Source organism: Streptomyces sp. NPDC126503, assembly GCF_040302405.1.
GTDB lineage: Bacteria > Actinomycetota > Actinomycetes > Streptomycetales > Streptomycetaceae > Streptomyces > Streptomyces gulbargensis.
Genome location: NZ_JBEORS010000007.1, coordinates 57,672 through 172,057, shown reverse-complemented (window position 1 = coordinate 172,057; position 114,386 = coordinate 57,672). Strand labels below are relative to the sequence as shown.

General features: G+C 73.5%; 99 protein-coding genes, 3 pseudogenes and 1 riboswitch (2 of these 103 cut by a window edge). Of the genes and pseudogenes, 62 read left to right on the top strand and 40 right to left on the bottom strand.

The genetic code is table 11. The annotated features are described in order from the left end of the window. Positions 1-158, bottom strand: the 5' portion of a protein-coding gene (locus tag ABTY40_RS12265; protein ID WP_352059463.1) for an EF-hand domain-containing protein. It extends 94 nt beyond the left edge of the window; 158 of the gene's 252 nt are visible here — the first part of the coding sequence; the start codon lies at positions 156-158; its stop codon lies beyond the left edge, outside the window. Positions 159-257: 99 nt separating this feature from the next. Next, a riboswitch (cobalamin riboswitch) is annotated at positions 258-459 on the top strand. A 66-nt stretch (positions 460-525) separates the two neighbouring features. On the opposite strand from ABTY40_RS12265, the gene ABTY40_RS12260 reads away from it, so the two are divergent. The 7 genes from ABTY40_RS12260 to ABTY40_RS12230 all read left to right on the top strand — a co-directional run bounded on the left by ABTY40_RS12260 (position 526) and on the right by ABTY40_RS12230 (position 8,055). Further along, the gene (locus ABTY40_RS12260; protein WP_352059462.1) at positions 526-1,563 is read left to right on the top strand and encodes an ABC transporter substrate-binding protein; all 1,038 of its coding nucleotides are present in this window, start codon (positions 526-528) and stop codon (positions 1,561-1,563) included. After that, positions 1,560-2,648 (top strand): FecCD family ABC transporter permease, encoded by a 1,089-nt coding sequence (locus ABTY40_RS12255; protein WP_352059461.1) that lies wholly within the window; start codon positions 1,560-1,562, stop codon positions 2,646-2,648. Before ABTY40_RS12260 ends, ABTY40_RS12255 begins: the two co-directional genes overlap by 4 nt. Further along, positions 2,645-3,451: an ABC transporter ATP-binding protein gene (locus tag ABTY40_RS12250; protein WP_352059460.1), complete on the top strand. Its 807-nt coding sequence runs from the start codon at positions 2,645-2,647 to the stop codon at positions 3,449-3,451. The genes ABTY40_RS12255 and ABTY40_RS12250 overlap by 4 nt, the downstream gene beginning before the upstream one ends. A 205-nt stretch (positions 3,452-3,656) precedes the next feature. Continuing rightward, entirely contained in the window at positions 3,657-4,874 is a 1,218-nt protein-coding gene (locus tag ABTY40_RS12245; RefSeq protein WP_352059459.1) for a phospholipase D-like domain-containing protein, read from the top strand. Positions 4,875-5,027: 153 nt separating this feature from the next. Continuing rightward, on the top strand, positions 5,028-5,438 hold the full coding sequence (locus tag ABTY40_RS12240) for a DUF4190 domain-containing protein (RefSeq protein ID WP_352059458.1): 411 nt from the start codon (positions 5,028-5,030) through the stop codon (positions 5,436-5,438). A 189-nt stretch (positions 5,439-5,627) separates the two neighbouring features. Beyond that, complete coding sequence (locus ABTY40_RS12235; RefSeq protein WP_352059457.1) at positions 5,628-6,311, top strand: DUF305 domain-containing protein; 684 nt, start codon at positions 5,628-5,630, stop codon at positions 6,309-6,311. Positions 6,312-6,603: 292 nt separating this feature from the next. Beyond that, positions 6,604-8,055 (top strand): DEAD/DEAH box helicase, encoded by a 1,452-nt coding sequence (locus ABTY40_RS12230; RefSeq protein WP_352059456.1) that lies wholly within the window; start codon positions 6,604-6,606, stop codon positions 8,053-8,055. A gap of 22 nt (positions 8,056-8,077) precedes the next feature. Here ABTY40_RS12230 and ABTY40_RS12225 read toward each other — a convergent pair whose 3' ends face one another. Continuing rightward, positions 8,078-8,590: a PadR family transcriptional regulator gene (locus ABTY40_RS12225; protein WP_352059455.1), complete on the bottom strand. Its 513-nt coding sequence runs from the start codon at positions 8,588-8,590 to the stop codon at positions 8,078-8,080. Between the two features lie 100 nt (positions 8,591-8,690). Here ABTY40_RS12225 and ABTY40_RS12220 point away from each other — a divergent pair, with 100 nt between their 5' ends. Further along, positions 8,691-9,347, top strand: a complete 657-nt coding sequence (locus tag ABTY40_RS12220) for a cysteine hydrolase family protein (protein WP_352059454.1) — start codon at positions 8,691-8,693, stop codon at positions 9,345-9,347. A 123-nt stretch (positions 9,348-9,470) separates the two neighbouring features. Here the strand turns inward: ABTY40_RS12220 and ABTY40_RS12215 are convergent, their stop codons facing one another. After that, positions 9,471-10,406, bottom strand: coding sequence for an alpha/beta fold hydrolase (locus ABTY40_RS12215; protein ID WP_352059453.1), 936 nt, complete (start codon positions 10,404-10,406; stop codon positions 9,471-9,473). Between the two features lie 526 nt (positions 10,407-10,932). Between ABTY40_RS12215 and ABTY40_RS12210 the strand changes: the two genes are divergently transcribed. Next, the gene (locus tag ABTY40_RS12210; RefSeq protein ID WP_352059452.1) at positions 10,933-11,310 is read left to right on the top strand and encodes a VOC family protein; all 378 of its coding nucleotides are present in this window, start codon (positions 10,933-10,935) and stop codon (positions 11,308-11,310) included. A 63-nt stretch (positions 11,311-11,373) separates the two neighbouring features. After that, complete coding sequence (locus tag ABTY40_RS12205; RefSeq protein WP_352059451.1) at positions 11,374-11,769, top strand: hypothetical protein; 396 nt, start codon at positions 11,374-11,376, stop codon at positions 11,767-11,769. A gap of 22 nt (positions 11,770-11,791) precedes the next feature. Here ABTY40_RS12205 and ABTY40_RS12200 read toward each other — a convergent pair whose 3' ends face one another. The 3 genes from ABTY40_RS12200 to ABTY40_RS12190 all read right to left on the bottom strand — a co-directional run bounded on the left by ABTY40_RS12200 (position 11,792) and on the right by ABTY40_RS12190 (position 14,972). After that, positions 11,792-12,535, bottom strand: a complete 744-nt coding sequence (locus ABTY40_RS12200; RefSeq protein WP_352059450.1) for a nucleotidyltransferase domain-containing protein — start codon at positions 12,533-12,535, stop codon at positions 11,792-11,794. 137 nt (positions 12,536-12,672) lie between these two features. After that, positions 12,673-14,271, bottom strand: a complete 1,599-nt coding sequence (locus tag ABTY40_RS12195; RefSeq protein ID WP_352059449.1) for an MFS transporter — start codon at positions 14,269-14,271, stop codon at positions 12,673-12,675. 221 nt (positions 14,272-14,492) lie between these two features. After that, the gene (locus tag ABTY40_RS12190; RefSeq protein ID WP_352059448.1) at positions 14,493-14,972 is read right to left on the bottom strand and encodes a MarR family winged helix-turn-helix transcriptional regulator; all 480 of its coding nucleotides are present in this window, start codon (positions 14,970-14,972) and stop codon (positions 14,493-14,495) included. A 223-nt stretch (positions 14,973-15,195) separates the two neighbouring features. Here ABTY40_RS12190 and ABTY40_RS12185 point away from each other — a divergent pair, with 223 nt between their 5' ends. Both ABTY40_RS12185 and ABTY40_RS12180 read left to right on the top strand, forming a co-directional pair. After that, positions 15,196-15,549, top strand: a complete 354-nt coding sequence (locus tag ABTY40_RS12185) for an STAS domain-containing protein (protein ID WP_352059447.1) — start codon at positions 15,196-15,198, stop codon at positions 15,547-15,549. Positions 15,550-15,556: 7 nt separating this feature from the next. Further along, on the top strand, positions 15,557-16,033 hold the full coding sequence (locus ABTY40_RS12180; protein WP_345277607.1) for an ATP-binding protein: 477 nt from the start codon (positions 15,557-15,559) through the stop codon (positions 16,031-16,033). Here ABTY40_RS12180 and ABTY40_RS12175 read toward each other — a convergent pair. After that, positions 15,993-16,946 (bottom strand): SigB/SigF/SigG family RNA polymerase sigma factor, encoded by a 954-nt coding sequence (locus ABTY40_RS12175; protein ID WP_502990559.1) that lies wholly within the window; start codon positions 16,944-16,946, stop codon positions 15,993-15,995. The genes ABTY40_RS12180 and ABTY40_RS12175 overlap by 41 nt on opposite strands. A gap of 371 nt (positions 16,947-17,317) precedes the next feature. Between ABTY40_RS12175 and ABTY40_RS12170 the strand changes: the two genes are divergently transcribed. Both ABTY40_RS12170 and ABTY40_RS12165 read left to right on the top strand, forming a co-directional pair. Next, a complete protein-coding gene (locus ABTY40_RS12170) occupies positions 17,318-17,659 on the top strand; it encodes a DUF3040 domain-containing protein (protein ID WP_352059445.1) in 342 nt (113 codons plus the stop codon). Positions 17,660-17,688: 29 nt separating this feature from the next. Beyond that, on the top strand, positions 17,689-18,012 hold the full coding sequence (locus tag ABTY40_RS12165; RefSeq protein ID WP_352059444.1) for a plasmid stabilization protein: 324 nt from the start codon (positions 17,689-17,691) through the stop codon (positions 18,010-18,012). Positions 18,013-18,120: 108 nt separating this feature from the next. On the opposite strand, the gene ABTY40_RS12160 is transcribed toward ABTY40_RS12165, so the two are convergent. The 5 genes from ABTY40_RS12160 to ABTY40_RS12140 all read right to left on the bottom strand — a co-directional run bounded on the left by ABTY40_RS12160 (position 18,121) and on the right by ABTY40_RS12140 (position 21,919). After that, positions 18,121-18,276, bottom strand: a complete 156-nt coding sequence (locus ABTY40_RS12160; protein WP_352059443.1) for a hydrophobic protein — start codon at positions 18,274-18,276, stop codon at positions 18,121-18,123. 87 nt (positions 18,277-18,363) lie between these two features. Continuing rightward, positions 18,364-19,734 (bottom strand): carboxyl transferase domain-containing protein, encoded by a 1,371-nt coding sequence (locus ABTY40_RS12155; protein WP_352059442.1) that lies wholly within the window; start codon positions 19,732-19,734, stop codon positions 18,364-18,366. 200 nt (positions 19,735-19,934) lie between these two features. Further along, entirely contained in the window at positions 19,935-20,399 is a 465-nt protein-coding gene (locus ABTY40_RS12150) for a DUF6114 domain-containing protein (protein ID WP_352059441.1), read from the bottom strand. A 2-nt stretch (positions 20,400-20,401) separates the two neighbouring features. After that, positions 20,402-21,061, bottom strand: coding sequence for a DUF6230 family protein (locus tag ABTY40_RS12145; RefSeq protein ID WP_352059440.1), 660 nt, complete (start codon positions 21,059-21,061; stop codon positions 20,402-20,404). Between the two features lie 183 nt (positions 21,062-21,244). Beyond that, positions 21,245-21,919: a TetR/AcrR family transcriptional regulator gene (locus tag ABTY40_RS12140; RefSeq protein WP_309053044.1), complete on the bottom strand. Its 675-nt coding sequence runs from the start codon at positions 21,917-21,919 to the stop codon at positions 21,245-21,247. 486 nt (positions 21,920-22,405) lie between these two features. Between ABTY40_RS12140 and ABTY40_RS12135 the strand changes: the two genes are divergently transcribed. After that, positions 22,406-23,059 carry a Tat pathway signal sequence domain protein gene (locus ABTY40_RS12135; protein WP_352059439.1) on the top strand — a complete coding sequence of 218 codons (654 nt, stop codon included), beginning with the start codon at positions 22,406-22,408 and terminating at the stop codon, positions 23,057-23,059. Positions 23,060-23,152: 93 nt separating this feature from the next. On the opposite strand, the gene ABTY40_RS12130 is transcribed toward ABTY40_RS12135, so the two are convergent. After that, positions 23,153-23,611 (bottom strand): Crp/Fnr family transcriptional regulator, encoded by a 459-nt coding sequence (locus tag ABTY40_RS12130; protein ID WP_352059438.1) that lies wholly within the window; start codon positions 23,609-23,611, stop codon positions 23,153-23,155. Between the two features lie 287 nt (positions 23,612-23,898). Between ABTY40_RS12130 and ABTY40_RS12125 the strand changes: the two genes are divergently transcribed. Next, entirely contained in the window at positions 23,899-25,986 is a 2,088-nt protein-coding gene (locus tag ABTY40_RS12125; protein ID WP_352059437.1) for an ATP-binding protein, read from the top strand. A 41-nt stretch (positions 25,987-26,027) separates the two neighbouring features. On the opposite strand, the pseudogene ABTY40_RS30880 reads toward ABTY40_RS12125, so the two are convergent. After that, positions 26,028-26,424 (bottom strand): annotated as a pseudogene (locus ABTY40_RS30880) (hypothetical protein). Between the two features lie 174 nt (positions 26,425-26,598). Further along, positions 26,599-28,587 carry an NAD-binding protein gene (locus tag ABTY40_RS12120; RefSeq protein WP_352059436.1) on the bottom strand — a complete coding sequence of 663 codons (1,989 nt, stop codon included), beginning with the start codon at positions 28,585-28,587 and terminating at the stop codon, positions 26,599-26,601. Between the two features lie 699 nt (positions 28,588-29,286). Here ABTY40_RS12120 and ABTY40_RS12115 point away from each other — a divergent pair. Beyond that, positions 29,287-29,805, top strand: coding sequence for a hypothetical protein (locus tag ABTY40_RS12115; protein ID WP_352059435.1), 519 nt, complete (start codon positions 29,287-29,289; stop codon positions 29,803-29,805). Positions 29,806-29,903: 98 nt separating this feature from the next. Here the strand turns inward: ABTY40_RS12115 and ABTY40_RS12110 are convergent, their stop codons facing one another. Further along, entirely contained in the window at positions 29,904-30,971 is a 1,068-nt protein-coding gene (locus ABTY40_RS12110) for an SPFH domain-containing protein (RefSeq protein WP_352059434.1), read from the bottom strand. Between the two features lie 3 nt (positions 30,972-30,974). Further along, positions 30,975-31,409 carry an NfeD family protein gene (locus tag ABTY40_RS12105; RefSeq protein ID WP_352059433.1) on the bottom strand — a complete coding sequence of 145 codons (435 nt, stop codon included), beginning with the start codon at positions 31,407-31,409 and terminating at the stop codon, positions 30,975-30,977. Positions 31,410-31,864: 455 nt separating this feature from the next. On the opposite strand from ABTY40_RS12105, the gene ABTY40_RS12100 reads away from it, so the two are divergent. From ABTY40_RS12100 to ABTY40_RS12035, 14 genes and pseudogenes are all read left to right on the top strand, one after another. Further along, positions 31,865-32,938 carry an LPXTG cell wall anchor domain-containing protein gene (locus ABTY40_RS12100; protein ID WP_352059432.1) on the top strand — a complete coding sequence of 358 codons (1,074 nt, stop codon included), beginning with the start codon at positions 31,865-31,867 and terminating at the stop codon, positions 32,936-32,938. 363 nt (positions 32,939-33,301) lie between these two features. Next, complete coding sequence (locus ABTY40_RS12095) at positions 33,302-33,601, top strand: hypothetical protein (RefSeq protein WP_352059431.1); 300 nt, start codon at positions 33,302-33,304, stop codon at positions 33,599-33,601. Continuing rightward, positions 33,598-33,909, top strand: a complete 312-nt coding sequence (locus tag ABTY40_RS12090; protein WP_352059430.1) for a hypothetical protein — start codon at positions 33,598-33,600, stop codon at positions 33,907-33,909. The genes ABTY40_RS12095 and ABTY40_RS12090 overlap by 4 nt, the downstream gene beginning before the upstream one ends. A gap of 33 nt (positions 33,910-33,942) precedes the next feature. After that, entirely contained in the window at positions 33,943-34,980 is a 1,038-nt protein-coding gene (locus ABTY40_RS12085) for a PucR family transcriptional regulator (RefSeq protein ID WP_352059429.1), read from the top strand. 178 nt (positions 34,981-35,158) lie between these two features. Beyond that, the gene (locus ABTY40_RS12080) at positions 35,159-35,605 is read left to right on the top strand and encodes a hypothetical protein (RefSeq protein ID WP_352059428.1); all 447 of its coding nucleotides are present in this window, start codon (positions 35,159-35,161) and stop codon (positions 35,603-35,605) included. Positions 35,606-35,650: 45 nt separating this feature from the next. Further along, positions 35,651-37,675 carry an SPFH domain-containing protein gene (locus tag ABTY40_RS12075; protein WP_352059427.1) on the top strand — a complete coding sequence of 675 codons (2,025 nt, stop codon included), beginning with the start codon at positions 35,651-35,653 and terminating at the stop codon, positions 37,673-37,675. Between the two features lie 88 nt (positions 37,676-37,763). Next, entirely contained in the window at positions 37,764-42,611 is a 4,848-nt protein-coding gene (locus ABTY40_RS12070) for a DNA repair ATPase (protein ID WP_352059426.1), read from the top strand. Positions 42,612-42,625: 14 nt separating this feature from the next. Beyond that, positions 42,626-42,856: a hypothetical protein gene (locus ABTY40_RS12065; RefSeq protein ID WP_352059425.1), complete on the top strand. Its 231-nt coding sequence runs from the start codon at positions 42,626-42,628 to the stop codon at positions 42,854-42,856. Positions 42,857-43,250: 394 nt separating this feature from the next. Beyond that, positions 43,251-44,789, top strand: coding sequence for an alanine/glycine:cation symporter family protein (locus tag ABTY40_RS12060; RefSeq protein WP_352059424.1), 1,539 nt, complete (start codon positions 43,251-43,253; stop codon positions 44,787-44,789). 227 nt (positions 44,790-45,016) lie between these two features. Further along, positions 45,017-46,324, top strand: a complete 1,308-nt coding sequence (nhaA, locus tag ABTY40_RS12055; protein WP_352059423.1) for a Na+/H+ antiporter NhaA — start codon at positions 45,017-45,019, stop codon at positions 46,322-46,324. Between the two features lie 327 nt (positions 46,325-46,651). Then, positions 46,652-47,823: pseudogene (locus ABTY40_RS12050) on the top strand (cation:proton antiporter); the annotation flags it as partial. Between the two features lie 40 nt (positions 47,824-47,863). Further along, on the top strand, positions 47,864-48,283 hold the full coding sequence (locus tag ABTY40_RS12045) for a CBS domain-containing protein (protein WP_352059422.1): 420 nt from the start codon (positions 47,864-47,866) through the stop codon (positions 48,281-48,283). A gap of 1 nt (position 48,284) precedes the next feature. Continuing rightward, a complete protein-coding gene (locus ABTY40_RS12040) occupies positions 48,285-48,548 on the top strand; it encodes a hypothetical protein (protein ID WP_352059421.1) in 264 nt (87 codons plus the stop codon). Next, complete coding sequence (locus tag ABTY40_RS12035) at positions 48,545-49,039, top strand: hypothetical protein (RefSeq protein WP_352059420.1); 495 nt, start codon at positions 48,545-48,547, stop codon at positions 49,037-49,039. The genes ABTY40_RS12040 and ABTY40_RS12035 overlap by 4 nt, the downstream gene beginning before the upstream one ends. A 96-nt stretch (positions 49,040-49,135) precedes the next feature. On the opposite strand, the gene ABTY40_RS12030 is transcribed toward ABTY40_RS12035, so the two are convergent. Beyond that, positions 49,136-49,651 (bottom strand): hypothetical protein, encoded by a 516-nt coding sequence (locus ABTY40_RS12030; RefSeq protein WP_352059419.1) that lies wholly within the window; start codon positions 49,649-49,651, stop codon positions 49,136-49,138. Positions 49,652-49,924: 273 nt separating this feature from the next. Between ABTY40_RS12030 and ABTY40_RS12025 the strand changes: the two genes are divergently transcribed. The 11 genes from ABTY40_RS12025 (at position 49,925) to ABTY40_RS11975 (ending at position 64,598) form a co-directional block, all read left to right on the top strand. Further along, positions 49,925-50,881, top strand: coding sequence for a HAMP domain-containing sensor histidine kinase (locus tag ABTY40_RS12025; RefSeq protein ID WP_352059418.1), 957 nt, complete (start codon positions 49,925-49,927; stop codon positions 50,879-50,881). Beyond that, on the top strand, positions 50,878-51,534 hold the full coding sequence (locus ABTY40_RS12020; RefSeq protein WP_352059417.1) for a response regulator: 657 nt from the start codon (positions 50,878-50,880) through the stop codon (positions 51,532-51,534). Before ABTY40_RS12025 ends, ABTY40_RS12020 begins: the two co-directional genes overlap by 4 nt. A 290-nt stretch (positions 51,535-51,824) precedes the next feature. Next, positions 51,825-58,034, top strand: coding sequence for an RHS repeat-associated core domain-containing protein (locus ABTY40_RS12015; protein WP_352059416.1), 6,210 nt, complete (start codon positions 51,825-51,827; stop codon positions 58,032-58,034). 76 nt (positions 58,035-58,110) lie between these two features. After that, positions 58,111-58,302, top strand: coding sequence for a hypothetical protein (locus ABTY40_RS12010; protein ID WP_352059415.1), 192 nt, complete (start codon positions 58,111-58,113; stop codon positions 58,300-58,302). A 627-nt stretch (positions 58,303-58,929) separates the two neighbouring features. After that, positions 58,930-59,760, top strand: a complete 831-nt coding sequence (gene nadE / locus ABTY40_RS12005) for an NAD(+) synthase (RefSeq protein WP_345277633.1) — start codon at positions 58,930-58,932, stop codon at positions 59,758-59,760. A 66-nt stretch (positions 59,761-59,826) separates the two neighbouring features. Beyond that, positions 59,827-60,216 (top strand): VOC family protein, encoded by a 390-nt coding sequence (locus ABTY40_RS12000; protein WP_352059414.1) that lies wholly within the window; start codon positions 59,827-59,829, stop codon positions 60,214-60,216. A 188-nt stretch (positions 60,217-60,404) separates the two neighbouring features. Continuing rightward, positions 60,405-61,085, top strand: a complete 681-nt coding sequence (locus ABTY40_RS11995; RefSeq protein ID WP_352059413.1) for an ABC transporter permease — start codon at positions 60,405-60,407, stop codon at positions 61,083-61,085. After that, positions 61,082-61,759: an ABC transporter permease gene (locus ABTY40_RS11990; protein WP_352059412.1), complete on the top strand. Its 678-nt coding sequence runs from the start codon at positions 61,082-61,084 to the stop codon at positions 61,757-61,759. The genes ABTY40_RS11995 and ABTY40_RS11990 overlap by 4 nt, the downstream gene beginning before the upstream one ends. After that, positions 61,756-62,706 carry an ABC transporter substrate-binding protein gene (locus ABTY40_RS11985; protein ID WP_352059411.1) on the top strand — a complete coding sequence of 317 codons (951 nt, stop codon included), beginning with the start codon at positions 61,756-61,758 and terminating at the stop codon, positions 62,704-62,706. Before ABTY40_RS11990 ends, ABTY40_RS11985 begins: the two co-directional genes overlap by 4 nt. Before the next feature lie 201 nt (positions 62,707-62,907). Next, positions 62,908-63,840 carry an SIS domain-containing protein gene (locus ABTY40_RS11980; protein ID WP_352059410.1) on the top strand — a complete coding sequence of 311 codons (933 nt, stop codon included), beginning with the start codon at positions 62,908-62,910 and terminating at the stop codon, positions 63,838-63,840. Then, on the top strand, positions 63,837-64,598 hold the full coding sequence (locus ABTY40_RS11975; RefSeq protein WP_352059409.1) for a PIG-L deacetylase family protein: 762 nt from the start codon (positions 63,837-63,839) through the stop codon (positions 64,596-64,598). The genes ABTY40_RS11980 and ABTY40_RS11975 overlap by 4 nt, the downstream gene beginning before the upstream one ends. 27 nt (positions 64,599-64,625) lie before the next feature. Here ABTY40_RS11975 and ABTY40_RS11970 read toward each other — a convergent pair whose 3' ends face one another. Both ABTY40_RS11970 and ABTY40_RS11965 read right to left on the bottom strand, forming a co-directional pair. Beyond that, entirely contained in the window at positions 64,626-65,405 is a 780-nt protein-coding gene (locus ABTY40_RS11970; RefSeq protein ID WP_352059408.1) for a VOC family protein, read from the bottom strand. Between the two features lie 451 nt (positions 65,406-65,856). Then, entirely contained in the window at positions 65,857-66,909 is a 1,053-nt protein-coding gene (locus tag ABTY40_RS11965) for an NAD(P)/FAD-dependent oxidoreductase (protein WP_352059407.1), read from the bottom strand. Positions 66,910-66,976: 67 nt separating this feature from the next. Here ABTY40_RS11965 and ABTY40_RS11960 point away from each other — a divergent pair, with 67 nt between their 5' ends. The 11 genes from ABTY40_RS11960 (at position 66,977) to ABTY40_RS11910 (ending at position 77,035) form a co-directional block, all read left to right on the top strand. Continuing rightward, entirely contained in the window at positions 66,977-67,576 is a 600-nt protein-coding gene (locus ABTY40_RS11960) for a helix-turn-helix domain-containing protein (RefSeq protein ID WP_352059406.1), read from the top strand. A gap of 56 nt (positions 67,577-67,632) precedes the next feature. After that, positions 67,633-68,601, top strand: a complete 969-nt coding sequence (locus tag ABTY40_RS11955) for an NADPH:quinone oxidoreductase family protein (RefSeq protein ID WP_352059405.1) — start codon at positions 67,633-67,635, stop codon at positions 68,599-68,601. Further along, entirely contained in the window at positions 68,598-69,785 is a 1,188-nt protein-coding gene (locus ABTY40_RS11950) for an acyl-CoA dehydrogenase family protein (RefSeq protein WP_352059404.1), read from the top strand. Before ABTY40_RS11955 ends, ABTY40_RS11950 begins: the two co-directional genes overlap by 4 nt. Then, the gene (locus ABTY40_RS11945) at positions 69,782-70,858 is read left to right on the top strand and encodes an acyl-CoA dehydrogenase family protein (protein WP_352059403.1); all 1,077 of its coding nucleotides are present in this window, start codon (positions 69,782-69,784) and stop codon (positions 70,856-70,858) included. The genes ABTY40_RS11950 and ABTY40_RS11945 overlap by 4 nt, the downstream gene beginning before the upstream one ends. 114 nt (positions 70,859-70,972) lie before the next feature. Further along, entirely contained in the window at positions 70,973-72,604 is a 1,632-nt protein-coding gene (locus ABTY40_RS11940) for an ABC transporter substrate-binding protein (protein WP_352059402.1), read from the top strand. A 23-nt stretch (positions 72,605-72,627) separates the two neighbouring features. Continuing rightward, on the top strand, positions 72,628-73,593 hold the full coding sequence (locus tag ABTY40_RS11935; RefSeq protein WP_352059401.1) for an ABC transporter permease: 966 nt from the start codon (positions 72,628-72,630) through the stop codon (positions 73,591-73,593). After that, positions 73,586-74,422, top strand: coding sequence for an ABC transporter permease (locus tag ABTY40_RS11930; RefSeq protein WP_352059400.1), 837 nt, complete (start codon positions 73,586-73,588; stop codon positions 74,420-74,422). The genes ABTY40_RS11935 and ABTY40_RS11930 overlap by 8 nt, the downstream gene beginning before the upstream one ends. Continuing rightward, positions 74,419-75,429, top strand: a complete 1,011-nt coding sequence (locus tag ABTY40_RS11925; protein WP_352059399.1) for an ABC transporter ATP-binding protein — start codon at positions 74,419-74,421, stop codon at positions 75,427-75,429. The genes ABTY40_RS11930 and ABTY40_RS11925 overlap by 4 nt, the downstream gene beginning before the upstream one ends. Continuing rightward, entirely contained in the window at positions 75,422-76,093 is a 672-nt protein-coding gene (locus ABTY40_RS11920; protein ID WP_352059398.1) for an ABC transporter ATP-binding protein, read from the top strand. Before ABTY40_RS11925 ends, ABTY40_RS11920 begins: the two co-directional genes overlap by 8 nt. Then, positions 76,090-76,722 carry a hypothetical protein gene (locus ABTY40_RS11915; protein ID WP_352059397.1) on the top strand — a complete coding sequence of 211 codons (633 nt, stop codon included), beginning with the start codon at positions 76,090-76,092 and terminating at the stop codon, positions 76,720-76,722. Before ABTY40_RS11920 ends, ABTY40_RS11915 begins: the two co-directional genes overlap by 4 nt. Positions 76,723-76,840: 118 nt before the next feature. Further along, complete coding sequence (locus ABTY40_RS11910; RefSeq protein WP_309051290.1) at positions 76,841-77,035, top strand: hypothetical protein; 195 nt, start codon at positions 76,841-76,843, stop codon at positions 77,033-77,035. Between the two features lie 71 nt (positions 77,036-77,106). Here ABTY40_RS11910 and ABTY40_RS11905 read toward each other — a convergent pair whose 3' ends face one another. The 3 genes from ABTY40_RS11905 to ABTY40_RS11895 form a co-directional block, all read right to left on the bottom strand. Further along, positions 77,107-77,907: a VOC family protein gene (locus ABTY40_RS11905; RefSeq protein ID WP_352059396.1), complete on the bottom strand. Its 801-nt coding sequence runs from the start codon at positions 77,905-77,907 to the stop codon at positions 77,107-77,109. A 103-nt stretch (positions 77,908-78,010) separates the two neighbouring features. Next, positions 78,011-78,967 carry a universal stress protein gene (locus tag ABTY40_RS11900; RefSeq protein WP_352059395.1) on the bottom strand — a complete coding sequence of 319 codons (957 nt, stop codon included), beginning with the start codon at positions 78,965-78,967 and terminating at the stop codon, positions 78,011-78,013. An 87-nt stretch (positions 78,968-79,054) separates the two neighbouring features. Beyond that, the gene (locus tag ABTY40_RS11895) at positions 79,055-79,444 is read right to left on the bottom strand and encodes a DUF5997 family protein (RefSeq protein WP_345277677.1); all 390 of its coding nucleotides are present in this window, start codon (positions 79,442-79,444) and stop codon (positions 79,055-79,057) included. A gap of 63 nt (positions 79,445-79,507) precedes the next feature. Between ABTY40_RS11895 and ABTY40_RS11890 the strand changes: the two genes are divergently transcribed. Further along, positions 79,508-80,296, top strand: a complete 789-nt coding sequence (locus ABTY40_RS11890; RefSeq protein ID WP_352059394.1) for a LysR family transcriptional regulator substrate-binding protein — start codon at positions 79,508-79,510, stop codon at positions 80,294-80,296. 129 nt (positions 80,297-80,425) lie between these two features. After that, entirely contained in the window at positions 80,426-81,004 is a 579-nt protein-coding gene (locus ABTY40_RS11885; RefSeq protein WP_352059393.1) for a Type-2Aa cytolytic delta-endotoxin, read from the top strand. A gap of 88 nt (positions 81,005-81,092) precedes the next feature. Here the strand turns inward: ABTY40_RS11885 and ABTY40_RS11880 are convergent, their stop codons facing one another. From ABTY40_RS11880 to ABTY40_RS11840, 9 genes are all read right to left on the bottom strand, one after another. Beyond that, entirely contained in the window at positions 81,093-81,608 is a 516-nt protein-coding gene (locus ABTY40_RS11880; RefSeq protein WP_352059392.1) for a DUF6328 family protein, read from the bottom strand. A gap of 70 nt (positions 81,609-81,678) precedes the next feature. After that, positions 81,679-83,361 carry an FAD-dependent oxidoreductase gene (locus ABTY40_RS11875; protein ID WP_352059391.1) on the bottom strand — a complete coding sequence of 561 codons (1,683 nt, stop codon included), beginning with the start codon at positions 83,359-83,361 and terminating at the stop codon, positions 81,679-81,681. Positions 83,362-83,388: 27 nt separating this feature from the next. Continuing rightward, positions 83,389-84,291, bottom strand: coding sequence for an AurF N-oxygenase family protein (locus ABTY40_RS11870; protein WP_352059390.1), 903 nt, complete (start codon positions 84,289-84,291; stop codon positions 83,389-83,391). A gap of 269 nt (positions 84,292-84,560) precedes the next feature. Further along, entirely contained in the window at positions 84,561-86,390 is a 1,830-nt protein-coding gene (locus ABTY40_RS11865; RefSeq protein WP_352059389.1) for a S8 family peptidase, read from the bottom strand. A 233-nt stretch (positions 86,391-86,623) separates the two neighbouring features. Continuing rightward, a complete protein-coding gene (locus ABTY40_RS11860) occupies positions 86,624-89,623 on the bottom strand; it encodes a carbohydrate binding domain-containing protein (RefSeq protein ID WP_352059388.1) in 3,000 nt (999 codons plus the stop codon). 502 nt (positions 89,624-90,125) lie between these two features. Next, positions 90,126-90,488, bottom strand: a complete 363-nt coding sequence (locus ABTY40_RS11855; RefSeq protein ID WP_352059387.1) for a hypothetical protein — start codon at positions 90,486-90,488, stop codon at positions 90,126-90,128. 88 nt (positions 90,489-90,576) lie between these two features. Next, complete coding sequence (locus ABTY40_RS11850; RefSeq protein ID WP_352059386.1) at positions 90,577-91,479, bottom strand: aminoglycoside phosphotransferase family protein; 903 nt, start codon at positions 91,477-91,479, stop codon at positions 90,577-90,579. A 67-nt stretch (positions 91,480-91,546) separates the two neighbouring features. Then, complete coding sequence (locus ABTY40_RS11845; RefSeq protein ID WP_425578516.1) at positions 91,547-92,377, bottom strand: VOC family protein; 831 nt, start codon at positions 92,375-92,377, stop codon at positions 91,547-91,549. 136 nt (positions 92,378-92,513) lie between these two features. Next, positions 92,514-93,464, bottom strand: a complete 951-nt coding sequence (locus ABTY40_RS11840; RefSeq protein WP_502990553.1) for a MerR family transcriptional regulator — start codon at positions 93,462-93,464, stop codon at positions 92,514-92,516. A 69-nt stretch (positions 93,465-93,533) separates the two neighbouring features. On the opposite strand from ABTY40_RS11840, the gene ABTY40_RS11835 reads away from it, so the two are divergent. Further along, positions 93,534-95,096 carry an alpha/beta hydrolase gene (locus ABTY40_RS11835; RefSeq protein WP_352059385.1) on the top strand — a complete coding sequence of 521 codons (1,563 nt, stop codon included), beginning with the start codon at positions 93,534-93,536 and terminating at the stop codon, positions 95,094-95,096. Positions 95,097-95,216: 120 nt separating this feature from the next. Here ABTY40_RS11835 and ABTY40_RS11830 read toward each other — a convergent pair whose 3' ends face one another. After that, positions 95,217-96,851, bottom strand: coding sequence for an amidohydrolase (locus tag ABTY40_RS11830; protein ID WP_352059384.1), 1,635 nt, complete (start codon positions 96,849-96,851; stop codon positions 95,217-95,219). A gap of 152 nt (positions 96,852-97,003) precedes the next feature. Then, positions 97,004-98,668 (bottom strand): IclR family transcriptional regulator domain-containing protein, encoded by a 1,665-nt coding sequence (locus ABTY40_RS11825; protein ID WP_352059383.1) that lies wholly within the window; start codon positions 98,666-98,668, stop codon positions 97,004-97,006. A 721-nt stretch (positions 98,669-99,389) separates the two neighbouring features. Here ABTY40_RS11825 and ABTY40_RS11820 point away from each other — a divergent pair. Both ABTY40_RS11820 and ABTY40_RS11815 read left to right on the top strand, forming a co-directional pair. Then, positions 99,390-100,826 carry a polysaccharide lyase 6 family protein gene (locus ABTY40_RS11820; RefSeq protein WP_352059382.1) on the top strand — a complete coding sequence of 479 codons (1,437 nt, stop codon included), beginning with the start codon at positions 99,390-99,392 and terminating at the stop codon, positions 100,824-100,826. 76 nt (positions 100,827-100,902) lie between these two features. After that, a complete protein-coding gene (locus ABTY40_RS11815) occupies positions 100,903-101,232 on the top strand; it encodes a hypothetical protein (protein ID WP_352059381.1) in 330 nt (109 codons plus the stop codon). A gap of 10 nt (positions 101,233-101,242) precedes the next feature. Here ABTY40_RS11815 and ABTY40_RS11810 read toward each other — a convergent pair whose 3' ends face one another. Next, positions 101,243-101,974 (bottom strand): DUF2470 domain-containing protein, encoded by a 732-nt coding sequence (locus ABTY40_RS11810; protein ID WP_352059380.1) that lies wholly within the window; start codon positions 101,972-101,974, stop codon positions 101,243-101,245. A gap of 121 nt (positions 101,975-102,095) precedes the next feature. Here ABTY40_RS11810 and ABTY40_RS11805 point away from each other — a divergent pair, with 121 nt between their 5' ends. Both ABTY40_RS11805 and ABTY40_RS11800 read left to right on the top strand, forming a co-directional pair. After that, positions 102,096-103,091: a LysR family transcriptional regulator gene (locus ABTY40_RS11805; protein ID WP_352059379.1), complete on the top strand. Its 996-nt coding sequence runs from the start codon at positions 102,096-102,098 to the stop codon at positions 103,089-103,091. 123 nt (positions 103,092-103,214) lie between these two features. Beyond that, entirely contained in the window at positions 103,215-104,588 is a 1,374-nt protein-coding gene (locus tag ABTY40_RS11800; RefSeq protein WP_352059378.1) for a carbohydrate-binding protein, read from the top strand. Positions 104,589-104,687: 99 nt separating this feature from the next. On the opposite strand, the gene ABTY40_RS11795 is transcribed toward ABTY40_RS11800, so the two are convergent. From ABTY40_RS11795 to ABTY40_RS11780, 4 genes and pseudogenes are all read right to left on the bottom strand, one after another. Next, positions 104,688-106,094, bottom strand: coding sequence for a GH1 family beta-glucosidase (locus ABTY40_RS11795; protein WP_352059377.1), 1,407 nt, complete (start codon positions 106,092-106,094; stop codon positions 104,688-104,690). 91 nt (positions 106,095-106,185) lie between these two features. Further along, positions 106,186-107,118, bottom strand: coding sequence for a carbohydrate ABC transporter permease (locus tag ABTY40_RS11790; protein ID WP_352059376.1), 933 nt, complete (start codon positions 107,116-107,118; stop codon positions 106,186-106,188). A gap of 140 nt (positions 107,119-107,258) precedes the next feature. Further along, positions 107,259-108,227: pseudogene (locus tag ABTY40_RS11785) on the bottom strand (carbohydrate ABC transporter permease); the annotation flags it as partial. A gap of 125 nt (positions 108,228-108,352) precedes the next feature. Beyond that, entirely contained in the window at positions 108,353-109,657 is a 1,305-nt protein-coding gene (locus ABTY40_RS11780) for an ABC transporter substrate-binding protein (RefSeq protein ID WP_352059375.1), read from the bottom strand. 324 nt (positions 109,658-109,981) lie between these two features. Between ABTY40_RS11780 and ABTY40_RS11775 the strand changes: the two genes are divergently transcribed. After that, positions 109,982-112,753, top strand: a complete 2,772-nt coding sequence (locus tag ABTY40_RS11775) for a glycosyl hydrolase (protein WP_352059374.1) — start codon at positions 109,982-109,984, stop codon at positions 112,751-112,753. 76 nt (positions 112,754-112,829) lie between these two features. On the opposite strand, the gene ABTY40_RS11770 is transcribed toward ABTY40_RS11775, so the two are convergent. Further along, positions 112,830-113,855, bottom strand: coding sequence for a LacI family DNA-binding transcriptional regulator (locus ABTY40_RS11770; RefSeq protein ID WP_352059373.1), 1,026 nt, complete (start codon positions 113,853-113,855; stop codon positions 112,830-112,832). A 230-nt stretch (positions 113,856-114,085) separates the two neighbouring features. On the opposite strand from ABTY40_RS11770, the gene ABTY40_RS11765 reads away from it, so the two are divergent. Continuing rightward, positions 114,086-114,386, top strand: the beginning of a protein-coding gene (locus ABTY40_RS11765; RefSeq protein ID WP_352059372.1) for a prolyl oligopeptidase family serine peptidase. Its footprint extends 1,733 nt past the window's final position; only the first 301 of its 2,034 coding nucleotides appear in the window; its start codon is at positions 114,086-114,088; the stop codon falls past the right edge of the window.

The following is a 114,386-nucleotide window of genomic DNA, read 5'->3' as shown; positions in this document are numbered from 1 at the left end:
GAGGCGTCGACGTCCCCGATGCCCCAGAGCGGGATCACGCCCTGCGCCGCGAGGGTCGGCCCCTTCTCGCGCAGCGCGCGCATCACCTCCATCCGCGTCAGGGTGCCGTCGTGGTCGAGATCGAGCGCGTCGAAGAGAATGCGGGCCTTGTCGCTCATCGCTGTCCTGCTTCCGTGTGACCGTACGCGCCGTCCGGCCGACGCTTCCTGTCCGGAAGGACGCCCCTTCCGCCCGCCGGGTTGCCCGTGCACCCCCTGTGGTAATTTGCCCGGGCCAGTCGCACTCCGCGTGTACGTCCCGTACGCGACGAGTCAGGGAATCCGGTGGGAATCCGGAACTGACGCGCAGCGGTGAGGGTGACGGGCGGAGCATCGGCCACTGGGCGGTACGACAGGCCCGGGAAGGCGTTCCGTCCGGACGACCCCGAGTCCGAAGACCTGCTGGCGGCCCCGGCGTCGTACCGTCGCCCGGGGAGCACCGTACGACAGGCTCCGCGTATGAGCCGTGGCCGCTAAGGACGCTTCCGTGCCGCTCGCCCGCCCCGCCCGTACCGCCGCGCTGCTTCTCGCCGGCGCCCTGCTCGCCGCCGGCTGCGGGGGAGGGGGACCGGCACCCGCACCCGCGAAGGGCGCCGCCTCCGGGTATCCCGTCACCCTCGACAACTGCGGGCGCGCGCTCACCGTCGCCCGGGCACCGCGCCGGGCCGCCGCCCTCGACCAGGGATCGGCGGAGATCCTGCTCTCCCTCGGCCTGGCCGACCGCATGGTGGGCACCGCGACCTGGACCGACCCGGTCCTGAAGCAACTGGAGAAGGAGAACGCGAAGGTGCCCCGGCTCGCCGACCGGTACCCCTCCTTCGAGAAGGTCCTCGACACCGAACCCGACCTCGTCACCGCCTCCTTCCTCCACACCGTCGGCACGGGCGGCGTGGCCCCCCGGGAGCGCTTCGAGAAGCTCGGCGTGCCCGCGTACGTCTCCCCGTCCGACTGCGCCGGCAAGGACAACAGCGGCGACGGCGACGGCGTCCGCACCCGGCCGCTGACCATGGACGCCGTGTACGGCGAAGTGCGCGACCTTGCGCGGATCTTCGGCGTCCCGGAGCGCGGGGAGAAGCTCGTCGCGCAGCTCCGGGCCCGGGTCGCGAAGGCCACCGCCGGCGACGACTTCTCCGACGCCTCGGTCCTGTACTGGTTCTCCGACGCCGAGGCCCCCTACATGGCCGGCTGCTGCGGGGCGCCCGGCATCGTCAGCGAGACGCTCGGCGTGAAGAACGTCTTCGACGACACCCGCGAGGAGTGGCCGCAGATCAACTGGGAGACGGTCGCCGACCGGGACCCCGACGTCCTCGTGATCGCCGACCTGACCCGGCGGGCGCAGTCGGCCGAGAGCGCCGCCAAGAAGATCGAGTTCCTGGAGTCCCACCCCGCCACCCGGAACATGACCGCCGTGAAGCACAAGCGGTACGTGCTCCTCAGCGGCCAGGCGATGAACCCGACCATCCGGACCGTCGAGGGCGTCGAGAAGGTGGCCGCGGCCCTGCGGACGTACGGACTCGCCCGATGACGGCCCCTCCCGCCCGGACACCGGCCTCGATACCCGGCCGGGCGGCGGCGGCCTTCCGCGGCCGCCGCTGGACCCTGCCGCTCGCCGGGGCCGCCGGGCTCGCGCTGCTCTGCCTCTCCGCCGCCGCCGCGATCACCGTCGGCCCCGCCGACATCCGCGTCGGCGACGTCTGGTCCACCGTGGCCGCCCACCTCGGCGCGGGCGCCACCGAACTCTCCCCGATCCGCGACGGCATCGTGTGGAACCTGCGCCTGCCCCGTACCCTCCTCGCCGCCGTGTGCGGCGCGGGGCTGGCCGTCTGCGGGGTCGTGATGCAGTCGCTCCTGCGCAACCCGCTCGCCGACCCGTTCGTGCTCGGGGTCTCCTCCGGAGCCTCGACCGGAGCGGTCGCGGTGGTCGTCCTCGGCGCCGGCGGGGGCGCACTCTCCGTCACCGGAGGCGCCTTCGTGGGCGCGGTCAGTTCCTTCGCCCTCGTGCTCCTGCTCAGCCACACCCTCGGCGGGTCGACCGACCGGGTGGTGCTCGCCGGTGTCGCCGCCATGCAGCTGTTCTCCGCCCTCACCTCCTTCGTGGTGATGACCGCGGCCGACGCGGAGACCACCCGCGGGGTCCTCTTCTGGCTGCTCGGCTCGCTCGCCGGCGCGAGCTGGACGGACGTCGCCGTCTGCGGCGCGGTGCTGGCCGCCGCCCTGCTGCTCTGCGGCGGTCACGCGCGGACCCTCGACGCCTTCGCCTTCGGCGAGGACGCCGCCGCGGCCCTCGGCGTCGCCGTCACCCGCACCCGTCTCGTCCTCCTCACCGTCACCGCCCTGCTCACCGCCGTCCTCGTCTCCGCGGCCGGCGCCATCGGTTTCGTCGGCCTCGTCCTGCCGCACGCGGCCCGCGCGCTCGCCGGCCCCGGCCACGCCCGTCTGCTGCCCGTGACGGCCCTCGCCGGCGCGGTCTTCCTCGTCTGGGCCGACACCCTCGCCCGTACCGTCCTCGAACCCCAGGAGGTCCCCGTCGGCGTGGTCACCTCGCTGATCGGCGTCCCGGCCTTCGTCCTCGTCCTGTACCGCACCCGGAGCGCCGGGAGCGGCCGGTGACCGCGCCCGCCCGGGCGGGGGAGGGGCTACGGGCCGCGCGCGTCTCGCGCACCGCCGGCGGGACCCTCGTCCTCGACGGCGTCAGCCTCACCCCGCGCCCCGGCACGGTCACCGGCCTCCTCGGACCCAACGGCTCGGGCAAGTCCACCCTGCTGCGCCTCCTCGCCGGGGTCCTCGCCCCGGACACCGGCGTCGTCACCCTGGACGGCCGGCCGCTCGCCGGAATCGGCCGCCGGACCGTCGCCCGGCGCCTGGCCACCGTCGAGCAGCACGCCGACACCCAGGTCGACCTGACGGTCGCCGACATCGTCCGGCTCGGCCGGGTGCCCCACCGCCGCGCGTGGACGCCCGCCTCCTCCGCCGACGAGGAGGCCGTACGGTCCGCCCTCGCCCGTACGGGGCTGACCGACCGGGCCCACCGGAGCTGGCGCACCCTCTCGGGCGGCGAGCGCCAGCGCGTCCAGATCGCCCGGGCCCTCGCTCAGGACCCCCGCGAGCTGCTGCTCGACGAACCCACCAACCACCTGGACATCCAGCACCAGCTCGACCTGTTGTCCCTGGTCGCGAGCCTGCGGCTGACCAGCGTGATCGCCCTGCACGACCTGAACCTGGCCGCCCTGTACTGCGACCGGCTCGTCGTCCTGAAGGAGGGCCGGGTGGTGGCCTCCGGTGAACCGGCCCACGTCCTCACGGAGGCACTGATCGCCGACGTGTACGGCGTCCGCGCGGCCGTCACCCGGCCCGATCCGGCGGGTCCTCCCCACATCCGCTTCCTCGGCACGCTGACGTCCCGGGCGGACTGATGTCCCCGTCGGACCGACGTCCCGGGCGGACCGGCACCGGGCCCGGCGGACGCCCGGCGCGCCCGTGTCCGGCGGTTTACCCGGGCGGCCCGCGGAAAGGGGCTGGTGGCAGGCGTGGAGCCGGGACCGGGGGGTCGGTACAGTCGGCTCGCCCCGACGGTAGCCGGACGTACGGGGCGACCTCCTCCGACCGGCAGGGGTAGCCATGACCAGTACATCCAGCACACCGGACGCGACCGCCGAGACCGACGCCGCCCCGGCCTCCCTGGCCGGGCGCGCCCAGCGGATGCGGCGGCGCCTGGAGCGCCTGATCGGCATCGCCGCCACCGAGGGGAACGCGCTGCGCGCCCTGCGCAACGGCGACGAGATCTTCCCGGCGATGCTCGACAGCATCCGCACGGCCCGGCACACGGTGGACATGATGACGTTCGTGTACTGGCGGGGCGACATAGCCCGGCAGTTCGCCGAGGCGCTGGCCGACCGGGCCCGCAGCGGTGTGCGGGTGCGCCTGCTCCTGGACGGGTTCGGCAGCCGGCTCATCGAGCAGGACCTGCTGGACCTCATGGACCGGGCCGGCGCCGAGGTCGCGTGGTTCCGCAAACCCCTGCTCCTCTCCCCGCTGAAGCAGAACCACCGCTGCCACCGCAAGGCGCTGATCGTGGACGAGTCCGTGGCCTACACCGGCGGGGTCGGCATAGCGGAGGAGTGGTGCGGCGACGCCCGCGACGAGAGCGAGTGGCGCGACACGCACGTCCAGGTGCGGGGCCCGGCGGTGGACGGCATCGCGGCCGCCTTCGCGCAGAACTGGGCGGAATGCCACGACGTCCTGTTCGACACGCGCGACCGCTTCACCGAGCACGAGCCGCAGGGCGATGCCGTCGTGCAGGTGGTCCGCGGCTCGGCCAGCCTGGGCTGGCAGGACATGCAGACCCTCATCCGGGTCATGCTCGAATCCGCCGAGCACCGCTTCCGCCTCGCCACCGCCTACTTCGCGCCCGACACCTACTTCGTCGACCTGCTGTGCGCGACGGCCCGCCGGGGCGTCGACGTGGAGATCCTGCTGCCGGGACCGCACACCGACAAGCGGGTCTGCCAGCTCGCGGGACGGCGCTTCTACGAGGACCTCCTCGCGTGCGGCGTCCGGATCTTCGAGTACCAGCCGACGATGATGCACGCCAAGATCATCACGGTGGACGGGGTGGCCGCGCTGGTCGGGTCGACCAACTTCAACCGCCGCTCGCTCGACCACGACGAGGAGGTCATGCTGGCCGTCCTCGACGAGGACTTCACCGCCACCCTGGACGGTCACTTCGACGAGGACCTTCAGGCCTGCGAGCGGATCCGCGCCGGGCGCTGGAAGAAACGATCCGTCTTCCACCGCGCCCAGGAGGCGGCGGTCCTGCCCATCCGCCGCTTCCTGTGACCGCACGGGGCACGGCGGGCCGTGCCCCGCACGCCGCGCGCCGGTGGGGAGGCCGGCGGTACGGCGTGTGAACCGGCAAGGCGTTGCCCGGCCACTTCGGGGCAAGAGGGGCCGTACGACGAATCGTTGGCACCGACCCCAGAGACGAGCGTGATGACGTTGTCCTTCTCCTCGCCCACCCAGCCCCACGACCACGCCCAGCACTCCGGAGGCACGAAGCACACCAACGGCATGGCCATCGCCGCGCTGGTCCTCGGCATCGTGGCGCTCGTCCTCTTCTGGACCGTCTTCGGCGGCATCGTGCTGGGCCTGGCCGCCGTCGTCCTCGGCATCATCGGCGCACGCAGGGCGAGAGGCGGCCGGGCGCCGCACGGCAAGATGTCGGTCGTCGGCGCGGTGCTGGGCGCGCTGGCCGTGATCGTCTCCGTCGTGATCCTCGCGATCGGCGCGTCCGTCCTCGGCTCGAACGAGTACAAGAACTTCGACGAGTGCGTCCGGGACGCCACGACGCAGAGCGAACGCCAGGCCTGCGAGCAGGACTTCGAGCGGGACATGAACGACTGACCCCTCACGGGCTCCGGGGCCGGGCCGGGAGCCGGTCCTCCCCCGGCGGCCGTCCCCCACCCGGGGGCCGCCGGACGGGGGAGGAACCGAGGTGATCGAGTGGCATCCGTTCGGCCGAGTTTTCGGCGTGCGGCGCGCGGCCACACGTCACTGTCGGATCCATCCCGCCCGTCGTCCCCTGGAGGACCCTTGACCAAGCACCCCACGCGGCGCCGCGCCGCCGTCGCGGTCGTCGCCACCGCGCTCTCCCTCGCCCTCGCCCCGGCCTCGCTCGCCGCCGCCGACCCGGCGCCCCAGGGCACGGCGAACACGGCGTCGCAGGGCCTGAAGCCGCTGGCGACGTCCCCGGCCGCGTACGAACTGGGCGAGGAACTCGCCGAACTCTCGGGCAAGGAGCTCGAGATCACCTACCTGGCCGCGATCATCCCGCACCACCGGAGCGCCGTCGAGATGGCGGAGCTGGAACTGCGACGCGGCGCCGACGCCCGCGTCCGCGCCGCTGCCGAGGACATCCTCGCGGGCCAGCGGCTCCAGCTGGTGGAGCTCACCCGCCGCCTGCACCAGTGGTACGGACTCACGCCGAAGCAGGCACGGGATAAGGCGCCTGAGGAGGCGCGCGAGGAGATCGACGCGCTGGCGAGCGACACGCGTGCCCGCGTCGAGGAGCTGCGCCGCACGCCCGCCGGGAAGGGGTTCGACACCGCCTTCGTACGCCGCGTGATCCCCCACCACTCGGCCGGCATCGTGCAGTCCCTCGAGGCCCAGGCCCGCGCGGCCCACCCGGAGCTGCGCGAGGCCGCGAGGACGGCCATCAGCGCCCAGCAGGCCGAGATCGACGACTTCCGCGCCTGGCTCGCCGGCCACAAGAAGTAGCGCCTCCCGCCACGGCGCGCCCCCACCCGGTGCGGGGGGGGGCGCGCCGTGCGCTGTGTGTGGGGGGAGGAGGACCCGGGTCACGGCCCGCAGCGGCACTCCCGCGCCTTCTCGTACGCCCGTCCCGCCCCCGGCGAGCGGGGGACGGGAACAACGGGGGAGACATCACCGCCGACAGCCGCGGCCCGTTCCCAGGCGCTCCCGCCCGCCCGGGGTCCGGTTTTCGTATGATTCAAGGGCTCGGATCGTGGCGGAGACACCGCCGTCCACCGGGTCCGACAGGAAGGCCCCCATGAACCGCTCGGCCCCCACCGGCGACGCCCGTCGTCCGGCCCCGCCCGCCGCCTCCGCCGCCACCCCGGGGGAGGAGCGGCCGGAGCCGGCGGCCGCGCTGCCGGCGGCCGAGACCTTCGAGGATGCGGGCCTGCCCGCCGCCCTCCTGACGGCGCTCGCCGAGCAGGGCGTCACGCGCCCCTTCCCGATCCAGGCCGCCACCCTCCCCAGCGCCCTCGCCGGACGCGACGTCCTGGGCCGTGGCCGGACCGGCTCGGGCAAGACGCTCGCCTTCGGCCTTCCGCTGCTGGCGCGCACCGCGGGCCGCCGCGCCGACGCCAAGCGGCCCCGGGCCCTGGTCCTCGTCCCCACCCGTGAGCTGGCCCAGCAGGTGACCGAGGCGCTCACCCCGTACGCCACGGCGCTCGGGCTGCGTCTCGCCGCCGTCGTCGGCGGACTGCCGATCGGCCGCCAGGCCACCGCTCTGCGGGCCGGCGCGGAGGTGCTCGTCGCCACCCCCGGCCGCCTCGCGGACCTCGTCGGACGGCGGGACTGCCACCTCGACCGGGTGGAGGTCACCGTCCTGGACGAGGCCGACCGCATGGCGGACCTGGGCTTCCTGCCGCAGGTCACCGAACTGCTCGACCTGGTGCCGTCCCGCGGACAGCGCATGCTGTTCTCCGCCACGCTCGACGAGGACGTGGACCTGCTCGTCCACCGTTACCTGGACGACCCGGTGGTCCACTCGGTCGACCCGTCGGCCGGGGCCGTCGACACGATGGAGCACCACGTCCTGGAGGTCCGGGCGCCCGACAAGTTCGCCGCCGCCACGGAGATCGCCGCCCGCGACGGCCGGGTGATCATGTTCCTCCACACCAAGCACTCCGTCGACCGCTTCACCCGGCACCTCGCGGGCAGCGGCATCCGGGCCGCGGCCCTGCACGGGGGCAAGTCGCAGCCGCAGCGCACCGACACCCTGGAGCGCTTCAGGACCGGAGCCGTCACGGTCCTCGTCGCCACCGACGTGGCCGCGCGCGGCCTCCACGTCGAGGACATCGACCTCGTCGTCAACGTCGACCCGCCCACCGACCCCAAGGACTACCTGCACCGCGCCGGCCGCACCGCCCGCGCCGGCCGCTCGGGCACGGTCGTCACCCTGGCCCTCCCCGAGCAGCGCAAGGACCTGGCCGGGCTGCTGGCGGACGCGGGTGTCCGCGCCCGCGTCACCCCGGTCCGCTCCGGCGAGTCCGCGCTCGCCCGCATCACCGGCGCCCGCACCCCGCCGGGCGAACCCGTCCCCGGCGCGGCCCCCGCCACCCCGGAACGCGCCCGGCGCGGCGGCGCCGCCTTCCGCGGCATCGGCACCGTCCCGGGCCGCCCCGGCCGCGCCCGCAACGAGTCCCGCCGCGCCGCGGAGGCCCGCAGGACGGCGGAGGCCCGCAAGGCGGCCAAGGCCCGGCGGAAGGGCTAGAGCGGGGAGCCACCCGGTCCCCTCAGCCCAGTACCTCCCGCAGCCAGGACCGTTCCGCCCGGCTGGTCGCGCGGGCGATGAGGAGCATGCCCCGGTGGTAGGGGTCGGTGGTGTCCTCGGCGCGCAGGGGGCGGTCGCCGTCGTGGAAGAAGCTGGTCTCCTGCCGCAGGAACTCCAGGCGCCGGCGCAGCACCGCGTGCTGCTCGGCCACGTCGGGGAGGTGGGAGAGGAAGGCCAGGACGGTGAAGAAACGGCTGCTGTCGCTGATGTCCAGGCCGTCCGCGTCCCTGAGCCGGCGCAGAAGTTCGGCGCGTCCGGCGGCGGTCAGGCTCAGGGTGTGCCGATGGGCGGCCGAGGCGCCCGGTTCCGCCCGGCGATCCAGCAGCCCGGCCTTCACCAGCCGGTTGAGCGCCGGGTAGAGACTGCCGTCGCTGACCGGCCGGACGTGGCCGGACAGCCCCGCGAGCTTCCGCCGCAACTCGTAGCCGTGCAGGGGCCCTTCGGCCAGAAAACCCAGAATCGCCAGTTCGAGCATGCTGCTAGCCTGCCACATCGAATCGAGGTACCTCGAATCGAGGTATCCCGTATGCCGGGCCGCGCCGTCACGGTGCCCCGGCCCGAGATGAGGAGGCGGGATGACGTACACCGAGGAATGGGTGACCGCGCGGGCCTGTGAGGCGTACGAACACGGCCGGGCGACGTTCGAGGTGCGGGCCGAGCGCTCCGCGCTCCTGGTCGTCGACATGCAGGACGAGTTCGTCCGGCCTGGCTGGAGTCCCTTCTGGGTGCCCGCCGCGACCCGCATGGCACCGCGACTGGGGCGGCTGGTGGAGGTGTGCAGGACCGCGGGCGTCCCGGTGATCTGGACCCTCTTCGACGACACGCATCTCGGCCTGGACCGGCCGAAGGCCCTGGCCCACCTGCCCCACGCCGACACCGACTGGCGCCGCCCCGGCGAGTCCGAGGTGTGGGGCCCCCTGGGCCGCCGTCCCGACGAGGTCCTGATCCGCAAGCCCTCGTACGGCGCGTTCCACGACACCCCGCTCGACACGGTGCTGCGCAATCTCGGCCGGGACACGGTCGTCGTCACCGGGACGCTCACCAACTACTGCTGCGGCACCACGGCCCGTCAGGCCTACGAGCGCGGCTACCAGGTCGTGTTCGGTTCCGACGTCACCGCCACCGACGACGAGGCGCGGCAGGAGCATGAACTCGCCGTCCTGCGGAAGGGTTTCGCGCTCGTCCTGACCGCCGAGGAGATCGCGGACCGGCTCGCCCCCGCCCGCCCCTGACGGGCGCGGGCCCGCGGACGCACCCGTCACCACACCCGGCGCCGTACGGACACGGGGCGGACCCCGTCGTACCGCGCCGGATGTCCCGCCCGGCCGCCCGTGCGGCGCCGGGCGGCCGTCGGCTCAGGCGGCGGCCGTGTGGCGCAGGATCTCGTCGGCCAGGCGGCCGTCCAGGGCCGCCGGCAGGCTGTGCCCGAGGCCCTCGACCACCACGAGCCGGGCCCCGGGGATCGCCGCGGCCGTCGCCTCGGCGTGCGGCAGCGGGTACATGGGGTCCTCCGTGCCGTGCAGCACCAGTGTCGGGGCGGAAATCCGTGCCAGGTCCCGTACGGTCAGTTCCTCCGGCGCGGCCCCGGCGAGCGTGTGGTTCAGCCCTGCCCGCAGATCCCGCGCCCGCGCGTGCACCCGCTCCTCCATCGCCCGGTACTCCCGCTCGTCGAACGGCAGCACCGGCCCGTGCAGCACCCGCCAGAGCGGCAGCCGCGAGACGGCGTACGCCTCACGGGACAGCTCGGGATCCGGCAGCGTCGACGCGAGCACCGCCAGCAACTCCGGCCTCGGCGGCGGCAGTTCACCGTCGAGCGGTGGCTCGCCCGCGAGTGCGCGCCGGACCTGCTCCGAGGTGTTCGTGCCGAGCGGCTGGGAGGAGAGGCTCGTCAGGCTCAGGACCCGTTCCGGCCGCGTCACGGCGAGCCGCTGGGCGATCACCCCGCCGAGGGAGGCGCCCACCAGATGCGCCCGCCCGATGCCGAACGCGTCCAGGACGGCCGGCGCGTCCAGGGCCATGTCCGCGACCGTGTAGGGCCGGGAGGCGTAGTCCACCGTGGACGAGCGCCCGGTGTCGCGGTGGTCGTACCGGACGACCCTGCGGCCCCCGTCCACCAGACGCCGGACGATGCCGTCGTTCCACTGGGTGCCCTGCGCCTGCGCGCCCATCACCAGCAGGACGGCCGGGTGCGACGGGTTCCCGAACTCCTCGGCCCACAACTCCAGTTCGCCGACGCGCACGGTCCGTTCGCGTCCGCCGAGCGCTCCGTCCCTTAATGCGTTCCTGTTCATGACATGGGAACGTATCCCACGGGGCGGGTCCGACCGTGGGTGAGGATCTGTGGTGTTCGACTCCCCGCACACACCCCGGGATTGACAGGCGTACTGATCAAGGATAGAAACGCCGACAGCGTCGCGGTGCACCCGGCAAAGAGACCGCCGAGGGCATGGAGGCGCGGAACCCAGGGATCCACCTTGGTGACAGTCCACGAACTCGACGTCCCGTCCGGCCCGCGCCGGAGCGACGCACCGCGCCCGTCCCGGGGCGCCTCCCGCCCGAACGGCGCTCCCCCGTGCGCCCCGTGGCCCTTCCCCTCGCCCGCGCGGCCTCGTCCCGGAACGCTCGCGTCCCGCGCACCGCGCCCCCGTCCCACCCACGCCCCCGCGCCCTGAGCCACCGGCGCGCGCCCGTACGTCCGCCCCGTGCCGTCCACTCCGGCCCGTGGGGCCCCGACGCGCGGCGCGCGGCCGTCCGGCCCGCGCGACCGACGCGGCCCCCTGGCCCGTCGGACCCCACCTCCGAACGAAAGGCCCCCCTGTGCCCGTGTCCTTCGACCACACCATCATCGTGTCCAAGAACCGTGAGGAGTCCGCCCGCTTCTTCCGCGACCTCCTCGAACGCCCCGCCGCCCCCTCCTGGGGTCCGTTCCTCAACGTCCAGCTGGACGACGGCACGCTGCTGCAGTTCGCCGAACCGCCCGTCGAGGAGGTCCAGATGCAGCACTACGCCTTCCTCGTCGACGATGATCTCTTCGACCGCGCCTACGCCCGCCTCCGCGAGCGAGGCGTCGAGCACTGGGCCGACCCGCAGATGACCCGGCCCGGCGAGACCAACACCGGACACGGCGGCCGGGGCGTCTACTTCAAGGATCCGGCCGGCCACGCCATCGAACTCCTCACCCGCCCGTACCTGTGACCACCACGCGGGCCGGGGCCCGGCGGGGGAACCGCCGGGCCCCGGCCCGCGTCCCTTCACGGCGTGAGCGACCACCCGGGCGACCCCCTCATCGACGGCCCGCACGACCCTTTGGACGACGAGGACGGCACCCTGGCCGAGAGTTCCGCCGGCTGCGCCTGGGCGGTCGTCGGCCTGGCGGCCGCGTCGGCCGTCGCGCTGCCCCGGGCCGCGTACAGCATCGAGGGCGGTTTCGAGTCCCACGCGCGGGACTGGAGCGTCATCCTCTTCGAACTGCCGCTCGTCCTGCTCGCCGGTTCCGCCCTGCCGCCGCTCATCTGGACGGCGGCCCGGCGGCGGCTGCCGGGCTGGGCCGCAGGGCTCGTCTGTATGGCGGCGCTCGCCCTCGGCCTGTGGGGCCTGACCCTGGTGTGGCATCCGCGCCAGGAGCCCGATCCCGGGTACGGCCCCGGCATCTGACCGGAGCGCGGCCCCGGAGCGCTCAGCGGCGTGCGGCGGTCACGGCGCCGGGGGAGACGTGCCACGTACGGCGGTAGCCCTCACGCAGCGGGCCGCCGACCAGCGCGAGGACATCGGTGGCCGCGGCGGCCAGCGGCGCAGGGTCGTCCGCGGCGCACAGCCGGGCATGACCGTCGAGAAGCGCGCCGCCCAGCTTCGGGTCGGCCGCCAGCAGCCTCCGGGGCCGCCACTTGCCGGCGCCGAGCCACGCCCCGCGGTGGTCGGACAGCAGATCGGCGGCACCGCCGAGAACGACCTCCGCGACCGCGAGCCGCTCGAAGCGGTCGCGCGCGTCACCGAGGTCGTCCAGGGCGTCCGACAGGCCGTACCGCTTCGTCTCGACCATGTCAGGGGCGAGCGCGCGGGGCCCGGCGAGAAGATCCGCCACGGCGAACGCGCGCGCGGCCCGCGCCGCACCGTCCCGGTCGACGAGGACCGCGCCGTCCGCGTACATGCTCTGCAGCGTCCCGCGCCGCGACTCCACGTCCGCCGCGAACAGCTCCGCGAGCCCGGTCCGTGTGTGCACGAACAGCTCCACGAGCCGTCCCTCGAACCGGATCGTCTCCCGGTACGTCTCCCCGCCCTCCTCCACCAGCACCGCCAGGTCCAGGTCGCTGGTGGCCGTGGCCCGGCCGGCGGAGGCCGATCCGGCGAGGATCACGGACAGGGCGTCGGGGAAGCGGGCGCCCGCGAGGCGGCGGGCCTGCCCGACCGGGTCGTCGATCATGATCCCAGCCTGGCACAGGCCCCCGGCCGGCGACGAGCCGTTTGCCCGGGCCGATCTCCGGGGCCGCCGTCCCGGGCGGTCCGGGGGGCCCGAAGCCGCCGGTCCGGGGCGCGGGAAGCCAGCCGAGGTCCGCCGCGTCAGTTGCCCGGCGTCGCCCGGCCGGTGCGGGCGAGGCCGGCCGCCGCCGTCGCGGCGCCGATGAGGCAGAGGACGCCGGTGACGAGGGCCGCCGTGTGGACACCGTTCATGAAGGCCTGGTGGCTGCCCGAGACGACGGCCCGGGCGAGGGCGTCCGGCATGCCCGGGGAGACGGGGGCGACGCCCATCGCGACCGCGTCCCGGGCGTGCAGCAGTTCGGCCGCCGGGCCCGCGGGCACGCCCGCGGCGGCGAGTTCGCCGGTGAGCGTGGCGCCGACGCGCCCGCCGATCAGCGACACCAGCACCGACGTGCCGAGCGCGCCGCCGATCTGCAGGGCCGTGGCCTGGAGCCCGCCGGCCACACCGGCGTCCTGGACCGGCGCCCGGCCCACGATCGCGTCGGAGGAGGCCGCGAGGACCATGCCGACGCCGAGCCCGAGCGCCACGAACGGCGGCCACATCGCCCCGTACGGGGAAGCGGTGTCCCAGGCCGCCATCCCGAACGCGGCCGCCGCCTGGAGCAGCATGCCCAGCGGCATGGTGAGCCGCGGCCCGAACCGTCCCGTGAGCAGCGCCCCCAGGGGCGAGGCGGCCAGGGACGCCAGACTCAGCGGCAGGGTGCGGACGCCGGCGTCGACGGGGGAGAGGCCCCGGACGTTCTGCAGGTACAGCATCACGAAGAAGATGACACCGAGCAGGACGAAGAAGTTCAGGGCCGTGACGACCGTGCCCGTGGTCAGCGCACGGTCCCGGAACAGCCGCATCGGGAGCAGCGGCTGGTCGATCCGGGCCTCGTACACGCCGAAGCCGACGAGGAGCACCAGGCCGGCCGCGAGGCAGCCGAGCGTGCCCGCCGAGGACCAGCCCCACGTCTCGCCCTTCACGACGCCGAGGACCAGGAGCAGCAGCGCCACCGCGAGGAGCAGGACACCGGGGACGTCGAAGCGGCGCCCCGTGCCCTCGGAGCGGGCCTGCGGGAGGACGAGGGCGCCGAACAGCAGCGCCACGATCCCGATCGGGGCGTTGATGAAGAAGACGGACTCCCAGGAGACCCGCTCGACCAGCACGCCGCCGGCGATCGGGCCGAGGGCGGTGGAGACGGCCGAGACCATGGCCCAGATGCCGACGGCCGTGCCGAACCGGCGGGGCGGGAAGGCCGCCCGGAGCAGGCCGAGGGTGTTGGGCATGAGCAGGCCGCCGAAGAGACCCTGGGCGGCACGGAAGACGATCACGCCCTCGATGGAGCCGGACACGCCGATGGCGACGGAGGCGAGGGTGAAGCCGGCGACGCCGGCGAGGTAGAAGGTGCGGCGGCCGAACCGGTCGCCGAGCTTGCCGCCGAGGATGAGGGAGGCGGCGAGCGCCAGCAGGTAGGAGTTGGTGACCCACTGGAGATCGGCGGTGGAGGCCGAGAGGTCCCGCCCGATCGCGGGGTTGGCGATCGCCACGACGGACGCGTCGAGCTGCACCATGAACAGACCGAACGCGACGGCGGCCAGCGTGAGCCAGGGGTTGGCCCGGAGGGACCGGCGCGCGGGGTTCCCGGGCGGTGGGGCGGACGAGGGCAGGGCGGAACGATCCACGGTGGTGGACGACATGGAGATGCCTTGTCTGTGCGGGGGAACACGGGGAACAACGGAGAGGAGGGACCCGGCAAACCGGGTCCTGGAGAAGGGGGCCGAAAAGGGGGCCTGCCGTAGGAAGCGCCGCCCTCCGGGAAACCCGCACCTGCCGCTACTCCGAACGAGTGAAGCGGGCGTGTGGGGAGTGGTGGCCGGCGCCGTCCGGTGGCACGCGCGCGCGAGCGCGCGGCCGCGGGCTACTCGGCCGGGGAGGCGGGGCGCAGGTGGCGCGTGAGCGAGGTCAGCGCGCCCACGGCGGAGCCCAGCGCGTCCCGCTCGCCGTCGGTGAGGAACTGCAGCGCCAGCGTGAGGTGCTCGCGCTGGAGGCGGTGCACCTCGGCCAGCTCCCCGCGCGCTTTCGCCGTCGGGTGGAGGTGCGCGATCCGCTTGTCGGCGGGGTCCTGGCGGCGTTCCAGCAGGCCCCGCTCGGTGAGCTGTGAGACGAGCGTGCTGACGTTGTTCGCCCGCATGAGGAGCGCGTCGGCGGCCTGGCGGACGGTGATCCCCTCCTGGCGCGCGACGAGGGTCAGCAGGGCGATCTGCGCTTCGGACGGCTTGGGGAGCCCCAGGTCCTGGCCGACGCGGCGGTCGAGAGCCCGGTTCAGCGCGGGCAGGCAGACGGCGAGCGCGGAGGCGACGCGGTCGGGGTCCTGGCCGGACGCGGAGGTGGCGGGCATGGCCCGATAGTAGGTCTCACTGAATAGGTATGTCAAAAGAGGTTTTCGAATGTGTCGCAAACGGGTTCACTGAGGGCATGAGAGAGCCATGGGAAGTGCAGCGGTGAAGGAACCGGTGGAGCACACGGGACCGGGGGGACCGGCGGACGGCGACGGCGTGGAGCCCGGCCGGAGCGGCGTGCCGGTGGAGCCCCCCACGCCCCCCGACGCGGACCGTTTCCACGTGGAGATCGTCGGGACCGGCCCCGCGCGGAAAGAGGGGACGGTTGTTCTGGCCCCTGTGGGGGAACTCGATTACGACACCGTGGCACCGTTCCTCGCGGCGCTGGAGGCGCACGCCGGGGCGGAGCGGGTCGTGGTGGACTGCTCGCGGCTTCTGTTCTGTGACTCCACGGGACTGAACGCCCTGTTGCGGGCACGCTCGCGCGTGCTGCCGGCGGGCGGTCGTCTGGACCTCGCGGGGCTGCGCCCTCCGGTGGACCGGATGTTCGAGATCACGGGTGCCCGGACAGTCTTCCGGGTGTACGAGGACGTCGGCGAGGCGCTCGCCGACGCGCGGCCGGGTGACCGGCCCTGAAGGAGCCATGGTGGTGGAGGGAGAGATGGGCGAGGTCGCGGAGGGTGGACCACAGGTGCGCCGGCTGATCCTGTCGGGAACCGGCAGGGTGGTCTCGCGCTGCCGCGGCTTCACCGCCGACGCCCTGGCCGACTGGGGGTGGATCCCTCCGGACAGCGAGCCGGCGGGGGAGCGGATCGAGGACGTCCTGCTCCTCGTGTCCGAGATAGTCACCAACGCGTGTCTGCACGCGGGCGGGCCCGAGGAACTGGTGCTGCGGCACGCCCACGGCGTGCTGCGGGTGGAGGTCAGCGACCGCAGCCCGGAGCCCCCGCGCAGACAGGCCCCCCGGTCACCCGCCCTGCCGGGTGGTCACGGGCTGATACTGCTGGACCGCCTCGCGGGCGACTGGGGGACCGAGGCCCGTCCGAACGGGGGCGTCGGCAAGGTCGTCTGGCTGGAGATCAGCCTTCCGGAACGTCCTCGCTGGCACCGTCCTCGGTGAGGCCCTCCCGCAGCTCCGCGAGGATCCGGGAGAGCAGCCGGGACACATGCATCTGGGAGAGGCCGATCCGCTTGCCGATCTCCGCCTGGGTGAGCTCCTCGCCGAAACGGAGCGAGAGGATCTGGCGGTCCCGGTCGTCCAGCCGGGCGATGAGCGGCTTCAGCGACTCCAGGCACTCGATCAGCTCGTAGGCGGGCTCCGCCTCGGCGACCTGGCGCCCGCCGGCACCGGAGCCGGACGAGGAGTCGTCGCCGGTGGGGGCGTCGAGGGAGCGGGCCGCGTATCCGTTGGCCGCGAGCTCTCCCTCCGCCACGCTCTCCTCGCTGAGGTGCAGCTGCTCGGCCAGCTCGGCGCGCGTGGGGTGGTGGCCCAGCCGCTGCTCCAGGGCGTCCAGGGCCTTCGCCACGTCGATGCGCAGCTCCTGGAGCCGGCGTGGGACGCGCACCGCCCAGCTGGTGTCACGGAAGAACCGTTTCATCTCGCCGACGACCGTCGGCAGCGCGAAGGTCGAGAACTCGATGCCGCGGCTCGGGTCGAACCGGTCGATCGCCTTGATCAGGCCGATGGTGCCCACCTGGATGATGTCCTCCATCGGCTCCGCGCGGTTCCGGAAGCGCCGGGCGGCGAACTTCACCAGGCTGAGGTTCAGCTCCACGAGGGTGTTGCGCACGTAAGCGAACTCCGGGGTGCCCTCGTCCAGCTCGCCCAGCCGCTGGAACAGGGCGACGGAGAGGGTCTGCGCGTCGTCCGTGGAGACGGCCGTCGGCCGTTCCGGCTCGGGCAGCCCGTCGAGCGCCGCCCGGCGCGTCGCCGGGTCCGGCGCGCGGGGGTCCGCGGCCGGCCGGCCGGTGGGGGCGGGGTGGTCGATCGCCGGGCGGTCGGGGGCGGGGTGCTGCGTACGGACGGTTTCCATGATCACGCGTTCGGTCGTCGGACGGTGGGTGGTCGTGCGGTCGCTAGTGGTGGACATGGGGCTCCTTCGACGGGGGGCGGGCGGTGGGCCTGCGCCGCGCCGGTGGGTGACGGCGGCGGGGGTCCGTCGGTCGAGCGTCCTGGGGAAAGGATTCCCGTAATTGCCTGCTTTGACACGATTTAACACGAAGCGGGATCGCGCATCCCGGGGTGCTCCGCACCCGCCCCGCCCACCCCTGTCCGGCGGTACCCGGCCCGCCCGGGCCGGGTACCGCCCGGGCATGTCTGAGCCGCCCGCGAGCGGGTAGCCGCCCGGTCGAGGGACCCGGCCGTCCGGCGGACCGGCTGCCGGACCGGGAGGAGGTGTTCGCGATGGACGACGTGCGGCTCTCCCCGCGAGAACGGCGCATCCTGGCGGAGATCGAGGAGGAGCTCGGCCGCGACGAACCGCTCGCGCGCCGGCTCGGAACGGCGCCCGGCGGCCTCCGGTTGCCGGATCAGCCCGCCCCCGGTACGTATCGGCTGCGGCCCGCCCTGGCGCTCGCGGCGCTCGGCGCGGCCACCCTCGCCCTGCTCGTGCTCGCCGTCACCACCGAGGCACCGGTCCTGATCTGGGCCTTCGCCGCCGCCTGGGTCCTCACCCTGGTGGTGCTGCTCCGGCTGGTCGTCCGCTGGTCACGGCGCCGGGCGGGGGACCCGCGTACACCCGGATGAACCACGACCGACCCTGGAGAGGAACCGACATGCCCCGTGGATCGAGCCCCAAACGGGAACGGCAGTACGAGCACATCAAGGACAGCGCCCGGAAGCGGGGCGAGAGCGAGAAGCGCTCCGAGGAGATCGCCGCGCGCACCGTGAACAAGGAACGCGCCCGCTCGGGGGAGTCGAAGACCGCGAGCAAGAGCTCGACGGAGGACATGTCCTCCTCGCGGCGGGGCGGCAAGCGTTCGCACAGCGGCTCCGAGGGGCCGACGTACGACCAGCTGTACGCCGAGGCGCAGCGCCGCAACGTGCACGGCCGGTCCTCGATGAACAAGGCGGAGCTCAAGCGCTCGCTCGACAAGTGACCGTCCGGCCGCCGGCCGCCCGCGCGCGGAAGGGCCCCCGTCCCGGAGACGTCCGGGACGGGGGCCGTGGAGGTGGGGACCGGCGGTGGCGCCGCCGCGGAGGGTCGTTCACCAGCGGTACCAGCGGGAGCCGCTGCCCCGCATGAGGAAGCCGAGGAGCCACAGCACGAGCACCGCGATGGCCACGTACCAGAGCACCTCGAGGGCGAAACCGGCACCGAACAGAACGAGGACGATCAGCAGGACGAGGAGAAGGGGAACCATCGGGGCCTCCTTGTGCCTCCGGGACCGTTCGGCCGGTGGATCACGGCCGGGCTCCCGGCTCCCCGCACCTGCCCCGTCCACCGCGGATCATGCGCCGCCGGAGCGGATCGGACCGGTGGAGTCCGGCGGCCCGACGACTCCGCGGACGATCCCCAGCTCCAGCAGATCACCGGGGCGCAGCCGGAGCTGGTCGGCGGTGGTCCCGCTCTCCTCCGGCGCCCGCTTCAGGATGGCGGCGGCCGCCTCGGGGGCGATGACGGAGAAGTAACTGTCCGGGGTGGCCCAGGTGTTGCCGGGCGCGGCCAGGGCGAGCGCCCCGCCGGAGCCGCCCTCGCCGACGAGCAGCGCCGTGACCGGAACCCGGGCGGTCGCCACGGCGCCGAACAGGTCCGCGATGGCCGGTCCCGCGCCGTCCCGTTCCGCGGCCGGGTCGTTGGCGGCGCCCGGGGTGTCGATCAGCGTCAGGACCGGGACGCCCAGCCGGTCGGCCAGCCGGACGAGCCGCGCGGCGGTACGGAAACCGGCCGGGCGGGTGGCCGTGCCGAGCTGCGCGGCGTAGGCCACCGTACGGCCGTCCGGGCGCCGGCCGAAGCCGCAGAGCATGCCGGGGTCCGTGCCGCCGCAGCGGTCACCGGAGATCTCCTCGCGCGAGGTGAAGAAGGCCGCGAGATAGCGGTCGGCCCGTGGCCGGTCGGGGTGACGGGCCCGTGCCACGGCCTCCCGCCCCGATCCGGCGGGCGCCCGCGGCACGCCCAGGGCGGGCGGGGGCGGCACGGGGCCGTCGGCGGGACGGGTGAGCAGCGTCAGCCACCGGCCGAGGGTGCCGGCCAGGGCCTCGGGCGGTACGACGGCGTCGACGTGGCCGTGGGCGAACTGCGCCTCCGCGGTGTACGCCGCGGGGTCGGCGCCCGGCGGCCGGACGCGGGAGCCGGCGAAGCCGACCTGGGCGCCCGGGAGGGCGAGGACGATGTCGGACCCGGCGCCGAGGGTCGCCCAGCCGCCGCCCGTGGTCGGGTCCCGCAGCACGGCGATCTGGGGCAGGCCGGCGGCCCGGGTGCGGGCCGACTCCCCGGCGAGTCGCTGGAGCTGGAGCAGCGCCCGCATGCCCTCGTGCATCCGGCTCCCGCCGGTGGCGAGGAGGACGACCACCGGCAGCCGGTGGTCACGGGCGTAGGCGTGCGCGGCGGCGGCCCGGGCCCCGGTCCGCTCGCCGATCGACCCGCCGAGGAACCGGAACTCGAACGAGATCAGGACCACCGGCACCCCGCCGACCGTGCCCGTGCCGCACACCACCGACTCCGACTCGCCGGTCCGCCCGGCCGCGCGCGCGTGGGCCGCACCGTAGCCGGGCCAGCCGATCGGACCGTCACCGGCCAGCGGGCCCTCGGTGGCGGGGAAGGCGGCGAAGTCGCCGGTGACGAGGGCGAGTGCCTCGCGGGCCGTCAGCGGGTCGGTCATGCGGGCCTCGTCACTCGTCGTTCGTCGGGCTGCCGGGGTGCGGGGTGCTCATCGTTCGAGGTGCCGCTCCCACCGTACCGCCCGGTCCGTACCGCCTCCCGCCCGCCTCAAGGCCCGCTCCAGCCGGTCTCCAGCGCCTCTCCCGCCCGCCTTCCGTGCGGGGGCGGACGGGAGCACGGCGCCGCCGGGTCTCCGCGCGGTCAGGGACCGTTCGGGGTCACCGGTACGGCTCCGGCGGCGGGCTCCGGCGCGGTGGGGGCGTCCCGGCGCGCTCGGGGCCCGAACAGGCGGCGGGTCCGGGCGGGCCGGTCCGGCACCCAGCCGAAGGCGAGGGAGCTGCCGATCAGCCCGAGCATCATGCCGATGAAGAAACCGCCCAGGTTGGAGGTGAGCCAGGTGCCCAGGGAGGCCAGCACGCCGACGACCGAGTAGAACAGCCGCTGGCGCGGGTTGAGGACGACGAGCAGGCCGCAGACCACCATGAGCAGCGGCAGGACGTAGCCCACGAGGCTGTCCGCCCCCGCCGCCAGGATCACGGAGATGCTGGCCCGCTGGCTGAGCAGGATCTCGACGCCGCCCAGGGCCAGGGCGAGGCCGGCGCCGAACGGCCGCCGGTGCCGCCAGCGCCGGAAGGCCCGCCAGGGGTGCCGACGGCCGGACGCCACGCTCAGCAGCCCTTCGAGCTGAAGCGCATGTGCAGGTCGGGCAGGGTGAACCGGACGGCGGTCGTCGCGTAGTTCTTCTGCCGCAGATCCTTGAGCTTCACGGTGTCCGCCTGCTGGCCGAAGACGCCCAGGGGGCCCTTGACCGGAGGCTTCTCGAAGGTGCTGGCGTCGCCGCCGATCTCGATGTTGTCGAAGTCGGCGACCTTGCCGGAGATCTCGGTGGAGTCGGTGGTCAGGCCCGAGGCCTTGACCGGGGTGCCCTTGTTCCCCGCCGTGATGTGCAGGAAGGTGCCGCCGAGCTCCACGCTCTGGCAGAGGTTGGTGAGTTCCGCCTCCCGGATCGCGGTCACGATGGTGAGGATCTGCCCGCCGGTGTCGCCGGCGTTGGGGCTGCCCTCGGGCATGTTGTCGATGGCTCCGAACTGCCCGAACCCCCTTCCCTCCAGACGGTCGGCGGTGACCACGAACGGCATGCCGGAGATCGCGAACTGGGCGGCGAGCGCCCCTTGCGCGGTCAGGACGACGAGCGCGGCGGCGGCGGTGAGGGCGGGGACACCCATCAGGGCGGCGCGCCGGAACCGGACCCCGCCGCGTCTCGCGGAGGCGTCCGCGGGAGAGGGGGTGGGCGTGGGGTCGGGGCTGGTGCCTTCGGACAGGGCCATGCGGTGCTCCTGACATGAGTGAGGAAACAGACCTGCGCGGCTACGTCCTGGCGCGGACGGTCCCCCACCCGCCCGGGTCTTCCTCGACGTGCAGGGAGGCAGACGTGCCGCAGGGAACCGTCGCGACCGTACGACGTAGGTTACCGGCGGGTCAACTCCCGTGCACGGGGCGACTTCTGACGATCAAGCAGGAGTGAACGGAGCCACCACGACATGGACCAGGCTGTCCAGGAGCCGGGGCAGCTCCGCCGTCCGGCCCTCGTCCACCGCGCGGTGGACCGCCGCGTGCACGGCGCCGACCACGGTGTCCACCAGCTCGCCCCGCGGAACCCACGGCGGCCCCGGCGGGGCGTCGACGAAGAACCGTCGAAAACTGGCCAGAAGTTCCGCCCGCGCCCGGCGCCCCGCGGGCCCCACCGACTCCACCTCCACGACCATCGTGGCGAAGGCGGGCGCCTGCGCGAGGACGGTCAGCAGCACCCGCAGCCCGGCCCGGACCGCCGCGGGCCAGTCCGAGGCGCCGCCCTCCTCGCCGTACGCGCGTTCCATCGCCCGCACCACCACTTGCGTGCCGCCCCGGAACGCGGCCAGGACGGCGTCCTCCTTGCCGGAGAACAGCTCGTAGAAGACCGGACGGGTCACCCCGGCCGCCCGGCAGATGTCACTGATCCGCGCTCCCGCGTAGCCGTTCGCGGCGACCGTGCGGGCCACCCCGTCGAGGAGCCGCTCCCGCTGCCGCGAGGCCACCTGCTCGGGCGTGAGCCGGCGCGGGCCGGGGCGCAGCGAGCGCTCCGGTTCGCGTCCCGAGCGGGCCCCCGGGAGGACGAGTTCCTCCTCGGCACCGCGAGCGCTCGTCATCGGCCACATCCTTCCGGGGTTGTTGACGTCACATACTCGACAGGATTACAACCCTCGTGGGTTTTCCTCTCGAACCACTCGATGCTCCAGGTGCTCCGGACGGCCGCTCGCCGCAGGGCAGCGCGCTTCGCCCGTGGGCACCGCACCCGAGTATCACGCTCCCGCACAGCGCGCGAACACCGCTGCCGGACATCCGTGGCGCCGGATCCGTTCCGGTGGCGGCCGCGCACCAGCCCGTACCACCGCGTACCGCCGTACTCCACCCGTACCGCTCGTACCGCCGTACATCCCCGCACACCTTCGCGTACCCCCCCGCGACCTCGCACGCCCCGCGTGCCCCCACCGCGCTGGGCCGTGCCTCCGCGCGCCCGGGACCGGCCGGCTCCCCGGCAGACCCCGGCGCACCGCGCATCCCCCGTACTCCCCCCGAGTACCCACACGCACCGCCGAGTTCCGCACACCCCCACCTCCATGGAAGGAACCCCCATGCACCAGCGCGCACTCCTCGCCACCGTCGGTCTCGCCGTCGCCGCCACCCTGGCCACCGCCACCCAGGCGGGTGCCTCCGGCAGCGTCCTCACCACCGGCTCCTCCAGCGGCCCGTCCGTCGCCGTCGGCGACGTCCTGACCGCCTCGCTGGTCTCCGGCACCAAGGCGCGGATCGCCACCACGCAGGGCGGCACCAGCGGCATCACCTGCAGCAGCTCCGGCTTCAGCGCCACCGTCACCGCCAACCCGGCCGCGCCCGGCACCGCCACCGAGACGCTCACCGCTCACACGCTCAGCACCTGCACCACCAACATCACCGGTGCCACGGGCGTCCAGAGCATCACGGTCAACAACCTGCCCTACAACACCGCCGTCACTTCCGGCGGTTCGCTCAGCGTGACGGCCGGCAGCACGGGCCCGATCCAGACCACGCTCAGGATCAGCACGATCCTCGGCCCGATCACCTGTGTGTACCGGGCGACCGGCCTCACGGCCGCGCCGTCCAACACCGACAACTCCCTCACCTTCACCGACCAGCTGTTCACCAAGGCCAGCGGCCCCGGCACCTGCCCGGCCAACGGCTACTTCTCCGCGAAGTACGGCCCCGTCGTCGACACGACCCAGGGCGGAGCGGCCGTCTTCGTGAACTGAGCGAAAGGGTCCGCCCCTCCCCGGACGCGGGGAGGGGCGGACCCGTCGGCGGCGGGGGAGCGGCGGCCGGGCGGCGCCGTCCCCGGCGCGGGCTCAGGCCATGATCCCGCTCCCGTGCGGCGCGTACAGGTCCAGCAGCCGGACCCGGGTCACCTGCAGCCGGTGGGCCAGGATCGACCCCACCCAGAACATCACCGACGCGCCGAACTCCGGATCGGAGTGGCACATCGACCGGACGGCCGGCGCGTCGAACTCGTACGCCCGGACCGGGGTCATCGCCTCTGCGCCCGACTGGCAGAGGTACGGCGGGAACAGCCAGGACAGCCCCACCAGCTCCCCGTGGCGGAGCGTCTCGATCACGGGCGCGCCACGACCCGGCACCTTCGCGTCCAGCGTGATCGCGCCCGTCTTCACGATCCAGAACCGGTTCGCGTGCTGCTGCTCCTCGAAGAGCCGGTGACCGGACTCGAAGTGCACGTCCTCGGCGAAGGCCATCAGCCGTTCGCGGTGCTCCGCGGGCAGCGTGCTGACCTTGGGTGCGGCAGAACTCATGGCGGACCTCCTCGGGCACTCGGCTCCCACCCCCAGTGTCCGCCGACCCGGCCCGCCGCGCAGGCCCGCCCCCGTCCGCCGTCGGCCCGGCCCCCCGCACAGTCCCGCGAGCCGCCGCGCACGCGCGCCCGCCGTCCGGCGTGCCGCCGGTCCGGGGACTTCGGCGCGGGCGGGAGCGTGCCCACCGTTCCCTCCGGGCTCGCCCGGGCGGCGGGATCCGAACGGGCCGCACGATCCGCCCCGAACCGGCCGTCCCGTTCGCGGCGTTCATGGGAGAGACTGTGCGGGTGCGTGGACACCTCCCTGACGAGAACCCGGGATTCGTGGGGCGCCGCACGGAACTCAGGCGGATCGCCACCGCGCTGGCGGACCACCGCCTCGTCACCGTGACCGGCGCCGGCGGAGTCGGCAAGACCCGGCTCGCCCTGCGCGCCGCGCACCACGTCGCGGCCCGCTTCCCCGACGGCGCCTGGTGGGCCGACCTCACCCCGCTCGACGGCGAACGGCTCCTGGTACCGCTCGTCGCCGACGCCGTCGACCTCGCCGACCACACCCCGGGCATGGCCACCACCGCGCTCCACCGCAGGCTCGCCGACGACCGCCTGCTCCTGGTCCTGGACTCCTGCGACCACCTCGCCGGCCCCTGCGCCCGGCTGGTCACGGAACTCCTCGCCGCCGCGCCCGGACTCACCGTCCTCGTCACCGGCCGCCGCGCCCTCGGCCTCCCCGGTGAGCACGTCCTCGCGCTGGACCCGCTGCCGACGGCCGGTCCCGACGCCCTGGAGCTGCTGCGCCGGGCCGCCGGCCGGGAACTGTCCGCCGACGGGACGGGCGGCGAGATCTGCGTACGGCTCGAAGGCATCCCGCTCGCCCTGGAACTGGCCGCCGCGCAGATCCGCCTCCAGGGCGCCGAGGCCGTCCGCGACCAGCTCGGCACCCGTCTGGACCCCGCCCACGGGGAGGCGTCCGGGGGGCGTTTCGCGCTGCTCGCCCACCCCGAACGCGTCTGGCCGCGACGGCACCGGACCCTGCGCGCGGCCATCGGCTGGAGCCACGAGCTGGCCGAGCCGCCGGAACGGCTCCTGTGGGCCCGCCTCTCCGTCTTCCGCGGCCCCTTCGACCTCGCCTCGGCCACCGCCGTCTGCGCCGGCGGCCCGCTCACCCCCGCCGCCCTGCCCGCCGCTCTCGACGGCCTCGTCCGCGCCTCCGTGGTCCGGCCCGCCGACCGGGCGGGCCGGCACCGCATGCTCGACACGCTGCGCGAGTACGGCGCCCTCTGGCTGGAGCGGCTCGGCGAGACCGCGACCGTCGCCGACCGGCACGCCCACCACTTCCGCGCGTACGCCCGGGGCGCCGGACTCCTCGACGGCAGCGCGGACGGCGACGGCGGCCACGGCCCGTACCGCGACCTCGACGTCCACCACACCGACCTGCGCACCGCCCTCGACCGGCTGCTGCGCACCGATCCCGACGCCGCCCTCGACCTGGCCGGATCCGTCGCCTTCTCCTGGTCCTGCCGGGGCCGGTTGCGCGAGGCCCGCGACGGACTCGAACAGGCCCTGCTGCTGAGCGGCGCGCGCGGGCGGGCCAGGACCCGCGCCCTGTGGGCGCTCGGGGTGACCCTGGTGCTCCAGGGCGACCTCGGAGCGGCGCAGGAGATCAGCGAGCGGTGCGCCCGCGAGGCCCGGTACACCGAGTACGCGGAGGCGGAGACCGCCGACGGGCCCCACCGGCCCGGCGAGCTCACCCTCGACGCGGCCGCCCTCGCGGGCCTCGTCGCCCTCACGACGGGCCGGGCCAAGGCGGCGGCGGTGGTCGTCGGCCACGTCCTGGACGCCGTGCCGGACGACTCCGCCGCGCGCCTCCGCTGCCACCTCGTGCGGGTCTTCGCGCTCACCGGACTCGGCCGGCTCGACGAGGCCGAGACCCGGGCCCGCGCTCTGCGCGGGCGCTGCGAGGAGCGCGGCGAGCACGGCATCCGTACGGCCCTCTCGTACCACGCGGCCCTCACCTGTCTGCTGGCGGGCGACCCGGGGGCCGCGGCCGGCCACGCCCGGGCCATGCTGGAGGGCAGCCGCCGGCTCGGCGCGCGCCTCGGCGTCGCCCTCGGCCTCGACGTCCTCGCCACGGCGCTCGCCGCCGCCGGCGACGGCGCGAGCGCCGCGGACGTCTCCGGCACCGGCGAGGCCTACTGGCGGGCCACCGGCCGGCCCCGCCGCGGCCTGCCGGGCCTGCGGGCGCTGCGCGAGAAGTACACCGGCACGGCCCGCGCGGCGCTCGGCGACCCCGCCTACGAAGAGATCTTCCTGCGCGCCCTCACCGGTACGCCCCAGGAGGGCCTGGCCCGGGCGCTGCGCACCGGGCCGGGGAGCTGATCAGCCCGCCGCGGACCCCGCGGCGGCGTCCCCGGGGCCCGTCAATACAGCGGAGCCGGCTCCGCGGCGGGCCAGACCCCGCGGTCCACCACGTCGAGGACGAGCGCGGCGATGTTCCACGCGTCGTCCTCGCCCCGGTGGCCCGGCACTGCGCCTCGAACTGCTTGCGGTCGAGACGCCCCAGCTCGCCCACGGCCGGCGCTGTGCGTCGTGCTCCTCGGCGAGGATCCGGCAGGCCTCGGCGAAGGAGACGCCCCGCGCCACGTCGGCCGGGGCCAGTCCGGTCAGTTCGGTGCAGAAGGCACTCACCTCGGAGCGGGCGGGCCGCACCAGGATCCCGTGCCGGGAGACCCGGCGACAGGCAGTGAGATCGACGACGGTGAGACCGATCTCGATGAACTCCTCACCTTCATGGCGCTGACCTGCACAGATAAGTATCCGAGGCGTCCTGACCTGCGCCTTTGCTCGTTTCTAGAGCTTTCATCGTGACGCTGCCTTTCGCGGTCGGTTCTCCCCAGCCGCTCCCCAGCGGGCTCTCGTACTCCCCGACGGGTTCTGGCTGCTACGCCGGTCGCGCGGAGTGACCGACCTGTGGGTTCATAGCCGAAGGGCTCACGCGCGATTCGGTGTATCGGCCCTGGTACCCGTAGCGCTCCCAGCGCTGGGACCGGCGCGGCGCGGACAGACGGCGATGACCCGCTCGCGTCGTGTGGTGGGGTCGAAACCGGTGTCGAGCGGTCGCCGGCCGAGGAGTTCGGCGAGGCCCCGGCGGGTGGCGGCGATGACCACTCGGTCGCCGGGGTGCAGGACGGAGCCCGGGTGGAGGTCCCACAGCAGCTGGGGCTCATCGCCCGTGTGGGGGGCGGAGGCGAGGTCGGGCCGACGGGCGGCGGGGTCCGCGGTGTCGAGGGCCAGGACGCGCCAGGCGCCGGGACGGAACGCCTCGGCGACGGTGCGGCCTTCGAGGTGGGGGTGCCCGGCGACCAGGAGGGCGGCGAACAGCAGAACCTTGCGTTCCACGGGGATCGCGCCGAGGATCTGGCGGCCCATCATGGCTCCGGCGAAGGCCGGCGCGGCGAGGTGGGTGACGCTGCGGCTGCGGGTGACCGCACCGGGATGGGCGGACCGCAGGGTGCGGTAGACGGCGGTCGCGAAGTCGTCGTCGTAGAGCCGCAGGGCGACCCGCAGGTCACCCTTGAGGTTCCGGGCGGCGAGGGTGGCTTCCAGATTGGTGGTGTCGGAGCTCGTCAGGGCGAGGAGGGCGTCGGCCCGGTGGATCCGGGCCGCGTCGAGGACACCCTCCTCGGTCACGTCGCCGAGCACCACGGGGACGCCCAGCTCACGGGCGAGAGGAACGCCACGGGCTTCGGGGTCCTGTTCGACGCAGACGACGGGGATGTCCAGTTCCCGTAGCCGCGCCAGGACGCGGGCGCCGATCTTGCCGAGGCCGAGCAGCACGATGTGCCCCGAGAGGCCGCGAGGTGGACGGCGCAGCGTGCCCGTCGCGTGGAAGGTGCCCAGCGCCTCCAGGGCGCCGGCGACGAGAAGGGGCAGGAGCGCGAGACCGACCAGTCCGGACAGGAGTTGAAGGATCTGCCGCGTGGGAGAGCCGTCCAGGGCGGGGTCGTTGATCGAGAACAGGTCGAGCAGGATGAGGTACGCCGCGTGGACGGGATCGGCGTCGGTCAGCGCGGCCGTGGTGGTGGCGAGGACGAGCACCGCGACGACGATGCCGGCGAGTGACCAGCGCAGTCGCGCCGAGAGCACCTCCCCGAGCGGGGCTCCGCGTCGGGCCAGCCGGCGGGGCGGCAGCACGGGCCCGGTGCGGTGCACGGTTTCGAGGACCACGGTGCCGCGGTCCGACGAGCTTTCGACGGCCCTGTCGTCGGGGAGGAGGTCGGGACCTTGGGCACCGCTCGCCTCCGATCCCTCGCTGCCGGCGGGGTCGGAGGCGGTCGAGGAGAGCAGGGCCAGGGTGCACAGCCCGCGGTCGGGTACGTGTCTCCCGCCGGACGCCGGGCGTTCGGCGGCCCGCAGCAGCAGTCCATCGGCCTGGACGATCTTGTTGGTGCCGGCGACGGCGGTGGCGACGAGCGCCGGCGCGGCGGTGTCGGCGTCGGAGAGGACGGTCGTCGATGCGTCGAGAGCCACGCGATCCATGCCCGGCACGGCGAGCAGGGCAGCCTGGTCGAGGAGTTCCTCCAGATGGTGGCCGAGCTTGCGGTTGTACATACGGACGACGAGGCGCAGCCCGGGGTTGAGCCGACGCGCGGTGAGCGCGGCCCGGAGGTTCGTCTCGTCGTCCTCGTACAGCAGGGCCAGTGCGGTGGCCCGCTCCACACCGGCACGCAGAAGCGCCTCCTGGTAGGGCGCCGGTGCCATGATCTCGCGTACGGACCACGGTGGTTCGCCGGCCTGGGCACGCGCGCCGCGCGGTTCGGCCGCCCGGCCGCCGGCCTCCTCGGCGGGAACCATGAGGAGGACGTGCTGCCGGTAGACGTCACGCAGCTCGGCCGCGAGGCGGCGCGCCAGCCCGTCGTCACCGCAGACCACCATGTGGCCACCGTCCGGAGCCTCGTTCTGGCGTGGCAGTGCCCCCATGCTTCCTCCCACATCCATGCGCGAACACCTCCCCGGCCGGCAGGTGAGTGGATGCCGGTCCGGACGGGTGCACCGTTCCCACCCGACTCGGATGGTTCCACGCATCCGTACGTCCGTTCACTGCTGGAACCCGGCAACTTTGATGCCTTCTTGATGCCGTGGTTCCCAGCAGGGCAGACCGGCACTGTGCCCGGGAGATCGGAACGCGATGGGACGTAGCGCCTTTTCGTCCTGCCGACGTATGGCTCTCCCACGGCGTGGCCGGGATACTCGGCCCCTGTCGTCGCCGCGTGGGAGGGGTGCCAGTGGCATCGGGTGAAGGAGGTCCGGGGCAGGGTGGAGGAGTGGAACGGGAGTCGCTGGGCTCCTCGGTGGACGAGTTCGGCGGCTGACCGGGTGGAAAGGGTTGTGTGGACCGGTGTCTCGGAGCTGACCGTTTTCGGACAGTCGATCGTGCTCGACGGGCGGTGGTCGGCGGTGTGAGCGGCTGTTACCTCCAGCGGCCGGCGGACAGTGGTTCCGCAAGGACGTCATCCTCTTCCCCAACCCGCCCCTGTTCCTCACCCTGACCGGCCACCGCACGCGGTGGTGAGTCACCGGGTTCCCGCATCGCAGCCGGCACCCCGCCGCATTCCACGCCGACGCCCGATCGCCTCGGCTCGTCGGTCCCAGCTGTCCACGGCATCGGAGGATTCAGACATGACCCCGCACACGAGTGGTCCCGTCCCCGACGCGGCGGCCGCGTACCTCGCCGCGCTGGAGGAACGGCTGACTGCCGACGGCTGCACCGTGACCCGGCCGCGTTGGAACGGCTTGACGGTGGTCAGCGGCAGCCGCGCGGACCGCAAGGTCCGCTGGTTCGGGACGAAGGCCGAGCTGTTCGTCTTCGCCACAGCCGTCCCCGAGGTTGATGTGGCCACGCTGTCCGAGTTCACCGCATGGGCCATGGGCTACGCCAAGGGCCTGCGCGGCGGCATACCCGGGGCCCGGAACGCGGCATTGGTGCTGCCCGCGCTGGTGGGTGCGCGTGTGCGGCCGGAAGCCGAGAGGTGGGCAGCCCAGGACGCCCGGATTCTCGACACGACGCTGGTCGGGCGTCCGCTCACCGTCGAGACCGCGCCGAACGCCGTACGGACCACGATGTACCGGGGCCGGGTCGTCTGGGGCGGCATGTTCACCGGTCACGTCCTGGAGAAGGCCACCCTGTACTTCCCCTGAGGCCGGCAGGCCCGGGCTGAGCCCTTCGCAGGGCCGTCGCGCCGGTGTCGGCCCGGGGCGGAATCGCCGGGCCGACACCGGTACGGGGCTCGGCGGCGTCAGGTGCCCACGCCGCCGTCAGGGCCCCCGGGCGCGGGACGGCGGGCGGTGAAGGGGCGCGTGTCCCCATCGGCTTCGGCCGCGTCGGCCAGCGCCTCGGCAGCGGCTTCGGCGGCCCGCGCCGCGTCGTCGGCCGCCTGGGTGGCGGCCCTGTCCTCCGCGGACGTCTCCCGGGTCGCCGGAGACCGGGGCAGGACGTCGTTGAAGGCGCGGGACACACCTTGGAGCGCTGAGGTGACCTCGCTGGGGATCACCCAGAAGGTGCTGCCCGCGCCCTGGGCGAGCTGGGGCAGCATCTGCATGTACTGGTAGGCGAGGAGCTTGGGGTCCGGGTCGTTGCGGTGCACGGCCTGGAAGACCTCGTCGACGGCCCGGGACTGTCCCTCGGCCTTGAGGATCTCGGCGGTGCGGTTGCCCTCCGCACGGAGCACGGCGGCCTGCTTGTCGCCCTCGGCGGTCAGGATCTGTGACTGGCGCTGTCCCTCGGCTCCGAGGATCGCCGCGCGCTTGTCGCGCTCGGCGCGCATCTGCTTCTCCATGGCGTCCTTGATGGACTGCGGCGGGTCGATGGCCTTGATCTCCACCCGGTTCACTCTCAGTCCCCACTTGCCCGTCGCCTCGTCGAGGACGCCCCGAAGCTGGTTGTTGATGGTGTCGCGCGAGGTGAGGGTCTTCTCCAGGTCCATGGAGCCCACGACGTTGCGCAGGGTCGTGACGGTGAGCTGCTCGACTCCCTGGAGGAAGTCGGCGATCTCGTAGGCGGCCGCTCGCGGGTCGGTGACCTGGAAATACAGCACGGTGTCGATCTCGACGACCAGATTGTCCTCGGTGATGACCGGCTGGGGCCTGAACGAGACCACCTGTTCCCGCAGATCGATCACCGGATAGACCCGGTCGATGTACGGGATGACGAGGTTGAGGCCGGGCCTCAGCGTGCGGCGGTAACGGCCGAGGCGTTCGACGTTGCGGGCCCGCGCCTGAGGCACGATGCGTACCGCCCGTACGACGGTGAACACGGCGAGGGCCGCGAGGAGCAGACCTGCGATGAGCAGTCCCGGCACGTCCATGACTCACTCCCGGGGGTAGACGACGGCGGTGGCGCCGTCGATTTCCATGACGTCGACGGTCGCCCCCGGAGGGATCACCAGCGTCTCGTCGTAGGCACGGGCCGTCCACACCTCACCGCCGATGCGGACCCTGCCACCCGCGGCCGTCACCTCCGAGACGACACGGGCGGCCCTGCCCACCAGCCCGTCCGTGCCGAACCGTTCGGCCTCAGGCGTGCCGAGCAGCACGCGCGAGGCGAGGGGGCGGGCGAACACGAGGCTGATCGTCGCGAGAGCCGTGAAGACGACGAGCTGCAAGGGCGGCGGAAGCCCCAGGGCGGCAGCCCCCGCCGTGATCGCCGCGGCGACGCCGAGGATCCCGAGCGCGGCGGTGAGAGTGAAGATCTCCGCCACCGCCAGCACCCCTGCGGTGATCAACCAGATCAGCCAAAGGTCCATGGCACTCTCCAGGCGGCTACGTCTCCGCGAAGGACCCGTTCAACAGCGTCCTATTTGCCGTTTCTACCCTGTTTCGCGATGACGCAAGCTCGGAGCGGTCCCTTGCGGGGTGGGCCCGGAGCAGGGCGGGGTGAGCCCTGCTCTGCCGGGGGCGGTGCCCGGACCCCGCCCCATGGGCCGGTGGTGCCTGGTCCCGGCAGTTCCGGGGCCGAATGTTGTACAGCTTCCGGCATGGCGCGAGGGCTCCGGACGTGACGAAATGACTCTCGATGATCGCGCGCCGGGCAGGCGTGTACCTCTGTGACACCGGTGAGACCGATGCCACGAAATCTCCGTGTCATCGGCGTACAACGCTCCGCACCCTGCGCGGGTCATCACTGCGGGCCTCACCGCTGCCCGGTTCGAGGCCTCCTCATGTGCCGTCTCCGTCGGCACCCGATCACCCAAGGGTTTTCATGAAGCTCCGCCGCGCCGCTGCCGCCGCCGCCGCGACCGCCGTCCTGGCCCCCGTCACGCTGCTGTCGGCGACCCCCGCCACCGCTGACCCCGGACCGGTCACCGAGACCACCGTGCCCGCCCCGGAGGCGTCCGAGTCCCTTCCGGCCTCCGAAGAAACGGCCACCCCGGCCGCGGAGACCACCTCGCCCGCGGCACAGCAGGGGGAGCCCCGGCCCACCACCCCTGAGGCCACCGACTCCTCCGCGTCCGCCACGCAGACCACCGCGCCCGGCACCACGACTCCGGAGGTCTCCTCCGCTCCGGACCGGACGCCTTCCACGCAGCCCGCTCCCTCACAGAGCACCACCGCCCCCACGGCGACCTCTCCGGCGGACATATGCGACGGCGAGGCGGAACCGACCCTGGACGAGAACCTGAGCACCACCCTGTCCGGACTGCCCTCCCAGGTGGTCGCGGGCAGCGGCTTCCACACCTTCAAGCTGAACGTCGTCAACACGGGCGACAAGGCGTACCAGCGCGTCGACCTCGGCGTGTTCGCCGCCCAGGTCGACGCCGACACGTGGGAGGAGACCACGGGCCATCTCACGCTGCAGTTCAAGAACCCCGACACCGGCCAGTGGACCGACATCTCCCTCGACGCCGACGACGAAGGAGCCGGCTACCTCGGCCACACCGACGTTCGAGCCAAGGAGCGACTCTCCATCGACCTGCGCCTGAGCGTCGACAAGACGGCCCCTGCAGGTTTCGGCTTCGCCATCACCGTCGGCATCTACGCGGACGACCAGGGCAACTGCGTTTTCGCCGGTGACCAGAAGTTCTATGAGTTCGACATCCTTGCCACCGGGACCGAACCGGGCGAGGCGAACGAGGCAGAACCCCAGGAGGGCGGCAAGAAGCCCCTCCCCGGCAAGCCCGCCGGTGATACTCAGCTCAACCCCGAGGGCGTCCTCGCCGAGACCGGCGCCGACTCGCAGCTCCCCGTCGTCGCCACCGTCGGTGGCCTCACCGTCCTCGCCGGCAGCGGCGTCATCTTCGCCCTCAAGCGCCGCCGGACGACCACCGGCATCTGACAGCGGACGTGCCCGGGCTTCCCGAACACTGCCCGGCGCACGGGAGCGGAGGCGGGGTTGCGGTGGACTTCAGCACCGCAACCTCGCCTCCGGGTCGGCTCGATCGAGATCATCGCTCCGGCCGCGGCCCGGCCGCGACCCCGCAGTCACGCCGCACCTGGCGACGTCGCCTCTGAAGAGGCCGTTCCCCCTGCGCGAGCGCCGCCGCTCGGGGTCGTCCGGTCGTCGTGGACCGGGACGTCTCCGCCGGTCGGACCCGGGCGGTCGAGTCCGGGCGGAGCTGCCCCGACCAGTAGGATCGTGGGCTGGTGAGCCGGGAAGTCTGGTCGGCAGTGTCTTCCGCCTGCCCCGAAGGACTCGCCGGTGCCCCTCTCTTTGATGCCGATCGCCCTGTTCGCGCTCGCCTTCCTCGTTTTCAACGTCGTGCTGTGCCTGCGGGTGTGGCGGATGACCGAGCTGCCCGTGTGGCGGCGGATGCTGCCCATCCTGCTGCTGTGCACGGCGCTCGCGGCGAGTTCCGGCCGGGCCTGGGGGGTCACCGCAGCCGCGGAAGCAGTCGCGTTCCCCCTCAACGCCGCCACCGCACTGCTGGGAATGTACGAACTGGACCGGCGACGCGCACGGCGAGCGGTCGCCGGCGGACAGGCGAGGTCCTCGTCGTGAGCGTCTGGAGCGGCTGGACGCTTCTCGTCAGCGGAGCCCTCCTCCTCCTGGCGCCCGGAGTCGCGGTTCTCGCCGGCTGGCGGCCGAGTCGCTTGCGGCACGTCCGGGCGCCGGTTCCGCTCCTCGGGGTGGCCGCTCTCGCTCTCTACGGAGTGGTACTGGCCAACGAGGTCCCACGGGTGGCCGGGGCTTCGGGCGGTGTGCGAGCGGTGTGCGCGTACCTCGGGCTCGGGCTCGCGGCCCTTGCCGTGGCGCTCGTCGTCCTCTACGACTTCCTCGCCGGCCGGTCCCGGCGGGGCCGGCAGTGACCACGCGAGGCGGGGGAAAAGGTGGACGGTTACGTGGACGAGTACAAGGCACTGTTCGCGGACGTCGCGGCGAGCGGGCGGCGACTGAGGCGGGAAGAGGTGGAGCGGCGCCGGGAGCACGGTGAGCAGGCGGCGCGCGAGGGTCTCGCCCTGCGGGAATCGATCGGACATCACCTGGCCGCCGTCCGTGCCGCCTGGCCCGAGCAGGCCATGTCCCGGCGGACGGCCCTCGACCTGCTCGCGGTCGTCGAGCAGTCCGTCGATGCCTTCGCCGGCGGATTCGAGCGGGCCCAGCGGCTCGCCGTGCGGCAGGAGGAGGCCGCACGCCGTGAGTTCATCGACGACCTGCTGTACGGCCGGAGCGACCTCGGGCGGACGGCCGAGCGAGCGGAACGTTTCGGCCTCCGGCTCTCGCAGGCCCACGCGGTCGCCGTCGCTCGCGGCCCGCAGGCCTACAGCGAGGCCGACGCGGTCCCGCAGCAGGTCGAGCGGGCACTGATCGGCAGATTCGGGGACCGCCACATCCTGCTCACCACCAAGGGCGGCCGGATCGTGTGCGTCGCCCCGGGCGACCAGGCCGACGTCCTGATGTACTTCGCCAAGCAGGCGTTCGCGGCCACCGGCGGGGGCCAGGTGGCGATCGGCCGGCCCCAGCCCGGCCCGCGAGGTGTCGTCCACTCCTACGAGGAAGCCCTCGGTGCCCTGGACCTCGCCGACCGCCTCGACCTCGACGCCCCCGTCCTGCACGCCGCCGACCTTCTCGTCTATCCCGTCCTCACCCGCGACCGTCAGGCCATGGAAGACCTCGTCCACAGCGTTCTCGGACCCCTCCGGTCGGCGCGCGGCGGCGCGGAACCGCTCCTGGAGACGCTGACCGCGTTCTTCGACACCGGATGCGTCGCCACCCAGGCCGCCCGCCACCTCAACCTCTCCGTGCGGGCCGTGACCTATCGCCTCGACCGTATCCACCGCCTGACCGGCGCCGACCCCGCCGACCCCGCGAGCCGCTACACCCTGCAGACCGCCGTGATCGGCGCCCGGCTCCTCGGCTGGCCCGGAAGGACCCCCTGAGGGGCACGCCCCCTCCCCGTGGGGCGGACGCGTCGCTGGTCCGGCATCAACACGGCGTAAAGATTGCCGAACACCGGCAATGCGTGAGTAGCCTCCGGAACCTCAGAATGGAGTCGGCGGGGGGCGCACCCGGTGCGTCTCATGCCGGACTACGGAAGCGACGGTGGGGGAGGCGGAGATGGCGGATTTCCTCGCTGCGGCCTTCGCCGTCCCCACGATGGTTCTGACCGCCGCGCTCGCCGCTGTCGTCGGCTTCTGGCTGCTGGTGCTCTGCCGCGCCGTCGCCGCCGACGCCTTCGACGCCGACGTGAGCGCCGAGGCCCTGAGGTGCGGCCACGTGCCCGTCGCCGTGGCCGGCTCGGTGTTCGTCGCGGCCGGATGGGTGATCGACCTGACCGGCATGCTGCTGCTGAGACGGGCCGATCTGTCCGGCATGTGGTCCCTTCCGCTCTCCGTCGCCCTGCTGGCGATCTCCCTGACACTGTCCTGGCAGGTGACCAGGTGGCTGGGCAGCCGGATGAGTAAACGGACCGCCGTGTCCCGCCGGAGCCTCCGCCGAACCGCCGTTTCCCACCGGGATTCCCGCCGCGCCGCGCGTCCGCGCTCTTGGCGTCCCACCGTCTGAACGGCCGCACCCTTCCTCCTCCCTCCATCGACACGGGGTTCTCTCATGGATGCCATCACCGTGGGCATCGGCGTGCTCGTCGCCGTGGTCCTCCTCTTCGCCGTGGCCGTCGTCTTCGCGGTCAGCCGGCTCTTCCGCAAGGTGGAGCAGGGCAAAGCGCTGATCGTCTCCAAGATGCGCAAGGTCGACGTCACCTTCACCGGGCAGGTCGTCCTGCCGGTGCTGCACAAGGCCGAGGTCATGGACATCTCGGTGAAGACCATCGAGATCTCCCGGACCGGCCGGGACGGGCTGATCTGCCGCGACAACATCCGGGCCGACATCCGCATCTCGTTCTTCGTCCGTGTCAACAAGACCGTCGAGGACGTCATCAAGGTCGCCCAGGCCATCGGTACGACGCGGGCGAGCGACCAGGCGACGCTCCAGGAACTCTTCAACGCCAAGTTCTCCGAGGCGCTCAAGTCGGTCGGCAAGCAGATGGACTTCACCGACCTCTACACCAAGCGTGAGGAACTGCGCTTCCGGATCATCGAGCTCATCGGCATCGACCTCAACGGCTACAGCCTCGAGGACGCCGCCATCGACTACCTGGAGCAGACCCCGCTCACCCAGCTGGACGCGGGGAACATCCTGGACGCCCAGGGCATCCGCAAGATCACCGAGCTCACCGCCGCGGAGAACGTCCGCACCAACGAACTGCGGCAGCACGAGCAGAAGGAGATCACCCGTCAGAACGTCGACGCCCGCGAGGCCATCCTGGAACTGGAGCGGCGGCAGGCGGACGCCGAGATCAAGCAGAAGCGCGAGATCGAGACGGTCCGCGCCCGCGAGGAGGCCGAGACCGCGAAGGTCGTGGAGGAGGAGCGGCTGCGCGCGCAGAGCGCCTTCCTGCGTACGGAGGAGCAGCTCGGGATCCAGCGGGAGAACCAGGCCCGTGAGGTCGCGGTCGCGCAGAAGAACCGCGAGCGGGTCATCGCCGTCGAGAGCGAGCGGATCGAGAAGGACCGGCTCCTGGAGGTCATCGCCCGTGAGCGGGAGACGGAGCTGACGCGGATCGCGGCCGACAAGGAGGTCGAGGCCGAGCGCCGGGAGATCGCCGAGGTGATCCGTGAGCGGGTCGCCGTGGACCGCACGGTCGCGGAACAGGAGGAGTCGATCAAGCGGCTCCGGACCGTCGAGGAGGCCGAGCGCGAGCGGCAGGCCGTCGTCATCGCGGCGGAGGCCGAGGCGCAGGAGAAGCTGGTCAAGGACATCAAGGCGGCGGAGGCGGCGGAGCAGGCCGCCGTGCACCGGGCGGCCGAGGAGCTCACGCTCGCGGAGGCCCGTCAGAAGGCGGCCGACCTCGACGCCCGTGCCAAGATCCGCCTCGCCGAGGGCATCCAGGCCGAAGCCGCAGCCGAAGGCCTCGCCGCGGCCCAGGTCCGGGAGAAGGAGGCCGACGCCCTGGAGAAGACCGGCCGCGCCGAGGCCGGGGCCACCGAGGCCCGCCTGCGGGCCGAGGCGGAAGGACTGCGCGCCAAGGCGCTGGCCGAGGCCGAGGCGATCGGCGAGAAGCTCAAGTCGGAGGCCGCCGGCCTCACCGAGAAGGCCGCCGCCATGGCCGCGCTCGACGAGGCGTCCCGTACGCACGAGGAGTACCGCCTGCGGCTCGAGGCGGAGAAGGACATCCGGCTCGCCGGCCTCGACGTCCAGCGGCAGGTCGCCGAGGCACAGGCCACGGTCCTCGCCACCGGTCTGGAGCACGCCGACATCAACATCGTCGGCGGAGAGTCCGTGTTCCTCGACCGGCTCGTGCAGTCGGTCTCGCTCGGCAGGTCCGTCGACGGCTTCATGGACCACTCGCAGACCGCGCAGGCGCTGGCCGGCCCGTGGCTGAACGGCGACAGCTCCTTCACCGACGACCTGACCCGGGTGCTCGGCTCCCTGTCCACGGCCGACGTACAGAACCTCAGCGTCTCCGCACTGCTCGCCAAGGTCATGAAGTCCGGTGTGCTCGACCCGGCGGTGCTCCCGGCGCAGCCCGGGCCGCAGGCCGGGACCGAGGCGCTGAACGGCACGCCCGCGAACTGACGGGCGCACAGAGGCCGGTGGGCCGGAGCCAGGTACGGGGGTCCTGGCACCGGCCCTCCGTGGAACGACGGGGAGAGGCAGGGGCAGGATGAACACGAAGAGCGCGGAGACCGATCCGCACATGGTCGACGAGGACGCGTACGCGGTGCTGCGCGAACGGCTCATGGCACAGGCGACGGAGCTCGCCTCACGGGCCCGGGCACTGAATCAGGCGCGCACCCGGGAGTTCGGCTCAGGTGAGCTGGAACTCACGGGGACCGGGCAGGCACGCACCGCGGACCCCTGCGTCCTGGCGGATGTCGTGGCCGTCACCGACCGGCTGCTCTTCGGACGCGGCGGACCTCCCTCCGCCGCGGGCGCGGAGCCCTCCGTCACCGACGTCTTCGCCCTCTTCGACCGGGAACTGGGCGCCCTGCCCGAGGACGCGGTGCCGGGCCTGCTCGACGACCCGGCCTTCGTCCGCGAGTTCGCCGCACTGCACCGCTATTTCCGTGACGCGCGCCTGGTCCGGTTCCGCCGCACCGACGGGCGGCTCCTGGCCGTCTTCCGGACCGGCGAGAACGCCGACGACCTGCGGGTCCTGCGCTGGGAGGTCGGCCCGTCCGGCAAGTGCAGGTTCCTGGACGCACAGGGGGAGCGGGAGTACCTCGCGCCCTCCGGCCAGGACGTCGACTGGGTGGCCGCCGGGCGCGAGGACCACGTGCCCGGGCGGCACCCGCACATCTCCCTCGCCGGGCGGTTGTTCGTCTCCACCGTCGGCGGCATGCTCACCGTCAAGACGGAGAACGACACGGACACCGCCCAAGGCGTGTACGCGGAGCCGGTCGACGAGCCCTTGCAGGCCCTGGCCGACGCCGAGGTCGCCCACGCCGTCGTCGGCCCGCTCGTCCTCGTCCGGGTCCTCCCGTACCGGGAGGAGACCGTGCGCCATCTGGTCTTCAACTCGCTCACCGGCGCGGTGGTCCGTCTCGACGGCATCGGTCAGGCGTGTCTGCGGCTTCCCGACGACCGGGGCATCGTGTTCCCGGGCGGTTACTGCCTCGCCGAAGGCACGGTGAAGACCTTCGAGACGGACACCGGGGGACTGGAGTACGAGGGCTCGGTCGCTTCACCGCACGGCGAGGACGTCCTGTACGCCTTCCGGGCCCCGGACACCGGACGGACGCTCCTCCTCCCGTACAACCGGGTCCGGGAGGAGATCGACCGCCCCGTCACCGGCCGGGGGCACGCGCTGCTCGACGACGGAACCCTCGCCGTACTGCGGGGGACCGGCGCCGAGGCGGGCCGCGTCCATCCGGTCCAGTGGTGGCGCACTCCTTTCGCGGCCGACACCCACCTCGCGCCGGCCGGCACCGGGCCGCTCGCCCGCATCGGCAACGCCGACCTCGTCCGCGGTATCTCCGACTGCCTCGCGATCGCCCGGCAGGCCACCGGGACCACACCGAGCGCCGGTGTGTACGAAGCACTGCTGGCCGCCTGTGACCGCGCTGCCGACACCCATCACTGGCTCGACGACCCGGAGACCGGTGATCTCGCCGGCCCGCTCGCGGCCCTGCGTGCCACCGCCGAACAGGTACGCGCGGAGTTCGAGACCGTGGCAGCCCTCACCGGCCGGGCCTCCGAAGCCCTCACGGAGGCCGAGCGACGTCTCACCCGCCTCACCCGGCAGATCCGCGGGGAGGCCCCCGCCACCGCCGGGGAATGGATCTCCCGCCTCACGGAACTGCGCCGCGCGCAGGGCCACCTGCTCACCGTGAAGGAGCTGCGGTACGCCGACACGGACGCGGTCGACGCCCTGGCACGGCGGGCGGAGGAGGACATCGCCGCCGCGACCCACCGAGCCGTCGCCTTTCTCCGGCGCGAGGACGCCTTCGCGGAGCAGGATGCCGAGGCCCGGCGGCTCGCCGCCGACGCGGCAGGGGCGGACGGTGTGGCCGCGATCCGTGACCTGGCAGACCGGCTCGACGAGCACGCCCTCGGACTGCGCACGCTCAGCGAGGTCGTCGCCGGCATCGACATCGCCGACGCCACCGTGCGCACCTCCATCCTGGAGCGGGTCGCCGACGTCCTCGGCAGTCTGAACCGGGCCCGAGCCGTCCTCGACGCCCGGCGCGACGAACTCCTCGACCGGGAGGGGCGAGCCGCTTTCGCCGCCGAGTTCGCCCTCCTCACCGAGGCCGTCACGGGCGCTCTCGCCTCCGCGACCACACCCGAGGAGTGCGACAGCCGGCTCGGAGGGCTCCTGCTGCAACTGGAGAACCTCGAATCCCGCTTCGCCGAGCACGACGGCTTCCTCGGCGAACTCGCCGAGAAGCGCACCGAGATCCACGACGCCTTCACCGTCCGCCGCCAGACCCTCACCGACACCCGCGCCCGTCGCGCGGAACGTCTGGCCGAGTCGGCCGGCCGTATCCTCGAAACGGTCGCGCGGCGTGCCGCCGCCCTGGACAGCGCCGAAGACGTGCACGCGTACTTCGCCTCCGACCCCATGGTCACCAAGCTGCGGCGCACCGCCGGCGAACTGAGGGCTCTGGGCGACCAGGTCCGCGCCGAGGAACTGGAGGGCAGGCTCACCGGCACCCGCCAGGCGGCCGGCCGGGCCCTGCGCGACCGCACCGAGTTGTACGCCGACGGCGGGGACACCGTCCGCCTCGGACGGCACCGCTTCGCCGTCCAGCGGCAGGCGCCCGAGCTCACCCTGGTCCCGCACGGGGACACCCTCGCCTTCGCGCTCACCGGCACCGATTACCGCCGCCCGGTCACCGATGCCGCCTTCGAAGCCACCCGCCCGTACTGGGGCCGGAACCTGCCGTCGGAGTCCCCGCAGGTCTACCGCTCCGAACACCTGGCCGCCCGCCTCCTCGCGGAGCACGGCGCCGACGCCCTGACCTCCGCCGACCTGCCGCTCCTCGTACGGCGCGCCGCCGAGACCGCGTACGACGAGGGGTACGAGCGCGGGGTCCACGACCACGACGCGGCGGCGATCCTCGCCGCGGTGCTGCGCCTGCACCGGGGCGCCGGCACGCTCCGGCACGCGGCAGCCGCCCGGGCGACCGCCCAACTCTTCTGGGCGCACACCGCCACCGACGAGGACCGGGCCCGGTGGACCAGACGCGCCGTCTCCCTCACCCGTGCCCGGGACCTCTTCGGGGCCGCACCGGCCCTCGACGACCTGTCCCGCGAACTCGCCGAGCGGACGGGCGACCTGCCGGCCGCCGCGTACCTGGTCGAGGAACTGGCCGCGGCGCCCGCCGGGTTCGCTCTCTCCGCGGAGGCACACGCCCTGCTGGAAAAGTTCCGCGGAGCCGTGGGCGCCGGTGCGTACGACGAGGACCTCGACGCCCTGCCCGACCTCGCCGCCAGGCGGCAGCTCGTCGCGGGCTGGCTCGACGCCTATGCCGCCGTGTCCGGCGAACCCGTACCGGACGGCGTTCTGGCCGAGGCCGCCGCCGTCGAACTGTGCCCCGGGCTCATCCGCTACGACGTCGACGGCCCGACCGCCACCACCGTGACGGGGCTGCTCGGACGACACCCACGGGTACGCGACGGCGCACTGGAGATCCGCCTGGACGAGTTCCTGCGGCGGACGGCGGAATTCGCCGCACACGAGGGCCCGGCCTTCCGGACCTACCAGCGGCTCCGCAGTGACCTGGTCGCCGCCGAACGCGCCCGTCTGCGCCTCGACCGATACCGTCCCCGGGTCGCGCCCGGGTTCGTCCGCAACCGTCTCGTCGACGAGGTCTACCTGCCCCTCATCGGCGACAACCTCGCCAGGCAGCTCGGCGCGGCGGGCGACGCCAAGCGCGCCGACAGCCACGGCCTGCTCCTGCTGCTCTCTCCGCCCGGCTACGGCAAGACGACCCTCGTCGAGTACGTCGCCGACCGTCTCGGCCTGCTCCTGGTCAAGGTCGACGGCCCGGCCCTCGGCCAGGCCACCTCCTCCCTCGACCCGGCGGAGGCCCCGGACGCGGGAGCCCGGCGCGAGCTGGAGAAGATCACCTTCGCCCTGGAGGCCGGCAACAACGTGCTGCTGTACCTCGACGACATCCAGCACTGCTCCGCCGAGTTCCTGCAGAAGTTCATCCCCCTCTGCGACGGCACCCGCAGCCTCGCCGGACACGACCTGCGGGGAAAGCGCTTCGCCGTCTGCATGGCCGGCAACCCCTACACCGAGTCCGGCCGTCGCTTCCGCGTCCCCGACATGCTCGCCAACCGCGCCGACGTGTGGAACCTCGGCGATGTCCTCACCGGCAAGGAGGACGCCTTCGCCTTCAGCTTCGTCGAGAACGCCCTCACCTCCCACCCGGACCTCGCGCCGTTGGCCGGCCGGGACCGCGCCGACCTGGAGGTCCTGACCCGGCTCGCGGAGGGGGACCCGGCGGCGAGCCGGAAGCAGCTCTCGCACCCGTACACCCCGGCGGAGCTCGACCGGATCCTCGGCGTCCTGCGCCACCTGCTGACTGCCCGGACCACCGTGCTCGCGGTCAACGAGGCGTACATCGCCTCCGCCGCCCGGACGGACGACACCCGCACGGAGCCGCCGTTCCGCCTCCAGGGTTCGTACCGCACCATGAACAAGATCGCGGCCCGCATCTCACCCGCCATGAACGACGCCGAACTCGCCGCGGTGATCGACGACCACTACACGGCCGAGGCCCAGACGCTCACCGGTGACGCCGAGGCCAACCTCCTCAAGCTCGCCGCCCTGCGCGGCACCCTCACCTCCGAGCAGGCCGAGCGCTGGGCCGGCATCACCACCGCCTACACCCGCGTCCGGTCCCTGGCCGGGGCGGGCGACGATCCCGCGTCCCGGGCGATCGCCGCCCTCGGACTGCTCGCCGACCGGATCGCGGCGGTCGAAACCGCCATCACCCGGGCCACGGACCCGCGCCGCCCCCTGGCCCGCCCCTCAGGCCGCCACGCGGCGAACGGATGAGACGGAGACACCAGATGGCCAAGCCCCTGTACGCGGCGATCGGGGAGCACCCGGTTCTGTGTGTGATGTGCGGCCGCGACACCTTTCGGGCGCGGGAGGTGAAGCTGAACAGCACGGGGATGGAACTGTTCAACCTGGCGTGGGCCAACGAATCGGCGACCGGCCTGATCTGCCTGTCGTGCGGCTACGTCCACCTCTTCGTCAACCGCGCCCTCCGGCTCTTCCGGCAGGGGCGCGCGGGCTGAGGTGACGGCGTGCGGCGCGGGTATGACAGGACCATTCCGCGAACAGGGTGCTGACCTGCGGAAATAAGTGCATTGTGAACGGACACGGCTCTCCGGATAACGGTCACATCACGGGTGCTGCACTTTTGGAAGATCACCTTCCGTTAGGTGACCTTCCTCACAAGGAGTAGGGCGGGTCCCGTGGTAGGAATGCGCAACTCCGCAGGTGACACCACCCCTCGCCACCTCGTCGGAGGGCCGGTGCATCTCCGGCCGAGCTCGACCTGGTGATCACTGTCCGAGTCCGCGGACGGCTCACCTCCGGTCGCCGAACGGACAACGGCGTTCGCTCAAAGCCCGCACCCCTCACCGGCGTCCTCCCACGCCGCCGGTCCTGCGCCATTGAGGTCCCCCCGTGTCACTCGACTCCTTCACCCAGTCCGTCGACAAGGCGGTCAGCGGATTCTTCGAGCCCATAGCCACCTGGCTCGGCGAGGTCGTCTTCTACTCCGTGCCGGTCGGTGGCACGGAGCTTCCCCTCATCGTCGCCTGGCTCGTCGTCGCCGGTCTCGTCTTCACCGCCTGGTTCGGCTTCGTGCAGCTGCGGAAGTTCCGCCTCGCGATCGACGTGGTCCGCGGCAAGTACGACGAGAAGGGATCGACCGGAGAGGTCAACCACTTCCAGGCCCTCACCGCCGCCGTCTCCGGCACCGTCGGGCTCGGCAACATCGCCGGCGTGGCCGTCGCCGTCTCCATCGGCGGACCCGGTGCCACCTTCTGGATGATCCTCTGCGGCCTGCTCGGCATGGCCACCAAGTTCGTCGAGGTCACGCTCGGCGTGAAGTACCGCGAGGTGCACGCCGACGGCACCGTCTCCGGCGGCCCCATGTACTACCTCCCCAAGGGGCTGGCGGACCGCTTCGGCAAGAACGGCAAGACCCTCGGCAAGGTCCTCGCCGTCCTGGCCTCCTTCATGGTCCTGTTCTTCGGCCTGTTCGGCGGCAACCTCTTCCAGGTCAACCAGTCCTACGCCCAGCTGGTCTCCGTCACCGGCGGGGCGAACGGCCTCATGGGCTCCTCGGCCGGTGCCCTGTTCTTCGGCATCCTGATCGCGGCCCTCGTCGGAGTCGTCCTGCTCGGCGGCATCCGTTCCATCGCCTCCGTCACGAGCCGGCTCGTCCCGGCCATGGCCGGCATCTACATCGCCGCCTGCCTCGTCGTCATCGCCGTGAACGTCACCGCCGTGCCTTCCGCGGTCTCCACGATCATCGAGGGAGCCTTCAACCCGCAGGGCGTCGCGGGCGGTGTTCTCGGAGCGCTGATCATCGGCTTCAAGCGGGCCGCGTTCTCCAACGAGGCCGGTCTCGGATCCGCCCCGATCGCCCACTCCGCGGTCAAGACCAAGCACCCCGCCAGCGAGGGCCTGGTCGCCCTCCTGGAGCCCTTCATCGACACCGTCGTCATCTGCACCATGACCGCGCTGACCATCGTCATCGCCAACCCGGCCAGCTACGTCGAGGTCCGCAAGGGCGGCGAGTCCATCGGCGGCGTCACCATCACCTCCGACGCCTTCGCCACCGTCCTGCCCTGGTTCCCCTACATCCTGACCCTCGCGGTCATGCTGTTCGCGATCTCCACGGTGCTGACCTGGGGCTACTACTGCATGAAGGCATGGACGCACCTGTTCGGCCGCAGCCGCGCCAGCGAGCTCACGTTCAAGGTCCTGTACACGGTCTTCGCGGTCGCCGGTTCCCTGCTCACCCTGCAGACCCTGATCGACATGGCCGACGCGGTGCTCTTCATGCTCGCCGTCATCAACATCATCGGCCTGTACCTGCTCGCCCCCGTCGTCAAGCGCGAGCTGAACTCCTTCCTCGCCTTCGTCAAGCGCCGCGACGCCGGCGTCGACACGGAAGAGGACGCCGACCAGGAGCCGGTGAAGACCACCGTCTGACCGCCCCCCGGCGGCCCGGCTCCCGAAGGACTCTGCCCGCACCTCGCGCCTTGGTGCGGGCAGGGTCCTTCACCCTGTTCCAGCAGGTGAGAGACGCCTGGTGAGACTCCCGAACGCCCGATAGGGTGTGAAGAACGCATCAAGAGACGATGCTGGTGTGCCGGGAAGTCTGGTCGGCGTCCGAGGGCCTGTGCGCCCGTCCGTCGACACGCCCCGGAGGCCTTTCCATGACGCAGGAACGCGCCCGTAAGACCGTTTTCGGAGTCCTGCCCTGGCCTGAGCGCCAGGCGATCGCCGAGGCCTTGCGCACCGAGACCGTGGGAGGCCTCGTCCTGCTGGCCGCCGCTGTCCTCGCGCTCGTATGGGCGAACAGCCCGTGGAGCGGTGCCTACGAGTCGATACGCGACTTCCACTTCGGCATACCCGCCCTCGGCCTCGACCTCTCGGTGGGCCACTGGACCGCGGACGGGCTTCTGGCGGTCTTCTTCCTGGTCGCCGGCATCGAGCTGAAACGCGAACTCGTCGTCGGCGAGCTCCGTACCCCCGCCACTGCCGCCCTGCCCGTCGTGGCGGCCCTGTGCGGAATGGCCGTGCCCGCCGCCCTCTACCTCCTGACCGCCGGAGCGGGCGGCGGGGAGCTGGGCGGCTGGGCCGTGCCCATGGCCACCGACATCGCCTTCGCCCTCGCCGTCCTCGCGGTCATCAGCACCCACCTGCCGTCGGCGCTCCGGGCGTTCCTGCTCACCCTCGCCGTCGTCGACGACCTCGGTGCCATCTTCATCATCGCGGTCTTCTTCACCAGCGGCCTCGACTTCTGGGCGCTCGGCGGGGCGTTCGTCGGCCTCGTCCTCTTCTACGTCCTCCAGCGCTTCCGCGTGCGCGGCTGGTGGTGGTACGTGCCGCTCGGCGTCGCCATCTGGGCGCTGATGTACAACTCCGGCGTCCACGCCACCGTTGCCGGCGTCGCGATGGGGCTGATTCTGCGCACCACCCGGGACGAGGGGGAGTCGGCGTCTCCGGGCGGGCGGGTCGCCCACCTCGTGCACCCCTTCTCCGCGGGTATCGCCGTTCCGCTTTTCGCCCTGTTCGCCGCAGGCGTCAGTGTCTCGGGCGAGGCCCTCGGGCATGTCTTCACCGACCCCGAACCGCTCGCCGTTCTGATCGGTCTGATCGTCGGCAAGATTTTCGGCATCTTCCTCGGCACGTACCTCGCCGCCCGCTTCACCCGCGCCGAACTCAACCCCGACCTGGCCTGGGCGGATGTCTTCGGCCTCGCCACCCTCGCCGGTATCGGCTTCACCGTCGCCCTCCTCATCGGCGAGCTGGCCTTCCCCGACCCGGTCGAGGCCGAACACGTCAAGGCCGCCGTCCTCGTCGGCTCCCTCGTCGCAGCGGCGCTCGCAGCCGTCCTCCTGCGCCGGCGCAACCTCGTCTACAAGCGCCTGTGGGAAGAGGAGGAGCGCGACGAGGACGCGGACGGTATCCCGGACATCTATCAGACCGGCGCCAGTCGGGTGGACCGCCTTGACGGGTGACGGCCTCGGGTCGCCCCTGCTCGGCGCGTCCGTGGTCCTCGCGCTTCTTGTCATCCGCACGGCAGTACGTGAGTTCAAAGCTCCGGGTGCTGCCCGCCAGGAGTGGACGTTCCTGCGGGAGCGGCGAGGTCTGCTCGTCTTCCTGGGGACGGCCTCGGTGCTGGCTGTGTTGAGCTGGCGCATCTCCGGCCCGGTTCACCTGCCGTGGGTGGGCCTGGCAGCCCTCCTTGCAGCTCGCGTTTCGTCCAGGCCGTGACGGGGCCCGGTCCTGTCGGGTGTCGTAGCCGGACGCCTGGTCGCGCGCGGAGAATCGCTCCGCTCGACCTGCTCGCTCTGTCCTTGCTGTTCCTGGTCGGCGGGGCGCTGGTCAGCGACGGGTTTCTCGGGCTGATCCACATCTCGCCGGAGAGCGAGATCGTGTCGGTCACCGCCGACCTGGCGCTGTTCGCGGTGCTGTTCACGGACGGCATGCACGTCTCCTTCGCCAAGCTGCGCGCCAACTGGCGCAATCCCGCCCGGGCGCTCGGCCTCGGCATGCCGCTCGCCTGTGTCGGCATGGCGCTGAGCGCCCACTGTCTGGTCGGCCTGGACTGGACGACCTCCTTCCTCGTCGGCGCGGTCCTGGCGCCGACCGACCCGGTGTTCGCCTCGGCGATCGTGGGCCGCAGGGAGGTTCCGGCCCGGTTGCGCGAGCTGTTGAACGTCGAGAGCGGCATCAACGACGGGCTCGCCCTGCCGGTGGTCCTGATCCTCATCGCCGCCGCCGGGCCGACCGCGGCCGGTGCCGAGGCGTCGTTCGGGAGGATCGCCCTGGAACTGGGCCTGGGGCTGCTGTTCGGCGCGCTGATGCCGCTGCTCGTCAACGGTCTCGTACGGTTCCGGCTGCTCGGTGCGGAGCCGAAGCTCCAGCCGTTGCTGCCGCTGGCGATCGGCGTCATCCTGTACGCGGCCTGCCACCTGACGCACGCCAACCCGTACCTGGCGGCGTTCTCGGCGGGTGCGGTGCTGGCCGCGGTGTCACCGGATTCGCAGAAAGCGTTCGAGCCACTGGGGGAGTCACTGGCCGAACTCGCCAAGTTCACCGCCCTGCTCGTGTTCGGCGCACTGCTCACCCCACAGCTCTTCGGCGACCTGCCCATCGGCGGGTACGTGGCGGTCGTCCTGGCGATCGTGCTCATCCGGCCCGCGTCGCTGCTGCTGTCGCTGTGGGGAACGAGGATCGACCGCCGTGAAAAGCTGGTGGCGGCGTGGTTCGGCCCAAGGGCTTCGCCTCGGTCGTCTACGGACTGCTCGTTCTCCAGGCCGGCATCCCGCAGGGACAGCAGGCGTACACGCTCATCGCGGTCTGTATCGGGTTCTCGATCATCGCCCACAGCAGTACCGACGTGCCCATCGCCCGACTCTTCCACGTGGACGACCTCGTCGACACCGGCGGCGGACACTCGTCCCGCGCCACCCCCGGGACGAGGACCGAGGTACTCCCGCATGCGCGCTCGTGACCTCGCCCGTCCCTGCCCTTCGCTGCGGGCGGATACGACCTTGACGGAGGCAGCCGCCCTGCCCGAGGCGGTGGTGGAGGACCCGTTCCGCGCCGCCGTCATGGGCGGATCGCTCGACGACGCCGTACGGGCCCGGGCAGCGGCTGTCCGGATCGCCGACCTGCTGCCCAGGCGCCCGTCTCTGCCGCCCGTGGTCAGCCCTGACGCGTCACCCGTCTTCATGGCCGCGCTCATGGAGCGCACCGGCAGTCCTGAGGTGCTGGTCGTCGCGTACGACGACCGGCCTCAGGTGCTCGGCACGGTGGATGCGGTCCGTCTGCTCCACCACTACTTCCCGGCGGAACTACGAACGTCCGGCACCGCTCCGCCGCCGCCCTGTCGGGGCGCGCCGTGCGCGGGCTGCGCTGAACATCCGACCGGACGGGCCCGCCACACCGGTCCCTCAGGACAAGGAACGTGACGTGATGAAGGACGACGAGCCGGTCTTCAACAAGAGCCGGTGGGGCACCAGCTGCTACGTCTACAACCCCAAGAACCCGATCGGGCTGGCCATGATCATCGTCAGCAGTCTTGCCGTGATCGTCATGGTTCTCCTCATGGAGTACCGCACCGACCTCCACGCCGCCCGCCCCGGGGGCGCGCGTGGGTCGTCCCGATCCACAGAACCTCCGGGTGTCACGAGCCTGCCCGATGTGTGGATCGGCGAAAGAGAGGCAGCACGTTGAGCGAGGAACCCGTCTTCGTCCGGAGCAGGTGGGGGACCGGCCGGTACGTCTACAACCATCGAAGCCCGGTGGGGCTCGCGCTCATCGTCCTCACCTCGTTCGTCGCGCTGGGCGTGCTGTTCGGCATGCGGGCCCAGTCCACCTGGAGTGAGAGCGAACTCGGCGACGCCGTTCGTGAGGGCGTCCAGGCCCTGGAAGGCAAGCGGCACTACACGAGCCTGGAGAGCGACCACGGCCTGTTGATCACCGAGGCGATGAGGGAGAGCGGCATCGGGCCGAGGTACGGCGTCGACACCCGTCAGGGGGAGGGCGGTGCGTACACCGTCAGCACGGAGGATACCGACAGCGCGTACTGCGTCCGCATCACGTTCACCCGGGACGATCAGCCCCCCGTCGTCTTTCCGGGAGCCGCGGACCGGCCGCCCCCCGGCCCGGACATGCTTGCCTTCTACCTCTCCCACGCGACCGTGAGCGAGGGGCGCTGCCCCTGATCGGGAGAACTCCTGCCGCGTCCCCGCCGCTGAGCACGAGGGGTGCGGCAGGTGTGCAGGAGCAGCACCCCTGACGGCCGTTGCGCAGCTCCGGTGTCAGGGGGCGGTGGCCGTGAGGTGGTAGGTGGTGTCGACCCGGAAGCCGTCACCCGTGTCGGCCTTGATCTCCAGTACGTACTGTCCGGGGGTCAGGGGAGCCAGTGCCGACCACAGTCCCCATGCCACCCGGGGCGTCACCCCGGTGCGGAACCGCGGTGAGGCGTACTCGTGCAAGGGCAACGGGGACCCGTTCAGGAACGCGTGCGCCTCGGCGACGTTCATCACCTCGGGACGGGACGAGAAGAAGGCGGGACGCTGGGTGTTGAAGACGGGGAAGAAGACCGGACGGTCGGCGGGAAGGGAGCAGCGCCGCACGACCCGACCGCCGTAGGTTCCCGCGAGGAACCACACGTCGTCCGGCTGCTGCCAGCCGGCGAACTCACCGGTCCTGTCCAGCACCGGGCTGCACGCGTCAGGTGCGGAGAGCGCCCACTGCCACCATCGCGCCGCGAGCCGCCCGCCCTCGCGGCCACTCAGCTCCAGGCCGCCGCCCTGCCTCGTCGCGCCGTTCATCCGCCCGTCCCTTCGCTTGCCGGCTCGTCTCGAACGTGCGGACTGTATCCGCACAGCCCGACGTCTGTTCACCCCGGTCTGCCTCAGGACCCGGGTGGCATCGACGGGGGATCCGGATCGGGATCTTCCGCGTGGGGGAAAGATGGGTGTCAGCATGTATGGACGGTTTCGAGCATGATCGCTCAGACTCCCATTTGATCAACGGGGCGTGCCCGCCGTCATGAGGGGCGCGTGGGACGGACGGACGCACGGAAGTTGAGGGGGAGGTCCGCAGTGTCGCTGTTCTGGCGGATCTTCGTGATGAACGCTTCCCTCCTCGTGCTGGCCACGGTGCTTCTGCTGAGCCCGTGGGTCACGGTTTCCTCCCCGGTTCATTTCGACGAAGCCGTTGTTGTGGTCGCCGGGGTGCTGGCCATGCTCGTCGCCAACGCTCTTCTCTTCCGGTACGGCTTGGCCCCGCTGAAGCGGCTGTCCCACGCGATGGCGAGGGCCGATGTTCTGCATCCCGGGACGCGACCGAAGGCCACAGGACAGCACGAGATGGCAGAGCTGGTCCTCACGTTCAACGCGATGCTCGACCGCTTGGAGCAGGAGCGAGCCACCAGCAGCGGTCGGGTCGCCGCCGCTCAGGAAGCCGAGCGGCGGCACGTCGCCAGGGAGTTGCACGACGAGGTGGGTCAAGCCCTGACGGCCGTTCTCCTCCAGTTGAAGTGGCTGGCGGATCGAGCCCCCGTCGAGCTCCGGGAAGATCTGCACGCGGCACAGGAGACGACCCGTGAAAGCCTGGACGAACTGAGGCGCATCGCCCGCCGGCTACGCCCTGGTGTACTGGAAGACCTCGGGCTGGCCAGCGCACTACGGGCCCTGGCGGCCGACTTCACCACGGCAGGACTCACGGTGCGCCACAACCTCGACGCCGGGCTTCCGCACATGACGCCCGAGGTGGAACTGACGATCTACCGAGTGGCCCAGGAAGCCCTCTCCAACGCAGCGCGTCACTCATGTGCCGATCGCGTCGACCTCGACCTGAGACGGGGGACGCGGGGGGGCGTGGACCTCGTCGTCCGCGACAACGGGCGCGGTCTCGGAGGTGTCGCGGAAGGGTTCGGCATCCGCGGTATGCGCGAGCGCGCGCTGATGATCGGGGCGGAGTTCGTCATCAGAAACTCACGAGAAGACGGTACGGCGGTGCTCCTGCGGGTGCCTCGAGCAGAGGGGGCCGACCAGTGACCGCGTTGCCCACGCGCATCCTGCTGGCCGACGATCACGCGCTGGTGCGGCGCGGCGTGCGACTGATCCTGGACGCCGAGCCGGACATGACCGTCGTGGCCGAGGTCGGCGACGGGGCCGAGGCTGTCGCCGTGGCACGTCAGGTACCGGTCGATCTGGCGATCCTCGACGTCGCCATGCCCCGGATGACCGGTCTCCAAGCCGCACGGGAGCTCTCTCGCGCCCATCCGGACCTTCGCATCCTGATCCTCACCATGTACGACAGTGATCAGTACTTCTTCGAAGCGCTGCGGGTCGGAGCCAACGGGTACGTGCTGAAATCCGTGGCGGATCGGGACCTGGTGGGCGCCTGCCGTGCGGCGATGCGGGACGAACCGTTCCTCTATCCCGGTGCCGAGACCGCTCTGGTCCGGAGGTACCTCGACCTGGCAGAGCAGGGCCGAACCCCTCCCGAGAAGGCGATCACCGATCGCGAGGAAGAAATCCTCAAGCTGGTCGCCGAAGGGCACACCTCGAAAGAGATCGGCGACCTGCTGATCATCAGTGCCAAGACGGTGGAACGTCACCGAGCGAACCTCCTGCAGAAGCTCGGTCTGCGGGACCGGGTCGAGCTCACTCGCTACGCCATCCGGACCGGTCTGATCGAGCCGTAGCGGAAACACACCCGTCAAGCCCCCGGCTTCGCCCGCCGGGAGGCCATTCCGGCATGCCGCCGTGTGGTGACCACAGCCCCGACGGCCCTCAGACCGCGCCACGGTCTCCCCAAAGGGGGGACGGCGGCGCCGGGACCGGGAAGTCACACCGGCCCCGACCTCATCACCCACCACGCACAAGGGAAAGCATGACAAGCCAGATACCGGAGCCCTCATCAGGGTTTCGTTACCCACCCAGACTCGACCGGCACAGGGGCATCCGCGCCACCGCGGCCGGAGTGGCCCTGCTCATGTCGGTATCGACGATCTACGGTGCCGAAGGCGCCGTCGCCGCACCCCGTGCTCCGCGAGCGGTGGAAGCCCCGCAGACGCCGGCTCCTCCGACCTCCGCCGCCGACATCGCTTCCGCCCGTGTGGCGGCACGGCTGTCGGGGAAGCGGGTCGAGGCGCTGTCCGAGCGGACCGAGTCGTCCACCACCTGGGTGAACAAGGACGGTTCACTGACGACGGAACTGTCCGCCGGCCCCATCCGCTTCGAGGACCCGACCACGGGCGACTGGCGCGACGTCGATGTCGAGCTCACCGCCGCGGCGGATGGCTCCGTCGTGTCGAAGGCCCACCCGCAGGGGCTCAGACTGGCGGGCAAGTCAGGTACCAAGGCCGCCTCGCTGCGCGCCGCGCGGTCCGCTCCCGCCACGGACCTGGTGACCCTGGGCAGCGGTGACGAAGCGATCACCCTGCAATGGCGTGGCGGTCTGCCCGCGCCGGAGCTCGACGGCACGCGCGCGACCTATGTGAACGCGGTGCCCGGCGCCGACGTGGTCGTGGAGGCGACGCGTACGGGTTTCGAGCAGTTCGTCGAGATCAAGCAGCGGCCCACCGGTGACTTCTCCTACACCCTGCCCCTGAAGACCAAGGGCTTGAAGGTGGAGGAGCAGGCCGACGGCAGTGTGCTCTTCACCGACAAGAAGTCGAAGAAGACCGCGGTCATGCCCGCCCCGGTGATGTGGGACGCGACCGTCGACCCCGTGTCCGGCAAGCCTGCCCGCCAGGTCAGGGTCGGCATGAAGGTCGTCAAGGCCAAGGGCGGCGTCGACCTGGTCCTCACCCCCGACGCGACGTTCCTGGCCGATCCGGCGACGAAGTACCCGGTCACGGTCGACCCGTCCACCTCAGCCCTGTCGAATGTCTTCGACACGTACGTCCAGCAAGGCACCACGGTCGACTGGTCCACGGACGTCGAGCTCGACCTCGGCAACCCGGGCACCAAGAACGCCGACGGCACCTACCGCACGGCCCGTTCGTTCATCTCGTGGAACACCGCCCCGATCGCGGACGCGCTGGTGACGGACGCCAAGCTGTCGCTGTGGAACTTCCACTCCGGCAACTACACCGGCTCCTCGTGCCCCACCCAGCCCTGGGAGGTGTGGTCCACCGGTGCCGCGTCGACCTCCTCGCGCTGGGCCGCGCCCAACCAGCCGGCGTGGATCGCGAAGAAGGCCACGTCCTCGGAGACGCGCGGCAACCCGTCCTGCTCGACGCAGCCCGACGGCTGGATCAACGCGAACGTCACGACGATGGTGCAGGAGTGGGCCTCAGCCAAGGCCGCCAAGTCCCACATGGGCCTGCGCGCCACGGACGAGACCCTGACGGGGCAGTGGAAGCGAGTCAACTCCGCCAACGCCGCCACCAACCCCCCCAAGCTGGTCGTCACCTACAACTACCGGCCGCGCACGGGAACGAAGCAGGAGGCCGGTCCGCCGTTCTTCTCGTACTCCGGCTCGTATGTGGTCAACACGGTGACGCCGACCCTCCGGGACACCTTCGTCGACCCCAACGGTGACAAGGTCAACGGCACGTTCCAGATCTTCGACGCCGCGACCAACACCCAGGTCGGCAACGTCATCGTCTCGCCCTGGGTGAACTCCGGGCAGGTCGCCTCGGTGACCGTCCCCGCCGGCGCGCTGACCAACGGCAAGACGTACAAGTTCCGCACCAGCCCGTACGACGGGACGCACTACAACGTGGGCTGGTCGGAGTGGAAGACCTTCACGGTCGACACCACGTCTCCCATCGCCCCGGCGAGCATCGCGTCGACGGACTACCCGTCGAACGCCTGGGTCAGGGGCGCGGGCCAGACCGGCACCTTCACCGTCACCCCGAACGGAACCGACCACAACTGGCTGGAGTGGTCGCTCGACGGCGTGACCTGGACCAAGGTCGCCACCGCCGGTTCCGCAGCCGCCAAGGCCATCTCGATCACCCCGCCCAAGGACGGCACCCACACCCTGCAGGTCAGGCAGGTCGACAAGGCCGACAACAAGTCCGAGCCGATCGAGTACACATTCCACGCCGGCCCTGGCGGCTTCGTCCAGCCCGCCGACGGCGAGCGCACCGCGCGGCGCCTGCCTCTGGTCGCGGAGGCCGACGGCAGCAAGTACGACGCGGTGTCCTTCTCCTGGCGTCGGTCCGAGGCCGACCCCTGGGCGAAGATCCCAGCCGGTCAGGTCACCTCGGGTGGCACTGCGCTGACCGCGTGGCCGGTGCCGCTGACGAGCGGCAGGACTCCGGCCCTGGTGTGGAACGCCACCGATACCGTCGACCCCGACGGCACCGTGCAGATCAAGGCCGACTTCACGGGCCCCAACTCTGCTACCGGCAGCACCCAGCCGCTCTCGGTCGTCGTCGACCGCAACGCCTCCGGCGCTGCCACGGACGAGATCGGTCCCGGTTCGGTGAACCTGCTCACCGGTGACTACACGCTGTCCGCCGGCGACGCTTCGGCCTTCGGCCTGTCGGTCTCCCGCACGGCTTCCTCCCGCACTCCGGACAAGGGCGGCACGCAGGAGGGCCAGGCGCCGATCTTCGGCAAGGAGTGGGTCTCCGGCACCGTTGCCGAGGCGACTCAGTCGGACTACTCCCACATCCGGCGGATCTCCGACACGGCCGTCGCGGTCGTCGAGTCGGAAGGTGATGAGACCCACTTCACCGCCAACGCGGCGAAGACCGGATGGATCCCCGAGACGGGCTCCGAGGACCTCACCCTGACCGGCAGCGTGACCGGATCGTTCACTCTCACGGACACCGAAGGCACGGTCACCCAGTTCACCAAGCCGGATGCCGCCGCTACCACCTGGCAGGTCTCCTCGACGCTGTTGGACGGCCTGTCGAACACCACCACCACGGTGGTGTCCGAGGCGGTGACCGTGGACAGCAAGAAGTTGGCCCGTCCCAAGCGGATCATCGCCCCGACCTCGGCCGCGTCGGCCGCCACGTGCACGGCGACGCCGTCCACCAAGGGGTGCCGGGCTCTGGAGTTCGTCTACGCCGCCTCCACCACCGCCACCGACCTCGTCTTCGGGGACTTCGCCGGCCAGGTGAAGGAGATCCGGCTGTGGTCCACCGAGCCCGGCGCTGCCGCGGCCACCTCCAAGGCCGTGCAGACCTACGCCTACGACGCGTCCGGCCGTCTGCGCCAGGCGTGGAATCCGCAGATCAGCCCGGCACTGAAGACGGAGTACTCCTACGACGCGGCGGGCCGGGTCACCGGTCTGACCCCCGCCGGGGAGCTGCCCTGGACGTTCACCTACGGAAAGGCCGGAGCCGGCGCCACCGCCGGTGACGGCATGCTGCTCAAGGCGTCCCGCTCCGGCCTCCAGCAGGGAACCAAGGACGTCACGTCCGGCACCGCGGCCACCTCGATCGTGTACGACGTGCCGCTGACCGGCACCACCGCCCCGTACAAGATGGGCACGGCGGACGTGAAGGCCTGGGGGCAACTGGACGCCCCCACCGACGCGACCGCCGTCTTCCCCGCCGACTCGGTCCCGGCCTCGAACGCGGGCAGCGGCCTGACGGCAGGCTCCTACACGCGCGCCACGATCACCTACATGGGCGTATCCGGGCGTTCGGTCAACAGCGCGACCCCTGGCGGCCACATCTCCACCACGGAGTACGACCGCTTCGGCAACACGGTGCGCGAGCTGTCCGCGGCCAACCGCGAGGTCGCCCTGGGCAGCAGCACCGCCGGCAAGGCCGCCCAGGCCGAGCTCGGCATCGGCCGGCTCACCAGCGCCGAGCGTGCCGATCTGCTGGCCACCAAGTCGGTCTACAACGAGACCGGTACCCGTGAGCTCGAGGAGTTCGGCCCGCTGCGGCGGATCGACCTCACCGCCGACCTCACGTCCGGAACCACGACCCTGGTCTCTTCCGGAACCTCGGTGACCGGCCGCTCGTGGACGGTCAACGAGTACGACGCCGGACGTCCCACGGACGGCACGGCCAAGGTGAAGGATCAGATCACCAAGGTCACCAGCGGTGCCCAGGTGCGTGAGCACCCCACCGTCCTCGGCGAGGCCCGCGTCACGCAGACGATGTACGACTGGGCCAAGGGGCTGCCCACTCAGACCGTCAAGGATCCGGGCGGGCTCGCGATCACCGAGACCACCGAGTACGACGACCAGGGCCGCATCACCAAGCAGCGGCTTCCTGGTGCCAATGGAACCGACGCCGCGACCCGAGTGACCACCTACTGGTCCGCGACCGGCACCGGCACCTGCCAGGGCCGACCCGAGTGGGCCGATCTGGTCTGCTCCACCGGTCCGGCCGCCGCCATCACCGGCGGCGGCTCCAACCCCACGCAACTGCCCACCACGACCACCGAGTACAGCTGGTGGGGCGGCCCGGCGAAGATCTCCGAGAGCGCCAACTCCGTCACCCGCACCACCACGACCACCTACGACAACGCCGGTCGTCCCGGCAAGGTCGCCATCACCGGCGGAGTCGGGCAGGCGGTCCCGGAGGCGACGACCGAGTACGACCCGGCGACGGGGCGTGCGGTCAAGACGGTTTCCCCGACAGGGGGCACCATCACCAAGGTGTTCGACAAGCTCGGCCGCCAGACGTCCTACACAGATGCCGACGGCGGTGTCACCACCACCGAGTACGACCTGCTGGACCGGCCGGTCAAGGTGACGGACAACGCGCCCTCGACCGTCACGTACACCTACGACACGACCGTGGAGCCGCGCGGCCTGGTCACGAAGACGACCGACTCCATCGCCGGCGTCTTCCAGACGACCTACGACGCGGACGGATCCGTGGCGAGCGAGAAGCTCCCGGGCGGCTACACCCTGACCACCACCGAGGACACCACCGGCGCCACGCTGAACCGCTCCTACAAGCGTGACAGCGACGGCACCCTCGTCTACGCGGACACCGTGACCGAGTCCGTCCACGGCCAGGTCACCAGCCATGCAGGCTGGTCCGACCAGACCTACCGTTACGACGCCGCCGGCCGCCTCACCACGGTCGAGGACACCGTGGACACGGTCTGCACGCGCCGCGCCTACGCCTTCGACGCGCGCACCAACCGAAAGTCCCTCACCACGACCGCGGCGGCGCCCGGCCTGGACTGCACCACCACGGGAGGAAACACCACCAGCCACACCTACGACAGCGCCGACCGCCTCGTCGACGCCGGCTACGTCTACGACGCGTTCGGCCGCACCACCTCCGTCCCCGGCAACGGCACCGTCGGCTACTACGCCAACGACCTCGCACACCAGCAGACCGCGAACGGCCGGCGTCAGACCTGGCAGCTCGACGCCGCCCACCGGTTCCGCTCCTGGAAGACCGAGTCCGGCAGCGGCAGCACCTGGACGCAGACCGGCGCCAAGCTGAACCACTACGACGGTGACGGCGACAACCCCCGCTGGATCGTCGAGGACATCGCGACCGGCACGCTGACCCGCAACGTCGAGTCCGCCACCGGTGACCTCGCCGCCACCACCAGCAAGACCGGCGACACCGTCCTGCAGCTCACCACCATCCACGGCGACGTGGCCCTCCAGCTCCCGCTGGACACCAGCAAGGCCCCGGTCGCCCTGGACCACGACGAGTACGGCAACCCCCGGGCCGGCCAGGCGGCCACCCGCTACAACTGGCTGGGGGCCAAGCAGCGCTCCACCGAGACCCTCACGGGCCTCACCCTGATGGGCGTCCGCCTCTACACCCCCGCTACCGGTCGCTTCCTCTCCCTCGACCCCGTCTACGGCGGCGGCGCCAACGCCTACGCCTACCCCGGGGACCCCGTCAACGAGTATGACCTCGATGGCAAGTGGTGGAGCTGGAAGAAGACCAAGCGCTGGATCAAGCGGCACCGCGTCGGTATCGCCGCGACAGCGGCCGGCATCGGCTGCGGCCTGTTCACCGCAGGTCTGGCCGCAGCGGGGTGCGCGGTTGTCGCCGGTGCTGCCGCCGGCGCCGGAGCCAAGTGGTACTGGAACCGCAAGGCGTCCATCGGCTCCATCGCCCGCGCAGGAGTGTCGGGTGCCACCGGAATCGGTCCCATGGGCTCTGTCTTCGGCGCCGTCGGCCGATGGGGCATAAAGAGGGCCGTCACCCGATGGGCCACCAAGCGCTATCCGTCGACCGGAAGCCACCGCGCGGTTCACAGGAGCCACCGCAAGAAGTCTTCCTGGTGGTCGTGGCGACGATGATCTGGTCCGCCTTCGTCCGGTTCCCTGGGAGCACCAAGGGAACCGGACCCGCTTTGAGAAACGATAGGGAGTTGACATGAGCGAACCCCGGAAGAACTCAGTGGCGTTCTTCCTCTTGGGCGTACTTGCCTTCCTGGCAGGAATCGTCTTCTGGATCGCGTCGGGGCGGGCCTCAGCGGCAGTGACGTTCGCGTGCTCGTCCGTCGTGTTCGCCGGAGCGTGGTTCTTCGAGCGGACGACGAAGCGGAGCGAGGGCAGCCAGGACTGAACAGGTGCATGGGGTGGCCCTTGTGGGCGGGAAGGTGGAACCCGACCACGGCCCCCAAGGGTCGCCGCTGAATGAGCAACGGCTCGTGTGCCGGGCGAATGTGCCGGGCTCACGAGCCGTTTCGTCTCGCCCCCGGGTCGGTGGTTCACCCTGGCGCGTCCCCGGAGGGCGACAGCGGGACCCCAAGGCGACACGAGTGGCCTCGACATCCACGACGTTCACCAGGGCGGGTCCGCTGTCCATGACGGAAGGCCAGGAGGAAGGCGGCCCCGCGGCACGCGGTTTTCGGCGCACGGTGCGGGCGGGCCGGACGACCACCGGGCCGCCGCCCGGTCACCGGGCGCGTCGCCGACGACAGCCCCGCCACCGGTGCGGACACCGGCCGGCCCGGGGGATTGCCCACGGCCGGTGCGGGCATGCGGACAGCAGCACCGGGCGGCCCGGGCGGACCACACGCGACGCGGCGGCTCGCCCCCGCACGGTGACGGCTCCGCGGGGGGCCGCGCGGCGGGGCCATCGGTAAGCCGACCCGGGCCGCGGGGCCGCCGTCCCGGCGGGTCCGCCGGCCCCACCCCGTAAAGTCGACCCCGTTGTAGTTGTACGACACCGTCCCACGAGGAGAGTCCCGTGACCGACCCGGCGGCCATCGCCCGGCAGCAGCAGATCGCCCAGGAGCTGGAGGTGTCCGCGAGCTTCGAGCCGCGGGCGGAGATCGAGCGCCGGGTGGCGTTCCTGGCCGAGCGCCTCCTGTCCACCGGGCTGCGCTCGCTCGTCCTCGGCATCAGCGGCGGCGTCGACTCGACCACGGCGGGCCGGCTCTGCCAGCTCGCCGTCGAGCGGGTCCGGGAGGCCGGGCAGGAGGCCACCTTCTACGCCATGCGCCTGCCCTACGGCGTGCAGGCCGACGAGAAGGACGCGCGCGCCGCCCTGGACTTCATCCGCCCCGACCAGGTCCTCACCGTCGACGTGAAGCCCGCGTCCGACGCCGCCCTGGAGGCCGCGCTCGCCGGTGGGGTCACCTTCCGCGACGCCCACCACCAGGACTTCACGCACGGCAACATCAAGGCGCGCCAGCGGATGATCGCCCAGTACGCCGTCGCCGGCGCCCACGACGGACTCGTCGTCGGCACCGACCACGCGGCCGAGGCCGTCTCCGGCTTCTTCACCAAGTTCGGTGACGGCGCGGCCGACCTCGTACCGCTCACCGGGCTCACCAAGCGCCGGGTCCGCGCCGTCGCCGCCGAGCTGGGCGCCCCGGCCGAGCTGGTCTGGAAGACGCCGACCGCCGACCTGGAGACGCTGGACCCCGGAAAGCCCGACGAGGACGCGCTCGGCGTCACGTACGACGACATCGACGACTTCCTGGAGGGCAAGCCGGTCACGGAGGCGGCCTACACCGCGATCGTCCGCCGCTACGATCTGACCGCGCACAAGCGGCAGCTGCCGATCGCTCCCTGAGCGCCCGCCGCCGGTCCGGCGGATCCTGGAAGGGGGCCTCGCCGAGGCCCCGGAAGGGAGCATGCCATGTTCGGCGAAACCCCGGCGTTCAGCGGATTCTCCGTCGACGACCTCGACGCCGCGCGCCGCTTCTACGGCGAGACCCTCGGCCTGCGGGTGGAGGACGAGGGCCCCGACGACATGGGAGCCCTCGTCCTCACCCTGGCGGGCGGTGCCCGGGTCTTCGTCTACGCCAAGGACGACCACACCCCCGCCACCTTCACGATCCTCAACTTCGAGGTCGACGACATCGACCGGGCGGTCGACGCCCTGGGGGAGCGCGGGGTGGAGTTCGAGCGGTACCCCGGGTTCGAGGCGGACGGGAAGGGGATCGTCCGGAGCGACGGCCGGGGCCCCTCGATCGCCTGGTTCAAGGACCCCGCCGGAAACGTCCTGTCCGTCCTGCGGACGGGCTGACCGGCCCGCCCGCACCCCCCCGGATCCGGCCGCTCGTATCCGCCCGCCCTGATCCGGCCGGCCACCGGTCCTGAGCCGGCCGTCCCGCCGCTCACGGCCCGACCGGGGGCGGTCGGGTCCGGGACGGAGCCGCCCCGAACGGACCCGCCCGGATGCGGTGCGCCCCGCCCACCGGCTCGAATGGGAGGGTGAGCGCGCCCCCCGACGACTGCCTCGCCCGCAACGAATGGATCTGCGGGGACTACCTGTCCTCGCGCCGCGAGATCCTCGCCGACGCCGTCGTCCAGCACCTCCAGCTGACCGGCGCCTCCCTCGCCCTCGGACTCGCCGTCGCCGTCCCGCTCGCCCTCCTGGCCCGCCGCCGGCGCCGGGCCGCGGGGCCCGTCCTCGGCGTCACCACCGTCCTGTACACGATTCCCGCGCTCGCGATGTTCTCGCTGCTCCTGCCCGTGTACGGGCTGTCCGCCTCCCTCGTCGTCGCCGGACTGGTCCTGTACTCGCTCACCCTCCTCGTCCGGAACCTGCTCGCCGGCCTCGGTGCCGTACCCGACGACATCCGCCGGGCCGCGCGCGGGCTCGGATACGGCCCCACCCGCCTGCTCCTCGCCGTCGAACTGCCCCTCGCGCTGCCCGCCGCCATGGCCGGGCTCCGCATCGCCGCGGTCTCCACCGTCTCCCTCGTCACGATCGGCGCGATCGTCGGCCACGGCGGCCTCGGCAACCTCATCTACTCCGGCATGAACACCTACTTCAAGGCGCAGGTCCTCACCGCCTCCGTGCTCTGCGTCCTCATCGCCGTCGCCGCCGACCTGCTCCTCCTCGGGGCCCAGCGGCTGCTCACCCCCTGGACCCGCGGGCGGGCCCGGTGACCACGCTCACCGCCGCGTGGGCCTGGCTCACCACCGCCGCCCACTGGTCGGGTGAGGACGGCATCGGACACCGGCTCACCGAGCACCTGCTCCTCACCGGCGCCGGCCTCGCGCTCAGCTGCCTGATCGCCCTGCCCGTCGCCCTCGTCCTCGGGCACCTCGGCCGGGGCGGCGCCCTCGCCGTCAACCTCGCCAACGCCGGCCGGGCCGTCCCCACCTTCGCCGTCCTCGTCCTGCTGCTCCTCGGACCCCTCGGCCCGTACGCCCCCTGGCCGACCGTCGTCGCCCTCGTCCTCTTCGCCGTCCCGCCGCTGCTCACCAACGCGTACGTGGGGATGCGCGGGGTCGACGCCGATGTCGTACGGGCCGCCCGGGGCATGGGCATGACCGGCCGCCAGGTCCTCGCCCGGGTCGAGCTGCCGCTCGCGCTGCCCCTGATCCTCACCGGCGTCCGCGTCGCAGCCGTCCAGCTCGTCGCCACGGCCACCGTCGCGGCCCTCGCGGGCGGCGGCGGCCTCGGCCGGATCATCACCGCCGGCTTCAACCTCGCCTCCACCCCGCAGGTGGTGGCGGGCGCGGTCCTCGTCGCCGGCCTCGCCCTCCTCGTCGAAGGCCTCTTCGAAGTGGTCCGGGCGTTCGTTCCGGCCGGGGCGCGCTCCGGGGGCGGCCGATGAGGACGGCCCGTCTCGCCGCCGGCGCGCTCGCCGCGCTCCTCTGCCTCGCCGGCTGCGCCACCGGCCCCGCCCTGGAGGACCGGGGAGCCGTCACCGCCCCGCCCGGCGACAACCACCGGCTCACCGTCGGCTCGGCCGGCTTCACCGAGAGCGAGCTGCTCGCCCGGATGTACGCCCTCCTGCTGGAACAGGCCGGATACCGCACCACCCTCCTCACCGTCACCAATCGCGAGTTGTACGAACCGGCCCTGGAGAACGGGCAGATCGACGTCGTGCCCGAGTACGCGGCCACCTTCGCCGACTGGCTGAACGCCAAGGTGAACGGGCCGGACGCGCCGGCCGTCGGCTCACCCGACCTCGCCGCCACCATGAGCGCCCTGCGGCGGCTCGCCGGTCCGCGCGGTCTCACCGTCCTCGACCCGGGCCGGGCCGTCGACCAGAACGCCTTCGCCGTCACCGCCGCCTTCGCCGCCGAGCACCGCCTCAAAACCCTCAGCGACCTGGGCGCCCGGGGCGTCCCGGTACGGCTCGCGGCCGGAGACGAGTGCGTCCGCCGCCCCTACTGCGCCCCCGGCCTGCGGAAGCTCTACGGGATCGACGTCACCGCCGTCGATCCCAAGGGCGTCGGCACCACCCAGGCCAAACAGGCCGTGCGCAGCGGCCAGGACCAGCTGGTGCTGACCACGACCACCGACGCCACCCTGGACGACTTCGGCCTGGTGCTGCTGGCCGACGACAAGCACCTGCAGAACGCCGACCACATCGTCCCCGTCGTCAACCGGGCCCGCGCCGCAAGCGCCCGCGTCACCCGCACCCTCGACCGTCTCAACGACGTCCTCACCACCGCCGACCTCGCGGACCTCAACGAGCGCGTCGACAGCTGGCGCCGGCTCCCCGAGGACGTGGCCCGCGCGTACCTCGTCGCGAAGGGCCTCCTGCGGCCCTGAACCAGCGGCAGCGCTCCCGCGAAGGGGGTGATCAGGCGGACCCCGGGCCCGTCGTCCACGCCTCCCACGGCGGCGGACGCGCCCCGGGAGACGCGCGAAAGTCCAAGCGGTGCGTGCGATTGCGCATGGTGCGTCGGCGTCCCGCGCGGCTACAACTCGGTCCTGTCCCCGCCACGGGACCCCGCGAGGAGAGGACCGGACATGAGCACGCACGTCACCGACGAGATCGCGAGCCAGCCCGACTGCTGGCGCCGCGCCGCGGAGACCGCCGCGCGCGAGGCCGCGCTGCTGCCCCGGCCCGGGGAGCGGGTCGCCGTCGTCGGCTGCGGCACCTCGTACTTCATGGCCCGCGCCTACGCGGCCCTGCGGGAGTCGCTGGGCGCGGGGGAGACCGACGCGTTCCCCGCCTCCGACCCGACCCCGCTGGGCCGCCGCTACGACCGGATCGTGGCCCTCACCCGCTCCGGCACCACCACCGAGATCGCGCGGCTGCTCGCCGCCGCGCGCGGACGCGTCAGCACGCTGGTGATCACCGGTGTGCCCGACAGCCCCGCCGCCCACCTCGCCGACCGGGTCCTCGGCCTCGGTTTCGCCGACGAACGCTCCGTCGTCCAGACCCGGTTCGCCACCACCACCCTCCAACTCCTGCGCGCGGGGCTGGGCGTGGACCTCGCGCCCGCCGTCGCCGACGCCGAACTCGCCCTGTACGAACCGCTGCCGGCCCTCTGGGAGCGGCGCGGTCAGTTCACCTTCCTCGGCAGCGGCTGGGCCGCCGGGCTCGCCGACGAGGCCGCGCTGAAACTGCGCGAAGTGGCCCGCGCCTGGACGGAGTCGTACCCGGCGATGGAGTACCGCCACGGCCCCATCAGCATCAGCGACCGCGCCTGCCTGGTCTGGTGCCTCGGCCCCGCGCCGTCGGGGCTGCGGGACGAAGTGGAGGCCACCGGCGCCCTGTTCGCCGCCGACGCCGTCGACCCGGTCGCCGCGCTGGTCCGCGCCCAGCGCCTCGCCGTCGCCCTCGCGGACCGGCGCGGCCTCAACCCCGACCGGCCCCGGCACGTCTCGCGCTCGGTCGTCCTCGCCGGAGCGTTCCGCCCGGCCACGGCGGAGGCCACCCGTATCCTGCGCTCATGATCACCACGGATGCCACGGACCTGCCGGACCTTCGGGAGATGCCCGGCGACTGGCGGCGCGCCCTCGCCGTCGTCGCCCACCCCGACGACCTGGAGTACGGCTGCGCCGCAGCCGTCGCCGCCTGGACGGACGCCGGGAAGGAGGTCGTCTACGTCCTCGCCACCCGGGGCGAGGCCGGGATCGACACCCTCGCCCCGGAGACGTGCGGGCCGCTGCGCGAACGCGAGCAGCGCGACAGCGCCGCCGTCGTCGGCGTGGAGACGGTCGAGTTCCTCGACCACCGCGACGGCGTGCTCGAGTACGGGGTCCCCCTGCGCCGCGACATCGCGGCCGCGATCCGCCGCCACCGCCCCGAACTCGTCGTCACGCTCAACCACCGCGACACCTGGGGCCCCGGACCCGGCGCCCCCTGGAACACCCCCGACCACAGGGCCGTCGGGCGGGCCACCCTCGACGCCGCGGCCGACGCCGGCAACCGCTGGATCTTTCCCGAACTCGCCGACGAGGGCCTGCGGCCCTGGGACGGCGTCCGCTGGGTCGCCGTCTCCGGGTCCAGCACCCCGACCCACGCGGTCGACGCGGCCCCCGGCCTGGACCGCGCCATCGCGTCGCTGCTCTGCCACCGCGCCTACATCGAGGCGCTGACGGACCAGGACCCGGAGGAGTACGTCCGCGACTTCCTCACCACGACCACCGGCCAGGCCGCCGGCCGCTTCGGCGGCCGCCCGGCCGTGACCTTCGAGCTCTTCCCCCGCTGACCCGGACGGCCCGGCGCGGGACCCCGGTCATCCCAGGGGCGCCGGCTTCAGGACGGCGAACGGCGCGCCGAACGGGTCCTCGAACCAGGCCAGCCGGCCGACGTCCGGGATGTCGGCCGGCGGAAGGAGGACCCGCCCGGCGGCGCCCTCCACGGCGCGGGCCGTCGCGTCGGCGTTCTCGACCTCGATGTAGGGGATCCAGCGGGGGTTCCCCGGATCCTCCTGGAGCTCGGCCACGCCCCCGAAGGAGGCCTCCCGCTGCTCCCCGGCGGCGGTGGACACCACCCGGTACGTCATGCCCGGCGCCTCCATCACCGCCCACCGCCACCCGAACAGGGTGCGGTAGAAACCGAGCGCCGCCTCCGGGTCGGCGGTGTGCAGCTCCACCCACACCAGGGTGTTCGGGGACGACGTCCGCTCCAGGCCCCGGACCCGCCCCGGCTGCCGGACGGCGAAGTCGGCGCCGCCCGGGTCGGTCAGACACGCCGTCCGCCCCGCGTCCCTCACGTCGAACGCGGGGACGCGGACGGTGGCGCCGGCCTCCTCGGCGGTCCGCTGCGCGGCGTCCGCGTCCTCCGTGTGGAAGGAGACGGTCCAGGCGCTCGCCGCGCCCTCCTCGGTCAGTGGGCCGAGCCCGCCGACCGTACGGCCGTCCTGCTGGAAGAACCCGCGACCACCTGTCCCGGGGCCCACCGGGCGGAACTCCCAGCCGAACACGGAACCGTAGAAGGCCGCCGCGGCCTCCGTGTCGGGGCTGCCGAGATCGATCCAGCAGGGCGACCCCGTCGTGAACCGCGTACCGAGCATGAGCGCCGTCCGTCCTTCCGTCCTCCGCCACCGGCTCCGGCCACCATGGCCGATCCCCGCTCCCGCGCCGGGACGGCACGGCGGCACCCCCCGGGGTTCATCCGACCGGCCGACGGTCCGGGGCCGTGGGCCGTGCGGCGGGGCGCGCCGGGGAGAGACCCGCTGTCTCCGGCCCCGGCTCCCGCCGCCCGCCTGTCGGCCCCGGGGCGCGTACGGCCCCGGCTTCCCGGCCCGCGCCCCTCTCCCGGCCCCGCCGCCGACGGGAGGTCCGCGCGGGGGCGCCAACCCCCGGGCGCGCCCACCGGACCGCCCCACCCCTCGCGTGCGGCCGGCCGGCGTGGCGGGGGGCCCGCTCCTCGCCGGCCGGCAGAGACGGCCACGATCCGGCCCCACTCGGTCCGACGGCCCGTCCGGGCGCCCGGCGCGAGGCCGCGGCAGGTTCCCCCCGTCATCAGGCCGCCGATCCGTCCCCCTCCCGGCCTGCGGGGTCCCCCGCGCCCGACCGCGCCGCGGCCTTCGCCTCCAGGTCCGTCATCAGCAGCTCGCCGTTGATCGTCGCGGCCGCCCGGTAGCCGAGGCTCGCCGCGTTGACGACCTGTTCCTGCGGGCCGGTGACGTTTCCGGCCGCCCAGACGCCGGGGACGCTGGTCCGGCCGGTCTCGTCGACCACCACGAACTCCCCGAAGGGGGTCTCGCGCAGGTCGGCGCCGAGCTGCCGCAGCACGCCGTCCCGGGCGGCGAGGCGCTTCGCTCCGGCGAAGACGACGGATCGCTCCACGACGCGCCCGTCGGCGAGGCGCACACCGGTCAGCCGGTCGTCCGTGACGACGAGGCCCGCCACCTCACCGGCCACGACCCGTACCCCCGCCGCGTCGAGCAGGGCCGCGTCCCGGTCCGAGAGCTCCGCCCCGTGCAGGAAGAGGGTCACGTCGCCGGACCACTGGGAGACGACGAGGGCCTGGTGGGCGGGCATCGCGGGGTGGGCGACGACGCCGAAGGGCAGGTCGCGGACCTCCCAGCCGTGGCAGTACGGGCAGTGCAGCACGTCCCGCCCCCACCGGTCGGCGAGCCCGTCGATCTCCGGGAGTTCGTCCACGAGACCGGTGGTCACCACCAGCCGCCGGGCCCGGACCGTACCGCCGTCCGCGAGCGTCAGGACGAAGCCGTCGGCACCGTCCGGGGCCGCGCCGGTCACCTCGCCCGACCGCCACTCGACCCCGTACCCGGCGATCTCACGCCGCCCCTCGGCCAGGAAACCGGCCGGGCTCATGCCGTCCCGCGACAGATACCCCTGCATGTGCGCCGAAGGGGCGTTGCGCGGCTCGCCGGCGTCCACGACCAGCGTCCGCCGGCGCGAGCGGCCGAGAACGAGCGCCGCGCTGAGTCCGGCCGCCCCGCCGCCGACGACCACGGCCTCGTATGCGTCACCTCCGAAGGAGCCTCCGCGCGGGCCCGAGCCCGCGTCACCGATCGCGTCCCGCTGTGTGTTCCTGAAGCTGTTCATGCCGCCGAGCTTCGCCCGTGTCGGGGATCGCGGCAAGGAATGTTGCCGTTTCTGCAAAGCTGGACTCATGACCGAAGACGACCGCATCGACGCCGTGCTCACCGAGGTCGGCCCCCGGCTCCGCCGGGTCCGCCGCGACCGGGGCGTGACCCTCGCGGAGCTCTCCGCCGCCACCGGCATCTCCGTGAGCACCCTCTCGCGCCTGGAGTCCGGGCAGCGCAGGCCCAGCCTGGAACTGCTGCTCCCGCTCGCCCGGGCCCACCAGGTCCCGCTGGACGAACTGGTCGGCGCCCCGCCCGTGGGCGACCCCAGGATCCGCGCCCGGCCCATCGTGCGCGACGGCCGCACGCTGTACCCGCTCACCCGCCAGCCCGGGGGCCTCCAGGCGTACAAGGTCGTCCAGGAGCCCTCGGGAGAGGCCCCTGATCTCCGCGTCCACGAGGGCTACGAGTGGCTGTACGTCCTCGCCGGACGGCTCCGGCTGGTCCTCGGCGAGCACGACGTGGTGCTCGGCGCGGGCGAGGCGGCGGAGTTCGACACCCGCGTGCCGCACTGGTTCGGCGCGGCGGGGGAGGGACGGGTGGAATTCCTGAGCCTCTTCGGACCGCAGGGGGAGCGCATGCACGTACGGGCCCGCCCCAAGAAGTCCGGCGGGACGGTTCCATAGAGACAAGCGACCGCTTAGTATGCCACCGACCGCTCGGTACGGACGGAGGCTTCCGGATGCAGGCATGGCGTGTGTACGAGAACGGCGAACCAGGCGCGGTGATGCGCCTGGAGGAGGTGGAGGCACCCACGCCCGGCCCCGGCCAGGTCCTCCTGAAGGTCCGCGCCGCGAACGTCAACTTCCCCGACGCGCTGCTCTGCCGGGGCCACTACCAGGTACGTCCCCCGCTGCCCTTCACCCCGGGTGTGGAGATCTGCGCGGAGACGGAGGACGGGCGCCGGGTGATCACCACCGCCGCCCTGCCGCACGGCGGCTTCGCCACCCACGCCCTCGCGGACGCCGCCGGGCTGCTCCCCGCGCCCGACTCCCTGGACGACGCGGAGGCCGCCGCCCTCCACATCGGCTACCAGACCGGATGGTTCGGCCTCCACCGCAGGGCCGCCCTCCAGGAGGGCGAGACGCTCCTCGTCCACGCCGCCGCCGGCGGCGTCGGCAGCGCCGCCGTCCAGCTCGGCAAGGCGGCCGGCGCCACCGTCATCGGTGTCGTCGGCGGCCCCGCGAAGGCGGACGTGGCCCGCGCACTCGGCTGCGACCTGGTGATCGACCGCCGCTCCGAGGACGTCGTCGCCGCCGTCAAGGCCGCCACCGGCGGCCGGGGCGCCGACGTCGTCTACGACCCGGTCGGCGGCGAGGCCTACCAGCAGTCCGCCAAGTGCGTCGCCTTCGAGGGCCGGATCGTGGTCGTCGGCTTCGCGAGCGGCACCGTCCCCGCCCCCGCCCTCAACCACGCCCTGGTCAAGAACTACTCGGTCCTCGGCCTCCACTGGGGCCTCTACGCGCAGAAGGACCCGGCCTCGATCGGCCGCTGCCACGAGACCCTCACCGCCTACGCCGCCAAGGGCCTGATCAAGCCGCTCATCGGCGAGCGCGTCCCCTTCGCCGGCGCGGCCGGCGCGGTCCAGCGCGTCGCCGACGGCACCACCACCGGACGCCTGGTCGTCCTTCCCGAAGGAGCCCGCGCGTGACCGACGCCGACGACCTGCGCGCCCGCACCCGGGCGCTGCTCCAGGAGCACCCCCCGGCCACCACCGACCGCACCGCCTTCCTGAAGGCCCGCTTCGACGCCGGGCTCGCCTGGGTCCACTACCCCGTCGGCCTCGGCGGCCTCGGCGCCCCGCGCGCCCTCCAGGCCGTGGTGGACGACGAACTCGCCGCCGCCGGCGCCCCGGACAACGATCCGCGCCGCATCGGCATCGGACTCGGCATGGCCGCCCCCACCCTCCTCGCCTACGGCTCCGAGGAGGTCAAGCGGCGCTTCCTGCGGCCCCTCTGGGTCGGCGAGGAGGTCTGGTGCCAGCTGTTCAGCGAACCGGGGGCCGGCTCCGACCTCGCCGCCCTCGGCACCCGTGCCGTACGCGACCCCGAGACGGGCGACTGGATCGTGGACGGGCAGAAGGTGTGGACCTCCAGCGCGCACGTCGCCCGCTGGGCCATCCTCATCGCCCGCACCGACCCGGACGTGCCCAAGCACCGGGGGATCACCTACTTCGTCTGCGACATGACCGACCCCGGCGTGGAGGTCCGGCCACTGCGCCAGATCACCGGCGAGGCCGAGTTCAACGAGGTCTTCCTCACCGGCGTCCGCATTCCCGACGCCCACCGCCTCGGCGAGGTCGGCGACGGCTGGCGGGTGGCGCAGACGACGCTGATGAACGAGCGGGTCACCATCGGCGGCGCCCGCATCCCCCGCGAGGGCGGCATGATCGGCAAGCTCGCCGCCACCTGGCGCGAGCGGCCGGAGCTGCGCACCCACGAGTTCCACCGGCGTCTGCTGGAGCTGTGGGTCGACGCCGAGGTGGCCCGGCTCACCGGCGAGCGGCTCCGCCAGCAGCTCGCCGCCGGCCGGCCCGGCCCCGAGGGCAGCGCCATGAAGCTCGGCTTCGCCCGACTCAACCAGGCCATCAGCGGCCTGGAGGTCGAACTGCTCGGCACCGAGGGGCTGGTGTACGAGGACTGGACGATGCGCCGGCCCGAGCTGGTCGACTTCACCGGGCGCGACGCCGGCTACCGCTATCTGCGCTCCAAGGGCAACTCGATCGAGGGCGGGACCACCGAGGTCCTCCTCAACATCGTGGCCGAACGGGTCCTCGGGCTGCCGCCCGAGCCCCGCAACGACAAGGACGTCGCCTGGAAGGACCTGGCCCGATGACCGACCTCCTCTACTCCGACACCGAGGACGACCTGCGGGCGGCCGTCCGCGCCCTCCTCGCCGACCGGGCCGGGCACCGGGCCGTGCTCGACCGGATCGAGACGGACGACCCGTACCTGCCGGGGCTGTGGAAGTCCCTCGCGGCCGACATCGGCGCCGCCGGCCTGCTCGTCCCGGAGAAGCTCGGCGGGCAGGGCGCGACCCACCGCGAGGCGGCCGTCGTCCTGGAGGAACTGGGCGGCGCGGTCACCCCCGTGCCGTACCTGACGAGCGCGGTCGTCGCCACCGAGACCCTGCTCGCCCTCGCCGGGGGGAGCGACGCGGCGGCGGAACTGCTCGCCGGCCTCGCGGGCGGCCGCACCGTCGCCGTCCTCGCCGTCCCCCTCACCACGCCCCCCGGCGCGGAGCCCCCGTACGGCCCACCAGTCACCGGCGTCGCCGACGCCACCGCCGCCGACGTCCTGCTCGTCCCGCGCGCCGACGGCCTCCACGCCGTCCCGGCCGCCGAGGCGGTCGTCGAGCCGCTCACGCCGCTCGACCTCACCCGGCCGCTCGCCCGCGTCACCGCCGGCCCCGGCACGGGCACCCGGCTCGCGGGCCCGGAGGCCTCCGCCGCCGCGATCGGGCGCGGCCTGCTGGCCGGAGCCGGACTCCTCGCCTCCGAGCAGCTCGGCCTGGCCACCTGGTGCCTGGAGGAGACCGTGCGGCACACCCGCGAGCGCCACCAGTTCAACCGGCCGGTCGGCTCCTTCCAGGCCCTCAAGCACCGCATGGCCCAGCTGTGGCTGGACGTCGTGGGCGCCCGCGCGGCGGCCCGCGCCGCCGCCGACGCGCTCGCCACGGGCGCCCCGGACGCCCCGCTCACCGTCGCGGTCGCCCAGGCCCACTGCTCCCGGGTGGCCGTCCGGGCCGCCGAGGAGTGCGTCCAGCTGCACGGCGGCATCGGCATGACCTGGGAGCACCCCGCCCACCTGGCGCTCAAGCGGGCCAAGGCCGATCAGCTCGCCCTCGGCTCGCCCGGCCGCCATCAGGACGCCCTCGCGGCCCTGGCCGACCTCCCCGCGCCCCGGTGACGCCGCCCGTCCGCCGGCCTCGGTAAGGGGCCCCTCTGTCCGCACCCCTTTACATACTGTTTAATTGCATGTTGTTCGCAATAACAGTTGATCTCCAAAAGGGGTGTGGACACGATGGCCGCCCGATCCGTTCGCCGCGCGACCGCCGCGATGCTCACCGGGGCGTTCGCCCTGGGCGCCGCAGCCTGCACGAACCCCGGCCCCGCCGGGGGCACCGGCGGACCCAAGGACTCGGCGGTCGTCGGCATCGCCTACGAGCCGGAGACCCTCAGCCCCCTCCTCGGTTACGGCAAGGACGGCAACTCCAAGATCTTCGACGGGCTCCTCGCCTTCGACGCCGACATGAAGCTGCGGCCCGCCCTCGCCGCCGAGCTCCCCCACATCAGCGACGGCGGCCTCACCTACACGTACACGCTGCGCGACGGCGTCACCTTCAGCGACGGCGTGCCCTTCACGGCCAAGGACGTCGTCTTCACCTACCGGACGATCCTCGACCCGAAGACCAACAACCCCTCGCGCACCGAACTCGACGCCCTCAAGAGCGTCGAGGCGGTCGGGGACGACACCGTCGTCTTCCGGCTCAAGTACCCCTACGCGCCCTTCGCCGAGCGCACCGTCCACGCCATCGCCCCCGAGCACGTCGCCGCGAAGCAGGACGTGAACACCGGCGCCTTCACGACCAAGCCCGTCGGCACCGGCCCCTACGTCCTCACCGGCTGGTCCAAGGGCGAGAAGCTCACCTTCAAGGCCAACCCGTCCTACTGGAACGGCGCCCCCGCGGTGAAGAAGTTCACCATGGCGATCATCAAGGACGACGACGTCCGCGCCACCCGGCTGCGCGCCGGCGACCTCGACGGCGCCATCCTGCCGCCCAACCTCGCCGCCGGCTTCTCGGCCGACAAGGGGAAGAAGACGTACGCGGCCAAGACCTACGACTACCGCACCGTCACCCTCCCCACCCACCACCCCGTCACCGGCGACACCGCCGTCCGGCGCGCCCTGGACATCGCCGTCGACCGCCAGGCCATGGTCGACAAGATCCTCGAAGGCGCCGGCAAGCCCGCCTACGGCCCCGTCCCCACCGACAGCCCCTGGTTCGCCCGGGGCACCGAGCGCCGCCACGACCTCGCCGGCGCGGTCAAGATCCTGGACGAGGCCGGCTGGAAGCCCGGCCCCGACGGCATCCGCGTCAAGAACGGCGTCCGTGCCTCCTTCCCCCTCTGGTACCTCTCCGGCGACAAGCTCCGCCAGGACCACGCCCTCGCCTACGCCTCCGACGCCAAGAAGGCCGGCGTCGAGATCAAGACCCAGGCCGGCACCTGGGAGGTCATCGAGCCCCGCATGAAGACCGACGCCGTCCTCGCCGGCGGCGGCTCGCCCGGCGACCCCGACTTCGACCAGTACCTCCTCCTGAAGTCCTCCCTCGCCGGCGACGGCTTCAACAACATGGCCTGGTACGACAACAAGACCGTCGACAAGGCCCTGGACGAGGGCCGCAGGACCGACGACCCGGCCAAGCGCAAGGCCGCCTACGACACCGTCCAGCGCGAACTCGCCAAGAACCCCGGCTACACCTTCCTCACGCACATCGACCACCTGTACGTCGTGAACGACTCCTGGACCTCCGACGCCAAGGGCGCCCCGCTCACCACCCAGGTCGAGCCGCACGACCACGGCCTCGCCGCCGGCCCCTGGTGGAACGTCGAGGCCTGGAAGCCCAAGAGCACCGGAGAGACGAAGAAGTGAAGCGCCGCCTCCCCTGGGGGGCCATGGCCCGGATGACGGGACGGCGGGCCCTCGCCGCCGTCCCCGTCCTCCTCGCCGTCACCTTCGCGGTCTTCGCCGTCGCGGAGGCCTCCCCCTTCGACCCCGTCAAGGCCTACGCGGGCACCGCCGGACTCACCGCCTCGCAGGAGAACCTCGACCAGCTCCGGGCCAACCTCGGCGTCGACCGGCCCCTCCTCGCCCGCTGGTGGGAATGGCTGACCTCCGCGCTCACCGGCGACCTCGGCGACTCCTCGGTCATGCGCCGGCCCGTCGCCGACGTCATCACCGAACGCCTCGGCTGGTCCGTCCTCCTCGCGGCCACCGCCTTCCTCGTCGCCATCGCGCTCGGCACCGCCCTCGGCGTCCTCGCCGGCCGCCGCCGCGGCGGCCTCCTCGACCGGACCGTCAGCTCCCTCGCGTACACCCTGGAAGCCGCCCCCGCCTTCTGGCTCGGGCTCCTCGCCATCTGGTTCTTCGCCCTGAAGCTGGGCGCCCTGCCCGCGGGCGGCCTCACCGACACCGCGAGCGACACCGTCACCTTCGGCCAGGTGGCCCACCACCTCGTGCTGCCCGCCCTGGTCCTCGGCGTCTCCCAGCTCCCCTGGTTCTTCCTGTACGTCCGCCAGGGCGTGGGCGACGCCCTCGACGAGGACCCGGTACGCGGCGCCCGCGCCCGCGGCCTGGGCGAGGGCACCGTCCTCACCGGCCACGCCCTGCGCTCCGGCATGCTGCCGATGCTCACCCTCATCGGCTCCCGCGTCCCGGAGCTCATCACCGGAGCCCTCCTCGTGGAGACCGTCTTCAGCTGGCCGGGCATCGCCGCCGCCACCGTCCAGGCCGCCACCTCCGTCGACTTCCCGCTGCTGGCCGCGCTCACCGTGCTCGCCACCGCCGCCGTCCTCCTCGGCAACCTCCTCTCCGACCTCCTCTACGGTCTGGCCGACCCGAGGGTGGGCTTCGATGGCTGACCCGCGCACCCACCGCCTGCGGCTGTGGACCTCCGCCGTGACCGTCGGCGCCGTCCTCCTCGCCGTCCTTCTCGTCCCCCCGCTGGCCCAGCTGGACGAACAGGCCGTCGACCTGGCCGCCAAACTGCTGCCGCCGTCCTGGGACCACCCCTTCGGCACCGACGACCTCGGCCGCGACCTGCTGCTGCGCTGCGTCTACGGCCTGCGGGTCTCCCTGCTCGTCGGCCTCGTCGCCGCCCTCGTCGCCACCGTCATCGGCACCGCCGTCGGCGCGGCTGCGGGCGCCCTCGGCGGATGGCTCGACCGGGGCCTCATGCGGCTCGTGGACGCCTTCTCCTCCGTGCCGCACCTGCTGCTCGGGATCTTCGTCGTCGCCCTCTTCCGGCCCGGCGTCTGGCCCGTCATCGTCTCCGTCGCGGTCACCCACTGGCTCTCCACCGCCCGGATCGTCCGCTCCGAGGTCCTCTCCCTGCGCTCCCGGCCCTACGTCGACGCCGCCATCTCCGGCGGCGCCTCCCGCCGCCGCGTCGCCGTCCGGCACCTGCTGCCCGCCGTCCTCCCGCAGGCCGGTCTCGCCGCCGTCCTCATGGTCCCGCACGCCATGTGGCACGAGTCCGCGCTCTCCTTCCTCGGCCTCGGCCTCCCCAGCCACCAGGCCAGCCTCGGCAACCTGGTGCAGACCGCCCGCTCCTCCCTCCTCGCCGGGGACTGGTGGCCCACCCTCTTCCCCGGCCTCTTCCTCATCGTCCCGACCCTCGCCATCGCCGGACTCGCCGGAGTCTGGCGCGACCGGCTCAACCCGCGCCGCCGATCGGAGCTGATGCTGTGACCGGGAACGTCCTGCGCGCCCTGGAGGCCGTCACCGCCGAACGCGCCGAGGCCGCCGTCCTCAGCGTCCGCGGTCTCACCGTCCGCTTCCACCTCGGCGGCGGCCGGACCGTCGACGCCGTCAGCGACGCCGACCTCGACCTCGTGCCGGGGGAGTGCCTCGCCCTCGTCGGCGAGAGCGGCTGCGGCAAATCCGTCCTCGCCTCCGCCCTCCTCGGCCTCCTCCCCAAGAACGCCGAGACCTCCGGCACGGCCCTGCTCGCCGGTCCCGACGGTACCGGGCCCACCGACCTGCTCACCGCCGGCGAGAAGACCCTCGCCCGCACCGTACGGGGACGCCGCGTCGGCCTCGTCCCGCAGAGCCCCGCCGCCCACCTCACCCCGGTCCGCACCGTACGGGGCCACCTGGAGGAGACCGTACGGGCCCTCACCGGCGCCCCCCGGCGCGCGCGGCGGGCCCGCGCCGAGGAGGCCGCCGAACGGGCCGCCTTCCCCGCCACCCACCTCGACCGCCACCCGCACGAACTCTCCGGCGGCCTCGCCCAGCGCGCCGCGACCGCCCTCGCCCTCATCGGCGACGCGCGCCTCCTCCTCGCCGACGAACCCACCACGGGCCTCGACCGCGACCTCGTCGACCGCACCGCCGACGAACTCCGCCGCCACGTCGACGAGGGCCGCGCGCTGCTCCTCATCACCCACGACCTCGCCGCCGCCGAACGCATCGCCGACCGCGTCGCCGTCATGTACGCGGGCCGGATCGTCGAGACCGCCCCCGCCCACCGCTTCTTCGGCCCGGCCGGCCCCCGCCACCCCTACGCCCGGGGCCTGCTCGACGCCCTCCCCGAGCGGGCCTTCACCCCCATCCCCGGCATGCCGCCGGAACTGACCGCCCTGCCCGGCGGCTGCGCCTTCGCCCCCCGCTGCCCCCGCGCCACCGGCCTCTGCGCCACCCGCCCCGAGCCCCGCGCCGCGGTCGCCTGCCACCACCCGGAGCACCCCCGTGCTTGAACTGAACGACATCACCGCCGGCTACGAACGCCGCGCGCCCGTCTTCCGCGGCGCCCGCCTCACCCTCGCCCCCGGCGAATCCGTCGGCCTCCTCGGCCCCAGCGGCTGCGGCAAGTCCACCCTCGCCCGGGTCGCCGCCCTCCTCCACCGCCCCGACGCGGGCCGCTACGTCCTCGACGGCACCGAGGTCCGCGCCTGGCGCCACCGCGCGCCGCGCGCCCAGCGCACCGCCGTCGGCGTCGTCTTCCAGCAGCCGCGCACCGCCGCCGACCCCCGCCTCACCCTCGCCGACCTCATCGCCGAACCTCTGCGCGCCACCGGCCGCGGGGCCGAGGCCGCCGAACGCGTCGCCGCCCTCGCCCCCACCGTCGGTCTCACCCCCGAACTGCTCTCCCGCCGCCCGCACGCCGTCAGTGACGGCCAGCTCCAGCGCGCCTGCCTGGCCCGGGCGCTCAGCCTCCGCCCCCGCTGGCTGATCTGCGACGAGATGACCGCCATGCTCGACGCCTCCACCACCGCCGCGCTCGTCGCCGCCGTCGAGGCCTACCGGGCCGAGACCGGCGCCGGTCTCCTCGCAGTGGGCCACGACAGGATCCTGCTGGAGCGATGGTGCGACCGTACGGTGGAGTGGCGGGACTGTCTGACGGGAGGGGACGAGCGATGACCGGGATCTGGACGCGCGCCACGGAGGACGACCCCCTCGACGGCCTGCGCACCGCCCTCACCCACGCCGACTGCGGCCTGGAGCCGCGCGGCGGCTTCGAGGACCACTGCTGGCTGCTGCACGCCATCCACGAGGGTCCGGTACGGCTCCGCTGGGACGACGTCCTCGCCCGGGCGGGCCGCCGCTTCGCGGACTGGCCGCTGACCCCCTCCTACCTGGTCTTCGAAGGCGTCGAAGGGGCCGACGAGCTCGACGGTCCCGGCGACGCCGAGCCCGACGCCGAGACCCTGGACCGGCTGGTCGGGCACCTCGCACGCCACTCCCCGGACGGGCTCGCCACCTGGTGCGGGGCCGCCCAGGCACCCGTCTCCACCGACGGGGAGCTCGTGGCCTGGCGGGGCCGGCTCGGTGACGCCCCCGCCCACCGGGCGGCCCGGCCGACGGACTTCTTCCCCGCCACCTGGTGGGCGGCGGACGGCGGCTGGCTCGTCCTGTCCGACTGGGACCTCAACGCCACCGAGGTCTTCGGCGACCGGGCCCTGATCGCGGACCTGCTGGCCGATCCGGAGCTCGAAGCGGTCCGCCGGCCGACCATCCGGGAGACCTTCCGGGGGACCCTCCCCGCCTGATCCCGGCCGATCTCACCCGTATGGCCGCCCCGCCACACATCAGGACGGACCGCACATTCCGCCACACTGTCCGCCGAACGCCGCAATTCCGGTGCGGCGACGGAGGGACGTGAGAGCGATGGCCGTTTCCATTTCTGTCGTGGTGCTGCTGCTGATCCTGGCCGTGGTCTTCCTGCGGAGCGGGGGCCTGAAGGCCACTCATGCCCTCGTCTGTCTCCTGCTCGGCTTCTTCCTCGCCGGTACGAGCATGGCGCCCACCATCCACAACGGCGTGGCCGCCACCGCCGACGTGGTCTCCAGCCTCCGGCCCTGACCCGCTCACGGCGACGGGACCGCCGCGCCGTCCGGCGGGGCGGTCCCGTGATCCGGCGCGCCGGACCGGCCTCAGACCATCTCCGGCATCTCGCCGACCGTCGTCCGCACGTCGATCACGGCGAACGCGGCGCCCTGCGGGTCCACGATCGCGGCGAACCGTCCGAAGGGGCTGTCCATCGGACCGAACACCTTCCGCCCGCCGAGCCGTTCGGCCGCCTCGACGGTCTTGTCGCAGTTGTCGACGGCGAAGTAGATCTGGATGTACGCCGGGACCTCGGGCGGGAAGTCGTCCGCCGTCATCACCATCCGGCCGAGCATGGGGCCCTCCCCGAGGTCGAAGACCCGGTAGTCCTCCATGTTCTCGTCCTTCATCTTCTTCGAGCCGTACCCGAAGACCGAGGTGTAGAAGGCGTCGGCCCGCTCCGGCTCCCGGGTGAACACCTCCGCCCAGACGTACGAGCCGCTCTCACCCTCCAGCTCGAACCCCTCGTGGGTGCCCGGCTGCCACAGGCCGAAGGTCACGCCCGTCGGATCCTGCGCGAGGCACATCGAGCCGAACTCGCTCACCTGCATCGGCTCCATCAGCACCGTGCCGCCCGCCGCGCGGATCTTCTCCGCCGTGGCGGCGACGTCGTCCGAGGCGAAGTACAGACACCAGCCGGACTGCGGCGGGGCGTCCTGGCCGGGCATCGGCGGGACGACGGCCGCGACCGCCTTGCCGTTCCGGTACGCCTGCGTGTAGTTCCCGAATTCCGAGGAGGACTCCCCGAAGGTCCAGCCGAGCACGTCACCGTAGAACGCCTTCGCGCCCTCCAGGTCGGTGAACATCGCGTCGGTCCAGATCGGTGTGCCCTCAGGTCGTGAGGCCATGACGGTGACTCTCTCTTCCGTTCGACGACGTGGAGACGTTCCTGAGGGCCACGCTAGCCACGCCCGGCCCGCCCCGCGCGGTGACGCGACCGGCCCCGGCGGCTCACGCCTCCGCCACGGGCGGGACCACCGCGACCGGGCACTCGGCGTGATGCAGCACCGCGTGCGCCACCGAACCGATCAGCAGGGAGCCGAACCGGTGCCGGTGGTGCCGGCCCACGACCAGCAGGGCCGCGTCCCGCGACCCGTCCACGAGCCGGCCCGCCGCGTCACCCGGTGCCACCACGGGACGCAGCTCGACCTCCGGCCACCGCTCGGCGAACGGCCGCAGCCGAGCCTCCTGCTCCCGCTCGGTCTCCCGCAGCATCAGCTCCGACTCGTCCTCCTCCGGCAGCGGCGCCGGCACCTGGAGCACCGGCACCGGAGCCACCAGCAGCGCGGCCGGCACCGGCGGGAGCCGCAGTACGGTGACGGCCTCCAGGGGTACGCCGCGGAGCCGGGCCGCCTCGAAGGCGAACTCCACCACCTCGTCCGGAGTCTCCTCGGGATGCAGACCGAGCAGGATCCGCCCGGCCCCCGCCTCCGTCCCCGGCACGGCCGTCCGCGCCTCGTGCGGCACCACCACCAGGGGACACGGCGCCGTCGCCGCCAGTGAGCGGCTGGTGGAGCCGAGCAGCAGGCTCGCGAAGCCACCGCGCCCCCGCGCGCCGGTTACCAGCAGCCGGCAGCTGCGCGCGGCCGCCGGGAGGGCGTCGGTGACGGGGCCGTCCAGCGACGTGTAGCGCACCGGCACGGTGGGGCCGCGCTCCTCCACCACGGCGCGGGCGGCGTCCAGGACGGGATCCGGGAGCGGGGCGTCCGCGTCCGCCGAGGCGGTCCTGGCCGCCCCCCGCCGCAGCGCCTCGGGGCGCACATGGGCCACGATCAGGGGCGCCCCGAGGGTCCGGGCCGCGCCCAGGGCCCACTCCAGGGCTCGCAGACCGTGCGCGGAGCCGTCGACGCCGGCCAGGACCGGCGCGCCGGAGGCGGACGGCCCGGGGGGAGTGCGGGAATCGCTCATGAGGGAATCACTCCCTCGCCCCGCGGCGCCCCATGCCGGGACGCCGGGGAAGCCCCCCGGCAGGACCACCGGGGCGCCGGGGGAGGCTCAGGCGTTCTGCGCCCGCTGCTCGTTGCGCTCCTTGATGCGGAGGTTCTCCTTGCGGACCTCGGCCTGGGTGGCGCGCTCCTTCACGAGCCACTCCGGGGACTCCTGCTTCAGGGCCTCGATCTGCTCGGTGGTGAGCGCCTCGGTGACACCGCCGCGGGCGAGGCCGGCGATCGAGACGCCGAGCTTCGCCGCGACCACGGGGCGCGGGTGCGGTCCGTTGCGTCGCAGCTCCTGCAGCCAGGCCGGCGGGTTCGCCTGGAGTTCGTTGAGCTCGGTGCGCGAGACGACACCCTCCCGGAATGCGGCGGGGGTGGCCTCGAGGTACACACCCAGCTTCTTCGCCGCGGTGGCGGGCTTCATCGTCTGGGCGTTCTGGTGCGACGTCATGCCTCCAGGGTATCGAGCATGTGGCCGACTTCCGACCACGGCCGCTACGGGTAACCTGGCGGGGTGACAGGCTCGGAAGCTTCCCCCTCGTTCCGGCTCGCGTATGTCCCGGGAGTGACGCCCTCGAAGTGGGTGCGGATCTGGAACGAGCGCCTGCCCGACGTCCCCCTCACCCTCCTCGGCGTGACGCCCGGCGAGGCCTTCGGCCTCCTGCGGGACGGCGGGGCCGACGCGGCGCTGCTGCGGCTCCCCGTCGACGGGGACGACCTCAGCGCGATCCCCCTCTACACGGAGACCACGGTCGTCGTCGTGCCCAAGGACCACCTCTTCGCCGCGGCGGAGGAGGTGTCGGCCGAGGACCTCGCCGACGAGCTGGTCCTGCACCCGCTCGACGACACCCTGGGCTGGGAGCGCCCGCCGGGCCGCCCGGCCCTGGAGCGCCCCGCGACCACCGGGGACGCGATCGAGCTCGTCGCCGCCGGGATCGGCGTGCTCGCCGTCCCCCAGTCGCTGGCGCGTCTCCATCACCGCAAGGACCTGACCTACCGCACCCTCACGGACGTGCCGCAGTCCCGGGTGGCGCTCTCCTGGCCCGCGGCGGAGGAAGCACCCGACCTGGTGGAGGAGTTCATCGGGATCGTCCGCGGCCGCACCGTCAACAGCACGCGGGGCCGGCGGGCGGAGGAGAGCAAGGGCCGCAAGGCGGAGAAGACCTCCAAGAAGCCGCAGAGCGGCGGGCGGTCCGCGGCGGGCTCCCCGCGCACCGGCGGACGCCCGGCCACCGGCGGTCGCAGGACCGGCGGCGCCGCCGCCTCCCGGGGCCGGAGCGGCAAGCCCCGGCGCCGTTCCTGACCTCCGCTCCGCGCGCGGCCACCGCCTCGCGGGGCCGGGTCCGTCCGTACGGCGGACGGCCGGTGTTCCCGGGCGGCGGCCCTCGGCATACTGGCCCCTCCTGATCATCGAGCGCACCCAGGAGGAACATTGGCCGCCAGTTTCAGGACCGTCATCGAGGTGGGTCCCGACCACCTCGACCAGGCACGGTCCGTCGACCGGCTGTTCCAGGAGGCGATCGCCCCGGCGACCGTCGACTTCGACTTCGAGGCGATCCGGCAGGCCGCCGAGGCCGTCCCGGACAGCACCGTCGTCCGGACCGTCCGAGGCTGGGGGCTCCAGGAGCACGCCCCGCTGCTGGTCATGGTCCTCTCCCTCAAGGAGGCCGTGCGCCAGGCCCTGCCGGCCGAGTACGCGGACGCCCGCTTCTGGGAGACCGTCGAACGGGAGCTGACCGAGGCCTTCACGGATCTCGGCGGGCAGCTCGGGCAGCCGGGACTCTCCTTCTACGAGGAGACGGCGGAGCGGACCCGCTTCTACCGCGACCTGTTCTTCGCCCTCGGCGACGAGACGGCGGGGGAGGCCCTGCACGCCCTCGCCTTCTGCGTGGACGTCACCCTGGACCTGCCCAAGGACCGGGTCCTCACCCTCGGCCCGACCGACACCGCCGCCTTCGCCGTCCGGCTGAACGCCGTGGTCCTCCGCCAGCCGCTGGGCCTCGCCGCCTGAGCCGCTGAGCGGCCCACCGCCGGCCCGCCGTCCCGGGCCGGACCCCACCGCCGTCGGCCACGCCCACCGAGCCCCCCCCGGCCTGGCGTCAGCGCCGGCCGTTGCGGACCGTGAGCAGGGGCACCACGAACCAGACGAGCGCGAACCAGAGGGCCATCACCGCGACGAGCCAGAGTGCCAGCGCGTCGTGCAGTGCCATCCGCATGATCAGGAGGAACGCCGACGCCATGGTCAGGTACAGCAGCACCAGGCCGACCACCGTGAGCCGCGCCGCCCACCTGACCGCCACCGGCTTGAGCCGCCGCCCCGACACCAGCCGGTGCAGCGACACGGGCCCGATGAGCGCCCCCGTCGCCGCCGCCCCGCAGAACACCGTGACGACGTAGATCGTCCTGTCCACCGACCCCAGGTCCGCGAAGCGCGGCTGGAAGACCACGGCGAGCAGGAAGCCGAAGAGGATCTGCACGCCTGTCTGCGCCACCCGGAGCTCCTGGAGCAGCTCGCTCCACTGCCTGTCCGCCCGCTCCATGGGGGTCTCGTTGCGCCCGTCGTCCGACGTGGAACCGTCCGCCGGGCGATCACCGGATCTCTCAGTGCTGCTCATGGCAAGCGGGTGCCCCGGAGCCGCACTCGTACACCTGTCTCCCCCTCCTTCAGGGCGGTCTGTCGGCGGGTCAGCCGGGCGGTCGCCGCCACCGGCCGGCACCGCGTGCCGCCGCGACCAGTTCCGGCACGGTCGTGAGCTTGACGCGGGGCCGTCCCGCCGCCGCGCCGCGCGCGCGTTCGGTCCGGTCGATGGCGGCGAGGCCCCGGGCGTCGACGAGCGTCCGGCTCCGCTTCCGGGCCAGCCGCTCGAAGGCCTTCGCCGAGCCCGTGGGCCGGGGCAGCGTCCCGGCGACCGCGTCCGCGAGGAGACTGCCGACGGTCTCGGCGGCGCAGGCGCGGTTGGCGCCGATGCCCCCGGACGGCCCGCGTTTGATCCAGCCGACGACGTAGGTCCCGGGCATCCCCTCCACCCGGCCCCCGGTGTGCGGCACGGTGCCGGTGGTCTCGTCGAAGGGCAGCCCGGCGACCCGTACGCCCCGGTAGCCGACGGCCCGCACCAGCAGCCCGGCCGCCAGGTCCACGCCGTCACCGCCGGCTCCGCCCGCCGCCTCGGCGCCCGTCACGCGCACGGCCTCCACCCGCTCCCCGCCGAGGACCTCGACGGGGGAGGAGTGGAAGCGCAGCACGATCCGCCGGCGCCCCTCGGCCGGACCCCCGCTCCAGTCCACCGTCTCCCGCGCGACCCCGCGCAGCAGGGCCGCCTTCCCGCCGGGCGCCGCGGCGTCCACCGCCGCGGCCACGCGCGGGTCGTGGTCGTCGACGACGAGGTCGACGCCGGGCAGGTCGGTGAGGGCGAGGAGTTCGGAGGTGGTGTACGCGGCGTGCTCGGGTCCGCGCCGGCCGAGGAGCACGACCTCCCGTACCCGCGCGGCGCGCAGGGCGGCCAGGGCGTGGTCCGCGATGTCGGTCGCGGCGAGCCGCTCCGGGTCGGTGACCAGGATCCGGGCCACGTCGAGGGCGACGTTGCCGTTGCCCACGACGACGACGCGTTCGGCCGCCGCCGGGGCGACGGCGTCCGGGCCGGTCTCGGGGTGCGCGTTGTACCAGGAGACGAGGGCGGAGGCCGGCACGCTGCCGGGCAGTTCCTCGCCGGGGATCCCGAGCCGCCGGTCGGAGGGCGCGCCGACCGCGTAGATCACCGCGTCGTGGTGCGCGGCGAGCTCCTCGGCGGAGACGTCCCGGCCGATCTCCACCCCGAGGCACAGCCGTGCCCTCGGGTGGGTGTGGAAGCGGGCGAGGGTCTCCCCGGCCCCCTTGGTCGACGGGTGGTCCGGGGCCACGCCGTACCGGACGAGTCCGCCGGCCACGGGCAGCCGGTCGATCAGCGTCACCTCGGCGTTGGTGTGCAGCAGCAGGTCCTCGGCCGCGTACATGCCGGCCGGGCCGGTGCCGACGACCGCGACCCGGATCGGGGCGAAGTCGGAGGGCAGCGAGCGGTCGAAGCTCGGCTCGCCCCAGCTGTGGAAGGTGGGGGAGGCGGCGGCCGGGGCCGGCTCGCGGTCGGCGAAGTGCGCGGCGTTGATGGCCTCGTAGGCGCGCAGCTTCCCGGTGAGGCGGTCCACCGGGAAGATCGCGTCGACCGGGCAGGCGTCGGCGCAGGCGCCGCAGTCGATGCAGCTCCTGGGGTCGATGTAGAGCATCTCGGTGGTACCGAAGTCCGGCTCGTCCGGCGTCGGGTGGATGCAGTTGACCGGGCAGACGGCCACGCAGGTGGCGTCGTTGCAGCAGGTCTGGGTGATGGCGTAGGTCATGGCGGCGGCTCTGCTCGGCTCGGAGGGTCAGAGGAGGTGGGCGCGCTTGTAGAAGAAGACGGCCGGCCGGGTCAGCATGCCGACGTCCGACAGGAACTCCATCAACCCGGCGCAGCTGGCGCGCAGTTGCGCCTTGTAGTGCTCGTTGGCGGCGGCCTCGCGGCGGGCGCGCTCCGGGTCGAGCCCGGCGCGCGCGTACACCTCGGGGTTCACCAGGCTGGTGATGATGTAGTACGCGGCGATGGCGACCACGAGGGACTGGAAGTGCCGCCGGGGCCGGCTCGCGCGGGCGAGGTGGCGCCGCGTCTCGTCCCGGGCGAACTTCATGTGCCGGGACTCCTCGACGACGTGGATGTTGTTGATGGTGCGGACGAAGGGCACCACCCGCTCGTCGCGCATCCAGTCGCGCTGCATCACGTCGAGGACCTCCTCGGCGACGAGGATGCCGGCGTAGGCGGCCTCGCCGAAACCGACGGTCTTCATGACCCGGCCGAGCTCCATCACGGCCCGCTTGGGCCGGTACGCCGGCGCGCCGAGCTTCTGGGAGCCGCGGGCGAACATGATCGAGTGCCGGCACTCGTCGGCGATCTCGGTGAGGGCCCACTGGAAGCGCGGGTCGGTGTGGTCCATGCGGTAGATGTCACGGAGGACCATCTGCTGGAGGATCATCTCGAACCAGATGCCGGTGCTGGCCACGGAGGCGGACTCCTGGCGGGTCAGCTCCTTGCGCTGCTCCTCGGTCATCTCGTTCCAGTACGCGGTGCCGTAGAGGCTGTTCCACTCCGGGCTCTGGCCGTGGAAGCCCTTGTCGAGCGGCGTGTCCCAGTCGACCTCGACCGCCGGGTCGTACGACAGCTTCGCGGCCGACCGGAGGAGACGCTCGGCGACGTCGTCGTCCTGGTTGTCCGGGCGAACGGTGCTGCTTGCCATGGTGCGGCTCCTTGGATCGCGCGAATCGGCTCGGAGGCTTGTTAGACGTCCCGTCTAGCAAGCTTGTTAGACGGAACGTATAGCAAGGGGGCGGGGCAGGCCTACCCCCGGTACGCACTTTCTTCCCCGGGATGCCCCAGGACCGGGTCGCACGAACGGAAGCCGGGCCGTACGGACGGGAGTCGGACCGTGCGCGCGGAAACGGGGCCGGGCACGCGAACGGGGCCGGAACCTCGCGGCTCCGGCCCCGTTCCCCGGGTGGGGGTGCGTCAGAAGGTCAGGTTCCAGGCGTTGATCCGCCCGGTGTCCTGGGTCGCGTTGTCGTTGACGCGCAGCTTCCACACCCCGTTCGCCACCTCCGCCGAGGCGTTGACCGTGTAGCTCTGCACCAGGTTGTCCGTCCCGCTGCCGGTCCGGTTGTGCAGCGTGTACACCGTGCCGTCCGGGGCCACCAGATCCACCTTCAGGTCGCCGATGTACGTGTGCGCGATGTCCACGCCCACCTTGAGCGTGGCCGGCGCGTTGCCCGCCACCCCGCTCACCGTGATCGGGCTCTCCACCGTGGTGTTGTCCGGGACGGCGACGTCGGTGAGGTTCTCGAAGTACGCGCCGGGCGGCGGGGTCGCGCCCCCGACGGCCTTGAGCGCGTCGACCGCGCCCTCACCGAAGAAACCATTCTTCGTGGTGGTGCCGGTGCAGCGGCTGTCCGAAGGGCACGCCCGGTCCGTCGCCTCCGCCGCGAGCCGGTCGCGCAGCCGCGCCGGCGTCAGCGTCGGGTCCACGCTGAGCATCAGCGCGGCGACCCCGGCCACGTGCGGCGAGGCCATCGACGTTCCGCTCTTGCTGCCGTACTTGCCGCCCGGCAGCGTCGAGTACACGCCCGTCGCGCCGTCGCCGCCCGGGGCCGCGATGTCGATGACGCCGTTGCCGAAGTTCGAGTACGAGGCCTTGGCGCCGCCGCTGGCCTGCGCGGCGACCGTCACCACGCCCGGCAGCTCGGTCGGGATGTCGACACAGGCGTTGGTGATGGTGCGGGTGACCTTGGTCGAGTCGTTGGGGCTCTCGGAGTCCGTCGTCTTGTTGGCCAGGTCGTAGTTGGAGTTGCCGGCCGCCGCGATCTGCAGCGAGCCCTTGCTCTCCGCGTACTCCTGGGCCCGGCGCACGCCCTCGATGATGGCGGCCTGGTCCAGGTCGTCCGGGCAGTTGAACTGCCACGGGTCCGTGTAGTAGCTGTTGTTGGTGACCTTGAAGCCGTGGTCACCGGCCCACATGAACCCGCAGATGGTGTTCTCGGCGAAGAACAGCGCCGTGGACGGCTCCGCGATGCGCACCGCGGCGATCTTCACACCCGGCGCGACGCCGACGACGCCCTTGCCGTTCTTCGCCGCGGCGATCGTGCCCGCCACGTGCGTGCCGTGGGTGTCCACGTCCCGCCAGGCGCCCGCCCGGGTGTCCGCCTTGCCGTAGGCGCAGGAGACGGAGTCCGCGGCGTTGAAGTTGGGCGCGATGTCCTGGTGCCGGTCGTCCACGCCGGTGTCGAGGACGCCGACCTTCACCGCGGCCGAGCCGGTGGTCACGGCCCAGGCCTGGTCGGCCTTGATCTGCGTCATGTCCCAGCGGTTGGACTCGGTGAGCGTCGTCGTCGACTGCGCCGGGTTCGCCGGGAGCGCCGGGTTGTAGGCGTCGGCCGGGACGTCGGAGGTGCGGGTCGCGCCGACCTGCTGGACGCCGCTCACCGCGCGCATCGCCGGGGCGAAGGTGGCGGAGGCCGAGTGGGCGACGATCACGCCGATCGCGTCGTACGAGGCGAAGACCGAGCCGCCCTTGGCGGCGACGGCGTTGCGGACCGCCGTGGTGTCACCGGGCGTGGTGATGACCAGGTACGCGCGCGTGCCGGCCGCCCAGGCGGCTGCCGCGGTGCTCGTGGTGGCCGTCGCCGGTGTCTCGCGGGCCGCCGCGGCCGAGCGGGCCGTGACCGGATCCACGTCCGTGGGCACCGCGTGGGCGAGACCGGTGGGGGCGGCGAGCGCCGCCGCCGTGCCGAGGGCGAGCGCCGCCAGGGCCGGAGTTCTCAGCCGGCCGGATATGTGGGAAAACAATGCGTCCTCCGATGACCCGGTGGCGCGGGTGGCGCCGGCCGGGCCCTGTGATGTGTGGGGTGGACGCAAGATCCCAGACGGCTCCGGCGGAGGGAAGACTTCTGTCCGAGAAGCCCGTTCGTGTTACGGACTGTTGACCTGACGGCGCCGGGAAGAGGTGCTTTTCCGCCCCGGTGCGTGGTTCGTTCCCCGGGGGTACGGAGCGGGCGCCCGGCCCGCCCCGTACGCCGGTGTCACCTCAGGTACGGCCCCGCCGCGCCGACGCGGCCCGGTCCGTTCAGCACGTACACCCGCAGATTGCCCTTGCCGGGCGCGGCGACAAAGAGGCGGCCGTCCGAGACGGTCCGCACGTCACCGCTGACGGCGTCGGTGTACGTCCCGTTCGGGACGCCCGTGAACGTGGCGCCGCCCGAGACGGTGACGAGCGCGAAACTGTCCGTCGTGCCGCTGGTGTAGCGGCGCTTGAACGCCATCCCGCCCGACACGCCCTCCGTGGAGTACTGGCCGGTCTGCAGTGCCGGGACCGCCCGCCGGATCTCGTTGAGCCGCTGGAGGTGCTTGACCAGCGGCTGCTGGAGGGTCGTGGCGACCGTCCCCGAGGCGGCGGACACCTTCGAGAACCCGGAGGCCGTGACCGACCCCGCCAGGTGGTCGCCGAAGTAGGCGCGGCCCGTCTCCGCCAGCGGGCAGGACGGCCCGCAGTCGATCTTCCGGCCCTTGCGGAACTCGATCTCGGAGCCGTAGTACAGCGTCGGGATGCCCCGGAAGGTCCACATCAGCGACATGTTCTCGGCCCAGGCGTCGGTCCCGCCCGCGTAGCGCTCGGAGGACTTGTTCGGTCCGTAGTCGTGGCTGTCGACGTAGACGACGTTGTACGTGGCGTCGTGGTAACTGTCGTCGGAGTCCTTGCCGTTGGAGAAGGCGTTCTGCGCGTCACCGAAGTTCATGTGCATCCGCATGTCGATGACGTGCATGCCGGAGAAACGGCCCGGGTCCGGTGCGTGGTAGGTGTTCCCCGCCAGGAAGGCGTTGGCGGAGGTGGGCTGGTCGCCGGTGCCCCGCTGCTGCTCGTAGGCGTACATCTCCAGGGCCGCCGCGCTGTCGTCGGCGGAGTACTCCTTGCGCTCCTTCCAGGTGTAGAACTGCGCGGAGTGATTGACCGAGCCGCGGTTCCACTTGTCGTTGACGAAGGCGGCGACCTCGCCGAAGACGAAGAAGTTCCGGGCCGCGTCGGCGCCGTGGCGCTGCGCGACGCGCTCCTGGATCGCGGGCAGGAAGCGGCGGTTCCAGGTGGTGCGCGGGATGTGCACCGCGGTGTCCACGCGGAAGCCGTCCACCCCCATGTCGATGTACTTGTTGTACGCGCCGATCAGATAGTTCTGCACGGCCGGCTTCTCGGTGTCGAAGTCGGCCAGATCCTCGTGCAGCCAGCAGGAACGCGCGTCCTCGCCCTCCCAGTTGCCGATCCAGCACTGGTGGTACAGACCCTTCGGGAACATGCCCGACGTGGGGCTGGGCCACTGGCAGTTGTGGAGCGTGTACCCCTCGGGGCTCCGGCCGCCCGTCGGCTTCCCCCAGTCGAGGCACGTGTTGCCGGTCGGCTCGGCCGTGGACCACAGATCGCCGTTGTAGTACGACTTCCCCGACTTCGGGTCGACGGTCAGCCCGTCGTACGCGAAGCCGGGCTGCTCCTCGTCGTAGTACCAGCTCCACTGGCTGTCCCGCACTCCGTACACGGTGGGCGTGAACAGGCCCTTCGCACCCCAGCGGGAGGAGTGGTTGTAGACGACGTCCTGGTAGATCTTCATGCCCTTGGCGTGGGCGGCGTCGATGAGGTCCTGGTAGGAGGCCCCGGCGGACTCCAGGCGCGGGTCGATCCGGTGGAAGTCCCAGCCGTGGTAGCCGTGGTAGTCGTAGTCGGACCGGTTGAGGACGACGGGGGTGATCCAGACGGCGGAGAAGCCGCGCCCCTTGATGTAGTCGAGCCGCTGGATCAGGCCTTTGAAGTCGCCCCGGAACATCGGGTCGTCGTGGGCGGCGTTGCCCGACCGGGTGTGCTGGCTGCCGCCGCGGTTGTTCGACGGGTCGCCGTCGTGGAAGCGGGCGGTGAGGACGAAGTAGATCGGGTCCTTGCGCGGGTCGGTGCCCAGCGGTCTGCCGGGAGCCGGGCCCGCGGGACGCTCGCCGGTGGTGACGGTCGCCGGGGCGGAGGCGGCGGAGACGTTCCCGGCGGCGTCGACCGCCCGGACGCTGTAGGTGTACGAGGTCCGTTCGGCGAGGCCGGTGTCGGAGAGGACGGTCGAGCCGACGTCGGTGACGGTCGTGCCGCCGGTGCCGCCCGTCCGGGTCACCTGGTACTTCGTGACGCCCCGGTCGTCGGTGGCCGGGTCCCAGGCGACGAGGACGGACACGCCGTCGGCGGTGGCGGTGACCCGCCCCGGGGCGGTCGGCGCGCGGGTGTCGGGCGGGGTGGCGGCGCACGGGTCGGACGCCTGCGGCGTCACCGTGTTCCTCCGGACCGTGGAGACGCCCGCGCCGATGGTGTAGTCGGCGCCGCCGTTGTTGTCCCACACCCCGTTGCCGTTGTTGAAGGCGGCCTTCAGCGAACCGGCGGTACCGAGGTCCACCTCCCGCTTCCACCAGCCCGCGCACACCGGCTCCATGCCGGCCCCGGGGACGGCGGTCCACGACCCGCCGGCCGGCCGGTAGTGGATGTTGACCGTCGGCCAGCCCAGGGACTCCGTGGAGTAGTACACGGTCGCCTTGGCGGACGGGCCCGGCGGCGGAGTCCCGGCACACGGGTCGGAATGGGCGACGGCGCCGTCCTTGACGGTGACGTTCCCGGTGCCGAGGGCGTAGTTCCGGCCGCCGTTGTTGTCCCAGGTCCCGGCGCCGTCGTTGAAGGTGGCCCGCAGGCCGGTGGCGGCGCCGAGGGGAACGGTCGCCCGCACCCAGTCCGTACAGGCGGGCTCCATCGCCACGCCGGGCACCGTGGTCCAGGCACCCCCGTCGGGGGCGTAGTGCAGTGAGTAGGCGGCCCAGTCCTTCGTCCTGGTCCAGTAGAAGACGGTCGCCGTGTTCCCGGCGACGGCGGCCGCCGGGGCGGTCCGGTGCGCGGGGGCGGACGGCGGCGGCGCGCCGGACGGCGCGGTGACCGCGCCGAGCAGACCTGCGGCGGCGGCCACCACGACCACCACGGCGCGGCCGGCCGGCCGCGTGGGGGTACGGGGCATGTGCGGCTCCTCGCGGGAGGCTTCCGGCGGGCCGGCGGGCCGGCGGGTCGGTGGCACGGGGATCGGCGCCGCTGGAAACTCGGTCGGAAAATTTCTGAAAGCCCTTGCGTGACCGGGAAGTTACCGCCGTTCGACCCGGGCGGGAAGACATCCGGCGAAGGCGTCCGGAAGGCGTGCGGGGCGGGTCGGTGAGCGGACGCGCGAGACGCGGGCGGAGGGTTCAAGGCGTCGACCGGGCGTGAGGGGCGGCCCGGCGGGAGCACCGGCTTGGGCGGGGCGCCGGTCCGCGGCGGCGTCGACCCGGGCGGTGGAACGCCGGCCCCGGCGGGAGCACCCGCTCGGGCAGGGGGCGCCGGGCCGGGCGGGACGCCGGGCCCGTCCCGGCGTCCACGGGTCCGGGCGTCAGGACACGGCGGTGCGCCGAGCGGACGTCAGGAAGGTGCCGGCCCCGCGGGTCACCCCGCCGGCCGAGGGCGCGCCGCGACGCCCCGCGGCACCGGGGTCACGGGCGGGGCGGCAACCAGCGGCGGGCGGCCGCCAGAGTCACCTCGACCTCGTCGCTCCACGAACAGGCCTCCACCCACGACAGGTAGCCGCCCTGCGCGAAGACCAGCACCTCACCCGGGTACTCACCGGCCTCCGTGACGAGCTGCGCCTCGGCCACCACGGCAGTGCCGGGACCGGTGGGCGCCGGATCCGACACGTCGGTGTCGCACGCGAAGTAGGCGGTGCCGCACCCGCACGCACAGCGCTCCCGCACACTCAGGTGCGGGACCTGCCGCCGCAGCGCGACGTGCACCGGATCGTCGGTGCTCAGGAGCGCGGCGAGCACATCGGCGACATCGGCGGGCAGACTCTCGGGCATCAGCACACCGTATCCGACCGCCGACGGCCTCCGGCGGCGCGGGCCTGCCGCCGGTCCGGGGCCGAACGGGCGGCGGGACGCCCGGTGGCTACGCGGGTCCGCCCCGCACGACGCGGTCGAGGCCCGCCCGGCCCACCGGGCCCCACGCCGGCTTGCCTCCCGGGAGCCCCCGCTCCCCGTTCCGCCCCATCAGCATGAGGAACAGGCATTTCAGAGCCGCCAACCCGCGAGCGCGCCGGATCGTCGCCTCGTCGGCGCGCCCGTACGCCTCGAAGAACCGCGAGGCGGCACCCTCGGGAAGAAGCACCCACGCCGCCGCGAGGTCCCAGGCCGGGTCACCGGCGAACAGGTCACCGAAGTCGATCACACCCGCGAGCCTCCCGTCCGAGGCGACGGCGTTCGCGGGATGGAGGTCGCCGTGCACCCAGACCGGACGGCCCTTCCACGCGGGCGCCGCGACGGCGTCCTCCCAGACGGCGCGCACGGCGGCGGCCGCCTCGCAGGGTACGGCGGCGCGGAAGAAGTGGTCGAAGCCCTCGGCGCAGTCCCTGGGGTGAGCACCGCGGTCGGTGCCGGCCGGCGCCTCGGCCGGGGCCTTTGTGTGCAACGCCCCGAGGAACGCCGCGAGCGTGCCGGCCGCGTGGTCGGCACCGCGGAGGGGAGCGGTGTCCAGCGGTTCGCCGGGGACCCAGGTCATGACGGTCCACGGCTTCGGGAACCGGGCGGAGGGCTCACCGATCCGTACGGGGCGCGGGACCGGCAGCGGCAGACGCGGGGCCAGGACGGGCAGCCACCGGCGCTCCTTGCGCTGGAGATCCGGAGCGCGCTCCGTACGCGGCATGCGCACGGCCAACTCGTCCCCGAGGCGCCATTGCCGGTTGTCCCATCCGCCCGCCACTTCGCGCAGGGGCGCCCCCGCGAGATCCGGATGCTGCTCCTCCAGCAGGGAGCGCACCAGCTCCGTGGTGATCTCGATCCCGGTGTCGGTCATGCGACAGCACGCTACGGGACGGGAGGAGCCGCCCGCCGCGTTTCCACCGGACGGCCCCTCCTCCCGCTCAGCCCTCCCCGGCGTCCTCCACTTCCAGCGTGAACAGCGCGCCGTCCGGGTCACGGACCACCACCCGGCGGTCCGTGTCGTCGTCCTCCGGGCGGTGGACGCCGCCCCACTCGCCGCCGGGGACGAGCGAGCCGCCGTGTTCCACCACCGCCGCCTTCGACGCGGCCAGGTCGGGGACCCGGAAACGGACCAGCCAGCGCGGTCGCAGCTGCGGGCGGGGCGAAGCCGATTCGACGGGGCCGCTGTCGAGCCGGGCGACCGCCTGCCCCTCGCGCCGGAGGACCACCCGCTCCTCCTCGTACGAGACGTCGCAGCAGCCGGGATCCGCCTCCGCCCAGCGCAGCACCCCGCCGTAGAAGACGGCCGCGGCGAAGGCGTCCCGCGTGTGCAGCTCCAGCCACGCGGGAGCCTGCCGTTCGCCGACGTGCCAGCGCGAGACCAGCCGTCCCTCCCACACTCCGAAGGCGGCGCCCTCCGGGTCGGTGGCCAGCGCCGCCCGCCCGCGCGGCGGATAGGCGACCGGCCCGACGCCGACCGTGCCCCCGCGCTCACGGATCCGCGCGACCGCCGCGTCCGCGTCGTCGACGGCGAAGAAGACCGTCCAGGCCACCGGCACGGCCAGCTCGGCCGCCACCGCCGCGATCCCGGCCACCGGCACCCCGTCGCGCTCGCCCACCGCGTACGCCTCACCCAGGGAGGCCGGCCGGAAGGTCCAGCCCAGGACCGCCCCGTAGAACCGCTGCGCCGTGTCCAGGTCGCGTGCCGCCAGGCTCAGCCAGCAGGGCGCACCCGCCGCCTCCGCGGTCATCGGCCCCGTCACCGCCACCACCTCCTCGTCCCGCGCCCGCCGGCCGGACGTCGCCCCGCGCCCCTTCCCGCCCCGGGCCCCTCCCATGCGTGCCCTCACCCGGCTGCCGTCGCCGGCCACCCGCGCGGGTGCCCCGCGGCGCCCCGGACGACGCGGGTCAGGCCGCCTCGCGGGCCACCTGGTCGCGCAGCGCGAGCGAGAGCCGGTGGTGGAGGGCGCCGAGGACCGGCCGGCCGGGCGGGAAGAGGCCGGCCGCCAGTTTCCAGTAGCGGACCGTCGCGGGGCAGACGCCCCGGCCGAGCGGCTCCAGGAGCCCGCGCCGGAACTCCGGGGTGTCCCGGGCCCCGAGGGCCGCGGCGTACGCGGCGACGAAGCCGTCGAGAGCCGGGCCGCCGTCCGGCTCCCGGCCCTGGCGCGCCTCGGCCGCGGCGAGCGCGTACGCCTCCGCCAGCCCCTCGTACAGCACACCCGGCCGGTACGAACCCTCCGGCAGGGGCGGCGGGACGCGGAACCGTCCGCCGCCGCCCGGCGGTGACCCCGAGACGAGGGCGTGCAGCCGGGCGAAGGCGAGGACCTGCCCGGGCTCCGGCTCCGCGGGCGGTTCCGGCACCACGGCGTCGAGCACGGCCGTCACCACCCGGCGCGGCAGCCGCGCGGGCAGGGAACGCCGCCAGAGGGCGACCAGGGCGGCGGTGCCGGGAGGGGAGGGAAGGGCGCCGAGCAACGCCAGCCGTTCGGCCCGCTCCCCGGCGGGGGAGTCCCGCAGGGCCCGCAGGGACGCCTCCTGCCAGCGCAGCGCGGCCAGCCGGGAACCGACCTCCCGCAGCCGGCCCGCGAGGACCTCCTCCAGTGCCTCGCCGGGGTCCAGGGACACGTCGTCCCGGGACAGCACCCGTGCCACCTCGGGAACGGGCACGTCGAGCCCGCGCAGCGACCGGACGAGGCGCAGCCGGTCGAGCGACTCCGGGCCGTACCGGCGGTGGCCCCCGGCGCTGCGGCCGGCCTCCGGCAGCAGTCCGCGGTCGGAGTAGAACCGCACCGTCTTGACGGTGACACCGGCCCGCGCGGCGAGCTCGCCGATGCTCCACCATCCGTCGTCGGACACCACGACTTGAACCTCCCTCAGGGGGAGTTCCTAGCGTAACGGCGTCGATCACCGACGTGCGAGGAGACGATCATGACGCTGTTCCTGCTGGTGTCCGGGCCCTTCACCGGCGGCTGGGTGTGGGACGAGGTGGCGGCCCGGCTGCGGGCCGAGGGGGCCGCGGCCCACCCGGTCACCCTCACCGGTCAGGCGCCGCGCGCCCCGGGCGCCGGTCCGGCGGGCACGGACGCCGGCCTGGAGACGCACGTCGACGACCTGGTGCGGCTCATCGACGGCCTCGGCGACGGCGGCCCCGGGGAGGTGGTGCTCGTCGGCCACGACTACGGCATCCACCCCGTCCTCGGCGCCGCGGGCCGGCGGCCCGAGCGGATCGCCCGGGTCGTGTACGTGGCCGCCGGCTTGGCCGAGGACGGCGACCCGGCGCTGCGCTTCGTCCGCGACGAGGCCGCCCGCGACCGGCTGACCGCCGCCACCGGCCCGCGCCCCGCCGACGTGCCCGCCCCGGTGGGGGAGGAGTGGGAGCGCTGGGGAAGCACCGAGGGCCTCTCCCCGGCGGTCCGCGAACGGCTCGACCGCCTGGCCGTCCCCCAGCCCGCCCGTACCCTCACCGAACCGCTCCGCCTTTCCGCCGCCGTCGCGGACATCCCCGCCACGGGCGTCCTGTGCACCGCCGACGGACCGGGCATCGGCATGATCGAGATGCTGGCGGAGGCCGGACCGCCCCAGTTCCGGGCCCTGGCCGAACGCGGTGTGACCTTCTTCGAGTTGGACACCGGACACTGGCCGATGCTCTCCCGCCCCGACGACCTCGCCGGTGTCCTTCTCGCCGCCGCGGCCGGCCGGGGCCACCGGCTCCCGCCGCCGGCCCCCGGCCGCACGCCCGCCCCGGACGAGGCGGGAGCGGCCGCCGACCGTCCCTTCCTCCTCGACGTGTCCGTACGGCCCCGCGAGCGCACCGGCCGGATCGACCTCCACCTCCCCGAGGCCGACGGCCCCCGCCCCGCCGTCCTCTTCGTCCACGGCGGACCGGTGGCCGCCGACGCGCGGCCCACCCCGAGGGACTCCCCGGTCTTCCTCGGCTACGCCCGCCACGCGGCGGACCTGGGCGCCGTCGGCATCACCCTGGACCACCGCCTGCACGGCCTGACCGACTACGGGCGGGCCGCCGGCGACCTCGCCGAGGCCGTGGAGCGGGCCCGCGCCCACCCCCTGGTCGACGAACGGCGGATCGCCCTGTGGTTCTTCTCCGGCGGCGGACTGCTCGCGGCGGACTGGCTCGCCGCGCCGCCGCCCTGGCTGCGCGCCCTGGCCTTCACCTATCCGGTGCTCGCCCCGCCGCCCGGCTGGGAAACGGTGCCCTCCCGGTTCCGGCCCGTGACCGCGCTGGCCTCCGCCGGGCGGCTGCCGCTCGTCCTCACCCGGGCCGGCCGGGAACACCCCGACTTCGCCCGGACCGTCACGGACTTCCTGGACGCCGCCCGGGCCCACGGGGCCGCCGTCGAGGTGGTCGACGTGCCGCACGGCCGGCACGGCTTCGAGACGCTCGACCCCACCGAGGAGTCCCGAGCGGCCGTCCGGCACGCCATGCGGTCCGTGCTCGCCCGTCTGACGGAGGCACCGGGCGGAGACGCCTGACGGACGCGAGGGACGCGGACGCCCGGCACAGACGTCCGGCGGACGCGCCCGGGACGGAGACCCGCCGGACGCGCCCGGCGAAGACGGCCGGTGAAGACGCCCGGCGGTGAGACCGCCCGTTCAGACGGCGTGGACGAGCGCGCCTCCCACGTAGGTGCGCTCCACCCGGGCCTGGGCGATCTCCTCCGGCGGGCCGGTGAGGACGTCCCGGTCCAGGACGACGAGGTCGGCCAGGTTCCCGGGCCGCAGGCTGCCGGCGTCGTCGTGGCCGTTCACATGGGCCGAACCGGCGGTGTAGGCGGCCAGGGCGGTGGTGAGGTCCAGCCGCTGCTCCGGCAGGAAGACCCGCTCGTCCTCGGTATCCGGCGCCCGCCGGTTGACGGCGACGTGCAGGCCCTCCAGGGGGTCCGGGCTGCTCACGGGCCAGTCGCTGCCGGCGGCGAGCGTCGCGCCCGCCCGCAGCAGATCGCCGAACGGATACTGCCAGGCGGCGCGTTCCGGGCCCAGGAACGGGATGGTCAGCTCGTCCATCTGCGGTTCGTGGGCCGCCCACAGCGGCTGGATGTTCGCGACGGCCCCCAGCCGGGCGAACCGCGCGAGGTCGTCGGGGTGCACCACCTGAAGGTGGGCGAGGTGGTGACGGTTGCCGCGCGGGCCGTTGGCCTCCAGGGCCGCCTCCACCGCGTCCAGCGCCTCCCGGACGGCCCGGTCGCCCAGGGCGTGGAAGTGGACCTGGAAGCCACGCGCGTCGAGCGCGGTGACATGGCCGCGCAGCGCCTCCGGGTCCACGAAGCTGAGACCCGCGTTCGCGGTGACGCAGCCGCAGCCGTCGAGGTACGGGGCGGTCATCGCGGCCGTGAAATTCTCGGCGATCCCGTCCTGCATGATCTTCACCGAGCGCGCCCGGAACCGCCCGTGACTCAACTCCGCACGGCGGGCCTCCAGTTCGGGTATCTGCTCCGCCCCGCGCTCCCGGTCCCACCAGAGCGCCCCCGTCACCCGCGCGGTCAGCGAGCCGTCACGGGCGGCGGTCGCGTAGGCGTCCGAGGGGTCGGCCCGGCCGCCGAACTCGCCGAGCAGCGCGTCCTGCCAGCCGGTGATGCCCAGCGAGTGCAGCAGCCGCTGCGCCCGCAGCAGCCCGGCCAGCCGGTCGGCGGGCGTGGCGGGCGGGACGAGCCGGCCGACCAGGGTCGCCGCCCCCTCCTGCAGCATGCCGCTGGGAGTGCCGTCCGCCTCCCGCTCGATCCGTCCGTCGGCGGGGTCGGGCGTCGCCGCCGTGATCCCGGCCCGCTCGAGCGCGCGCGTGTTGGCCCAGGCGCCGTGGTGATCGCGGTTCGACAGGAGGACCGGCCGGTCGGGTACGACCGAGTCGAGCAGCTGACGGGTGGGCAGGCCGCCCGCGAAGCTCTCCAGGGACCAGCCGCCCCCGGTGATCCACTCGTGGTCCGGATGCGCCCGCGCGTACGCCCGGACGCGCTCCAGGTACTCCGCGACGCCGACCGTCCCGGTCAGATCGCACTCGGCCAGCTCGCTCCCGCCGTAGACCGCGTGCACATGGGCGTCCTGGAAGCCGGGCAGCAGCAGCTTCCCGCGCAGGTCGACGACCTCGGTCCCGGGACCGATCAGCTCGCGGACCTCGTCGTGGCCGACGGCCGTGATCCGTTCACCGGTGACGGCGACCGAGGTGGCCCGGGTGCGGGCGGGATCCAGGGTGAGGACGGGCCCTCCGGTGAGGACGAGATCGGCCTTGGGCATACGACGGCTCCGGGGCGTGCGGCGAACGGTGGCGGCGACCTCGGTCGCCGGGCGCCATCGAAGCCCGGCGGGCGCACCGCCGTCAATGACTCCCCCGTGGCCGGGCGGCGCCCCGCACGGGCGGCGACGGCGCCCGGCGCCCTGAGGGCCGGTCAGCCCGGCGCGACGGGCGAGAAGCGGCCCACGGCGGCGAGGTCCGCGCTGATGAGGGCGGCGGTCTCACGCAGCGGGGGCAGCAGCGCGGCGAGGCTCTCCCCGGGGGTGGCACGCCCCGCGTGCAGGGCGATGTTGACGGCCGCGACCACCCGGCCCGCCCCGTCCGTGACCGGCACCGCGAGCGACCGCAGGCCCTCCTCCAACTCCCGCTCCACCCAGCCGTGACCGCGCTCGGCCGTCGCCGTCACCGCCTTCTCCAGATCCTCGCGGGTGGTGAGGGTGTGCGGTGTCAGCGCCTCCGGCGTGATCCGGCCGAGACGCGCGGCCCGCTCCGCCGCCGGCAGCGCGCCGAGCAGGACACGGCCCATCGACGTGGCGTACGCGGGCAGCCGGGTGCCGACGCCGATGTCGATCCGCATGATGCGGCTGCTGGCGACCCGCGCCACGTACCGGATGTCGTCGCCGTCGAGCACCGCCACGGAGGCCGACTCCCGGACCCGGCCCACCAGGTCCACCAGGTGCGGGGTGGCGATCTCGGGCAGCGTCAGCGCGGAGAGCCGGGCGTGGCCGAGCTCCAGGACGCGGGGCAGCAACCGGAAACCCGCCGCCTCCTCCCGTACGTACCCCAGGTGCCGCAGGGTGAGGAGGGAGCGGCGGGCGGTGGCCCGCGGCTGTCCGGTGAGCCGGGCGAGATCGGTCAGCCGGGCCGGGCCCCGAAGGCTTCCGAAGGCGCGCAGCACGTCCAGGCCGCGTGCGAGGGACTGCAGGAAGCCGGCGCCCAGCTCCTCCTTGAGGACGTCCTTGCGCGCACCGGCGGCCGTGGCCGCCGGGGGAGCGGGGTGCGCGGCGGGGGCCGGGGCACAGGCGAACGCCTCCTCCATCGCCGCGGCCGTCCGCCGCAGCGCGGGCAGCGCCCACTCCTCCAGGGAGACGGCGCTGTGCCGGCTGGTGTGGCTCTCCACGCCGACCGCGCAGACCACCGCGCCGTCCGGGCCGCGCACCGGCACGGCGACCGCGACCAGGCCCGGTTCGATCATCTGGTCGTCCACCGCGAAGCCGCGGGCGTGCGCCTCCGCCACCCTCCTGTCCCGGGCGGGCGTGCCGGTGCCCCACGCCGGCCGGTCCCCGTCCCGGCCGGCGGCGAACAGGGCGCCCGCGGCGCAGCGTGCGGCCGGGAGCAGGTCGCCGGGCCGCAGGGAGATCGCCATGGCCCGGCGCCGGGCGGACCGGGTGAGGAAGCGGACCCCGTCGCCGTCCGGCACGGCCAGGGACACCGACTCGTCCAGCGCGCCGGCGAGGGACGCGGCGTGCGGGCCGAGGAGTTCGGGCAGACCGCAGGAGGCGAGATAGGCGTTGCCCAGCTCCGCCGCCCCGGGGGCGAGCAGCAGCTCGCGCCCCTCCGCGCGCAGCACGCCGACGCGGACGAGGGTGGTGGCGATCCGGTCCACCGTCGACCGGGCGAGCCCTGTGCACCGTGCCAGGTCCCCGGGGTGCCGGCGCGGTTCCGGCCCGGCGGCGAGCACCCGCAGCACGTCCAGGCCGCGCACCAGCGGCCCCACCGGCCCGGCGGGCGCGCCGGAGGTCTCTCCGGACACCTCCGGGCCCCGCACCGGCCCGGCGGGCTCGGCGGGCGCGCCGGGCGTCGCGGCGGTCTGCTCCATCGTCCTGCCTCCTCGGGCGGCGCTGTACGGCGGCCGGTGCCGGTCCGGGCACGGCCCTCGTCCCCGGAGCGGGCAGGAGAACCGTACCGGCCGTCCCGGACGGGCTGCCCGGGCGTCCACGCCTCGGCCCTCCGCCCGGGGCAGGCTCGCGCGGGACGGCGGCCGTCCGGGCCGCGATGCCGGCGTGGGCCAGGCCGTGCGCCCGGGCGAATCCGGCGGACTCCGGCACCGCCGGGCAGCCCCTGTTGAGCACGGCCATGCCGAGTCCGCCGATCTCGCCGCCCAGGTCGAGCTCCGGGAGCCGTACGCGCTGCCGCCGTGGTACGCGCCGGCGCGGCCCGGCTCGGCGGGAGCGCCCGAACCGGTCCGTCGCAGCAGGGCCGTGGTGCGCGGCGGGAGTCCCGGCTCGGCCGCGTACCGGTCGAGGTCCCCGTCGAACAGCCGCCCCGGCAGCGACCAGGTCGAACAGCCGGCTCCTCTACGTCCCGGGCGAACGCGGCCGGTACGGCCCCGCGCGAACCACGGCCGGGGCAGCGGGTACGGGCGCCACGCCCCCACCGCTTCGGCGGCGGCCGGCCACCCGTCCGCCGCCCGCCCGGAGCCCACCACCGTCAGCCGTTAGCCGTTCGTGAGCGGTACGGCAGGGCCGGGCGGAAAGCTGGGGGACGCGCCGCACGACGGAACCGCGTGCGCGCATTCGCCGAACACGGGAGAAGCCATCATGCGACGACGCACGCTACTGAAGGGCACGCTGCTGGGCGCGGCGTTCGCCGCCGTACCCGCCGCCGTGGGAGGGGCGGCGTCCGGGGCCTTCGCCGCCGAGCGCGTCGTCCCGGTGGCCTCCCTCGCCGAACTCCAGCTCGCGATCGACCGCGCGCTGCCGGGCGACCGGATCGTGCTGGCCGACGGCACCTACACCCTGCCCTCGGACGGCATCAGCTTCGCGGGGAAGCGCGGCACGAGCAGTGCCCCCATCACCGTCGTCGCCGCCTCGCGGGGCGGCGCGGTGCTCCAGGGCACGCGCGGCTTCGTCTTCGACGACTCCAGCGACATCACCATCAGCGGCTTCGCCCTGCGGCAGAGCACCTCGATGGTGATCCCCACCGGCAGCACCCGCATCCGGCTGACCCGCAACGACCTCCGGTTCGCCGACCTCACCGGCCTGGACTGGGTGATCGTCCAGGGCGACGACGTCAAGATCGACCGCAACCACTTCCACCACAAGACCACCGAGGGCATCTTCCTCCGCGTCGACGGGCCGGGCACGACGGGCATGGCGCAGCGGCTCCACGTCCTGCGCAACCACTTCTCCGACCACAGCTTCGCCGGGGACAACGGCGGCGAGCCCATCCGCCTCGGCGTCAGCTCCCGCGCCCTCACGCCGGCCCACGCCCTCGTCGAGTACAACCTCTTCGAGCGGTGCGACGGCGACCCGGAGACCGTGTCGGTCAAGTCCTCGGACAACACCGTCCGTTACAACACCGTCCGCGACAGCCTGGGCGGCATCGTCCTGCGCCACGGCAACCGGACCACCGTGGCGGGCAACCACATCGTCGACGGCCACGACGGCATCCGCGTCTACGGCAACGACCACCTGATCGTCAACAACTACGTCGCGGGGCTCACCGGCAAGGCCCTGGTGATCGGCAGCGGCACCACCCGCGACCACCACGAGGGCGAGACCACCGAGGAGCGGCGCGGCAACGACGCCTGCGACCGCGCGGTCGTCGCGCACAACACGCTGTGGGGCAACGCCCGCACGCTGCTCGGGGAGACGAAGGACTACGCGCCGCGCGACGTGGTCGTCGCCGACAACCTGCTGGTGGGCGACGCGGGCACACTCGTCGCGATGGGCGCGACCAGTGGTTTCCGGTGGAGCGGCAACATCCTGTGGGGGGCCGCGGCCAACGGCAACCTGCCGGCGGGCGGGTTCGTCCGCACCGACCCGCGCCTTCAGCGGGGCGCCGACGGGGTGTACCGCCTGACGTCGGGCAGCCCGGCGATCGGCGCGGCGACCCTCGCGAGTCCGGCCGTCACGGAGGACCTGGACGGCCACACCCGCGGCACCAGCCGGGACGTGGGCGCCGACCAGTACGCGACCACCGCCCCGCTCCGTTCGCCCCTCACCACGGCGGACGTCGGCCCGAACGCCTCCTGAGCGGGCCGCCCCGGGTTCGCCGGGGCTTCGCTCGCGGCTCCCCCGCCGCGCGCCCGTTTCGGCCTAACCTCGGCATGTGACGGAGAACGAGATCAAGCTGAAGGCCATCGCCGCGCTCACGGCCCTGCGTTCCGACGTGGACGAACGCATCGCCTCGGACCTGCTCGGCGAGGTCATTCCCGAGCAGTTCGAGGTACGGACGGGGGCGACGGCCGAGGAGGCGGGCTTCGCCGTGCTCGCCCAGCTCTCCGAGCCGTTGAGCGCGCTGGTCAACGGTTTCATCCTGGCCTTCGAGACGGTCGCCGACGCCTACGACGGCACGGGCGCCGAGCCGAGGACGGAGGTGATCCTCCAGGAACTGGCGCTGCGCCTGGCGGGCGACGACTTCCAGGAGGAGGGCCCCTGACGCCCCCGCCTCACTCGGGGCGGGGGCCGAGCGGCAGCGGCGCGAGGCCGTGGAAGGCGCGCTCGGCCGCCGCGATCAGACCGTGCACGCGGTCGCCCACCTGGGCGGGCTCGTACGCGGGGGCGGCGAAGGGGAGCCGGACGTCGTCGTGCCCGGTGGCGCGTTCCACCCGCAGGGTGAGGCCGTGGCGGTCCACGGCGGCGGGCCGGACGGCGGTCGCGCCGCGGAGCAGGGCCGGGTCGAGCAGCCCGGCCAGCAGGTCCACCACGTCACTGTGACCGTCCACCAGATGGGTGAGCATGCCCGCCTCGTACGGGGCCAGCGCGTCCGGCCGGGCGGCGGCGAGTGCGTCCGGGCCGACCGTGACGGTGCCGCGGGCCGTCTCCAGGGAGACGTGGGCGGTGTCCAGGCGCAGTTCGGTGTCGCGCGCCCCGGGGGTGAGCCGGCCGGCGAAGGTGACACGGGCACGCACCCGGTCGCGCAGCGCGACAGGGGCCACGTCGGTGAACTCCAGCAGGACGGAGAGGGCCCCGCGGGGCGCGGAGGCGACCTCGGCGGTGAGGGGGCAGTCCGCGGGGACGTGCAGCAGGAGGCGGCCGTCCTCGTCGACGGTGTGCAGGCCGGCGCCGAGGAGCACGTAGTCGCGGGTGCCGGTGACCACGGTGAGGGAGTCGGCGGCGGCCACGACCGTGCGGACGCGCTCCGCGTCCGCCGGCTCGGTCGAGGAAGGAGCGGAGACCATCGGGAAACCCCCTGATCGATTAGGTTAGGCTCACCTAACTTACCCTAGGGGGTGCCGGAAGGGTTTCCAAGCCCCCTCCTTGGTATGGACCTGCCTGGGGGAGGGGCGGCAAGCTCTCCGCATGGACTTGGAGTTGCGACACCTCAAGACGATCCGGGCCATCGCGGACGCCGGCAGTCTCACCCGCGCCGCGACGGTCCTCGGCCTCGCGCAGCCCGCCCTCAGCGCCCAGCTCAAGCGCATCGAGCGGGCCCTCGGCGGGACGCTGTTCGAGCGGGGCCGGGACGGCGTACGCGCCACCGCCCTCGGGGACCTCGTCCTCGACCGGGCCCGGGTCGTCCTGCCCGCCGTCTGCGAACTCCAGGAGGAAGCCGTCCGCTTCGCCCGGCAGGGCGCCGGCGGCTACCGGCTCGGCGGCACCCACGGCCCGCTCCTCGGCGGCCTCGTGGACCGGCTCGCCCGCACCGAACCGGGCGCCCAGGTCACCACGTACACCTCCTGGTCGGAGCGGGAGATCGCCCGCGGAGTCGCCGCGGCACGGCTCGACTTCGCCCTCGTCGGGGTCTGCGGCGAAAGCGGGCCCCCCGAGGCGGGACGGCTCGCCTGGACCGAGGTCGCCCGCGACCCCGTGCACGTCATGCTGGCCGCCGACCACCCGCTCGCGGCGCGCGCCGAGATCGAACTCGCCGAACTGGCCGCGGAGGCCTGGAGCGACGTACCGGGCGACGGCTGCTTCGGTGACTGCTTCGCCGCCGCTTGCGTCCGCGCCGGCTTCACCCCCGCCTGCGTCTACGAGACGGACACCGCCTCCTGCGTCCACCTGGTCCAGGTGGGCCGGGCCGTCGGTCTCTGCCGCGCCACCTTCCCCGCCACCCCCGGCCTGGTGACCCGCCCGCTCGCCGGGACCCCGCTCGTCTGGCGGCACCTCCTCGGCTGGCACCCCGAAGGCCGGGCGGCGGGCCGCGCCGCCGCCGTCCTGACCCACGCCCGGGCCGCCCACACCGACGCGCTGACCCGCAGCGCCGCCCACACCCCCGCCCCGGCCCCGGCCCGCGCCGTACCCGTCCCCGTACGGGCGTCCGGTGCTGTACGGGCGTCAGGAGCCGGGCGTGAATAGGGCGTCCACGGCGCGCCGGCGGTGGCCATAACGCCATGGCAGGGGCCGGTCGGCAGCTCCCGCCGCCTCCTCGGGGTTCCTACGGTGGCTCCAGATCCCCACCGCAACCCGAGGAGAGCCCCCATGCTCCGACGACACGCCCGCACGGCGTGTACCGTGCTGGCCGCCGCCGGTCTCGCGCTCGCCGGCCTCCAGGCCGGCTCCGCCACCGCCGTCGCCCGGCCCGAGGCCCCGTCCGTCTCCACCGGCGCCGGTACCGGCGCGGCCCGGACGCTCGGCGCCGACGCCGCCCCGCCCGAGCTGCTGCGCGCCATGGAACGCGACCTGGGCCTCACCCGCACCCAGGCGCTGACCCGCCTCGCCCACGAGGCCGAGGCCGGAGCCACCGCCGCCCGCCTCCGGCAGGACCTGGGTCCCGCCTTCGCCGGCGCCTGGGTCGACGGACCCGAGGCCCGTACGCTCACCGTCGCCACCACCCGCGCCGCCGACGCCGCCGCGATCCGGGCCGCGGGCGCCAGCGTCCGCGTCGTCCCGAACGACCTGGCCGCCCTGGACCGCGCCAAGGCCGCCCTCGACCGGGCCGCCACCGCCGACGCGCCCGTCCGCTACGTCGACGTCCGCGCCAACGTCCTCGTCGTCGAGGAGGCCCGCGCCGGAGCCGGCGACCGGCTCCTCGCGGCCACCGGAGTCCCCCGCGACCTCGTCCGCGTCGTCCGCACCGCCGAGGCGCCCCGCCCGCTGTACGACATCCGCGGCGGCGACGCCTACTACATGGGCGGCGGAGGCCGCTGCTCGGTGGGCTTCGCCGTCACCCGCGGCACCACCCAGGGCTTCGCCACCGCCGGCCACTGCGGCCGCACCGGCACCAGCACCAGCGGTTACAACCAGGTCGCCCAGGGCACCTTCCAGGCCTCGGTGTTCCCCGGCAACGACATGGCCTGGGTCGCCGCCAACTCCAGCTGGACCGCGACCCCGTACGTCAAGGGCGCGGGCGGCGCCAACGTGCAGGTGACCGGCTCCGTGCTCCAGCCCGTCGGCTCCTCCGTCTGCCGCTCCGGCTCCACCACCGGCTGGCACTGCGGCACCATCCAGCAGCACAACACCAGCGTCACCTACCCCGAGGGCACGATCAGCGGGGTGACCCGGACCACCGTCTGCGCCGAGCCCGGCGACTCCGGCGGCTCGTACATCTCCGGCAGCCAGGCGCAGGGCGTGACCTCCGGCGGCTCGGGCAACTGCTCCACCGGCGGCACCACCTTCTTCCAGCCGCTGAACCCGATCCTCCAGAACTACGGCCTCACCCTGAAGACCACCGCCACGGACCCGGGCCCCGGCCCGGGAGAACCGCAGCCCGGCGGCACGTGGGCGGTCGGCAAGGTGTACAAGGCCGGTGACGTCGTCACCTACGGCGGCGGCACCTACCGCTGCCTCCAGGGCCACCAGGCCCAGACCGGCTGGGAGCCGCCGACCACCCCGGCGCTCTGGCAGCGCGCCTGACCAACCCCCCGCGCCCCGTGCCGGGAGCCCCACGGGTGGCGGGCTCCCGGCACGGGGCCACTTCCGCGCGGGCGGGGGCGGGACGCGTGCCCGGCGCCGTCACGGGGTGTCGAGGCCGCCCCGCGCGATGACCTCCCCGTACCAGCGGGCGCTGTCCTTGGGCGTACGGCGCTGGGTGGCGAAGTCGACGTGGACGATGCCGAACCTCTTGCTGTAGCCGTACGCCCACTCGAAGTTGTCCAGGAGCGACCACAGGAAGTAGCCCCGGACGTCCGCCCCGTCGGCGAGCGCCCGGTGCACCGCGGCCAGGTGGGCGTGCAGGTAGGCCACCCGCTCCGGGTCCTTCACCCGGCCGGAGGGGTCGGCGTAGTCGTCGTACGCGGCGCCGTTCTCGGTGATGACCAGCGGGACGCCCGGCAGGTCGTCCCGCAGCCGCAGCAGCAGCCCGTACAGGCCGTCCGCGTCGACCGGCCAGTCCATGGCCGTCCGGGGCCCCGGCACCGTCTCGAACCGCACGTGCCGCTCCGCGCCGGCCCACGGCGACGGGGACTCGGAGCTGCCCGCCCCGACGAGCGAGGGCGCGTAGTAGTTGATGCCGAGGGAGTCGAGCGGCGCGGAGATCGCGGCCAGGTCGCCGTCCGCGACGAAGTCCCAGTCGGTGACCGCCGCCGTGTCCCGCACCAGGTCCTCCGGGAGCCGCCCGTGGAAGACCGGGTCCAGGAAGATCCGGTTGCCGACCGCGTCGATCCTGCGGGCCGCGTCCACGTCCTCCGGGGCCGGTGAACAGGGCCGTACGGCGTGCAGGTTGAGGGTCAGGGACACCTCCGCCGTCACCGGGACCGCCTCGCGCAGCACCCGGGCCGCGAGGCCGTGCGCCAGGTTGAGGTGATGGGCGGCGCGCAGCGAGGCCACGGCGCTGGTGCGGCCCGGCGCGTGCACCCCGTTGCCGTACCCGAGGAAGGCCGCGCACCAGGGCTCGTTGAGCGTCGTCCAGGTCGCCACCCGGTCGCCGAGGGCCTCCGCCACGAGGCCGGCGTACTCGGCGAAGCGGTACGCGGTCTCCCGCTGGGGCCAGCCGCCCGCGTCCTCCAGCTCCTGCGGCAGGTCCCAGTGGTAGAGCGTGGCCACGGGACGGATGCCGGCCTCCAGGAGCCCGTCGGCCAGCCGCCGGTAGAAGTCCAGGCCCGTGCGCACGGCGGGCCCGCGGCCGGTGGGCTGGACGCGGGGCCAGGCGACGGAGAAGCGGTAGTCGGTCACCCCGATCCGCCGCATCAGGGCGATGTCCTCGTCGACCCGGTGGTAGTGGTCGGCGGCGATGTCACCGGTGTCGCCGTTGCGTACCTTGCCCGGCGTTCGGCTGAACGTGTCCCAGATGGACGGCGTACGGCCGCCCTCGGTGGCGGCGCCCTCGATCTGGTAGGCGGCCGTGGCCGTGCCCCAGCGGAAGCCGGGCGGGAAGCGGAGGGCGGGGGCGGTCGTGCCGGGGCGTGCGTCGAGCGTCGTCATGTGAGGAGAACTCCCGAGTGAGAGGAGGTCCGGCGAGGGACGGGGGAGAGGACCGTGGAGAGGCGTGGAGGGGGCGGGTGAGGGGGGGAGGTCAGCCCTTGACAGCACCTTGCATGATCCCGCCGACGATCTGCCTGCCGAGCAGACCGAAGACGAGCAGCACGGGAAGCGTTCCCAGCAGCGTTCCCGCCATGATCACGGACTGGTCGTGGACGTAGCCGCCGCCCAGTTGGCGCAGGGCGACCTGCACGGTCGGCTCGGAGGAGGAGAGCGCGACGACGGGCCAGAAGAAGTCGTTCCACGAGGCCATGAAGGTGAGCAGGCCGAGCACGGCCATCCCGGGGCGCGCGATCGGCACCACGATCGACCAGAACACGCGTGCGGTGGAGGCGCCGTCCACCCGGGCGGCCTCGATCAGCTCGTCCGGCAGCGACTGCACCAGATACTGGCGCATGAAGAACACCCCGAAGGCGGACACCAGACCGGGCAGGATCACCGACTGGAGCTGGTTCACCCACCCCAGCTCGGCCACCAGCATGAACAGCGGGATCACGCCCAGCTGCGGCGGGATCATCATCGTGCCCACGGTCACCGCGAGCAGCGCCCCCCGGCCCCGGAAGCGGAGCTTGGCGAAGGCGAAGCCGGCCAGGGTGCAGCACAGCACCGTGCCGAGGGTGACCGAACCCGAGACGATCAGGGAGTTCAGCAGGGCCTTGCCGATGTCGGCCTCTTCGAGGACCGCCTCGAAGTTCCGGATCAGATGCGGGCCGGGCACCAGCGCCGGCGGCGCCTGCGCCAGGTCGGCGTTGGAGCGGCTGGCGGCCACGAGGGTCCAGTAGAACGGGAACGCGGAGACCAGGACGGCGAGGACGAGGATCCCGTACGCCAGCGGGCCGGCGTGCAGGGTCCGGCCGGCGCCGGACGGGTGGCGGCGCGGCGGGCGGCCCCGGCGGCCTCCGGCGGGAGGGCGGGGCGCCGCGGACGGGGCCGGGGGAGGGGCGGTCGGGTCGGCGAGCGCGGTCATCGGCCGGCCTCCTCGCGGTCGGTGCGGTCGGTGCGGTCGGTGCGTCCCGCGTGGGCGCGGGCGGTGTGGTCGGTGCGCCGGAGGCGCGGGGCGCGCGTGACGTGCCCGGTGGCCTCGCTCCGCCGTGCGCCGGAGCTCCCCTCCCCGCGCTCGGCGCGTGAACGCCGGCGCGCTATCAGGGCGTTGGCTCCGACGAGGACCACGATGAGCAGGAACATCACCCACGCGATGGCGGCGGCCCGCCCCAGGTGGAAGAACCCCCAGCCCTGCTCGTACATGTAGAGGCCGAGCGTCTGGTACTGGTGCGAGATGCCGCCCGAGACACTGCCCTCGAGCAGCAGCGGTTCGCCGAACAGCTGGGTCGCGCCGATCGTCGAGACGATGACGGTGAAGACGATGGTGGGCCGCAGCCCCGGCAGGGTGACGTGGAAGAACTGGCGCCATCGCGAGGCGCCGTCCATGGCCGCCGCCTCGTACAGCTCGTCGGGGATCGACTGCATCCCGGCCAGGTAGATCAGCGCGTTGTAGCCGGTCCAGCGCCAGATGACGATCGTGGAGACGGCGATCTGCGAGGCGAGCGTGCCGGTCTGCCAGTCGACGGGGTCGATCCCGATCAGCCCCAGCGCGTAGTTGATCAGGCCGAAGTCCCTGCCGAAGAGCTGGGCGAAGACGAGGGTGGCGGCGGCGACGGACGTCGCGTACGGCAGGAGGATCGCCGTCCGCAGGAACGTGCGCCCGCGCATCCGGTAGTTCAGCAGGTGCGCGAGGCCCAGGGCCATCGCCAGCTGCGGCACCGTGGAGAGCACCCCGATGGTGAAGGTGTTGCGCAGGGAGGTCCAGAAGTAGGTGTCGCCGAGCAGGGCGGTGTAGTTGCCCAGCCCCCGCCACTCCATGTCGCCGGGCGTCTGGAGCTCGACGCGGTAGAGCGAGACGAACGCCGTGTAGAGCAGGGGGAAGAGGCCGAAGGCGGCGAAGAGGGTGAAGAACGGGGCGATGTAGGCGTACGGGGAGAGGGTCCGCCAGGCCCGTCGGGCGGCCCCCGGCCGTGGGGGCGGGGACGTGGCGGCCCGTCGCGGCGTCGCCGGGGTCTCGGGTGCGGTGAGGGTCACGGGGCGGCCCTTCGGGAGGGGGAGCGGCGGGACGGGAGGGGGCGGAGCCGGGCCGGCGGGCCCGGGAGCGCCGGTGCGGTGGCGGGCGTGGCCCCCGGCCCCGGGGGCCACGCGGCAGCGGGCCGTCAGCCGAGGGTGTTCTCGACGCCCTTGCGCGCGTTCGACCAGGCCTGCTGGGAGGAGACGCCCTTCCGCTCGACCTCGCTGAGCGCGTTGGTGATCTGCTGCGCGATGTTCTGGTCGTGCGGTCCGAGCACCTGGACGGGCGCCGCCTTCGCCGCCTCGCCGAAGATCCGGCCGATCGGCGCGCCGGAGAAGTACGGGTCCTTCGCGTCGGCGACCTGGTCGATCGCCCCGGTCGCGGAGGGGAAGTTGCCCTGCTTGCGGAACAGCTTCGCCTGCTGCTCGGGCGCGGTGAGCCAGGCGATCAGCTCGTACGCCTCCTTCTTGTGCTTCGCCGCCTTCGGTACGGAGAGGTACGAGCCGCCCCAGTTCCCGGCGCCGCCCGGCAGCCGGGCGATGTCCCAGGTGCCCTTGCCGGCCTCGCCCGCCTGGCCCTTGATGTAGCCGAGCATCCAGGCGGGACACGGGATGGTGGCGAAGGAGCCGCCGGCGAAGGCCTGGTTCCACTGCGGCGACCACTGGTCGAGCCGGGCGCTCAGCCCGTCCTCGGCCGCTTCCACGGCGTGGTCCCACGCCTCGCGCAGGGCCGGGTTGTTCTCCCAGATCAGCTTGCCGGAGGCGTCGTAGTACCGCTCCTTCTGCTGGCCGATCATGATCGAGTAGAGGCTGCCGACGCTGTCGAGCCACGCGCTCCTGCCGGGTGCCTTCGCCTTGTACTGACGGCCGAGTTCCAGGTAGCCGTCCCAGGTGGCCCACCGCCGGGCCAGTTCCTCGCGGTCGGTCGGCAGGCCGGCCCGCCGGAACAGGTCCGCGCGGTAGCACATCGCCTCGGGGCCCACGTCGGTGCCGAGGCCGAGGACCTCACCGTTCCTGCCGGTGGCGGCCGCCCACTTGGCCTCGGCGAACTGCCCCTTGAGCCGGTCGGCACCGTACTTCCGGAGGTCTTCGAAGCGGTCCGACTGCTGCTGGGTGACGGAGGCGATCCGGCCCACCTCGACGCCCTGGACGTCGGCGAGCCCGCCGCCGCCCGCCAGCCGCGTCTGGAGCGACTTCCAGTAGTCGGCCTCGTCCTCGGTGTCCGTCTGCTTGATCGTGACACCCGGGTGCAGCTTCTCGTACTCCTCGTAGAGCCCGGCCTCCTTGTACCCGAACGAGCCGAACAGGTCGACGGTGATCGTCACCTTCCCGCCGGCGCTGTCCGGGGACGGCGAGTCCGGGGAGCCTCCGCAGGCGGCGAGGAGCGCCCCGGTGAGGGCCAGCGCGCCGAGTCGGACGGCGGTTCTCCTGGCGGCTCGGGCGATGGGCATGGGAAGCCTCCTTGGCTCCGGTCGAGCGGGAAACGTTTTGAGAGCGCTCTCAGCGATGCGGTTGGAGCGTGCCCGCGCCGAGGCCGTTCCGTCAAGAGTTGAAGGCCTATCGGTCGGGAGTGGTGGTGAACTCCCCGCCGTGCACGCTCTCTTGACACCCCGGTTTCGGGAGTTTTACGTTTCCGGCCATCTGAGAGCGCTCTCGACACCGCTCCGGACGTCCGCCGAAGACCTGCCGGAGCCCCGCCCTCTCCGACCCCCGTCCCCGCCCCGCATGCGCACCACACACCGTCCCCCACCCCCGTCCCCATCGAGGTGCCGCACATGCCAGCCCCCCGCCTCCGACCGGCCGCCGCACTGGCCCTGGTCGCCGCCCTCGCCGCCCTGGGACTCGGCCCCGCCGCGACCCCCGCGGCGGCCGCCACCGTTCCCGTCGGTGCCGGAAGCCACTCCGACACCCGCCCCCCTGGAACCTCCGGGCCCACCACCAACACCGGCGCGCCCGTCACCCCCAAGGTCACCGCGGCCGCCCAGGGCCGGCCGGTCCCCACCAACGACTGGTGGTCCTCCCTCGCCTTCCAGCGCTACGGAGACAACCCCTACTCCACCCCGATGTACGGCCACCCGCTCACCTACCAGGCCACCGCCGCGGGCCTCGACGTCGGCTATCCGACCAGCCCCGCCGTCGTCGGCGAGGGCCGCCAGTACGAGTACGCCCACAAGCGGGACCTCACCATCGGCCTCACCGGCCTCAACGCCCCCGACACCAAGGTCGACGGCTGGTCCGACTGGACCGTCACCCCCTACTGGTCCGACGGCGCCCGTACCCTGCGCACCACCATCGGCCACGGCATGCCCTTCGTGTACGCCCGCGGCACCGGCGGCGACGCCCGCGTCACCACCGCCGGCACCCCGGCCGTCTTCGCCGACCAGGGCAACGTCCTCGGCATCACCGTCGCGGGCCACCACTACGCCCTCTTCGCCCCCACCGGCGCCGACTGGAACATCGCCGGGTCCACCCTCACCGCGGGCCTCGCCGGCAAGGACTACTTCTCCGTCGCCGTCCTGCCCTCCCCCGAGGCGCTCGCGACCTTCCGTACGTACGCCTACAGCTTCGTCACCGGCTCCACCGTCAACTGGAGCAGCTCCCAGGGCACCGTCCGCGCCACCTACACCCTGTCCACCGAGGCGAAGGAGGGCACCGAGCGCGGCACCCTCCAGGCGCTCTACCGGCACCAGTGGCTGCACACCACCGACGCCCTCACCCCCTACACGTACGTCTCACCGCGCGGCACCATGAAGGTGCGCGCGGCCGCCTCGTTCACCACCGCCCAGAAGGCCGCCCCCGTCCTGCCGGCGCTGCCCAGGGCGGCCGGGACGGACACGGCCCGGCTGCGCGGGTACCTGGGCGAGGTCGTGAACTCCGCCGACCCGTTCTCCGGAGCGGTCGACACCTACTGGACCGGCAAGGCGCTCGGCAAGCTCGCCCAGCTCGTGCCCGTCGCCGACCAGATCGGCGAGGGAGCCGTCCGCGACCGGCTCCTCGGGCTGATCAAGGGCCGCCTCCAGGAGTGGTTCACCGCCGGCGGGGCGAGCGAGTTCTCGTACGACCGCGTCTGGAAGACCCTCACCGGGTACCCGGCCTCCTACGGCAGCGACACCGAGCTCAACGACCACCACTTCCACTACGGCTACTACGTGTACGCCGCCGCGATCGTCGCCCAGTACGACCCGGGCTGGGCCGCCGACTCCGCCTGGGGCGGCATGGTGAAGACCCTCGTCCGCGACACCGCCAACCCCAGCCGCACCGACGCCGCCTACCCCTTCCTGCGCGGCTTCGACGTCTACGCCGGACACAGCTGGGCCAGCGGCCACCAGGGCTTCGCCGCCGGCAACAACCAGGAGTCCTCCTCGGAGTCCACCAACCTCAGCGCCGCCCTCGTCCTGTGGGGCGCCGCCACCGGCGACGTGGGCCTGCGCGATCTCGGCACCTATCTGCTCACCACCGAGGGCGAGGCCATCGCCCAGTACTGGTTCGACGCCGACCAGCAGGTCTTCCCCGCCTCCTTCGGCCACGACACCGCCGGCATGGTCTGGGGCAGCGGCGCCGCGTACGCCACCTGGTGGACCGCCAACCCCGAGGAGATCCACGGCATCAACGTCCTGCCGGTGACCGGCGGTTCGCTCCACCTCGGCGGCCACAAGGAGGCCGTCCGGCGCAACCTCGCCGAGATGGAACGCGAGAACGGCGGCCCCGCCGTCGAATGGCGCGACCTGCTCTGGGAGTTCCGCTCCCTCGCCGACCCGGCCGCCGCCAAGGCGCAGTGGGACGCCGGGCACGCCGCCTACACCCCGGAGGCGGGGGAGTCGCGGGCCCACACCTACCACTGGATCACCACCCTCGACACGCTCGGCGCCCCCGATCCCGCCGTGACCGCCGACCTGCCCACCGCGGCCGTCTTCACCAAGGGCACCACCCGCACCTACGCCGCCCACAACCACGGCTCCACGGCCCGTACCGTCACCTTCTCCGACGGCCGCACCCTCTCCGTACCGGCCCGCTCCACCGCCACCGCCACCGGTCCCGGCTCCACCGACCCGGACCCGCAGCCCCCGCCCGGCAACACCTTCCAGCTGCGCTCCGGTGGCACGCTCACCACGGCCACCGGCGGCACCGAGGGCGCCGACGTCCTCCTCTCGGCCCAGGGCGCCAACCACGACGGCACCCCCTACCGTCCGCTCGTCTACGAGGCCAGGGGTGTCCACGCGGCGCTGCGGCCCGGCGCCGCCACCGCCTTCCGCCTCCAGGTCGACGCCGGGACGGCCGTGGGCCTCGGCCAGCAGGCCCGCGTCAGCTACGACCTCACCGGCGACGGCACCTTCGAACGGACCGAGACCTACCACTACTTCGCCACCGACCCGGTCACCGGCTGGGAGGACTACACCGCCGCCCGGGGCCTGAAGTCCGCCACCGGCACCCTCGGCGACCTGCGCGGAGGCACCGTGCGCCTGGAGGTCTGGAGCGCCATCGGGAACGGGGACTCCCGCCTCAGGACGGGCGCGGACCGTTCCGTCGTGGTCATCCCGTACGGCTGAACCGGCCTCCTCCGTACGGCGCGGCGGCCCCCGGACACTGCGGGGGCCGCCGCGAGCGTGCTGTCCCGCACCGGGCTCAGGCGGAGCCGCGCAGTACCAGCGAGGTGGGGGTGATCACGGACTCCGGGGCCCCGGCCCCCGCCCCGTCCAGGAGGCGCATCAGCAGCCGGACCATCAGCCGGCCCATCCCCTCGATGTCCTGGCGCACGGTCGTCAGGGCCGGGTCGGCCCGCCCGACCACCGAGGCCATGTCGTCGAAGCCGACCACGGCCACGTCCTCGGGCACCCGCAGCCCCCGCTCGCGCAGGGTCCGCAGCGCGCCGAGGGCCATCAGGTCGCTGGCGACGAACACCCCGTCGAGATCGGGGCGCCGGTCCAGGAGTCCCGCCATCGCCCGGGCCCCGCTCTCCTCCGTGAAGTCGCCCCGGGCGAGCAGCTCCGGATCGGCGTCGATCAGCACGTCGCGGTACCCGTGCAGCCGGTCGAGGGCCGAGGTCTGGTCGGCCGGACCGGAGATGTGGGCCACCGTCCGGCGCCCGGTCGCGACCAGGTGCCGCACCGCCTCGCGCGCTCCGCCCCGGTTGTCGCAGTCCACGAACGGCACGGCCGGGTCCGTCCCCGGGGCGGGCCGCCCGCCCAGGACCAGCGGAACCCGGGCCCGGCCGATCAGGTCCACCAGCGCGTCGTCGCCGTGGAGGGAGAAGGCCAGCGCGCCGTCCACGTGGCCGCCGCCGAGATAGCGGGCGATCCGGTCGTGGTCGCCCGGCCCCTCCACCCACAGCAGGACCAGCTGGGTGTCATGGGCGGTCAGCTCCCGGCTGATGCCCCGCACCTGCTGCTCGAAGAACGGATCCGAGAAGATCCGGAACTCCGGCTCCGCGATGACCACGGCCACCGCTCCGTTGCGCCGGGTCACCAGGGTGCGGGCCGCGTGGTTGGGCACGTATCCGAGCTCCTCCACCGCCCTGCGCACCTTCTCGACCAGGGGAGCCCGTACCCCCGCGCCCCCGTTGACGACCCGGGAGGCGGTGGCGCGGGACACCCCGGCGCGGGCGGCGACGGCTTCCAGAGTGGGGCGGGACCCCGTGGTCTGCTCGGGCAAGGCGGGCGCTCCTCGTCTGGTCTGCCGGTCGCTCATGGTGCCGGTCCGCCGGTCACCGGGCAGGGCGACCGGGCCCCTCCGGTCGGCGGGGCCGCCGGTGGCCGGGCCGGGCGTGTCCAGGATATCCGCGGACCACCCGTCATGAGAGCGCTCTCAGGAGCTGGGCGCGGAAGCTCCGCCCCGGCGACCGGCACGGGCCGCCTTCCCGCCGCCTCCCGACGGACTGCAGAATGCGGCATGTGACCGATGACGACGACCCGTACCTGTGGCTGGAAGACGTGCTGGGCGAGGAAGCCCTCGCGTGGGTGGCCGAGCGCAACGCGGAGACCGAGGCCGAACTCGCCGCCGACCCCGGCTTCCTGCCCCTGAAGGAGCGCCTCCGCGACGTCCTCGACGCCTCGGACCGCATCCCGTACACGGCCCGCCGGGGCGCGTACCTCTACAACTTCTGGCGGGACGCCCACCACGTACGCGGGGTGTGGCGGCGCACCACGCCGGAGCAGTACCGCAAGGACGACCCCGACTGGGAGG

What these genes read in the sequence shown, in the direction of transcription:
- ABTY40_RS12255 (WP_352059461.1), top strand. Translation starts at nt 1,560, where the DNA reads ATGACGGCCCCTCCCGCCCGGACACCGGCCTCGATACCCGGCCGGGCG.
- ABTY40_RS12245 (WP_352059459.1), top strand. Translation starts at nt 3,657, where the DNA reads ATGACCAGTACATCCAGCACACCGGACGCGACCGCCGAGACCGACGCC.
- ABTY40_RS12240 (WP_352059458.1), top strand. Translation starts at nt 5,028, where the DNA reads ATGACGTTGTCCTTCTCCTCGCCCACCCAGCCCCACGACCACGCCCAG.
- ABTY40_RS12230 (WP_352059456.1), top strand. Translation starts at nt 6,604, where the DNA reads ATGAACCGCTCGGCCCCCACCGGCGACGCCCGTCGTCCGGCCCCGCCC.
- ABTY40_RS12225 (WP_352059455.1), bottom strand. Translation starts at nt 8,590, where the DNA reads ATGCTCGAACTGGCGATTCTGGGTTTTCTGGCCGAAGGGCCCCTGCAC.
- ABTY40_RS12220 (WP_352059454.1), top strand. Translation starts at nt 8,691, where the DNA reads ATGACGTACACCGAGGAATGGGTGACCGCGCGGGCCTGTGAGGCGTAC.
- ABTY40_RS12215 (WP_352059453.1), bottom strand. Translation starts at nt 10,406, where the DNA reads ATGAACAGGAACGCATTAAGGGACGGAGCGCTCGGCGGACGCGAACGG.
- ABTY40_RS12200 (WP_352059450.1), bottom strand. Translation starts at nt 12,535, where the DNA reads ATGATCGACGACCCGGTCGGGCAGGCCCGCCGCCTCGCGGGCGCCCGC.
- ABTY40_RS12195 (WP_352059449.1), bottom strand. Translation starts at nt 14,271, where the DNA reads ATGTCGTCCACCACCGTGGATCGTTCCGCCCTGCCCTCGTCCGCCCCA.
- ABTY40_RS12190 (WP_352059448.1), bottom strand. Translation starts at nt 14,972, where the DNA reads ATGCCCGCCACCTCCGCGTCCGGCCAGGACCCCGACCGCGTCGCCTCC.
- ABTY40_RS12180 (WP_345277607.1), top strand. Translation starts at nt 15,557, where the DNA reads ATGGTGGTGGAGGGAGAGATGGGCGAGGTCGCGGAGGGTGGACCACAG.
- ABTY40_RS12175 (WP_502990559.1), bottom strand. Translation starts at nt 16,946, where the DNA reads ATGGAAACCGTCCGTACGCAGCACCCCGCCCCCGACCGCCCGGCGATC.
- ABTY40_RS12170 (WP_352059445.1), top strand. Translation starts at nt 17,318, where the DNA reads ATGGACGACGTGCGGCTCTCCCCGCGAGAACGGCGCATCCTGGCGGAG.
- ABTY40_RS12165 (WP_352059444.1), top strand. Translation starts at nt 17,689, where the DNA reads ATGCCCCGTGGATCGAGCCCCAAACGGGAACGGCAGTACGAGCACATC.
- ABTY40_RS12160 (WP_352059443.1), bottom strand. Translation starts at nt 18,276, where the DNA reads ATGGTTCCCCTTCTCCTCGTCCTGCTGATCGTCCTCGTTCTGTTCGGT.
- ABTY40_RS12155 (WP_352059442.1), bottom strand. Translation starts at nt 19,734, where the DNA reads ATGACCGACCCGCTGACGGCCCGCGAGGCACTCGCCCTCGTCACCGGC.
- ABTY40_RS12145 (WP_352059440.1), bottom strand. Translation starts at nt 21,061, where the DNA reads ATGGCCCTGTCCGAAGGCACCAGCCCCGACCCCACGCCCACCCCCTCT.
- ABTY40_RS12140 (WP_309053044.1), bottom strand. Translation starts at nt 21,919, where the DNA reads ATGACGAGCGCTCGCGGTGCCGAGGAGGAACTCGTCCTCCCGGGGGCC.
- ABTY40_RS12135 (WP_352059439.1), top strand. Translation starts at nt 22,406, where the DNA reads ATGCACCAGCGCGCACTCCTCGCCACCGTCGGTCTCGCCGTCGCCGCC.
- ABTY40_RS12130 (WP_352059438.1), bottom strand. Translation starts at nt 23,611, where the DNA reads ATGAGTTCTGCCGCACCCAAGGTCAGCACGCTGCCCGCGGAGCACCGC.
- ABTY40_RS12120 (WP_352059436.1), bottom strand. Translation starts at nt 28,587, where the DNA reads ATGGGGGCACTGCCACGCCAGAACGAGGCTCCGGACGGTGGCCACATG.
- ABTY40_RS12115 (WP_352059435.1), top strand. Translation starts at nt 29,287, where the DNA reads ATGACCCCGCACACGAGTGGTCCCGTCCCCGACGCGGCGGCCGCGTAC.
- ABTY40_RS12110 (WP_352059434.1), bottom strand. Translation starts at nt 30,971, where the DNA reads ATGGACGTGCCGGGACTGCTCATCGCAGGTCTGCTCCTCGCGGCCCTC.
- ABTY40_RS12105 (WP_352059433.1), bottom strand. Translation starts at nt 31,409, where the DNA reads ATGGACCTTTGGCTGATCTGGTTGATCACCGCAGGGGTGCTGGCGGTG.
- ABTY40_RS12100 (WP_352059432.1), top strand. Translation starts at nt 31,865, where the DNA reads ATGAAGCTCCGCCGCGCCGCTGCCGCCGCCGCCGCGACCGCCGTCCTG.
- ABTY40_RS12080 (WP_352059428.1), top strand. Translation starts at nt 35,159, where the DNA reads ATGGCGGATTTCCTCGCTGCGGCCTTCGCCGTCCCCACGATGGTTCTG.
- ABTY40_RS12075 (WP_352059427.1), top strand. Translation starts at nt 35,651, where the DNA reads ATGGATGCCATCACCGTGGGCATCGGCGTGCTCGTCGCCGTGGTCCTC.
- ABTY40_RS12070 (WP_352059426.1), top strand. Translation starts at nt 37,764, where the DNA reads ATGAACACGAAGAGCGCGGAGACCGATCCGCACATGGTCGACGAGGAC.
- ABTY40_RS12065 (WP_352059425.1), top strand. Translation starts at nt 42,626, where the DNA reads ATGGCCAAGCCCCTGTACGCGGCGATCGGGGAGCACCCGGTTCTGTGT.
- nhaA (WP_352059423.1), top strand. Translation starts at nt 45,017, where the DNA reads ATGACGCAGGAACGCGCCCGTAAGACCGTTTTCGGAGTCCTGCCCTGG.
- ABTY40_RS12030 (WP_352059419.1), bottom strand. Translation starts at nt 49,651, where the DNA reads ATGAACGGCGCGACGAGGCAGGGCGGCGGCCTGGAGCTGAGTGGCCGC.
- ABTY40_RS12015 (WP_352059416.1), top strand. Translation starts at nt 51,825, where the DNA reads ATGTCGGTATCGACGATCTACGGTGCCGAAGGCGCCGTCGCCGCACCC.
- ABTY40_RS12010 (WP_352059415.1), top strand. Translation starts at nt 58,111, where the DNA reads ATGAGCGAACCCCGGAAGAACTCAGTGGCGTTCTTCCTCTTGGGCGTA.
- ABTY40_RS12000 (WP_352059414.1), top strand. Translation starts at nt 59,827, where the DNA reads ATGTTCGGCGAAACCCCGGCGTTCAGCGGATTCTCCGTCGACGACCTC.
- ABTY40_RS11985 (WP_352059411.1), top strand. Translation starts at nt 61,756, where the DNA reads ATGAGGACGGCCCGTCTCGCCGCCGGCGCGCTCGCCGCGCTCCTCTGC.
- ABTY40_RS11980 (WP_352059410.1), top strand. Translation starts at nt 62,908, where the DNA reads ATGAGCACGCACGTCACCGACGAGATCGCGAGCCAGCCCGACTGCTGG.
- ABTY40_RS11975 (WP_352059409.1), top strand. Translation starts at nt 63,837, where the DNA reads ATGATCACCACGGATGCCACGGACCTGCCGGACCTTCGGGAGATGCCC.
- ABTY40_RS11970 (WP_352059408.1), bottom strand. Translation starts at nt 65,405, where the DNA reads ATGCTCGGTACGCGGTTCACGACGGGGTCGCCCTGCTGGATCGATCTC.
- ABTY40_RS11965 (WP_352059407.1), bottom strand. Translation starts at nt 66,909, where the DNA reads ATGAACAGCTTCAGGAACACACAGCGGGACGCGATCGGTGACGCGGGC.
- ABTY40_RS11960 (WP_352059406.1), top strand. Translation starts at nt 66,977, where the DNA reads ATGACCGAAGACGACCGCATCGACGCCGTGCTCACCGAGGTCGGCCCC.
- ABTY40_RS11955 (WP_352059405.1), top strand. Translation starts at nt 67,633, where the DNA reads ATGCAGGCATGGCGTGTGTACGAGAACGGCGAACCAGGCGCGGTGATG.
- ABTY40_RS11945 (WP_352059403.1), top strand. Translation starts at nt 69,782, where the DNA reads ATGACCGACCTCCTCTACTCCGACACCGAGGACGACCTGCGGGCGGCC.
- ABTY40_RS11940 (WP_352059402.1), top strand. Translation starts at nt 70,973, where the DNA reads ATGGCCGCCCGATCCGTTCGCCGCGCGACCGCCGCGATGCTCACCGGG.
- ABTY40_RS11935 (WP_352059401.1), top strand. Translation starts at nt 72,628, where the DNA reads ATGGCCCGGATGACGGGACGGCGGGCCCTCGCCGCCGTCCCCGTCCTC.
- ABTY40_RS11930 (WP_352059400.1), top strand. Translation starts at nt 73,586, where the DNA reads ATGGCTGACCCGCGCACCCACCGCCTGCGGCTGTGGACCTCCGCCGTG.
- ABTY40_RS11915 (WP_352059397.1), top strand. Translation starts at nt 76,090, where the DNA reads ATGACCGGGATCTGGACGCGCGCCACGGAGGACGACCCCCTCGACGGC.
- ABTY40_RS11910 (WP_309051290.1), top strand. Translation starts at nt 76,841, where the DNA reads ATGGCCGTTTCCATTTCTGTCGTGGTGCTGCTGCTGATCCTGGCCGTG.
- ABTY40_RS11905 (WP_352059396.1), bottom strand. Translation starts at nt 77,907, where the DNA reads ATGGCCTCACGACCTGAGGGCACACCGATCTGGACCGACGCGATGTTC.
- ABTY40_RS11900 (WP_352059395.1), bottom strand. Translation starts at nt 78,967, where the DNA reads ATGAGCGATTCCCGCACTCCCCCCGGGCCGTCCGCCTCCGGCGCGCCG.
- ABTY40_RS11895 (WP_345277677.1), bottom strand. Translation starts at nt 79,444, where the DNA reads ATGACGTCGCACCAGAACGCCCAGACGATGAAGCCCGCCACCGCGGCG.
- ABTY40_RS11880 (WP_352059392.1), bottom strand. Translation starts at nt 81,608, where the DNA reads ATGAGCAGCACTGAGAGATCCGGTGATCGCCCGGCGGACGGTTCCACG.
- ABTY40_RS11875 (WP_352059391.1), bottom strand. Translation starts at nt 83,361, where the DNA reads ATGACCTACGCCATCACCCAGACCTGCTGCAACGACGCCACCTGCGTG.
- ABTY40_RS11870 (WP_352059390.1), bottom strand. Translation starts at nt 84,291, where the DNA reads ATGGCAAGCAGCACCGTTCGCCCGGACAACCAGGACGACGACGTCGCC.
- ABTY40_RS11860 (WP_352059388.1), bottom strand. Translation starts at nt 89,623, where the DNA reads ATGCCCCGTACCCCCACGCGGCCGGCCGGCCGCGCCGTGGTGGTCGTG.
- ABTY40_RS11855 (WP_352059387.1), bottom strand. Translation starts at nt 90,488, where the DNA reads ATGCCCGAGAGTCTGCCCGCCGATGTCGCCGATGTGCTCGCCGCGCTC.
- ABTY40_RS11850 (WP_352059386.1), bottom strand. Translation starts at nt 91,479, where the DNA reads ATGACCGACACCGGGATCGAGATCACCACGGAGCTGGTGCGCTCCCTG.
- ABTY40_RS11835 (WP_352059385.1), top strand. Translation starts at nt 93,534, where the DNA reads ATGACGCTGTTCCTGCTGGTGTCCGGGCCCTTCACCGGCGGCTGGGTG.
- ABTY40_RS11830 (WP_352059384.1), bottom strand. Translation starts at nt 96,851, where the DNA reads ATGCCCAAGGCCGATCTCGTCCTCACCGGAGGGCCCGTCCTCACCCTG.
- ABTY40_RS11825 (WP_352059383.1), bottom strand. Translation starts at nt 98,668, where the DNA reads ATGGAGCAGACCGCCGCGACGCCCGGCGCGCCCGCCGAGCCCGCCGGG.
- ABTY40_RS11820 (WP_352059382.1), top strand. Translation starts at nt 99,390, where the DNA reads ATGCGACGACGCACGCTACTGAAGGGCACGCTGCTGGGCGCGGCGTTC.
- ABTY40_RS11810 (WP_352059380.1), bottom strand. Translation starts at nt 101,974, where the DNA reads ATGGTCTCCGCTCCTTCCTCGACCGAGCCGGCGGACGCGGAGCGCGTC.
- ABTY40_RS11805 (WP_352059379.1), top strand. Translation starts at nt 102,096, where the DNA reads ATGGACTTGGAGTTGCGACACCTCAAGACGATCCGGGCCATCGCGGAC.
- ABTY40_RS11800 (WP_352059378.1), top strand. Translation starts at nt 103,215, where the DNA reads ATGCTCCGACGACACGCCCGCACGGCGTGTACCGTGCTGGCCGCCGCC.
- ABTY40_RS11795 (WP_352059377.1), bottom strand. Translation starts at nt 106,094, where the DNA reads ATGACGACGCTCGACGCACGCCCCGGCACGACCGCCCCCGCCCTCCGC.
- ABTY40_RS11790 (WP_352059376.1), bottom strand. Translation starts at nt 107,118, where the DNA reads ATGACCGCGCTCGCCGACCCGACCGCCCCTCCCCCGGCCCCGTCCGCG.
- ABTY40_RS11780 (WP_352059375.1), bottom strand. Translation starts at nt 109,657, where the DNA reads ATGCCCATCGCCCGAGCCGCCAGGAGAACCGCCGTCCGACTCGGCGCG.
- ABTY40_RS11775 (WP_352059374.1), top strand. Translation starts at nt 109,982, where the DNA reads ATGCCAGCCCCCCGCCTCCGACCGGCCGCCGCACTGGCCCTGGTCGCC.